The organism is Goodfellowiella coeruleoviolacea (assembly GCF_024171785.1).
Lineage (GTDB): Bacteria > Actinomycetota > Actinomycetes > Mycobacteriales > Pseudonocardiaceae > Goodfellowiella > Goodfellowiella coeruleoviolacea.
Window position 1 is genome coordinate 696,070 of record NZ_JAMTCK010000001.1, and the last position, 115,343, is coordinate 811,412.

Below are 115,343 nucleotides of genomic sequence, written 5' to 3' on the forward strand. Positions count from 1 at the left end.
CGCCTCGCCGCTGCCCACGCCGAGCACGAACCGCCCGTCCAGCTGCACCGAGGCGGTGGCCGCGGCCTGGGCGATCACCGCAGGGTGGATGCGCATGGTCGGGCAGGTGACGGCGGTGGTCAGCGGCAGGCTGGTCGCCTCGGACAACGCGCCGATGACCGACCAGACGAACGGCGACTGGCCCTGTCTGTCGTTCCAGGGGTGGAAGTGGTCGGAGATCCACAGGCGTTCGAAGCCGGCCTGCTCGGCCATCTTGGCCTGGCGCACCAGTTCGCGGGGTCCGAACTCCTCACAGGACAAGAAATAACCGAAGCTCACCATGCGTACCTGACTACCCGCGCGCGCCTCGGGCAAACCGGTTCGCCGCGCGCCCGCCAGGGCGACCCGACACCTGCCGATGATCACCGAGAGTAACGATTGACCAGTGGTTTTCCGGGGTACTTAAGGGCCGAAGCACCCGTAGCGGATACGGAGGACCACCGGTGGCGAACCCACAGCACACGGACGGCGGCAAGAACACCAAGCCGGTTGCTGGCAAGTCCCGTCGACCCAGCATCACCCTGTCCACGGTTGATCACCTGACCATCCGGCAGTGGGCCGAGCGGCGCGACGCGGCCCCGGCCACGCTCTCCGGGGGCGACCACGGTCCCCACGTTCGGGTGTTGCGGTTCGACTTTCCCGGCAACGTCAGCGAACAGCTCGACCCGATCTCCTGGAAACGCTGGCTGGACGCGTTCGACCGGCACAACCTGGAGTTCGTCTACCAGGAGCCCGCCGAGGAGGAGCCGAACAACTTCTTCACGCTGCGCAGGCGGGTCGAGAACCGGTAATTCGTCGGCCGGTGGCCTGGCCAGCGGCACTAGGAGGATTTGTCGTGGACACAACGCCCCTGCGGCACGTGGTCGAGGCTGACGGGCCGTTCGTGTCGGTGTATTTCGACAGCTCGCACAACACCGAGGACGCCGAGGAGCGCATCGCGCTGGAATGGCGCTCACTGCGTGAGGAATTGGCCAACCAAGGCGCTTCAACGGCAATTCTCGACGCCTTGCAGACCGAACTCGAGGAGGCCGGGCCGGATGTCGGCCGCGCCGGCCGAGCCCTGATCGGCGCGGGTGACCGGGTGCTGCTGCACGAGCGGCTGCCCGTGCCGCCCCCGACCCGGGTGGCGCGCTACTCGCCAGCGCCCTACCTGCTGCCACTGGTCCGGCTGAGCAACCAGGGGGTGCCCCACGTGGTCGTGGTGGTCGACCGGGTCGGCGCGGAACTGCTCGCCGTGGACCGCGACGGCGAGACCGTGACCGAGGCCAGCGTGTCCGGCCGCGAGCACCCCGTGCACAAGGTGCGGGGCGGTGGCTGGGCGCACCGCCGGATGCAGCAGCACGCCGAGAACGTCGTCAAGCACAACATCGAGGAGGTGGCCGAGGAGACCGACCGACTGGTGCGGCGCCTGGACGCCCCGCTGCTGGTGCTCGCCGGCGAGGTGCGGGCCCGGTCAGAACTGCACGACGCGCTGCCGACGCACTGCCGCTCGGTCGCGGTCGAGGTGGAGGTCGGCCAGCGGGCCGCCGGCGGCGATCCGGACGCGCTGGACAACACCGTGGACGAGTTGGTCAACCGGCACCGCCACCTCCAGCAGCAGGAGGTGATCGACCGGTTCCGCACCGAACTGGAACGCCCCGGCGGCCAGGCCGTCGAGGGGCTGGACGGGGTGACCACCGCCCTGCGCGAGGCCAACGCCGAGGTGCTGCTGATCGGTGACCTGACGCTGAACGAGCAGACCACCTGGGTCGGCTCGGACCCCGCCCAGGTGTCCATCAACGAGGAGGCGCTGCGGTTCGTGGGCAGCACGACGACCAGCCGACAGCGGGCTGACGAGGCGGTGCCGAAGGCGGCCGTGGTGACCGGCTGCGACCTGCTGGTGGGTGACGAGCAGACCCCGGTCGGCCACCTGCGCGACAACGTGGGTGTCCTGCTCCGCCACCTGTAGCCGCGCCCCGGCCGTCCCGGGGCGCACACCGGTGCACAACCGGGAGGAGTGATCCATGCAACGGGAAAGCGACCAACACAACCCCCGAGAGGACGACCAGCTCAAGCACGAACTCCAGGGCACCCTGCGCGGCAACCGCTCCAGCCGCATCGAGGAGTGGCGCGACCCGGAACCCCCGGCCGACGACGACCCCGACGTTCCGCACGCCAGCCCGCCGCCCCGGCGGGAGCCGCACCACCGCGCGACCGGCCAGCCGGCCGGCGACCAGGAGTAGCCAGGAGCCGCACTGCCCGGCGGCTCGGTCGAAAGGCGGCGCTTCGGCGCCGCCTTTCCCATTCTCCGGTACGCGCGGCCGAGTTCATCGGACACACCATCCCCGGTGTTACCGGGTTGACGAAAAGGTAATCCCCGGTGCGCCGTTCGGCCGACACTCTTTCCGGTTACCGCCGCACAACAGCGGCCGACGCGGACCGACCGCGAAAAAATCCGACCGGAGCGACAACCTCACGGCGCCACGAGACGTCTTCCTGGACAACTGGTCACTGGTTCGGACCCGATCCGATCCACCTGCCCGGTGAGACTTCGAACACCAGGGGGATATCCGATGAAGAAGGCGTTGACACGAATGCTGCTGCCGTTGTTGACAATGCTGCTGGGGCTGGGGCTGACCACGGCGCCGGCGCAGGCGGTGCCAGGGCTGCTGGTGGTGGAGCCCCGCGTGCTCGGGCCGGACGGCTACCGGGCGCTCACCCTGGGCATGCCCGAGGCCGCCGCGGTGGCCACCGGGCTGCTCACCGGCAAGGAGAACTACGGCGGCTCGTGCAACTACTACTACTTCGTGCCCAGCGTCGGCAGCATGCCCAGAGCCAGCGGCGTGCTCATCTCGCCGAGCAAGGGGGTCACCGCCATCGGCGCGACCTCGAAGATGCGCACGCCGGAGGGAATCCGCCGGGACCACTCCAGCCTGAGCGACCTGCGGGCCGCCTACCCCGAACTGACCAGGGACAGCGTGCTGGACTTCGTCTACCGGACCCCGGTGCCCGGCAACCCGGCGGCGAGCTACCGGTTCGTCATCGTCGACGGCCTGGTGTCGGATTTCGGCCTGGACAGCGGCGCAAGCTGTTGACGTCCCCCTTTGCCTGACGTCCGCCTTTTCGCCCGATGTCCCCTTTTTCGCCCGACGTCCCCCTTTTCGTCGGCAACGAATTCCGGTCGGCACCAACGGCAGTGCGCCGCCGACCCGAGACGGGCGCGCCGCGACTTTGTCGGCGCGCCCACCGCGGTAATCCACGACAACAGGGGCGGCGTATTTTGCCGCACACCGCGCCGACAATTCTCCCGGGCCCGCGCACACCGTCCGCGAATCGTCACGAACAGCACATCGAACAATCACGTGGGGCGGATTGTGGGTGCCGGCGCACGCGGACCGGACTGCGCACCGCGACCGGACGAGTGCACCACGACCACTTTCGACACGGGACAAGCGCGGCCGGGGAAAACCGGCGCGATTTCCCGGCCGGGGCTACACCGGCAGCACCCGGGTGACCTCGGTCTCCCGGTTGACCACCGTGGTGGGCGCCTCCAGGTGCACCGCGCCGCTGGGCAGGATGCCCGCTCCCCCGTACTTGGCCATCACCCGCCACTGGGCCAGCACGTCCTCACCCGCGTGTTCCTCGGGCAGTTCCGCCCAGAAGCCGAACCCGCCGGCCCGCACCAGGGCCTGCCGGTCGTAGAGCACGCACCCGCCCACCCACGCGATCTTGTAGGCCCGCCACTCGCCGGGAGCCAGGTTCAGCCGCTCGGCCAGGTGGGTCGGGTTGGCCGCGTTGTGCAGGGTCATCCGCTGCCAGGCCGGTGAGTCCACCGACAGCACCTCCGGCTCGGGCCGGCCGGTCCACTCCTCGTAGGGCACCAGCTCGTGCGGACGGACATCGTCCAGATAGGACAGTCCCTGGACAGCCATGCCGACCAGCCCGCACCCCAGTTCACCGATGGCCCGGTGCATCGTGGCCAGCGCGTCCGGCTCCAGCCACACGTCGTCGTCCAGGAACAGCACGTGCTCGGCCCGGGCCCGGCCGAGCAGGAAGTGCCGCTGCTCGGCCAGCCCGCGCCGGGGCAGGTGCCGCAGGAACTCCACGGGCCGGCCCTGGTGGCGCAGGACCCTGGCCATGGTCTCGGCCGCCGGCGTCGCGTAGCTCGGCTGGCCGTCGGACTGGTCGCTGACCACCACGCGGAACGCCGGCCCCCGCTGGCCGGCCAGCCCGGCCAGGGTGGTCGCCAGCTCCACCGGCCGGCCCCGCGTCGGCACCAGCACGTCGATCTCGGTCGTCCGGTCTCGGTGTGGGTGTCGGTCGGCGGGGTCCGGCCGGCTCATCGGGTCCTCCCCGGGGTCGCGGCCGCGGGGGTGGTGCGGATCCGGTCGATCACCGCCGAGGTCGAGTGGTCGGGCACGTAGTCGAGGATGCGCACCTCGCCGCCGAACTCCCGGACCACCGGTGTCTCCGGCAGCATCTCGGGGGTGTAGTCGCCGCCCTTGGCGTAGACGTCCGGCCGCAGCCGCCGCAGCAGGTCGACCGGGGTGTCCTCGTCGAACACGGTCACGTGGTCCACGCAGCTGAGCGCGGCCAGCACCGCGGCCCGGTCGGCGGCCGTGTTCACCGGGCGGTCCGGCCCCTTGAGCCGGGCCACGCTGGTGTCGTCGTTGACCGCCACCACCAGCACGTCGCCGAGCTGCTTGGCCTGGTTGAGGTAGGCCACGTGGCCCCGGTGCAGCACGTCGAAGCAGCCGTTGGTGAACACGATGCGCCGGCCGGCCGTGCGGTGCTCGGCGACCAGGTCGGCCAGCTGCCCGTGTGCGACGGGGGCGTCCCGGTAGCTGCCCAGCCGGTGGGCGAGCTGCTCGGTGTCGCACACGGCCGTGCCAGGGCGGTGCACCACCACGTCCGCGGCGGCCTGCGCGAGTTCCACCGAGGTGGTCAGGGGCAGGCCGGTGCCGGCGGCCACGGTCAGCGCGGCGACGAACGTGTCGCCGGCCCCGGCGGTGTGGTGGTCCGGGACGGGACGCGCCCAGGTGCGGTGGGTCGGGTGGTCCCGGCTGAGCAGGGCCGCGCCGTCCCGGTCCAGGGTGACCACCACGGTGCTGGCGCCGGTGGCGGCGAACAGGTCGTCGCGGTGACGCTCCAAAGTGGCCAGTCGCTGGGCGCTGTCCCCGCCGATCGCGGTGCCGAGCACGCTGGCGGCCTCCTCGGCGTTGGGCGTGACCACATCCGGTGCCAGCTCGGCCCAGTCACCCGGTTCGTGCGCGTCCACCACCAGCAGCGGCAGCCGCTCCCGCAACCGCCGCAACGCCGCGCGCACCGCACCGCCCAGCACGCCGGTGCCGTAGTCGCAGACCAGCACGGCGTCGCAGTCGGCGACGGCCTCCCGCAGCCGCCGCACCAGCTCGGCGGTGGCCGCCCGGTCCAGGGGCGGCTGGTCGACACCCTCGTCGAAGCGCAGCAGCACCTGGCCGCCCGCGCACACCCGGTACTTGGCCACGGTGGCGCGTGCCGGGTGGACCACGGTGCCCGTGGTGTCCACATCGGCCTGTTCCGCCTCGCGCAGCAGCGATTCGCCGGGCGGGTCCGCGCCCACCGCCGAGACCAGTCGCACCCGCGCGCCCAGGGCGGCCAGGTTGGCGGCGGTGTTGGCGGCGCCACCGAGGGTGAAGCTGCGTTCGGTGATGTCCACCACCGGAGCCGGGGCTTCCCGGCACAGGCGTTGGCACCGGCCGGACAACCAGCCGTCCACAATGGCGTCACCCACCACCGCCACCCGCAGGTGCCGCCCGGCCAGTCGCCTCGGCAATTCGTCGGTCAGTCGCTGACCATCGTGTTCGATCGCCGGAACGGCCACGTTGGTCCTCCCTTGTCCGGGGCCCCCTGATCGGGGCGTTGCCGCGCTCCTGGTTCTGCCTTCCCGCTGGCGCCGGGAACAAACCGAGCAGTGCTGGTAACCGGCCCGCCGCACCCCCCTTCCTGGGGGCTTGTGCCCACTGGGTGTCGTCCGTACGGTGAGGAAGCAGCGGTTGAGCAGACAGCCGCACCGGGGAACGGCTGTTGGCCGGCACCCAGGTGAGCTTGCGCGTGGCGGGAGTCCACCTCTCCAGCCACGTCAGGCGCGAGTGCGGACTCCTTGCCTTCGCCCCGTCCACTGGCCCGCCATTCCTCGGCCCAAACTCAGGACAACCGTAGGGAGTAGGCCGTGCCAGTACGTGATGTGAACGTGCACTCCGCCTGGCGACACAACATGCCTCCGCCGGCCGGGGCACCGCACGCGGCCGGGCAGGCCACCGGCCCGGCGACCGACTACTCCGACTACGGTCCGCAGGCGGTGACCATCGACATCGCCCGCGATCCGCGGAACGTGGTCCTGGTTCGCGTCCGCGGAGACATCGACATGCTCGGCGCCCCGCCGCTGCGGGACTGCCTGGCCGAGCAACTGGAGGCCTGTTCCGGTCTGGTGGTCGACCTGGACGGGGTGACCTTCTTCGGGTCGTCGGGGTTGGCCGTGCTGGTGCACACCATGCACCACGCGGCCTGCCGAGGGGTGCCGTGGCGGGTGGTGGCGCGGAGCCGGCTGGTGACGCGGCCGCTCAACACGACCGGCCTGGACGAACAGCTCCCGATGTGCACCGATGTGGACGAGGCGCTGCGCGCGGTGGCCCCGACGTACGACGCGAAGCCGGACAGCAGCAGCAGCACGGTGTCCGTCAACGACGTGGTGCCCGACAGCACCGAGCCGCGGCAGGCCTGACCGCACGTGATCCAACGGCGCGGTTCCCCGTGTGGCCGACGCCGGCACCGATGCTGTCACCGCCTCAGCCCAGCACCGGCTGGCCCAGGTGGACCACCTTGGTGGTGGTCATCTCGTCCAGCAGTTCGGGTCCGTAGCCGAATCCGGTGCCACTGGCCGCCCTCGGCTGGGCCGCCCCACCCGGCGCGCCACCGAACACCGCGTTGACCTTGACCGTGCCCACGGGCAGTTCCCGCCAGGCGCGTTGGGCGTGGCGCAGCGAACCGGTGAGCACGGTCGCGGCCAGCCCGTAGCGGTCGGCGGCGGCTTCGGTCATCGCCTGGTCGAAGCTGTCCACCACCCGGACCGGCGCCACCGGCCCGAACGTCTCCTCGCGCAGCACCCGCATGTCCGGTCGGCAGTCGGCCAGCACCGTCGCCGGGTAGTAGGCGCCAGGACCGTCCGGCACCACCCCGCCCGCGCACCGCGCCGCACCCGAGGTCAACGCCTCGGCCACCTGGCTGTGCACGTGGTCCCGGTGCGCCCGGTCCACCAGCGGCGCGAGCCGCCGCCCCGGGTGTCCGTCCGGGCCCGCGGTGCGCCGGTCGGCCTCGGCGGTCAGCGCCCGCAGGAACGGCTGGGCGAGCCCGCGGTGCACGTAGACCCGTTCCACCGCGGTGCAGATCTGCCCCACGTTGGCGAACGCGCCGAGCGCGGCCTGCTGGGCGGCCCACTCCGGGTCGACGTCCGCGTCCACCACCAGCGGGTCGTTGCCGCCGTTCTCCAGCAGCGCCTTGGCACCGGTGCGCGCGGTGGCCGCCGCGATGGCGCGGCCGGTGGCCGTGCTGCCCACGTGCGCGACCACGTCCACGTCCGGGTGGCCGGCCAGCCGCGCTCCGGTCCGCCCCCGACCGACCAGGTGGTTGAGCACCCCCTCGGGCAGGTGTTCGACCAGCACGTGGTGGAGCAGCAGGCCCAGGTGGGGACAGCGCTCGCTGGGCTTGTGCACCACGGTGTTGCCGGTCACCAGTGCCGCGCCCAGCAGCCCGCAGGCCACCGCGACCGGGTCGTTCCACGGGGTGAGGGCGACCACCACGCCGCGCGGCTCGGGCACCATCAGGTCGGTGGCCGCCCACTCCCCCAGCAGGCTGCGGCCCCGGTGCACCGGCCCCAGCTGGGCGTACTGGTCCAGGGTGTCGGCGCCGGCCAGGACGCCGGCCTCGGCCTCCTCGGTGGGGCGGCCGGTCTCCCGGGTGTTCACCTCGGCCAGTTCGCGGCTGCGGCGGCGCAGCGCGGCGGCCATGTCCGCCAGCGCGGCACCCCGCTGCGCCGCCGGGGTGCGGGCCCAGCCCGCCTCGGCGGCCCTGGCGGTGCGCACGGCCTGGTCGGTCTGCTCGGGTGTGGCCACGGGCAGGCGGCCGACCAGCTCCCCGGTGGCGGGGTCGGTCACCTCGATCAGGTCCGGCTCACCGCTGATCGGCGACGGCTGCGGGGCGAGCGCGCCCAGGGGCCGGGTGGGCGGGGTGGACAGGTCCGTCATGGCACCTCCATCGCGGGCGGAGCGTTGTCGGCGCCGGGTTACCCGGTTCTGCCCGGACCAACCGCGCCGGAACAACCGCGCGGTCGACCGGCCCCGGCGTGCCACCCGCGGACCTGGATCGCGCCGGTGGCGGAACCGTTTCGCGGCCAGGCCCCCGGGAATCCCGTAGCAGGAGGTGCTCACGTGCTCATGGACCAGTCACACCCCGCCCCACCCGCCGTGGACGGCGCACGCCCGGGTGACGCGCTGCGGATCGGGCCGCTCGCCGGACCGCTGCCCAACGTTCGACGGATCGCGGTGCTGCGCGGTGGTGGCCTCGGTGACCTGCTGTTCACCCTGCCGGCGCTGCAGTCCCTGCGGGACGCCTACCCGGACGCCACGCTCACCCTGCTCGGCACCCCGGAACACGCCCGCCTGCTGGCCGACCGGCCCAGTCCGGTGCACGAGGTGCTGGTGCTGCCCCCGGCCAGGGGCGTGTACGAGCCGGCCGGCGGCCCGCCGCACGCGGACAGCGACCAGGAGGCCGCCCGCAGCCAGCAGCGCTTCTTCGACCAGGCGCGCCACCGGGAGTTCGACCTGGCCGTGCAGTTGCACGGCGGCGGACGCTGGTCCAACCCGTTCCTGCGCCGGCTCGGCGCGCGCTGGACCGTCGGCCCCCGCACACCCGACGCGGCCACCCTGGACCGGTGGCTGCCCTACCGGCTGTACCAGCACGAGGTGCTGCGCGGGCTGGAGGTGGTCGGCCTGGCCGGGGCGCCCCCCACCCAGCTGTGCCCCCGGCTGGCCGTGACCGCGCAGGACCTCAGCGAGGCGGACGAGGCACTGCACGAGCTGCCCCGCCCGCTGCTGGTGATCCACCCGGGTGCCAGCGACCCGCGCCGCCGCTGGCCGGCCGAGAACTTCGCCGCCGTCGCGGTGGCCGCGGCCGACCGGGGCGGCGGGGTCGCGGTCGTCGGCGGCGGTGCCGAGGCGGGCCTGGTGGAGCAGGTGGTGCGGCGGGCCAGGGACCAGCTGCCGGCCGACCGGCGCTTCGCGGTGCGCTCGCTGGCCGGTGTGCTCAGCCCGTCCGGGCTGGTGGGCGTGCTCACCAGGGGCAACGTGCTGCTGGCCAACGACAGCGGCCCCCGCCACCTGGCCGACGCCGTGGGCACCCCCACCACGGCGATCTTCTGGATGGGCAACGCCATCAACGCGGCACCGTTCGGCCGGGCCAGGCACCGCGTGCACCTGTCGTGGACGGCGGCCTGCCCGGTGTGCGGGGCCAACTGCACCGACCCGAACGGCCGCCGCTGCGAGCACGACGTGTCGTTCGTGGCCGACGTGCCCCTCGCCGCCGTCCTCGACGACGTCGCCGAACTGCTCACCGCCACCGAACGCCCCACCACCCAGCTGACCGCCCTGGACGGCGTGCCCCGCTGAACCCGCACCGATCTCGGGGCGGTGCCCCTGCCCGGTCCGGGCAGGGGCACCAGCGGCGAGTGGGCGGCGAGTCCCCGATCGCCCCGCTCCACCCCGCCTGATCACCCGAACGGGCCTGCGTGAGATGTCAACTCGGGGGGTTTGCAAAGTCGACTCGCGGGTGGGGTCAGGGCCAGGAGGGTTCCTCCTCGTGGCAGATCACCAGTTCGCGCAGTTCGCAGCCGGCGGGTTGGCGGAGGGCGAAGACCACGGCGTCGGCCACGTGGCCGGGCGGGTTGAGCTTGTCCAGGGTGGCCGGCCGGTACTGCTCGGGGCGGTCGTCGAAGAAGTGGGTGCGCATGCCGCCGGGGATCAGCAGGGTGACCCCGACCTGGCCGGCGGTCTCCGCGGCCAGGGCGCGGGTGAAGCCGACCACGCCGAACTTGGCGGCGCAGTAGGCGGTGGCGTCGCTGACCGCGCGCACGCCGAGGGTGGACGCCACGGTGACCACCCGGCCGTGCGAGCGGGTCAGGTGCGGCAGGGCGGCGCGGACCACGGCGGCGGTGCCCAGCAGGTTGACCGCGACCACGGTCTCCCACTCGGTGGCCGGGACCTCGGCCAGGGTGCCGCAGCGGTCGATGCCGGCGGCGGTGACCACGCCGGTGAGTCCGCCGTGCCGCTCGGCCAGGTCGGTGACGGCCTGTTCGGCCGCGCGGGTGTCGGCCAGGTCGACCGGGGCGAAGTCGGTGACCAGGTCGGCGATCTCGTGCGGTGGGGCGGCCTTGTCGAGGACGAGGGCCCGGCCGCCGTTGTCGTGCACGGCGCGGACCACGGCCGCGCCCAGCCCGGACGCGCCGCCGGACACCAGCACCGTGCCCAGTCCGCCCGGCCCCGGCCGGCTGGTCGAGTCGTGGCCGCTGGTCGTGTTGGTCATGGAGGCTCCCTGGAAGATACGTCTGGACAGGACCGTCCGGAAAGGACTGTCTGGAAAGAACCGTCTGCTAAGAACTGTCTGGAAAGGACTGTGCGTGACGGGGAGGACGGGGAACGGGAGGACGACCGGGGGCGGTCAGCCGACCTTGGCGAGCACGGTGGCCAGGCGGCTGGTGGACCGGCCCGGGTGGTAGGGCACGACCACGGCCTGACCGCCCCAGCCGCGGACCAGTCGGGCCTCGGGCAGCGAGTCGACCGAGTAGTCGCCGCCCTTGACCCACAGGTCGGGCCGCAGCTCGCTGAGCACGGTGTGCGGGGTGTCCTGGTCGAAGACCACGACCGCGTCCACGCACCGCAGCGACCGCAGCAGCTCCACCCGGTCCGCCTCGGTGGTGATCGGCCGGTCCGGTCCCTTGAGCCGGCGCACCGACCGGTCGGAGTTGACGCACACCACCAGGCAGTCGCCCAGGGCCCGGGCCGCCGCCAGGGTGCGCGCGTGGCCGGCGTGCAGCAGGTCGAAGCAGCCGCCGGTGGCCACCACCGTGCCGCCGGCCGCCCTCGTCTCGGCCACCACCCGCCTGGCCTGGGCGAGACCGTCGCCGGCCGGCTGGTCCAGCTGGTCGGGGTGGCCGGCGCGGCGGCGGCCCGGCCGGAACCCGGCGGCGCCGCCCTGGCCCAGGAACCGGGAGGCGGCGGTGACCGCGGCGCGGACCGCCTCGTCCGCGGCGGCTCCGCCGGCCAGGTGCTGGGTGGCGGTGGCGGCGAACTGGTCACCGGCGCCGCAGGGGTCGGTGACCGCGGTGGCCGGCGCGGGCACGACCACCGGCACGCCGCCCTGTTCCAGCAGGGCGCCCCGGCCGCCCAGGGTGACGCTCACCGCGCGCACCCGCCACCGCTCGCGCAGCCGCTTGGCGGCCTGCTCGGCGCCGGCCAGGCCGGCCGCGCGCACCCCGCTGGCCTGCTGGGCCTCGGCGAGGTTGGGCGTGACCAGCCGGGCGTTGGGCACCGGGGTGGCGCCCCTGGGGTGCGGGTCCCACACCACCGGCACCCGGGTGGCCATGCCGGCCAGCAGCTCCCACAGGCGCCGGTCCGCGGTCACGCCTCGGCCGTAGTCGGAGACCAGCACGGCGTCGGCGCCGCGCACCGCGTCGAGCATCTCGTCGCTGACCCGCACGCCCGACCCGTCCACCGGCCGGGCCGAGCCCCGGTCGATGCGGGCCAGCGACTGCCCGGCGCAGCGCAGCCTGATCTTGGCCGGGGTCGGCCCGGTCAGCGTTCCGGCCACTGTGGACAGACCGGTGAGGCTGGACCGCAGCTGCCGGCCGTCCTCGTCGTCGGCCAGCGCGGTGACCAGGCACACCGACGCGCCGTCCGCGGCGGCCAGGCTGGCGGCCAGCCCGGCGCCGCCGGGCCGGGAGTGCTGTTCGGCCACGTCGAGCACGGGCGCGGGGGCGTCCGGGCACAGCCGGTTCGCCTCCCCGACCAGGTCCACGTCCAGCAGGGTGTCACCCACCACGACCAGGTTCACGAGGCCCTCCTTCCCAGCACCCGGCCCTCCCGAGCAGGCGCCTGACCGTCCCGGTTGGACAGACTGGCCTCGAAGGCGACGCACAGCGCGTGCACCGCGACCAGGTGTGCCTCCTGCACCGAGGAACCACTGCCCGGCAGGCACACCGCGTCGTCGGCGACCGAGGCGAGCGGGTTGGGGCCGGGACCGGTCAGCGCCCACACGGTGGCGCCGGCGGTGCGCCCGGCCCTGGCCGCGGTGAGCAGGTTGCGGCTGCGGCCACTGGTCGACAGCAGCAGCAGCACGTCCTGCGGCCGGGCGTGCGCGGCCACCTGCCTGGCGAACACCTCGTCGTAGCCGTAGTCGTTGCCGATGGCGGTGAGGCTGGAGGTCTCCGCGTGCAGGGCGATCGCCGAGTAGGCCGGGCGGTCGTCCTCGAAGCGGCCCACCAGTTCCGCGGTCAGGTGTTGTGCCTCGGCGGCCGAGCCCCCGTTGCCCGCCGCCAGCAGCCGCGCGCCCGCGGGCAGCCGCTGCGCCAGCACGTCGGCCCACCGGGTCAGCCGGGCCGACTCGGCGCGCAGCGCGGTCAGGGTGGCCGACAGCGCGTCCACGTGCGAGCGCACCGGTTCGCCGGGGCGCGGGTCGCGGTCGAGGTCCCGGTAGGTCTGGGTCACCACGACCCACCCCCGGCCTGTCCGGCGCGGCCGGCCTGCCGGCGCAGCGCCCCGGCCCGCTGGTACACCCCGAGGGTGTCCAGGCCGATCCGCTCCCAGGAGTAGCGCGACCGGCACCGGTCGCTGCCGGCGACGCCGAACGCCTGGCGGCGGGCCGGGTCGGCGAGCAGCGTGCACAGCGCCCTGGTGAGGGCCTCGGGCTGGCGCGGCGGCACGTGCAGGCCGGTGACGCCGTCCACCACGGTGTCGGTCAGGCCGCCGACCGCGGCGGCGACCACGGGCACCCCGCAGGCCATGGCCTCCAGCGGCACGATCCCGAACGGCTCGTACCAGGGGGCGCACACCACCACGTCGGCCGAGCGCAGCAGCGCGGGCATCTGGTCCCGGGACACCGGTCCGAGCAGGTGCACCCGGTCGCCGACGCCCGCGTTCTCGGCGTGCGCCACCAGCCGGCGCGCCTCCGGGTCCTCGCCGAGCCGCCCGCGTTCCGGGCCGCCCGCGATCAGCAGTTCGGCGTCGGGCACCCCGCGCAGGGCGGTGATCACCGTGTCGAAGCCCTTGCGCGGCACCAGCCGGCCGACCGTGACGATCCGGTGCTGGTGGCGGCCGACGCCGGGCGGGGCCTGCCAGACCGGGCCGTCCGGGGTGAACCGCTCCAGGTCGACGCCGCTGGGCACCACCGAGATCCTGGCCCGGGGCACGCCCATCCTGGCCAGCTCGAAGACCTCGTCGGAGCAGGTGGCGGCGACCCGGGTGGCCTGCTTGCCGATCAGCCGCTCGGTCTGGATGCGCTCCGGCGGGCTGGTGTCCTCGTCGCCCTGGTGCCGGCGCTTGACCGCGCCCAGCGCGTGGAAGGTCTGCACCACGGGCACGTCCACCTCGCGGGTGGCCAGGATCGAGGCCAGGCCGGACATCCAGAAGTGGGCGTGCACCACGCCGGGCCGCTGCCGCTGCCAGTCGCCGACCAGCCACTGGGCGAACTCGCCCATGTGCGGGGCCAGCTCGTCCTTGGGCAGCGCCTCGGGCGGGCCGGCCGGCACGTGCACCACCTCGAAGCCGCGCTCGGTCCACACCCGCTCGGGCAGGTCCGGATCGTCGCGCCGGGTGTAGACGGTCACCTCGTGGTTGCGTGCTGCCAAGGCGGCGGACAGCTCCGCGACATGGACGTTCTGCCCACCGGCGTCCACCCCACCGAGCGGGGCCAGCGGGCTGGCGTGCTCGGACACCATCGCGATCCTCATCCCCATCACCTCCTGGTTCGTGTCCAGATCCGTTCGCCGCCTCGTCACGGCAGTACCTGGGTGAGCAGTCGGTCCCAGTTGGCCAGGAACGCCGGCAGCCCGTAGCGGGCCAGCGCGGCCTGCCTGGCGTGCTTGCCCATGCGGTGGGCCAGTTCGGGTTCGGCGATCAGCTCCCGCACGGCGGTGACCAGCCGCCGGGGGTCGGTGGCCAGCACGCCGGCCTCCGGCGGGACGGCCACGCCCGCCTCGGTGGTGGCCAGGGCGACCACGGGCATGCCCAGGTGCATGGCCTCGATCAGGGACAGCCCCAGCGAGGTCCACCGCACCGGGTGCAGGTACACGCGGCGGCGGGCCAGTTCGGCGTGCAGCCGCTCGGTGGGCAGGTCCCCGACCGGGGTCAGCGCGGCCCGGTCCAGGCCGAGCCGCTCGTTGAGGCCGGCCAGGCCCATGCCGAACACGTCCACCGGGGCGATGGAGGCGAAGCGGGGCAGCAGGTCGGTTCCGGTGACCCGCCAGCGGCGCACCGGTTCGTTGACCACCACGCCGGTCCTGGCCAGTTCCCCGGTGTAGCGGTGGCCGGGGTCGACGACGCCGTGCTCGACCACGGTGGTCGGGGCCCGGCCGCAGTCCCAGATCAGCTCGTTGAAGTGGGTGACGTGGGCGATGGGCACCTCGGTCTGGTCGGCCAGCGGGTGGCGGGTGTTGGGCACGTCCCCCTTGGGGGTGTTGTGCTCCACGTACACGGCCGGCACGTCGCGGCCGGGTCGCCGGCCCAGCCAGCGGGTGGCCAGGTCCAGTTCCTCGGGGCGCTGCAGCACCACCACGTCCACGTCGGTGTCGGCCAGCTCGGCCACGGGCACCTCGCGGACCCGGTCCGGCCAGGCCCGGCCGAGCCGCCCGGCGCCCCACGGCCCGCCCTCGGGCAGGGTGGGCAGCAGGTAGTGGTGGCGGCCCTGCACGAACGAGGTGGTCCAGGAGCCGTGCACGTGCCAGAGCAGCACCCGCAGCCGTGGGCCGGTCCCGGTTCGGGAGTCCCCGGTTCGGGAGCCCCCGGTTCGGGAGTCCTCCGTTCGGGGGTCGTCCCGGGGGTCGTCGCTCACCTGCTCGCGCACACGCTCACCTCCGCCAGCCGCTCGACCGCGGGCACCACGTCCCGCGCGGTCACCGAATCCAGGCACGGGTGGCCGGGCACCGGGCAGACGCGGGCGCGGCTGTCCCGGCAGGGCGCGTCCTGCTCGCCCAGCAGCTCGTGCGGCACCCGGTAGGGCGCCCACCTGCTGGCCGGCACCACCGGCGCGAACAGGGAGACCACCGGCGTGCCGACCGCGGCGGCCAGGTGGGCGGGCCCGGTGTTGCCGACCACCACGGCGCTGGCCGTGGCCAGCACCCCGGCGAGCTGGGCGAAGCTGGTGCGCCCGCCGAGGTCGATCCCGTCGCCGCCGGCCACCCGGGCGGTGAGGTCCCGCTCGGCGGGGCCGCCGGTCACCACCACCCGGTGGCCGCGCCGCGCCAGCTCACTCACCAGCTGCGCGCAGCGGTGCGGGGACCACGCCCTGGCCGGCACGGACGCGCCCGGGTGCACGACCACGTGGCCGCCGGGGCCGACCAGGTCGCGCACGTCGGGCACGTCCCGGACGGCCAACCGGCCGTCGTCGCCGGCCGGCAGGGCCAGTCCGGCCGCCGCGGCCACCAGCAGGGCCCGCTCCGGCTCGGGCAGGTCGTCGTCGAAGTCCACGCCGGGCCGCAGCCGGACGTCCAGCAGCGAGCCGGCGTAGTCGGTGGAGATGGCCACGATCCTGGGCACCCCGGCCCGGCGCAGCAGCAGCGCGGTGGGCAGCGCCGACTGGTGGAACGAGGTCAGCACGAGGGCCAGCGAGGCGTGCTCGGCCGCGACCCGCTCGACCAGCCAGTCGGTGTGCTCGCGGGTGGTCGGGGGCGGTTCCGGGTCGATCCAGGGGCAGCGCCACTCGATCACCCGGTCCACGCCGGGCAGCAGCTCGGCGGCCTGCCGGCCGGCCGGACCGACCAGCAGCGTCACCCGGGTGGGCCGGTCGGGCCAGCCCGCGGCGGCGGCCCGGACGGCGGGGCCGGCCAACAGCACGTCGCCGTCGCTGTCCGGGCGGACCACCAGCACGCGTGTGGTGGTCATCAGCACACCACCCGGCCCAGCACCAGTCCGAGTGCGGCGCGCAGGTCGGGGGCGGTCAGCGGGGCCCTGGCCACCTCGGCGGGGTCGGTGACCGGGGTGGGCACCAGCACGGCGCGGGCACCCGCCGCCCGGGCGGCGCGCACGTCGCTCTCGATGTCGCCGATCAGCCAGGTGTCGGCCGGGTCGACGCGCAACGCGGCGCAGGCGGCGCGGACCAGGCCGGGTGCGGGCTTGCGACAGCCGCACCCCTCGTCGCGGCCGTGCGGGCAGACCTGCCAGGTGTCGAACGGCCCCAGCAGCTCCTCGACCCTGGCGTTGACCTGGTGGACCTGGTTCAGGGTGAGCAGGCCGGCGGCCACGCCGGACTGGTTGCTGACCACGCCGGTGCGCACGCCCAGTGCGCGCAGCTCGGTCAGGACCTCGGCGGCGCCGGCGACGGGGCGGACCAGATCGGGGTCACCGTTGTACGGCACGTCCTCGACCAGCGTGCCGTCCCGGTCGAACAGGACGGCCGCGGGCTGGCCATCAGCGGTACTTCTCGCCATGGCCGTGGTGTACGCAAAGTAGGAGCAGGTAAACGCAATCGAGAAAACTACTACTCTGTGTAGTCGATTGCCTTCGCCCGTTCGCCCTCCGGTCACCCGATGGTCGGCCGCCAGCCGGCTGCGTCATTGTGCGGCGTGCGCACGGCCAGGCGGGCCAGTCCGGGTGCTGGGGCCGACGCCGGCCGGGCCGCCGGTCAGGTCGGCGCGGGCGCCAGGGCGTCGGGCCCGACACGGAGCGTGACGGTGGTGCCGCTGCTGGTGCCGCTGACCCCCAGGTCGTCCACGCAGCCGCGCATGATCAGCATGCCCCGGCCCCGGTCGGGCAGGCCGCCGCTCGGCTGGCGCCAGTGACCGTGGTCGATGACGTCGACCTGGATCCAGCGGTCCGCGCACAGGGCCGCGCGCAGCCGGACCACGCCGGTGCCGGCGCCGGCGTAGGCGTGCTCGACCGCGTTGGTGGCGGCCTCGTTCATGGCGAGCACCAGGTCCCGGCCGGCCTGGTCGGCCACGCCCACGGTGCGCAACCAGCCGCCCAGTCGGGCGCGCAGCTCGCGCAGCGCCACGGGTTCGGCCGGTAACTCCAGTTCCAGTGGCTCGGGTGGGGTCACGACAGCTCCGGGGTTCGGGTCGGGGCCGGTTCCGGTGATCTGACCGTCTGGTCGCGCTGGCCGCGCGGCTGGTGCGGTGGCGGCACCGTCGGCGCGCGCGTACCCGGTGCCGCTCACCGGTGCCCCGGCGCGCTCTGCGGACCGGCGAAGCCAGGGCGCGCGTTCGCCGTGCGGGTTGGGCCGGACCGCAGCGCGAGCACCCCGATGGCCAGCCCGGCCACCGCGGTGACCAGGTGCAGCCAGTTGTCCGGCCAGTTCAGGTTGAGCGGGTCCCCGGTGACCCCGGTGCTGGCCAGCAGGGTCACCGTGCCGTAGCAGAACAGCACGAAGAAGACCACCAGGACGGCCCACCCGTAGAACTGGGTGCCGTTCCCGGTCCGCTGCCAGGCGGCCAGCAGCCCGAGCACGCCCACCACCGCGTGCACGATGTTCTGCAGCGTGCTGACATCGAAGATGAGCACCTGGTGCGCGGTGCTCTGGGTGAACTCGCCGGTGCCGGTCAGCGCGAACCCGGCCACCGCGAGCACGAGGTAGACCACGCCCACCACGGCCGCCAGCAGCCGGGCCGCGGTGCGCCGACGCGTCACCTGGGTGTGCTGCGTCATCGAAAACTCCAATCCCACTTCGGCGGGGGCTTTCGGACGCGCTCAGCGGTCACAGCCCCCTGTCAACCGGGAAGAACCAACCCGCGAACTACGCACCGGTGAAATGTGCCCATCGGGGTTTCCATCCCTATCCGGGACAAACCGCAAACCAGCAACACGTGTGAAAACTCGACGCGAGGGGTAGTGCAGGGGGTGAGTCGACATCCACCGACGACGGGTCGCTCAACGCGGCGACGAGTGAGGAGGGCACGTCGTGACAACCATCCAGAAGTCGATCGATGTGCACGAGCCGGTCCGGACCGTCTACAACCAGTGGACCCAGTTCGAGACCTTCCCGCAGTTCATGGAGGGCGTGGACCGGATCACCCAGATCAGCGACACGCGGACCCACTGGAAGACCAGCATCGGCGGGGTGACCAGGGAGTTCGACGCCGAGATCACCGAGCAGCACCCGGACGAGCGGGTGGCCTGGCACACCGTGGAGGGCCCGTCGCAGCGCGGCGTGGTGACCTTCCACCGGCTGGACAACGAGAACTCGCGGGTCACCCTGCAGATGGAGTACGAGCCGGAGACGCTGACCGAGAAGGCCGGCGCCGCCCTGGGCGTGGTCGAGCACCGGGTGGCCGGCGACCTGCGCCGGTTCAAGGAGTTCATCGAGCACCGCGGCCAGGCCACCGGCGCGTGGCGCGGCGAGGTGCCCCGGCCGGGGCAGGCCGGCGAGCAGCCGAGCACCGGCGAGCCCAGGGCCGACCGGGGTGGCGTGACCGGCCAGAGCGTCCCGCCCACCGGCGAGGGCGGCCCGGGACAGCACCGGGGCCCGGCAGCCGGCCAGGCCGGTTCAGCGGTCTGATCCGTCGGCCCCGCCGGTGCCGGCCCGGGCCGGTGCCGCCCGGGCCGGCACCCCTCCGGTCGGCTGCCGGCCGGGGCTGCCGCAGCGCGGGTCCACCGCGGTGCGGGCGCCGCCACCACCGGGCGAACGACCAACACCAGCACTAGCGTGGACGTGGCAAGCCGCCAGTGGTCCGCGGCCAACACCTTCCCTGGAGTATCTGAGTGACCGAAACGCAGTCCGAGGTTAGCGTGGAGGATGAGCCGAGGGCTCCCAACAACGTGGAGGTTCGCGTGGCCGCGAACCTGGAGCAGCTTTCCGTCCTGCGGGCTGTGGCAGCACACATCGCCATGCGTGAGGACTTCGACCTCGACGCCATCGCCGACCTGAAGATGGCCGTGGACGAGGTGTGCTCAACCCTCATCATGCGGGCGACGCCCGGGTCCACCCTGACCTGTCGCTTCCAGGCGAACGGGAACGACATCACCGTTCAGGCCACCGTGCTGTCCGACAGCGACAGCACGCCGAGCAGGGAGTCGTTCGGCTGGCGGGTGCTGACCACCCTGACCGACACGGTCAACACGTGGATCGCGCCGGCCTCCGCCGATCCCGGCGGCTACCTGACCCACATCGAACTGGTGAAACGAAGGGGGTCGGCCTCGGGGTGACTCGTTCCCACAGTCCACAGACGAACGCCCCGGGCGCGGCGCGCGACGGCTACGACCACCTCATGCCGCTGTTCGAGGAACTGGCCGCGCTCGACGAGCACGACGCCCGGCGCTCCGAACTGCGCGACCAGCTGGTCACCGCGCACCTGCCGGTGGCACAGCACATCGCCCGCAGGTTCAGCCACCACGGCGACCTCCGGGAGGACCTCACCCAGGTCGCCACGCTGGGCCTGATCAACGCGGTCGACCGGTTCGACCCGCACCGGGGCACGGACTTCCTGTCCTTCGCGGTGCCCACCATCATGGGTGAGGTCCGCCGCCACTTCCGCGACGCGAGCTGGTCGGTACGGGTGCCCCGGCGGCTCAAGGAACTCCACCTGTCGATCACCGCGGCCAGCACCGAGCTGTCCCAGCGGCTGGGCCGCTCCCCCACCCCCAGCGAGATCGCCAAGCACCTCAAGCTGAGCAAGGACGAGGTGTACGAGGGGCTGGAGGCCAGCAACGCCTACCACTCGGTGTCCCTGGACCACGTGCTGCTGCAGGACTCCGACGCGGTCTCGCTGGGCGACACCCTCGGCGAGGACGACGCGGCGCTGGAGGGCGTCGACTACCGGGAGTCGCTGCAGCCGATGCTGCGCCAGTTGCCCGAACGCGAGCGGACCATCCTCATCCTGCGGTTCTTCGGCAACATGACGCAGACCCAGATCGCCAAGCGGATCGGCATCTCCCAGATGCACGTGTCCCGGCTGCTGTCCCGGACCCTGGAGGAACTCCGCAAGGGCCTGCTGGAAGAGCGGTGACCGGTGGCGCCCGACAGTGACGACCGCGCGGCCGGCGCGGTGCTCCCCGGGCCCGCGCACACCGGGAAACTCGTGGCGCTGCGCGCACTCAAACTGGGTGACCTGCTGGTCAGCGTGCCCGCGCTGCGCGCGCTGCGCCGGCACTGGCCGCAGCACCACCTGGTGCTGGCCACCTCGGGCTGGCTGGCCCCGATCGTCGAGCTGGTCGGCGCCGTGGACGAACTGCTGCCCACCCGGGGCCTGGCGCCGCTGGACGCCCGGGCCCGCCACCCGGACATCGTGGTCAACCTGCACGGCCGGGGCCCGCGCAGCAGCGAGCTGCTGGACGCGCTCAAGCCCCGCGTGCGCATCGGGCACCGCAACGCGACCTGGTCCGGGCCGGAGTGGGTGGACGGGCTGCCCGAGCGAGAGCGCTGGTGCCGGCTGCTCACCGCGCACGGCGTGCCCGCCGACCCCGACGACCTGCTGCTGCGCCGACCCGACCAGCCCAGCCCGGCGCCCGGCGCGGTGGTGCTGCACCCGGGCGCCGCGTTCGGTGCCAAGCGGTGGCCGGTCGAGCGGTTCGCCGCGCTGGCCCGGGCGCTGGCCGACCGGGGCGAGCGGGTGGTGATCACCGGAACGGCCGGGGAGCACGACCTGGCCACGACCCTGGCCGTCCAGGCGGGCCTGGGGCCGGCGGCGGTGCTGGCCGGCCGGACCAGCCTGGCCGCACTGGCCGCACTGGTCGCCGACGCCCGGCTGGTGGTGTCCAACGACACCGGCACCGCCCACCTGTCCTACGCCTACCGCACCCCGTCGGTGGTGCTGTTCGGACCGGTCCCCGCCGACTGGTGGGGTCCGCCGGCCAGCGGACCGCACCGCACCCGCTCGGCCGACCGGCTCCGCCGCGGCGACCCGTTCGCCGCCGATGCGGACCCGGCGCTGCTCGGGGTGAGCACCGAGGAGGTGCTGGCCGAGGCCATCGACCTGCTGGACCGGTCCGACCCCGCCGGCGCCGCCACGCCAGGGGGCCCGGGCGCCGCGGGCGTGTAACCGGGTGCCGGCCGGGTACCTCAGGGAGGTGAGTGACATCGAGACCAACGCGCCGCTGCCCACCGAGTCCGCCGGTCGGCCGCTCACCGCCGTCATCACCGGCTCCGACTCCGGTATCGGCCGGGCGACCGCGGTCGCGCTCGCCGGGGGCGGGGTGGACGTGGGCATCACCTACCACGCGGACCGGACCGGTGCCGAGGCCACCGCCGAGGAGGCCGCGGCGCAGGGCGTGCGCACCGCCGTCCGCCAGCTCGACCTGACCGACCTGCCCACCTCGACGGCGGCCATCGACGAACTCGCCGAGGAGCTGGGCGGGGTGGACGTCCTGGTCAACTGCGCGGGCACGGGAAGCGCGCAGCGGGTCATGGACATGGACTTCGACACCTGGCGGCAGGTGCTCTCGGTGGACCTGGACGGGGCGTTCCTGTGCTCTCAGCGGGCCGCCCAGCACATGATCAAGGCCGGTCACGGCGGCCGGATCATCACCATCACCAGCGTGCACGAGCACGCGCCGAGGGTGGGCGCCGCCCCCTACTGCGCGGCCAAGGCCGGCGCGGGCATGCTGACCAAGGTGCTGGCGATGGAGCTGGCCGAGTACGGCATCACGGTCAACTCGGTGGCTCCCGGTGAGATCTCCACGCCGATGACCGGCCAGGAGGACGTCGACCCGCACGCGCAGCGCCGTCCGGGCGTGCCACTGGGCCGCACCGGCCACGCCAAGGAGGTCGCCTCGGTGGTGGCCTTCCTGGCCACGCCGGCCGCCAGCTACGTGACCGGCGCGTCCTTCGTGGTCGACGGCGGCATGCTGCTGATGGGACCGCAGGCCAGCGAGCGGCTGACCACCGAGGAGTGGCGCCGGCCCTGACGCCCGCACCCGGCGGCCGGCTGTCCACAGAGAACTGTACACATCGGACTGTCCACGGAGGACTTGTCCGGTCAGGACGACCGCGCCAGCGGGGTGGGACTGGCGCACAGCACAGCGGCCGGCACCCGGCGGGGGCGGCGAACCGGGGCTGGCGACCCACCGTCCACGACGCGAGCCGGGCGGCGGGGGCACCGGGGAGGGTGGACATGGCTTGGACGGGCGCGACCACCTACGGGTACGCGGACCGGCGCGAGGCCGGGCGCCAACTGGGCCGGCTGCTGGCCGAGGCGCGGTGGCACCGGCCGGTGGTGCTCGGTCTGGCCAGGGGCGGCGTGCCGGTGGCCGCCGAGGTGGCCGAGGCGCTGCACGCGCCGCTGGACGTGATGGTCGCGCGCAAGATCGGCGCGCCCGGCCAGCCCGAGTACGGCATCGGCGCGGTCACCGCCGCCGGCCGGCCGGTCTACGACGAGGCGGCCCTGTCCGCGCTGGGACTGCGCGAAGCGGACATGGCGGCCACCTGCACCCGGGAACGCCAGGAGGCCAGGCGCCGGCTGGCGTCCTACCGCCGGGACACGCCCCTGGACCGCGCCGGCCGGGACGTGATCCTGGTGGACGACGGGCTGGCCACCGGGGTGACCGCGCGGGCCGCGCTGCGCGCGCTGCGCCAGGAGCACCCGGCGCGCCTGGTGCTGGCCGTGCCGGTGGGCGCGCCCCAGGCGGTGCACCACCTGTCCCGCGAGGCCGACGAGGTGATCTGTCCACTGCAGCCGGCGCAGTTCCGCGCCGTCGGCCAGTGGTACGAGGACTTCACCCAGGTCACCGACGCCGAGGTGACGGCGGCGCTGGCCCTGCACCGCGCCTGAGCGCGGCCCACCCGACGCCGCCAGCCCGCTCCCGGCCGTCCCGCACCCCCGCAGGTGGCGTCCAATCGCGCAGAGCGTTCCGGCCGGCGTCGCGTCGACCCAGTCGACGAACCGGGTCAGTCGAAGAAGCGGGCCAGCTGGACCTGGTCGGCCCGCTCCCGGCCGTCCCGCACCGGCCGCAGGTCGGCGAAGATGGTGGCACCGTCACAGCCGGCGTGCAGCGGGTACCAGTGCCGGTCCGACCCGGGGCGGGCGCAGATGCCCTTGATGGTCTGCACGTCCAGCAGCCGGACGTGGGTGGGATCGGCCACCGCGTTGACATAGCGCCACCACGGCGAGATCACGTGCAGCACCCCGTTCGGCCGCAGCACCCGGTGGCACTCGTCGACCAGGGGCAGGAAGTCGATCAGGTGCTCCAGCACGTGCACCACGAACACCCGGTCGACGCAGGCGTCGGCGAACGGCAGCGGTCGGGACACGTCGGCGAGCACGTCGACCGCGCCCGCGTTCCACCGGTCCACCCCGATGTTGCTGGGATACTGCTTGGTGCCGCCCGAGCCCAGGTCGAGCACGACCGGTGCGCGACCGGCCACCCGCACCCGGTCCCACACCCCGAACACGCCGTGCAGCTGGCCGACCAGCTCCCGCACCGCGTCCAGCTGCTCGGGCTGGTCCACCTCGCCGGTCAGGTGCGCCACTCCCCCGGCGAAGCGCGCCTCGACGTCGAGCCCTCGGACCCGGGCGTCGTGCTTGAGCAGGTCGCGCACGGCCCGTTCCAGGAAGCGGTCCCGCAGCCGCAGCCGCTCCGGAGCCGGCGGCCCCTGTGCGATGGTCATTCCCGCGCCTCCTCGTCAGCTTGTCCGCTCGGGTTCGCCTGGCCGGACTCCAGTCGCCCCGGCCGCGCACCGCCGACCGGCGCGTGGCCGCTCTCCGCGCGCAGCCGGTCGATCAGTTCGGGGTGGTGCAGTTCGAAGGCGGGGCGCTCGGACCGGATGCGGGGCAGTCGCACGAAGTTGTGCCGCGGTGGCGGACAGGACGTGGCCCACTCCAGCGAGTTGCCCGCACCCCAGGGGTCGTCGACGACGACCGGCTCACCGAACCGGTAGCTGCGCACCACGTTCCAGATGAACGGCAGCGTCGAGGCGCCGAGCAGGTAGGCGCCGACGGTGGAGACCGTGTTGAGCGTGGTGAACCCGTCGGTGGGCAGGTAGTCGGCGTAACGGCGCGGCATGCCCTGGCTGCCCAGCCAGTGGTGCGCGAGGAAGGTGGTGTGGAAGCCGAGGAAGGTGGTCCAGAAGTGCAGCCGGCCCAGCGGCTCGTCGAGCAACCGGCCGGTGATCTTGGGGAACCAGAAGTAGATGCCGGCGAAGGTGGCGAACACGACCGTGCCGAACAGCACGTAGTGCAGGTGCGCGACCACGAAGTAGGTGTCGGTGACGTGGAAGTCGATCGCGGGCGAGGCGAGCAGCACCCCGGACAGGCCGCCGAACAGGAACGTCACCAGGAACCCGATGCTGAACAGCATGGGCGTCTCAAAGGTCAGCTGCCCCTTCCACATGGTGCCGATCCAGTTGAAGAACTTGATGCCGGTGGGCACCGCGATCAGGAAGGACAGGATCGAGAAGAACGGCAGCAGCACCGCCCCGGTGGCGAACATGTGGTGCGCCCACACCGTGGCGGACAGGAAGGTGATGGCGACCGTGGCGACGATCAGCATCTTGTAGCCGAACAGCGGTTTGCGGCTGAACACCGGCACGATCTCGGAGATGATGCCGAAGTAGGGCAGCGCCACGATGTAGACCTCGGGGTGGCCGAAGAACCAGAACAGGTGCTGCCACAGCACCACACCGCCGTTGGCGGGGTCGAACACGTGCGCGCCGAAGTGCCGGTCGGCCAGCATCCCGAACAGCGCGGCCGTCAGCACCGGGAAGGCCAGCAGCACCAGGACGCTGGTGTAGAGGATGTTCCAGGTGAAGATCGGCATCCGGAACATGGTCATCCCCGGGGCGCGCAGGCAGACGATGGTGGTGACCATGTTGACCGTGCCGAGGATGGTGCCCACGCCGCTGAGGATCAGCCCGGCCGCCCACAGGTCGCCGCCCGGCCCTGGCGAGTGGTGCACCCCGGACAGCGGCTGGTAGGCGAACCAGCCGAAGTCGGCGGCCCCGCCGGGGGTGAGGAACCCGGCGACCACGATCAGCCCGCCGAGCAGGTACAGCCAGTAGGACAGGGCGTTCAGCCGGGGGAACGCCACGTCGGGCGCGCCGATCTGGAGCGGCAGCACGAAGTTGGCGAAGCCGAACACGTTGGGCGTGGCGTAGAGCAGCATCATCACGGTGCCGTGCACGGTGAACAGCTGGTTGTACTGCTCGCTGGACAGGAACTGCAGCCCCGGCCTGGCCAGCTCGGTGCGCATCAGCAGTGCCAGCGCCCCGCCGAACAGGAAGAACGCGAACGAGGTGGTCAGGTAGAGCACGCCGATCCGCTTGTGGTCGGTGGTGCGCAGGACGCGCAGCAGGAACGACCCCTTCACCGGCGAGCGGTAGGGGCGCACCGGGGTGGGCACCGCTGTCGTGGTCATCGCCGGTGCTCCCTCGCCGAGGTCACTGCTCGGTCCTGCCCAGCGCGCTCCGCGCGAGAACCCCGCCGCCCAGTGCCGCCACCCCCATGCCGGCCAGCAGCGCGCGGTGCCGCGCCGCCCACGCCTGGACGCTGGTGGACCGCGCTTCCGAGTCGAACCGGCCGTGCGCGCCCTGGTCGGTGCCTGGCCGCTGGTCCCCCGGCTGCCACAGATTGCCCTCCTGGCCGGTGGCGCTGAGTTCGTCGGTCTGCTGCGACTCGAACCCGGTGCGCGCCAGGTACCGGTCGAGCAGGCCGGGTGCGATCCGGTTGCCCAGCAGCGTGGCCGCGGTGACCGCGCCCGTCCAGTACTCGCGGCGCCCGGGGTGCTCGGCGGCGTACACCACGGCCCGCGCGGCCACCTCGGGCTGGTAGACCGGCGGCACCGGACGGGCCCGCCTGGGCATCCGGCTGGCGCCCCAGGTGAACTGCGGGGTGTTGATCGCGGGTAACTGCACCATGGTGGCGCGCACGCAGGTGCCCTGCCGCAGCAGTTCGCACCGCAGTGACTCGTGGAAGCCCTTGATGGCGTGTTTGGCCGCGCAGTAGGCGGACTGGAGCGGGATGCCCCGGCCGCTCATGGCCGAGCCCACCTGCACGATGGCGCCTCGGTCGCGGGGCAGCATCCGGTCCAGCGCCGCCTTGGTGCCGTGCACATAGCCCAGGTAGGTGACTTCGACGACCCGCCGGAACTCCTCGGGCGTGGTCGCGGTGACCGGGGCGAACACGGTGGTGAAGGCGTTGTTCACCCACACGTCGATGGGACCGAGTTCCTGCTCCACCCGGGTCGCGGCGGCCTCGACCGCCCGGCTGTCCGCGACGTCCACGGCCACCGGCAGCGCGGTGCCGCCCGCTGACTCGATCTCACCGGCCGCCGCCGCCAGCCCCGCGTCGCCCCTGGCGAGCAGGGCGACCCGGTTGCCACGCGCGGCGAACGCCCGCGCCGTGGCCCGCCCGACACCAGCGCTGGCCCCGGTTACCACCACACAGCCCGACCGCGTCCGCGCCGCCATCAGGCACCTCCCTGTCCACTCGTCACCGGCAGCCCCGCACTCCGCGCGTCCAACACCCGCGCGGGGGTCCGCTGCGCTCACTGTCCCCCGTGTCCACCCGGCTCGCAGCACGTCGCGACCAGGTCACCGCCCTCGCCGTGCCCGTTGCCCCCGGTCGGCCGCCCCGCCAACACCGGCGCACCGGCGCGCTGCCCACTGCCCGCACGCCCGCCGAGGCCCGCCGGCACCGCTGTCCACTGTGGCCCCGCCGTCGTCTGTCCACTGTGTTCTGTGTGTTCTGTCCACTGCGTTGTCTCCGCCGTGGGTTGTCTCCGCCGTGGGTTGTCTGCACAGTGGGTTGTCTCCACCGTGGCCTGTTCGCTGCCCGCGCCGTCGGTGGCGAGCCGTGGGGTTCGCGCGTGTGGTTGGGTCACCTGCGGACAGTTCGCCGGAGTGGGGCGGGCCCGGCGTCGGCCCACCGGGACCACGTCCACCGCGGGAGCGGCCGTCGGGGCGGGGGCTGGCGGTGCTGAAGTGTGCAGAGCGGCCGGCTACCACAGTTTCGGTTCCCTCCACCCGAATTCACCCGTTCGAGGACGCGGTTGTCCACAGCCCGGGGAGCTGTCCACAGCCGTGCCCGCGGCCCGTGGTTTTCGTGGGGGTGGCGGTAGGCTGGCCTTGGGGTCGCCCCCCGGGAAGGGTGGGGGTGTGTACCCCGGGCGTTCGACGAAACCAGCTCCCGAGTTGTCCGGGCGTTGTCAGGCCGCTCGGCCCGGGCCGCTGCCGAATCGTCGTCAGGTCGCCGCCTGGCCCGCGGACGGGTCGTCAGGCCGCCGCCCGGCCCGCGGGCGGGTTGTCAGCCGCGGCGGCGGCGCGCCGCCGGCTTGCCAGGATCGCGCGCCGTTCCTGCTCGTCCAGGCCGCCCCAGATGCCGAACGGCTCCTCCACGGCCAGGGCGTGCTCGCGGCACTCCGCCATCACCGGGCACTGCCGGCAGATCTGCTTGGCCCGCTCCTGCCGCCGCGCCCGCGCTCGGCCGCGTTCCTGCTCGGGGTGGAAGAACACCTCACTGCTCATGCTGCGACAGGCACCGCGTAACTGCCAGTCCCACACCTCCGAGACCGGTTGGGGAAGACGCGTGATGCAGGCCATGGTCGTCACCTCCGTGGGGCCAGCGCGGGTGGTGCGCACCCGTCGGCTCCAGCTGCTCGGTCCGTCGTTGTCGTTCTGAAGTTCTGAAGTGCAGAAGTTTCGAAGTTCACGAATCCTGAAGCTCAGAAGTCCTGTGAAGCCTGAAGTCCTGAAAAGCCCTGAAGTTCTGTGAAGCCCTGGAGTTCTGTGAAGCCCTGGGGTTCTTCCTCGGCTCGGAAGTTCCGCACGCCGGACGGGCGTGCCGCTGGCGGACGCCCATCCCGGCCGGGGAGACGCCGTGTGTGCCCCGGGCCGCACTCGGGCGAGGAACGGGTGCGGCCCGGATCAGCCGGAACTGACCCACCTCCGGTCACCGCTGCCGATGCCGCTCGACGCCGGATCGCGGCCTCGGTCACCGGCTGACCGGGGTGGCCAGGGCCCGCTCGATCTGGCTCACCACGTCGGGATGGCCCAGGGGCAGCGGCGGCTCGACCCGGTCCCGGTCGCCGCCCCAGCTCCACGCCACCACCTCGACCGACGTGCCCGCCACGGCCAACTCGCGGCGCAGCGCCAGGGTGCGCTCCTTCCACAGCGCGTCCTCGAACGCGGTCGCCTCCGGCGGGGCTGTCGCGCCAGTGCCCTCCGGGTCGACCAGCAGCGCCTTGCGCACCAGTCCGGGGTGCCGGGCGACCAGGTCCAGCGCCTGCTGGGCGATGGGACCGCTGGCGACCACGTCGATCGTGCGGCCTGGCTCGGCGAGTTCCTGGAAGACGTCCTCGACCTCGCTGACCTGCCCGTGGTCCACGGGCAGCCGGCACCACACCACCTGGAACCGCTGACTCAGCTCCCGCCAGCTCGCGGGCAGCTCCCCGTGCTTGGCCTCGCCCGCCGGATCGAGCACCACCACCGTGGGTGCGTCAACCGGCCCCGCCCACACCTCCGCCGGCCCCTGCGCTCGCGCCGGATTCGCATCGAAGTCGCGCACTGCTCCTCCGTCTCGGGTTGACGATTCCACCAGCTTCGGTGCCTCGGTAGTACCCAGTGCGCGCGCTGGGTACACCACCGATTTCGATCAGCCCCGAGCCAGCGGCCGACCGGGGAAACCAGCCGCCGCTCGCCCGCGTGGTGCCCGACCGACCCGGCCGCGGGCGGGCCGGGGATCAGCTCAGCCGGCCCCTGCTGCCCGCGGCGACCAGTGGCCGCAGGTCTTCGGACAGCGAGTCCTGCACGTGTTTGAGGATGTTGCCGGTGGTCGCCTCGGCCAGCACCTCGAAGACCACCCGGGCGGCGTAGCTGGCCTCGGGAATCTCGCGATGGCTGCGCTGGGCGACGCGGGCGATGAACTCCTCGCGGTCGAACCGCTCGCCGCTGCCCGCGCCACCCATGGTCACGGTGCGGCGCAGGTGCTCGCCGATCTCCTGGGGCAGTTGCGCCGCCAGGTTCTCGGCCAACTGCTCCGGCACCCGTTCGCCCAGGGTCTCCAGGGTCGCCCTGGTCACCCCCTCGGCCTGGCCGCGGCTGGCCAGCCTGGCGCGTGCCTGCACCTGTCCGATGAAGTGGTCGTGCTGCATGTCGTCTCCTCGACCGTGGCTCTGCCGGGACCGCTGTCACCGCACGTCCCGCGGGACGGCCGCGAACAGCGCCGTGCACCGTCCGCCCGGGCCGCCATGTTCCGCGCGTACCCACCGGGACGGGCGCACACACGTGGGACGAGCCGGGATGGTTGACCCCGCCGCGGCGAGGTACCCGGGAGGCATGACTGCGACCCCACCCGACCCGGACCCCGACCGCACCCCGGGGCTGGAGCCGGGCGGCGGAGTCCAGCCGGGCGACACCCCGCCGGACTCCGCGTCGGCCACCTCGGGGGTGTCCCACCACGAGCAGCCACCCTCCCGGGTGGCCCACGTGGTCACGCTGGTGTTGGCGGTCCTGGTGGTGCTGGCCCTGATCGGGCTGGTCATCGCGCAGGTCAGCGGACTCCTGCGGGTGCTGTGACCGGCTGCCGCCCCGCACCGCCCCACCCCGCTGGTCACGGTGGGCACCGAATCGGCTGCCCCGGACCGGGCTCGATCCCCCTGTCCGGGTGAACCCGTCCGGTGGGTTGGTCACGGCACGCCCACACCACCCGTTGTGGCGGTCCGGTCCTCGACCTACCGTGGCTGTCACGTCGACCGGGGCGAGAAGGCACAGCGCGACCGCGTGGGAAACCCGCCCGGCAGCGCCGGCGGTGGCCCGGCCACGCCCCAGCCTGGTTTCCCCGCCCGTAGCGTGAGGAGCAGGCGTGACCAGTTCGGATCGTGGCGGTGCCGGCGGTGAGCCGGTGCGCCGTCAGAACAACTCGCGCACCGAACCGCTGACGCTGACCAGTGAGCGGGCCGGTGGCGGGGTGCTGGTGCTGCACGTCGGGGGCCCGCTGGACCTGTTGACCTCGGACGCGTTGCGCCAGCAGGTCAGGGCTCGGCTCGACGACGGGGTGCGCGCCCTGGTCCTGGACCTGGAGCAGGTCAGCTTCCTGGGCTGCGCCGGCCTGGCCGTGCTGGACGAACTGGCCCGGTGGGCGGAGGCGCGCCAGCTGCGGGTCCGGGTGGTGGCCACCTCCCACCCGGTGCTGCGGTCCCTGGAGGTGGTCGGTCTGGACCTGCGGCTGGAGGCGGCGGCGACGGTCGAGGCGGCCGTGTCCGACTGCTCGTGACCGCTCCGGCCGGCTGCGCCCGCGACGGAGGTCCCGCGACGGAAGGAGCGGCGGTGAAACCCACCCACATGCAGATCCAGAAGCTGCTCGCGGACGTGCGCTTCCCGGCGAGCAGGGACGGGCTGGTCAGCTATGCCCGCTCGCACCGGGCGCCCACCGAGGTGGTGGAGGCGATCGCGGTGCTGCCCGACCGCAGCTACCGCGACCCCAACGAGGTGGGCCAGGCGTTCGCCGACCACCAGCACCGGGCGGCCGAGTCCCGGGGTTGAGTCCGAGTCCCGGGGTTGAGTCCGGGGGCTGAGCGCGGGCGGTCCGGCCAGCGGGTGCGGCTCAGCGCTCCTGGCCCACCAGCGGACCCGCGACCGTCCACGGGCCGCGGCGGGGCCGCAGCGGCGGGCTGACCTGCTGGCCGGCGCCGTGCGCCAGGCCGTCGAGCAGGTCGCGCAGGGTCTGCTCGGTGTCGTGGCGCGGCTGCCAGCCCAGCTCCCGCCTGGCCCGCTCGGTGCTCATCACCGGACAGGACAGGGCCAGGTCGATCCAGCCGGGCGAGGTCGGCAGCAGCCGCAGCCGCCACGCGAGTCCGGCCGCCGCGCGCAGCAGCGGGCCGGGCACGGGCAGGTGCCGCGCGCCCAGGATGCGGGCCAGGGTCCGCGGGCTGGCCACCGGGTCGGTGGCCACGTTGAGCGCGCCGGCCAGTCGGGTGCGCAACACCCGGACCAGTGCCTCGGCGAGGTCGTCGGCGTGGACGAACTGCAGGGTCAGCCGGGACGGCACCGGCAGCACCGGCAGGCGGGCCCGGCGGGCCAGGCCGAACAGCCCGCGCGGCACGAACGGGCCGAGGAAGTAGCGCTGGATCTCGGTGGCGGCGTCCCGCTGCAACACCAGGCCCGGCCGGATCCGGCTGATCACCCGGGCGGGTTCGCCCAGTTCGACACCGTCCAGCAACCGCTCGACCGCGGCCTTGTGCCGGCTGTAGGAGGAGGCGGCGATCCCGCCGGTGGGCCAGTCCTCGCGCACCGGGTGTTGTTTGTCCGCCGGCGAGTACGCGCCGATCGAGGACAGGCAGACCAGGTGCGGGACGTCGGCGCGGACGGCCGCGGCGAAAACCCGCCGGCTGCCCGCGACGTTCGTCTGGTACAGGGCTGACTCGTCGTGGCTTGGCTGGATCAGCCAGGCCAGGTGCACCACGGCGTCCGCGCCGGCGAGGATGCCGGCCAGGGCGGTGTCGGCGTGGGGTGTCCCGATGTCCACCTGGTGCCAGTCGGCGGTGTCGTAGGGGAACCCGGGGTGGGGCCGGCGGCGGGCGACGCCCACGGCGGTGACGTCCGCCTCGTGGGCGAGCCGCCGCAGCAGTGCCGTGCCGATGTTGCCGGAAGCCCCGATGATCACGACCCGCATCGCCTCTCCTCCCGGTCGGTCCGCACCCGGCCTGCTGTCCCCACGCCGGTTTCCGTCTGCTGTGGACAGTGCGGGCAGGTTCCGGCTACCCGGCCGCGGGGTGGGCAAACCGAGCGGCTGGCAGCACCCAGCACCACCGCCCGCCAGGAGCGCGCCACGCGGACGCGGACGGGCCGGGGCTGATCCGGGTCGCTCTGGGAATCAGCCCCGGGCCTTTCCGGACCACCCGGGCCGGGCTCGGCCGCTGCTCCCGGTTCAGCCGTTGATCACCGGCCGGGTGGGCGGGTGGATGCGCGGGCTCAGCGGGTGCTCCGGGTCCACTGTGGTCACGTCGACCACGCTGTCAGCCGGCGGGACGCGCCGACGCCGGCCGCGGCCGCGCGTCGCCGCCGCGGTCTCCTCGTCGAGCGCGTGCTCCAAGCGGTGCCGGCGGCGGATCTTGCCCAGCCAGTACATCGTGATCCCGTGGGTGATGGCCACCAGCAGCAGCATCACGCCGAGCTTGAGCACGAAGCCCTCGGCACCCGACACCCCGAAGTCCATTGTGGACACGATGGCCAGCAGGCCGAGCACCACGAGGTGGAACAGGACGCTGACCATCCGGCTCACCGGTTCCGCGCCGCCGTCACCTCCGTACACCTCCTCGAGGTAGGCCCGGCCGCTGCGTTTGATCAGCAGGCCGTCGGCCACGGCCAGGACCACGCCGATCACCAGGAACGTCACAAAGCCGTCAGCCATGGGTGGCACCTCCTGGACGGGATTCCCCTGCACCGCCGGGTTTCCCGTTCCACCTGCCGGCTAAACAGCGCCCGACCCGGAACGCCCTACCGGGTGGCGCCGGCGGGTTCGGGCTCGGCCGCCGGGGTGCTCGGCGCCTCGCTCACGCCGATGCGGCGGTGCAGCGCCCGCAGCGGGCGTGGCGCCCACCAGTTGCCCCGGCCGGCCAGGCGCATGAACGCGGGCACCAGCACACCGCGGATCAGGGTGGCGTCGACCAGCACCGCCACGGCCATGCCGACGCCGAGTTGCTTGAGGAACACCACGCGCCCGGTGGCGTAGGCCGCGAACGAGACGGCGAGGATCAGCGCGGCGGCGCTGACCAGCGGGGCGCTGCGGGCGATGCCGACCGGCACCGAACCCAGCGCGTCGCCGGTGCGGTCGTACTCCTCCTTGATCCGGGACAGCAGGAAGACCTCGTAGTCCATGGACAGGCCGTAGGCGATGCAGAACATCAGGATCGGCACGCTCGGCTCGATGGAACCGGTGGGGGTGAAGCCGAGCAGCCCGGACAGGTTGCCGTCCTGGAAGACGAACACCAGCGTCCCGAACATCACCGCCAGGCTGAGCAGGTTGAGCACGGACGCCTTGAGCGGGGCGAGGACGCTGCCGGTCATCAGGAACAGCACGACCAGGGTCACCAGGACGATCAGCGCGCCGATGAGCGGCAGCCGGCTGGTCACGCCGTCCCGGTAGTCGGCCAGCTCGGCCGGGTAGCCGCCGACCACGACGTCGAACGGCGCCGGGGTGGCGCGCACCTCGGCGACCAGGCCGGCGGCGTCCGCCTCCAGCCGCGCCGACGAGGGCACCACCGACAGCCACGTTCCCGCGTCGCCGGTGAACCGGTCGTCGCTGGCCGGGCCGGTCCGCAGTCCGTCCACATAGGAGCCGGCGGCGGAGTCGACCCGGACCACACCGGCCAGCTGGGACAGCCGCGCGGCGTAGGGCCCGGCCGCCGCACCGGTTCCGCCGGCCGAGACGACCTGCACCGCGTCGGCCTCCTCGGCGGCGAACCCGGCGCGGATGTCGTCGTACACCTGGCGCACCGGGGCCGAGGCGGGCAGCACCCGGTCGTCGGGCAGCCCGAACCGCACGCCGAGGAACGGGGCGCCGAGCACCAGCACGGCGAGCAGGGCCGCGCCGCCCAGCAGCAGCGGCCGGCGCATCACCCGGTTCGCGGTGGCCAGCCAGAAGCCCCCGGCCCGCGCCGGCCGCGCGGTGCGGCGGAGCACCCGGCGGCCGAGCAGGGCCAGGGCCGCGGGCAGCACCGTGGTCGCCCCGACCACCGCGGCGAGCACCACGGCCAGGCCGGCGTAGGCGAAGGAGTTGAGGAACGGGAACGGGAACACCAGCAGCACCGACAGGGACGCGGCCACGGTGATCCCGCTGAACAGCACGGTCCGGCCGGCACTGGCGACGGTGCGCCGCACCGCGTCGGCCACGGACACGCCGGGGCGCAGCTCCTCCCGGAACCGGAAGGTGACGAACAGCCCGTAGTCGACGCCCAGGCCGATGCCCATCACCAGGACGATGTTGGCGCCGAACGTGGAGATCTCGGTGAACTCGACCACGCCGCGCAGCAGCGCCAGGGCGCCGGCCACGGCGAACACGCCGACGCCGAGGGTGACCAGGGCCGCGGACACCCTGCGGTAGACCAGCCACAGCAGCACCAGCACCAGGGGGAGGACGACCAGTTCGGCGCGCAGGAAGTCCTGCCGCGCCTGGCCCATCACCTGGCGGAACACCTCGTCCCCGCCGCCGACCCGGACGGTGACGGTGGCGTCCGCCCTGGTGAACCGGTCGGTCAGGGCCGGAAGGACCTCGCGGCGCACCTGGTTGGCGTCCCCGGGCACCCAGGCCAGCACCAGCGCCTGCCGGCCGTCGCCGCTGCGCAGCGTGTCGGGCGTGCCCCTGGTCCAGTACGACCAGGCGTCGCCAACGCCGGGGTAGCCGGCCAGCTCCTCGGTGAGCGCCCGCCCGGCGGCGGCCACCGGCTCGCTGTCCACGGTGTCCTGACCCTGCTGGGCGGTGACCAGCAGGGCGACGTTGGGGCTGCCGGTGCCAAACCGGGTGTCCAGTTCCTGTCTGGCGTGCATGGACTCCGATCCGGGCGCCTCGAAGCGGTTGAGCGACAACGCGTTGAGCGCGCTGGCGCCCACCACGCCCGCGGCGATGGTGACGAGCAGCGCTACCACCACCACCGCCCGCGGTCTGGTCACGACAAGACGGCCGATCCGTCGGAGCACGGGGTTCTCCCAGGGGCTAAGTTTGCGAGCAAACATTCGTAAAACGTCTGCCGCGAAGATACGAGCACTTGCTCGTATTTGCAACGCGCCAGGCACAATCAGGCGACGCGGCCGGGCGCGGACGCGAGCGGGGTGCACGCGAGCGGGGTGCCCACGGCCGGGGTGCACGCGACCGGCCGCCAACGAGTGAGGTGCGGAGGAACGGCATGACCAACGACCCCACCGCCGGGGGCGGCGACCAGCGACCACGCCGGCGGCAGGCGCGCGGCGAGCGCCGGATGGCCGAGATCCTGGACGCGGCGGCGGGTGTCTTCGCCAGCGCCGGCTACGAGGCGGCGACCACCAACGCGATCGCGGCGGCGGCGGGCATCTCCCCCGGCTCGCTCTACCAGTTCTACCCGAACAAGCAGGCCATCGCGCAGGCACTGGCCGACCGGTTCGTGGCGCAGCTGCGCGCGACCCGCCAGGCGGCCTTCGACGGGGTCGACTTCACCCGGCTGCGCCTGGCCGAGGTGCTCGACCGGGTCGTCGACCCGATCGTCGCGTTCAACATCGCCAATCCCGGCTTCAAGGCGCTGTTCGCCCGGCCGGACATGCCCGCCGACCTGACCGAGGCGACCCAGCCGATCCAGCACGCGCTGCACGCCGCCGTCGAGGAGCTGATCGCGGCGCGCGCGCCCGACCTGCCGGCCGCCCAGCGCCGCCGGACCACCCAGGTGAGCATGCGGATCGTCCAGGCCATCACCCCGCTGGCGGTGGCGGCGACCGGCGCCGAGCGCGCCGCCACCGTCGTCGAACTCAAGAAGGTGCTGTTCGGCTACCTCGAACCGGTCATCGGGGACGCGCCGACCGCCCCGGCATCACGCGCACCCGCGCGCGCCCGGACCCGCCCTACCTCGGACGAGTGATGATCCAGATCAGCCGGGCCTGGTCGGTGCACTACCGTCCCTAGCATGCACGAGGGCCGGCGGGTCACCGCGAAGGACGTTGCGCAGGCCGCCAGGGTTTCCCGGACGGCGGTGTCGTTCGCCTTCAACGACCCGGCGCGCATCTCGCAGCAGACCCGGCAGCGCATCCTGCGGGTCGCCGAGGAACTGGGCTACGTGCCCAACCCGATCGCCCGCGCGCTGGTGCGCGGCTCCACCCGGTCGCTGGGGGTGCTGCTGCCGCAGGACATCCCGCTGGTGATGGAGAACCCCTACTACGCCCAGTTCCTGGTCGGCCTCGGCCAGGTGTGCGACCGGGAGGGGCTGAGCCTGCTGCTGGTGCCGCCGCTGCGCTCGTCCATGCGGGATGCCATCCCGTACGCGGCGGTGGACGGCTTCGTGGTGTGCGGGCTGGCCACCGACCGGGGCGAGATCACCGAGCTGCGGCGCCGCGGCGTGCCGTTCGTGCTGGTGGACAGCGACGAGCTGCCCGGGGTGCCCAGCATCGAGGTGACCGAGCAGGCCGGCATCGCCGAACTCGTCGGCCACCTGCTGGAGCTGGGGCACCGCCGGCTCGCCGTGCTGTCGCTGCCGGCCGGCGGCAGCGGGTCGAGCGTTCCGGTCGGGCCGCTGGCCCGGCGCATGGCCGGCATCGCCGACGCGCTCGGCGTGGTCGGCATGTCCCTGGACCACCCGGACGTGCGGGTGGTGGAGGTGGCCAGCACGAGGGCCGAGGGCTACCGCGCCACGAGCGAGCTGATGGCCGGCCCGCGCCCGCCGTCGGCCGTGGTGGCGCTCAGCGACATCCTGGCCGTCGGCGCCCTGGACGCCCTGCGCGACCTGGGCGTGGACGTGCCCGGCCAGGTGTCGGTGGCCGGTTTCGACGACCTGCCCGAGGCCAACTGGGTGCGCCCGGCGCTGACCACGGTGCGCCAGCCGATCCAGGCCAAGGGCAGGGTGGCCGGCGACTTCCTGGTCGCCTCGATCCAGGGCGAGCGCCCGCACTCCGGCCAGGTGCTGCACACCGCGCTGATCGTGCGCGAGTCCACCGGGCCGGTCCACCCCTCCGCCAGCGGCTGACCGCTGGCCGATCCGGGGTTCCCCGGTTTCCCCCACCCGGTGGTTGCGGTTTAGTAACTCGGTTTAGTTGAATGGCTCCCGACCGGCTGGCCTCCAGCGAACCACCACACAGGAGTGGGGATGACCGATCCGAACAACACCGTGCCGTGGTTCCGGGACGCGGTGATCTACCAGATCTACGTCCGCAGCTTCGCCGACGGCGACGGCGACGGCGTCGGCGACCTGGCCGGCATCCGCCAGCGCCTGCCCTACCTGGCCGAACTGGGCGTGGACGCGGTGTGGCTGACCCCGTTCTACCCCTCGCCCATGGCCGACGGCGGCTACGACGTGGCCGACTACCGCGACGTCGACCCCACCCTGGGCAGCCTGGCCGAGTTCGACGCGCTGCTGGGCGAGGCGCACGACCTCGACCTGCGGGTGATCGTGGACCTGGTGCCCAACCACACCTCCTCGGCGCACCCGTGGTTCGCCGAGGCACTGGCCGCCGGACCGGGCAGCTCCCCCGCCCGGGACCGGTACCTGTTCCGCCCGGGCCGGGGCGAGCACGGTGAACTGCCGCCCAACGACTGGGAGTCGGTGTTCGGCGGCCCCGCCTGGACCAGGGTCGAGGACGGCGAGTGGTACCTGCACCTGTTCGCCCCCGAACAGCCCGACCTCAACTGGCGCAACCCCGAGGTGCGCGCCGAGTTCGTCGAGGTGCTGCGGTTCTGGCTGGACCGGGGCGTGGACGGGTTCCGCGTCGACGTGGCCCACGGCATGATCAAGCACCCCGACCTGCCCGACATCGGCCGCACCCAGCAGATCCAGCTGCTCGGCCGGGACGAGCTGCCCTACTTCGACCAGGACGAGGTGCACGAGATCTACCGGGAGTGGCGGGCCGTGCTGGACGCCTACCCCGGCCAACGCATGGCCGTGGCCGAGGCGTGGGCGCACACCCCGGAGCGGCTGGCCCGCTACGTCCGCTCGGACGAGCTGCACCAGGCGTTCAACTTCGAGTTCCTCGACGCCGACTGGTCGGCGATCGGCTTCCGCAAGGTGATCGACTCCTCGCTGGCCGCCACCGCGCTGGTGCGCGCCACCACCACCTGGGTGCTGGCCAACCACGACGTGCGGCGGCCGGTGACCCGCTACGGCGGCGGCGAGGTGGGGCTGCGCCGGGCCAGGGCGGCCGGGCTGCTGATGCTGGCGCTGCCCGGGTCGGCCTACGTCTACCAGGGTGAGGAACTGGGCCTGCCCGAGGTCACCGACCTGCCCGAGGAGGCGTTGCAGGACCCGATGTGGGAGCGGTCCGGGCACACCGAGCGCGGCCGGGACGGCTGCCGCGTGCCGCTGCCCTGGTCCGACGGCACACCGCCGTTCGGCTTCGGCCCGCCCGACTCCACCGCCAGCTGGCTGCCGGTGCCCACCGACTGGGGTGCGCTGTCCGTGGCCAGCCAGCAACAGCAGCAGGAGTCCACGCTGCGGCTCTACCGGGCGGCGCTGGCCATCCGCCGCCAGCACCCCGCACTCGGTGACGGCACCCTGACCTGGCAGGACAGCGCCGGGGACGTGCTGGTGTTCGCCCGCGAGCCCGGTTTCACCTGCGCGGTGAACCTGGGTGCCGAGCCGGTCCGGCTGCCCTTCTCCGGCCGGCTGCTGTGCTCCAGCGACCGGGTCACCGTGCTGGAGGAGGAGGGCGCCGGCACCGACGGCACGGCGAGCTGGTGCCTGGTGCTGCCCCCGGACACCACGGTCTGGTGGACCACGGACTGACCGCGCCCGCGCCGACCCCACCCCCACCGTCCGGGCCGGGTGGGGTCGTCGTCCCCGGTCAGCCGTGGCTGATGACCACCTTGCCGAAGCCGCCGCCCGACGCGCAGTGGGCGAACGCCTCGGGAACCTCGTCGAACGGGAACACCCGGTCGATCACCGGTCGCAACCGGTGCGCCGCCACGGCGCGGTTCAGCTCGACGAAGTGGGCGCGGCTGCCGGTGGCGATCCGGTGCAGGGTCGCGGCCGAGGAGAACAGCAGCGCGGGGTCAACGGGTGCCGCGCCCGCCGCGCCGGACAGCCAGCGGCCGACCAGGGCCACGTCACCGCCGGCCGCGACCGACCGCAGCGACTGCTCCAGCGGCCCGGCCGGGTCCACCACCCGGTCGACGCCCCGACCGCCGGTCACCGCGCGCACCCGCTCCCACCAGGTCGGGTTGGCCCGGTAGTTGATCACCTCGGCCGCGCCCAGCGCGCGCAGCCGTTCGGTCTTGGCCGCACTGGAGGTGGTGACGATCACCCGCGCACCGGCCAGCGCGGCGAACTGGAGGGTGAACAGCGACACCGCGCCCGAGCCGAGGGTGAGCACGGTCGCACCGGGGCGCAGCGGCTCCCCGGTGGTCAACGCGTTCCACGCGGTCACCGCGGCCAGCGGCAGGGCGGCGGCCTCCTCGAAGGACAGGTGCTCGGGCAGGTGCACCACCCCGTCCTCGGACAGCAGCGCGTACTCGGTGAGCACCCCGTCGACGCCGGTGCCGAGCTGGGCGGCGTTCTCGCGGCGGAACGGACCGTCGAGCCAGCGCGGGAACACGGTGGCCGCCACCCGGTCACCCACCGCCACCCGGGTGACGCCGTCGCCGACGGCCACCACCTCACCCGCGCCCTCGCAGCCGGGCACCACGCCCGGTGTGATCGGCAGCGGGTAGTTGTCGGCCAACACCATCAGGTCGCGGAACCCGATCGAGTTCGCGCGCATCCGCACCACCACCTGCCCGCGCCCCGGCTCGGGCTCGTCGTGCTCGTGGCGGGTCAGCCCGGCCAGGCCGTGCCCGGGGTTCAGCCGGTAGAGCTTCATCAACTGTCCTTTCCGGATTGTCGTGGCGGGCGCGCCGGGCTGGCGGGCCCAGCCGGTGCCGCCGCCACCGGGCGTGGATCGTGCGAGATCGGCGGCACGGCCGGCAATTCCCTCGGGGGAATCGCCAGGCGTGGTGGGCCTCGGGTAGAACGGCCCGGTGACCGGCAGCAGGAACGACCGCACCGGCGTTGGCGAGGAGATCCGGCGCTGGCGCCGCGCGCGCCGGCTCAGCCAGCTCGAACTGGCCGAGTTGGCCGGCACCACCCAGCGCCACCTGAGTTTCGTCGAGAACGGCCGCTCCCTGCCGGGACGCGCGCTGGTGATCCGGCTGGCCGAGTCGCTCGGCCTGGCGCTGCGGGAACGCAACGACCTGCTCGCCGCGGCCGGGTTTCTGCCGGTGTTCGCCGAGTCCGGTTTGGACGAGGTCGGCCTGCGCCCGGTCCGCACCGCGCTCGATGAGATCCTGCACGGCCACCTGCCGTATCCGGCCCTGATCACCGCCCCGTACGGGCGGGTGCTGGCGGCCAACGACGCGGTGGAGGTGTTCGCCGAGGGCGCCGCGCCCGAGTTGCTGACCCCACCGGTCAACGTGCTGCGGCTGATGCTGCACCCGGACGGGATGGGCCGCCGGGTCGGCAACCTGGCCGAGTGGGGCCGGCACGTCATCGAGAACCTGAGCACCAGGGCGCGACGCAGCCCGGACCCCCGGCTCGACGAGTTCATCGCCGAGCTGGCCGGCTACGTTCCCCAGGTGCCGGTCGGCCCTGACCACCTCGGCTTCTCCGTGCCCATGCGGCTGGCCTCCGCCGACGGCGAGCTGCGGCTGATCACCACGCTGACCTCGTTCGCCACCGCCACCGACATCACCCTCGCCGAACTCCGGCTGGAGGCGTTCCTGCCCGCCGACCAGTCCACCGCCGACCTGCTCCGCCACCGCGCCGAGCGCCGCCGCAGCGGGCCGGCCCGGGGCGAGCGCACGACGGCCGGCGGCGCCGCACCGGGCCGCTGAGCGCCCACCCGGCGGCTCCCCTGGCGCTACCGCTTCCGCTGGTCGTGGGCCCTCGCCGCGGACATGTCGAGAAACGCGCGCGCGGCGGGCGCGCAGTCGGCCGGTGAGCGGACGGCCAGCGCGAGTTCCCGGGTGGTCCGCGGAACCAGGGGCCGGGCGACCACCGGTCCGAGGTCGTCCGGCAGGCCGAGGGACGGCACGACGCTGACCCCGAGGCCGGCGGTCACCATTTCGCGGATCGCGGAGAGTTCCCCGGCCTCGAAGGTCACGTCGAGCTGGATACCGGCCTCGCGGGCCGCCGCCAGGATCACCGGGCGGCAGCCGCCGGTGGACAGGATGAACGGCTCCCCAGCCAGCTCTGCGAAGGGCACGGTGGCGCGGCGGGCGAGCCGGTGACCCGCGGGCACCAGGGCCAGCATCTCGTCACTGGCCAGGGGAAACGTGTGCAGGCCCGGCGCGGGCAGGGTGACCACGCCGACCTCCGCGGCGCCCTGACCCAGCCAGTCGCGGACGTCGCGGTCAAACCCCTCGAACAGCCGCACCTGGACCTGCGGGAAGCGGTCGGTGAAGGCGCGCAGCCGGGGCGCGACCAGCGGGCCGGTGGCGGTCGGCAGGCTGACCAGCCGCAGTGTCCCGGTGACCCGGCCGGTGGCCGCGGCCACATCCGCCGCGATCAGATCGAACTGCCGCAGTGCCTCGCGGGCTCGGGCGGCGGCGAGGCGGCCTGCTTCGGTGAGCGCGACGCCGTCGCGGTGCCGGACGAACAGCGCCGCGCCGAGTTCCCGTTCCAGGGCGCTGACCGCCCGGCTCACCGCGGGCTGGGACATGCCGATCCGTTCGGCGGCGACCGTGAAACCCCCGTGCTCCACCACCGCCAGCAACGCCCTGAGCTGCGACAACGTCATGGCGCCATACCCTAACTGGTATTTGACTCCGCCGAGCGGGGACCCGATCGTGATGGCATGTCCGAAGATCACCCTGAAGCTCACCCCGCCCCGGTCAGGCGGTTGCGCGTCGACGTCGACCAGCGCCCGGCCAGCTATCTGACCGCGGGCGAGCGCGGCCCGATCGTGCTGCTGCTGCACGGCACGTACTGGAGCCGCGTCTGGCAGCCGGTGCTGCCGGACCTCGCCGCTGCCGGTCTGCGCCCGGTCGCGGTCGACCTGCCGGGTCTGGGCCGGTCCGGGGGCGAGCTGACGCCGGACACGGCCACCGTCCCGGCGCTCGCCGCCTGGGTGGCGCGGTTCGCCGCCGCGCTCGGGGTGGCCGGGCCCGTCGCGGTCGCCGGGCACGACATCGGCGGCGCCATCGCCCAGCACCTCCTCATCGACGACCGGATCGAGGTCAACCGCCTGGCACTGGTCAACTCGGTCACCTACGACTCCTGGCCGGTGCCCGCGGTCGCCCGGTTCCGCGACCCCGCCGTGGTCGCCTCGATCACCCCGGACGAGTTGCTGGCCGCGCGCGGCCAGGCCGTGACCACCGCGCTCGCGCGCCCCGCCAGCGAAGCGGAGATCGCGGAGTACCTCGACCCCTGGACGGACCCCCGCGTCGCCCGGTCGTGGCTGGCGCTCGCGGGTGCCGCCGACGCCCGCTACACCCTCGACCTGGTGCCCGCGCTGCGCGGCTCCAACACGCCCAAGCTGCTGGTGTGGGGTGAGGACGACGGTTTCCAGCAGATCCGGTTCGCCGAGCGGTTCGCCGCCGAGATCCCGCGCACCACCCTGGTCCGGATCCCCGGTGCCGGGCACATCCCGATGGAGAACGATCCGTCGGCGGTGGCCCGCGCCCTGATCGAGTTCTTCGTGAGCTGAAGGGGCAGCGACGTGGAGAGCACCACCGCCGACGTGGTGGCGGCCTGCGTGGCCGCCGAGCGGGCAGCCGCCGATTTGGCGGAACTCCCGTTGGCCCGGCGTTCGGCCTTGCTGACCGCGGTGGCCGACGCCCTGGCGGCCGACGGCGCGGCGCTGATCGCGCTGGCGGACGCGGAAACCGCGCTGGGTGTCGAGCCGCTGCGGGCCGAACTCGCCCGCACCACCGCCCAACTGCGGCTGCTGGCCGACGAGGTGCTGCGCGGGGATTTCCTCCAGGCCCGGGACGAGGGCGCCGTCCAGCGCGTGCTGGTCCCGATCGGCCCGGTCGCGGTGTACGCGGCGAGCAACTTCCCGTTCGCCCTCTCGGTCGCGGGCTCGGACACCGCCTCCGCGCTGGCCGCGGGATGTCCGGTGGTGGTCAAGGCCCACCCCGGGCATCCGCGGACCTCCCGGCGCACCGAGGAGGTCGTCGCCGAGGCACTGGCCGGCGCGCCCCGGGGCTGCTTCTCGGTGGTGCACGGGTTCACCGCGGGCAGCGCGCTGATCACCGACCCGAGGATCAAGGCCGCCGCCTTCACCGGTTCCCAGGCCGGCGGGCGCGCCCTGTTCGACGCCGCCGCCGCGCGCCCGGACCCGATTCCCTTCTACGGGGAGCTGGGCAGCGTGAACCCGGTGTTCGTCACCCGTGCCGCGATCGAGGCTCGCGGCGCTGAGATCGTGGCGGGCTTCGCCGGCTCGCTCAGCCGGTACAACGGCCAGTTGTGCACCAGCCCCGGGCTGCTGCTCCTGCCGGAAGGCCACGGGCTGACCGGCGAACTCGCCGCGGCCGTCGCCGCCCTGCCCGTCGCGCCGATGCTCAACGAGCGGATCGCCCACGGCTACCGCGAGGGCGTCACGCGGCTGTCCACCGTGGCCACTCGGCTGGCCGGGGCGGGCGCGGGACCACAGCTCTTCCAGGCCAGCGCGGCGGATTTTCACGGCCACCCGGAACTGCGGGAGGAGTGCTTCGGCCCCGCCTCGGTCATCGTCGAGTACCGAGGAGAGGACGAGCTGCTGGCACTGGCCGCCGCGGTCCCGGGATCGCTCACCGCGACGATCCACGCCGAGCCCGGGGACACGGTGCTCGCGCGGCGCCTGGTGCGGGTGCTGTCCCGGCGCGCCGGGCGGTTGGTGTGGAACGACTGGCCGACGGGTGTCGCGGTGAACCGGGCGACGAACCACGGCGGGCCGTGGCCGGCGACCACCAACCCGCTGCACACCTCGATCGGCACGGAGGCCGTCCGGCGGTTCCAGGTGCCCGTCGCCGTCCAGGGGGTGCCCGCCGAGGTGCTGCCGGTGCCCGGCGCGGCGCGGCACGTCCGGGACGGCGGCCCCTACACCTGGATCGCGCCGACCGAGCGGCCACTGGACGGATTCACCCTGGCCGTCAAGGAGTTGTTCGCCGTGGCCGGCCGCCCGCTCGGCGCCGGATCGGCGGCCCGCGCCACCGCCGACCCCGAGCCGACGACCGCCGAGGTCGTCACGCGGCTGGTCGACGCGGGCGCCCGACTGGTCGGCACCACCGCGCTGCACGAGTTCGCGTTCGGCGTCACCGGGATCAACCACCACACCGGCACACCCGTCAACCCGAGTGCCCCTGGCAGGATCCCCGGCGGCTCCAGTTCCGGCTCGGCCGCCGCGGTCGCCGACGGTTCGGCGCGGATCGCCCTCGCCACCGACACGGGCGGATCGGTGCGCATTCCCGCCGCCCTGTGCGGCGTGGTCGGCTTCAAGCCCTCGCACGGCCGCTACCCGGCCACCGGTGTCTTCCCGTTGAGCCCCACCCTGGACCACGTGGGCGTGCACGCGCGCACGGTGGCCGACGTCTGCCGCGTGCACCGCGCACTCGGGCACAGCGTTTCCGACGCCCCGGACGTCCTCCGGCTCGGCGTGCTGACCCGTGAGGTCGAGCACGCCGACACCCCCGTGCGCGAGGCGACCCGCGCCGCGCTGGAACGGCTGGCCGCAGCCGGGCACAAGCTCGTGGACATCACGGAGCTTCCCGCACCAGAAGCCGTTCTCGGCACCAGCAACACGATCATGTTCTTCGAGGCCGCCGCGGTGCACCGGGAGTCACTGCGCGCGAACGCGGTCGGCTACGGGCGGGACGTGCACGATCGGCTGGTGGCGGGTGCGGCCATCGCGCCCGAGGACTACCAGCGCGCGCTGCGCCACCGCGAGCGCGTGGCCACCCAGGTGCGGGCGCTGTTCGCGGACGTGGACGCGCTGATCGGCCCCACCGTGGGACTGCTCGCCCCGCCGATGTCGGTGGCCGCCGAGGACACCGCCCTGCCCGCCCGGCTGGTGGCGAACACCCGGCTGGCCAACCTCACCGGTTCGCCGGCGATCTCGCTGCCGCTGCCCGGTGCCGACGCGCCCGTCGGCCTGCAGCTGACCGGCACCTCCGACGCCGATCTGCTCGGCCACGCTGCCCTCGTCGCCGCCGTCCTCGGACAGCGGTGACCGGCCAGCGCCGACACCGGGCACGACCGCGAACCGGGGTGGGGCGGCGGAACTACTCCGCGGACTCGTGCCAGCGGCCCACCGCCCACCTGGCCAGCGCGCCGAACACCACGAACACGGCGATGCCCAGCGCGCTGGCCAGCAGGACCGCGGCGAACATCTGCTCGGCGGCCAGCCGGGAGCGGTACATGTCGATGAGGATGCCCAGCCCCGGCTGCCCCTGCCGGAAGAAGAAGTCGCCGACCACCGCGCCGATCACGCTCCCGCCCGCGGCGATGCGCAGGCCGGTGAAGATCGACGGCAGGGCGGCGGGCAGCTGGAGCTTGACCAGCCGCCGCCACCGGCTGGCCCGGTGCAGGTCGAACAGCTGGTGCTGGGCGGCCGGCACCGACCGGATGCCGAACAGGGTGTTGGCGACCAGGGGGAACAGCGACAGCAGCACGCACACCAGCACCCGGCTGGCGAAGCCGAACCCGAACCAGAAGCCGAACAGCGGAACCAGCGCCAGCACCGGGATGGTCTGCACCACGACCACGTACGGGTAGATGGCCCGCTCCAGCCACCGGGTCTGGGCCATCAGCACGCCGAGGCCCACCCCGAGCAGCACGGCGACGGCCAGCCCGGTGCCGGCCACCCGGCTGGTCAGCGCCAGCGCGTCGAGCAGTTCGGCCCGGTTGTCGGGGTCCAGGAAGCCCACCCGGATCACCTGGTCGACCGGGGGCAGCAGGAACCGGCGCCGCGGCGGCAGCAGGCCGTAGCTCACCACCGTCCAGCCGCCCAGCACCAGCAGGAACACGGCCAGCGGTGGCAGCACCCGGCGCGCGACGCGCCGGCGCCGCCCGGCCCGGTCGGTCACCGCGCGCTCCCCACGGCCAGCGCCTCGGACACCTCGCCGACCAGGGTGGCGAACGTGTCCGTGCGGCGGAACTCCGGGCGCCTCGGGTGGGCCACCGCGACCTCGATCTCGCGCAGCACCCGGCCGGGCCGCGCGGACATCACCAGCACCCGGGAGGCGAGGTAGACCGCCTCGGCCACCGAGTGCGTGACGAAGATCGCGCCGAACCCGCGCTGGTCGAACAGGCGCAGCAGCTCCTCGCCCATGTCCTGCCTGGTGATCTCGTCCAGCGCGGCGAACGGCTCGTCGAACAGGAACAGCTCCGGCTCCACCAGCAGCGCCCTGGCCAGTGCCGCGCGCATGCGCATGCCGCCGGAGAGCTGGCCGGGCCGGTGGTCGGCGAACTCGGTCAGCCCGACCGCGGCCAGCACCCGCTCGGCGCGGCGCCGGCGCTCGGCCCTGGGCAGGTCGGCCAGCTCCCCGAACAGCTCCACGTTGCGCCGCACCGTGCGCCACGGCAGCAGGGTGGGGTCCTGGAAGACGTAGCCGACCCGGTCGGTGGCCCTGGTGAGGGTGCCACCGCTGGGCCGGGCCAGGCCGGCGACCAGGTGCAGCAGCGTGGACTTGCCGCAGCCGGACGGGCCGACCACGGCCACCAGCTCCCCCGGCCGCACCACCAGGTCCACGCCGGCCACCGCGTCGGTTCCGTCCGGAAAGGACTTGGTGACGCCGGCCAGCCGCAGCAGCGGGGCCGGCGCCGTGACCACTTCGGACGCCCCGGTCATCAGCACACCTCCGCTGCGCAGCATGTCACAGCGGAAAACCGGCATTCGCGCTTGAGACTCGATCGACCGGCTGCCTATCGTCACGCGGGACCGTTGGCCGGTCCCGGCCGGCCGACCGCGCCGCCGCCCGTGTTGTCGAGGGGACCCACCATGCGTTTCGCCGTCCGCCGGCTGCTGCCCGTCCTGGCGGTGGCCATCCTGGCCGGTGCGTGCGCGGCGAACAGCGCCGAGCCCGGCCCGGCCGCCTCGGCCCCGCCGGCACCGGCCGAGCAGAACCTCGCCGGGGTGTGCCCGGCCACCGTCGTGGTGCAGATGAACTGGTTCCCGCAGGCCGAGCACGGCGGGCTGTACCGGCTGCTGGGCTCGGGTTTCACCGTGGACGCCGAGCGCAAGGTGGTCAGCGGCCCGCTGCTGGCCGAGGGCGGGGACACCGGGGTGCGGCTGGAGGTGCGGGCCGGCGGGCCGGTGACCGGGTTCCAGCGGGTGTCCGCGCTGATGGCCACCGACCAGAGCATCACCCTGGGCGCGGTCGCCACCGACGAGGCCGTCCAGGAGGCGGCCAGCCTGCCCACGCTGGCGGTGTTCGCGCCGATGGACAAGAGCCCGCAGATGGTCATGTGGTCGCCCGAGCAGCACCCGGACTGGCAGCACATCAGCGACATCGGCCGGACCGACACCACCGTGGTCTACTCCAGCGGCGCGTCCTACATGGACTACCTGGTCCACAGTGGCCAGCTCAAGCAGTCCCAGGTGGACGGTTCCTACGACGGCGGCCCGGCCCGGTTCGTGGCCGAGGGCGGGCGGATCGCCCAGCAGGGCTACGCCACCAACGAGCCCTACCAGTACCAGAACGAGATCACCGCGTGGCACCGGCCGGTCCGCTTCGAGCTGGTGCACGACAGCGGCTACCCGATCTACCCGGAGGCGCTGGCGATCCGCGCCGACCAGGCCGACACCCTGGCGCCGTGCCTGCGCCGGCTGGTGCCCATCCTGCAGCGCTCCACCGCCGCCTACCTGCGCGAGCCCGACACCACCAACGCGGCCATCGTGCGCATGGTGCGGGAACTCAACGCCGGCTACGAGTACAGCGCCGACCGCGCCGCCTTCGCCGTCACGCAGCTGCGCGAGCTGGGCCTGGCCAACGACGGCCGGACCGCCGTGGTCGGCGACTTCGACCCGGCGCGGGTCACCACCGTGCTGGACGCGCTGCGCCCCGTGCTGACCGAGCAGGGCCACCCGCCGGCGGCCGACCTGACCGCCGACGCCGTGGTCAGCAACGCCTTCATCGACCAGTCCATCCAGTGGTGAGCCACTGCCCGGCGCGCGGACGTGTCGCGTACCGGCCACGGGGGTATCCTCCCTGGTAGTGGCCTTGGCCGTGGTAGCCGGGAGCGATTGCCCCGGCAGATGGAGGCCACCCGGCCGGGGTCTCGCCCACGCAGGCAGGGAGCCAGCCATGGCCGTCACAATCGTCCTCATCCTGGCGCTTGTCGTGGTGCTGGTGAGCATGAGCACCCGGATCATCCGGCAGTACCAGCGGGGGATCGTCTTCCGCTTCGGCCGGGTCCGCCCGGCCACCCGGGGCCCGGGCCTGACCCTGCTCATCCCCGGGGTGGACCGGCTGCAGAAGGTCAACCTGCAGATCGTCACCATGCCTGTGCCCGCCCAGGACGGCATCACCAGGGACAACGTCACCGTGCGGGTGGACGCGGTCGTCTACTTCAAGGTGTTCGACCCGGTGCGGGCGGCGGTCAACGTCCAGGACTACCTGTTCGCGGTGTCCCAGGTCGCGCAGACCTCGCTGCGCTCCATCATCGGCAAGAGCGACCTGGACGACCTGCTGTCCAACCGGGAACGCCTCAACCAGGGCCTGGAGATGATGCTGGACAGCCCGGCGCTGGACTGGGGCATCCACATCGACCGGGTGGAGATCAAGGACGTGGCCCTGCCCGAGGGCATGAAGCGGTCCATCGCCAGGCAGGCCGAGGCCGAGCGGGAGCGGCGGGCCAGGATCATCTCCGCGGACGGCGAGTTCCAGGCGTCGCAGAAGCTGGCCGAGGCGGCCAGGGTCATGAGCGACACGCCGACCGCGCTGCAACTGCGCCTGCTGGAGACCGTGGTGGAGGTCGCCGCGGAGAAGAACTCCACCCTGGTGCTGCCGTTCCCGGTGGAGCTGCTGCGGTTCCTGGAGAAGGCACCGGACCAGCAGCCCACCGCTCGGCCCCGGCGCGCCGAGCCGACCACCGGGCGGGCCCGGTCCGACCCCGGGCCCGCGCCGGCCGCGCCGGCGGTGCGGCCGGCACCCGGGCCGGTGGCGCCGGCGCCGCGCACCCCGGACACCGGCACCCCGGACACCGGCACCTCAGCCGCCGCCACCCCGGACACCGGCACCCCGGACGCCGGGGCGCGGCGCCGCGAGGCGGCCTCGGGTTAGCCGCCGCTGCTCAGTGGCGGCGGCGCCGGCTGCGCAGGTAGTCGCCGACCACGGCGGCGCCCAGGCCGTCGGGGGTGGGCGCCAGCACCCGACCGCCGCTGCGCCGGGCCACCAGGTCGACGAACGCCGCCAGCCTGGGGTCCTCACCCAGCATGAACACGGTGATGGCCGCGCCCAGCCTGGCCACGGCGTCCACCTCGGCCAGGGTCTTGGCCAGGGTGCGCGGCAGCGGCGGGTAGTTGAACTCGGCCTCCCCGTCCGGCTCCAGGTGCGCGGTGGGCTCCCCGTCGGTGACCACCAGCACCACCGGCTGGGCGTCCGGGTGGCGGCGCAGGTGCCGGCCGGCCAGCAGCAGCGCGTGGTGCAGGTTGGTGCCCTGCTCCCACACCCCCTCCAGCTCGGTCAGCGCGCCGATGTCCACGGTGCTGGCGTGCCGGCCGAAGGTGATCAGCTCCAGCGCGTCCGTGCGGAACCGGGTGCGGATCAGGTGGTGCATGGCCAGGGCGGTGCGCTTCATCGGCACCCACCGGCCGTCCTGCACCATCGACCACGAGGTGTCCACGCACAGCGCCACCGCCGCGCGGGAGCGCTGCTCGGTCTCGGCGACCTCCACGTCGACCACGTCGATGGTCACCGCCCCGTCGCCGGTGCCGCCGGCCGAGCGCAGCACGGCGTTGCGGATGGTGCGCGGCACGTCCCAGGGTTCGCTGTCGCCGAACTGCCACGGCCGGCTGGACCCGGTGGGTTCACCGGCCGCGCCCGCGAACGCGCTGTCCCGGTCGCCGCGCCGGGCCCGCGCCTGGTCCACCACCTGGCGCAGCGCGGTCTGGCCGAGCTGGCGCAGCGCCTTGGGGGTCAGCCGCAGGCTGCCGTCCGGCGCCCGCTCCAGCAGGTTCTGGCCACGCAGCTGGCGTTCCAGCTCGGCGAGCCGGCGCACGTCCGCCCCGGCGTCCGCGCCGAGCTGCCGCTCCAGCGCCTCCAGGTCGATGTCGTCCAGCCGGGCCCCCGGATAGGCCTGGCCCAACTGTTCGGCCAGCGCGTCCAGTTCGGCCAGGTCGGCCATGGCCTGGGCGCCCTCACCGAGGCCGAGCGGCTGCTTGCCGCGGAACCGCGCCGAGGAGGTCCAGTCCTCGCCCGGCCGCAGCGCCCGCAGCCACGAGTCCAGCTGGTCCAGTTGCTCGCCCACGCCGGAGTCGCCGAACGCCTGCTGGCTCAGCTCGGCCAGTTCGGCCCGCTGCTCCGGGGTCATCGAGTTGAGCATGCGCTGCCCGGCCGCGGAGCGCGCGGCCAGCGCGTCGATGAGTTCGTCGACGTCGCGCGGGTTCTCCGGGAAGAACCGGCCGTGTTCCCGCATGAACTCGGCGAACCGCGCGTCGATGTCGGCGGCCCCGCTGGCGTGCGCGGCCAGCAGCTCGTTGAGGTCGGCGAGCATCCGCCGGACCTCGGCGACCTGCTGCTTTCCGGTGTCGCGCAGGGCCTGCCTGATGCCCTCGAACCGCTGGTCGAGCAGTTCCCGGCCGAGCAGGTCCTGGATCTGCTGGTAGGCCTCGGCCGCCTGGCGCGACCGCCAGTCGTAGTCGGCCAGCTCCCGCACGGCCCCGGCCGTGCCTGGCGGCAGCGCGTCCAGCTGGGCCTCCCGGAAACGGGCCTCGTCGGACGGGTCGGGGAACAGCTCCTGCCGCTCGGCCCGCACCGCCCGGTCCAGCAGCTCGCGGACCTGCTGCAGGGTGCCGTCCAGCCGGTGCCGGCGCTGGATCCGCGACCGCCGCTGCCACAGCCTGGTGGTCAGCTCGTCCAGCCCGGTGGTGCCGTCCAGGCCGCGGCGCAGCAGCTCGCGCAGGGCCCCGGCGGGTGAGGCGCCCTCCATGACCTCCCGGCCGAGTTCGTCGAGCGCGGCCCGCAGGTCGGGGGGTGGCGCCAGCGGGTCGTCCCCGCCGTGCCAGCGTCCGTACCGGTACCGCCGTCCAGCGTCTGGCATGGCGGCTCGCCTCCTCGTGGGTGCGGATGGGGGTGGGTGCGGTGGCGCGGCCGCTCACCCGTACACGGCGCGGTCCTCACCCACGTCCTTGGCCAGGTGTTTGGTCAGGTACAGCGACTCCAGGGCCAGTTCGACGGCGGCGGCGATCCGGCCGGGCGAGTCGGTGGCCGCCACCCCGAGCCGTCGCGCCACCTCGTGCAGCACCGGCAGTTCGGGCAGGGCGGCCAGCACCTCCTCGGCCGGCACGTGCTCACCGGTGGCCACCGGGTGCCCGTCACTCACGGCCTGGGCCAGCGACCGCAGGTCCAGGCCGGCCAGCCGGGCGCGGGCGGTGTCGGCGACGGAGCGCCGCAGCAGGTGGGCGAGCAGCTCGTACTCGCGGCCCTCCTCCCCCGCCTCGAACTCGACCTTGCCGCGCAGCACCTCGATCACCGACTCCAGGTCGACCGGCCGGGCCACGGCCGGGTGCTCGCCGGTGATCGCGGAGCGGCGCAGCGCGGCGGCGGCCACGGTCTCGGCGGCGGCCACGGCGAACCGGGCGGACACCCCGGAGCGCTGGTCCACCGCGGGCGACTCGCGCAGGTGCCGGACGAACCGGGCCAGCACCTCAAGCAGGTGCTCGTCGACCTCGGCCACCAGCTCGGCCTCCTGGGCGACCAGGGCCACCTCGTGGTCGATGTCCAGCGGGTAGTGGGTGCGCACCTCCGCGCCGAAGCGGTCCTTGAGCGGGGTGATGATCCGGCCGCGGTTGGTGTAGTCCTCGGGGTTGGCCGTGGCCACCAGCAGCACGTCCAGCGGCAGCCGCAGGGTGTGGCCGCGCACCTGGATGTCGCGCTCCTCCATCACGTTGAGCAGCGCGACCTGGATCCGCTCGGCCAGGTCGGGCAGTTCGTTCACGGCGATGATGCCCCGGTGGGCGCGCGGCACCAGTCCGAAGTGGATGGTCTCGGGGTCACCGAGGCTGCGGCCCTGCGCCACGCGGACCGGGTCGACGTCACCGATCAGGTCACCGACGGAGGTGTCCGGGGTGGCCAGCTTCTCGGTGTAGCGCTCGGAGCGGTGCCGCCAGGCCACCGGCAGGTCGTCGCCGAGTTCGGCGGCCAGCCGCTGGGCGGCCGGGGTGATCGGGGCCAGCGGGTGCTCGCCCAGCTCCGCACCGGCGATGACCGGGGTCCACTCGTCGAGCAGGCTGGCCAGGGTGCGCAGCAGTCTGGTCTTGCCCTGGCCGCGTTCGCCGAGCAGGACCACGTCGTGTCCGGCCAGCAGCGCGCGTTCGAGTTGCGGCAGCACGGTCCGGTCGAAGCCGACGATGCCCTGCCACGGGTTGGTTCCGGAGCGCAGCGCGGTGAGCAGGTTCTCCCTGATCTCGTCCTTGACGCTGCGCGGCTGAACGCCGGCCGCCCGCAGTTGGCCGACGGTGCGCGGTAGTTCGGGTGGCGAAGTGCTCACCTGTTCGACGCTACGCACTCGACGCGCTCTGGTCGACGTGTAGCAACTCCAGCCCGGCAGCGCCCGCGAGCGCGCCAGCCGATCCGCCGCCCCGGGTGGACGCCGACGCCAGGGTGGTCGCGCTGACCTTCGACGACGGGCCCACCGACCTGACCCCGGAGGTGGTGGCCACGAGCTGGCCGACCACACCTACTCGCGCCAGCGGATGGCCCTTGTCCCGCCCGGGTTCGTGGCCGACGAGGTGGAGCGCACCGACCAGGAGATCCGCGCGCTGAGATCGGTGGAACCGGTGGCCGGCCCGGTGCCGGTCCAGCAGAATGCCCACTTGGCCCCGACCGACCGGGTGGGCGGGCGGGGCCGGGTGGTCGGACGAGTTGATCGTGGAGGATGACGGGCCGTGGCCGAGGATCAGACGGGCAGCGCCGAACCAGGCGCTCAGCCGGAACCCGAGCCGACCCGCGCCGAACCAGGCGCTCAGCCGGAATCCCAGCCGACCCGCGCCGAACCTGGCGCTCAGCCGGAACCCGAGCCGACCCGCGCCGATCAAGGCGCTCAGCCGGAATCCCGGCCGACCCGCGTCGACTTCACGTGGTCGCCCCAGCCGGCCGACTGGCGGGCCGCGGTGCGGGCGGTCGTGCCGATGTACCGGTGGGCCCAGTGGTTCGCGGCCGTGCTCGCGGTGTTCGGCGTGGTGCTGGTGGTGCTGGGTGATGTCCTGCCCGGGCTGTACGGCCTGCTGGCCGCCGCGGTGATCGCGGTGCTGCCGGCGCTGCGGATCCGCGCCTCGTTCCAGCGGCACCCGCTGGCCAGCAGGACGGTCACCGGCACCGCCGACGACCACTCGGTGCGGATGGCCGTGGACGAGCTGGCCCGCAGCGAGCTGGCCTGGACGCGGCTGCCGGCCTGGCAGGAGACGCCCCAGGGGATCGTGCTGCGCACCGGGCCGGGCCGCGCCGACCCCATCTACCCGGTGCCGCACCGCGCGTTCGCCGACCCCGACGACGAGCAGCGCTTCCGCGAGCTGCTGCACCGGCACATCGGCCCGGCCAGCGGGTGACGGCCGCGGGGTGACGGCCGCGGGGTGACGGCCGCGCGGTGACGGCCGCGGTCGCGGGTGGCGTTGATCACCTGTCCGGCCGCGACGACCGGATTGGCCGGTGCCCCGGGCGGTCCGGCGTGCGCCGACCCCCGCCCAACCCGTAGTCTCGGGCGCCGTGTCCTGTCCGAGTGCGACCTTGGTGGTGTGGACGTCGGCCTGGCTGCACGGCGCGGCCGCCGCCGACGACGTTCTTGACGCCCTGCAGACCTGGGCCGAGCTGCACGAGGTGATCGCCGCCGACCACGGCACGGCCACCGCCATGGACCTGCCCGGTCCCGGTGACGCCGCCACCGGCCCCGCGTTGTTGCTCGCCGCGCTGCGGCGCGCCGGCGCCTCCACCGGTGAGCTGGTCCTGCCGGTGCCCGGCGACGTCCGCGGCCTGGGCGGCCGGGGACCGCTCAGCGAGGCCGCGCTCGGCGTGGGTGAGGCGGCCACCCTGCCCGGCATCGGGGTGGGCCTGGTGCCCGAACCGGTCGCCGAGGGCGTGCTGCGCTGGACCGTGTACGACCTGGTGCCGCCGACCGGGTCCGAGTACGTGCCGATCGGCGAGGCCGAGCACGGGCTGGCCGACGCGATGCGGGACGCCACCGCCGCGCTGGTGTCCCTGGACGTGGCGCGGCACCGGCCCAACGTGCGCTCGGAGATCGAGGCGCTGGTGACCGGGCAGCCCGCCACCCCGTGGCCGGCCGGGATGCCGCCGAGGGCACTGCGGGTGCTGCAGCGGGCCGCCGAGGTGGCCGCGATCGTGGCGGTGGCGGCCTCGGACGCGCCGGGCGCCGCCGTGTCCGCGTCGGCGACCCGAGCCAGGGCGGACGCGCTGCGCCCGCTGTCCACCGCGGTGCGCCGCGCCAGGTGCGCCGCGATCGCCGAGGCGGTGCGGGTGCTGTCCGACCACGCCGACCAGCACTAGGGTCCACCGACCACCCCGCCCGGGACGGGTCGCGCCGGCGGCGCGCCGCGCATTCGTCCCGGGCCGTCCGCTATTGGTGGCGTGACATTTCGGTCATTCGGTTACCGCGCTCTCACTCGCCTTCCGACTGATCACAAGTGGGTTGTGGCATGAGCCACGTCACGCGGCGGCGAACATCAATTGCTTACCACCATCAACGAATTTGTTGGTGGGGAAGGGATTCAACAAAGATCACGATCACGATACGCTGAGCCAATGACTGCTTCAGAGGGCGCCGCACGCCGGAATGTCGCGCCGCCGCCTGGATGTCCTCTGCACAACCAGGCCGTTCCCCTGTACGGCGACGACGTCCTGAACAAGGACGCCCGGTTGTTGTGGAACGAACTGCGGGATCACTGGGGACCGGTGGCACCGGTCGAGGTGGAACCCGGCGTCGCGGTCTGGCTGTTGTTGGGATACAGCGAAAACCTGCACGTGCTCAACAATCCCGCGCTGTTCAGCCATGACGGTCGAATCTGGCGGGAACTGCGCGAGGGCAGGGTCACCCCGGAATCCGGGGTGTACCCGATGTTCGCGTGGCGCCCCAACGCGCTGCAAACCGACGGAACCGAGCACACCAGGCTGCGCGCGGCCATTGTGGACGGTTTACGGGAGATGCCGCAGGGCCAGTTGCGCCACGACATCAACACCCTGGCCAACCACCTGGTCGACGCGTTCATCGGCGACGGCGAGGCCGACCTGGTCGCCCAGTACGCCACCAAGCTGCCGCTGCTGGTGGTCAACTACCTGTTCGGTCTGGACGAGGCGCACGGCGAGCACCTGGCCGTGCTGATGGCCCAGTTGTGGGACAGCCAGGGCGACGCGGTCGAGGCCAACCGGCAGCTCGAACAGTACCTGGCCGACCTGGTCGCGCTGAAGCACGAGCAGCCGGGCCTGGACATCACCTCGGTGATGCTGCGCCACCCCAGCAACCTCACCGACGAGGAGGTCGTCCAGCAGCTCATGCTGATCCTGGCCGCGGCCCACGACCCCACCGCCAACCTCATCGCCAACGCGCTGCTGGTGCTGTTGACCGACCGGACCCTGCGCTACTCGCTGGCCAGCGGCCAGGTGCTGGTGCAGGAGACCATCGACCAGGTGCTGTGGATCGACCCGCCGATCCAGACCCTGCCGGCCCGCTACGCCACCAGGGACGTGCAGCTGGGCAACGTCCGGATCAACGCGGGCGACGCCCTGGTCCTCGGCTTCGCCCCCGCCCACCTCGACCCGGCGCTGACCGGGAAGGACGGCGGCGAGGTCTACACCCCGTTCTCCGCCAACCGCGCCCACCTCGCCTGGGGCGCCGGCCCGCACCGCTGCCCGGGCCAGGGCATGGCGCGGTTGATGACCAACGCCGGCATCGAAGTACTGGCGCGGCGACTGACCGGTATGCGACTGTCAGTCCCGGAGTCCGAACTGCGTTGGCGTCCTTCCCCGTTCAGCCGCGGACTGGTCAGCCTGCCGGTTCGGTTCACTCCGGAGCAGGTGTCCGAGTCCACTTCGTCCAGCGGAGAAGCAACATGGCCCCGGCAGAACCCCTCGTCCTCGACCCCTACGCAACAGACATCCAGCGACAAGCAGACCAGCTCCGAGAGCTCGGCCCCGTCGTCCAGGTGGAACTTCCTGGTCAGGTGGTTGCGTGGGCGGTGACCCGGCACAAGGAGCTGCAGGAGGTGCTGGGCAGCCCCACCCGGTTCGCCCGCAACTGGCGCCACTGGAGCGCGCTCAGCAGCGGCGCGGTGCCGCAGGACCACCCGCTGGTCAGCCTGGTGCGCTACGACAACATGCTGCAGTCCGACGGCGCGGACCACACCCGGTTACGCGGCCTGATCTCCAAGGCGTTCACCGCGCGTCGCGTGCAGGAGCTGCGCCCCCGGGTCGAGGAGTTGGTCACCGACCTGCTCGACCGGATCGAGGCCAAGGGCGGGCAGGCCGACATCGTGGCGGACCTGGCCATGCCGCTGCCGCTGAGCGTGATCTCCGAGTTGTTCGGCGTGGCCGAGGCGGACCGGCCACGGGTCCTGGCCATGGCGCGCAGCGTGTTCTCCTCGGTCACCTCCGCTGAGGAGGCCTCGGCCAACCTGGAGGCCGTGGCCGCCTACTTCACCGGGCTCATCGCGGAGAAGCGGCAGCACCCGGCCGACGACCTGACCTCCGCGCTGATCCAGGCCAGGGACAAGGAAGACCGACTGTCCGAACAGGAACTGTTCGACACCCTGTGGCTGATGCTGGTGGCCGGCTTCGAGACCACCGAGGGGGTCATCGCCAACGGGGTGCGCGCCCTGCTCACCCACCCCGACCAGCTCGAACTGCTCCGAAGTGGACAGTGCTCGTGGGAGGCGGCCGTCGAGGAGGTGCTGCGGTGGGACACCAGCATCGCCAACCTGCCGTTCCGCTACGCGATCGAGGACGTCGAACTGGGCGGACGCACGCTGCGCAAGGGTGAGGCGGTGCTGCTCAGCTTCGCCTCGGCCAACCGGGACCCCGAACAGCACGGTCCGGACGCGCACCTGTTCGACATCACCCGGGAGCAGCGCAAGCACCTGGCCTTCGGGCACGGCGTGCACTTCTGCCTGGGTTCGCCGCTGGCCCGGCTGGAGTTGCAGACCGCGCTGCCGGCCCTGTTCGACCGGTTCCCCGACCTGGCCCTGGCCACGCCGACCACGGAGTTGACGCCGGTCGCCTCGGTGGTCAGCAACTACCCGACCACGCTGCCGGTCACCCACTCGGCGACCAAGGCCCCCGCGGTCGCCTGAACCGTCCACTCGCGACACCGCGGCCAGTCCTCGGTCCGGCGGTGAACCGGGCACCCGACCGCGCCCAGTCGGTCACTCTCCGTGTCCCACTGGGCGCGGTCCGCGCTCCGCGTCGGCGGCCCGAGCGCTCGGGTGCTCAGGCCTCAGCGGCCGGTGCCGGCCGACGCGGCTGCTCGCAGCAGCCGGTCGCGCAGAGCGCGCCGTTGGCCGTGCAGCCGATCAGCGGGAAGGTGGACAGCGCGCGCGCCTGGGCGCCGTCGGTCTGCTCCCGCACCAGCTCGACAACCAGTTCGGCGAACCGGGGGTCGTTGTTGGGGGTGGCGCTGCGGGCGAAGGCCATGCCCAGTTCCGCCGCCCGGTCCCTGGCCTCGGTGTCCAGGTCCCACACCACCTCCAGGTGGTCGCTGACGAACCCGACCGGGCACACCACCACCGCGGTGACCCCGGCCTCGTGCAGCGCGTCCAGGTGGTCGACGATGTCCGGCTCCAGCCACGGCACCTGGGGCGGGCCGGACCGGGACTGCCACACCACGTCGTAGGCGTCCACGCCGAGTTCCGCCGCCACCAGCCTGGCCGCCTCGGTCACCTGCCGGGAGTAGAGGTTGCCGCCCTGCTCCGGCGGTCCGGCGGCGGCGTCCGCGGCCAGCGGGATCGAGTGCGCGGTGAACACCAGCCGCCAGTCCTGCCGCGCCTGCTCCGGCAGGGTGGCCACGGCCGCGCGCACGCCGTCGGCGAAGGCCGCGACGAACAGCGGGTGGTCGAAGAAGTGCCGCAGCTTGACCAGGTCCGGGGCGTCCGGCCCGACCGAGGCGCGGGCCCTGGCGATGTCCTCGTCGTACTGCCGGCACGCCGAGTAGCCGCCGTAGGCGCTGGTGGGGAACACCAGCGCGCGTCGAACCCCGTCCGCGGCCATCCTGGCCACGGTGTCCTCCACCATGGGGTGCCAGTTGCGGTTGCCGAAGTACACCGGAAGCCGGACGCCCTGCCGGTCCAGTTCGGCCGTGACCGCCTTGATGGCGTCCCGGTTGAGCTGGTTGATCGGCGAGACCCCGCCGAAGTGCTGGTAGTGCTGCTCGACCTCGTCGAGGCGCTCCGGTGGGACTCCCCTGCCCCGGGTCACGTTCTCCAGGAATGGCCGCACATCCTCGGGCCCCTCGGGCCCACCGAAGGACAACCACAGCAACGCGTCGTAACTCACCGCTCAATACTCGCCCCACCGGTCGCGCGGCGCTCAGTCGGGTGGGGCGCCCGATCACGGGGTTCGGTCAGCCGCGACCGATCCCCGCGACCGGACTGTGACGGATCACTCCGGGACAGCTCAGGCAGCGGTCACATGCCGACCGCGTGCACCCCGCCGTCGACCCACACCATCGATCCGGTGGTGGCCGGCAGCCAGTCCGACAGCAGCGCGCACACCGACTTGGCCACCGGGGTGGCGTCGCTGCCGTCCCAGCCCAGCGGCGCCCGCTCCGGCCAGGCGTCCTGCAGCTCGTCAAAGCCCGGGATGGACTTGGCGGCCATGGTGCGCACCGGGCCGGCCGCCACCAGGTTCACCCGGATGCCCTGCGGGCCCAGGTCCCTGGCCAGGTAACGGGTGGTGGACTCCAGCGCCGCCTTGGCCACGCCCATCCAGTTGTAGGCCGGCCAGGCCACCCGGGCGTCGAAGTCCATGCCCACGATCGAGCCGCCCCGGCCCATCAGCGGCAGGCAGGCGACGGCCAGCGACTTGAACGAGAACGCCGAGACGTTCACGGCGGTGGCCACGTCCTCGGCCGGCGCGTCCAGGAAGGGGGCGCCCAGGGTGGACGGCGGGCCGTAGGCGATCGAGTGCAGCACGCCGTCCAGCCCGTCGAGGTGCTCGCGCACCCGCGCGGCCAGCCCGTCCAGGTGCTCCTGGTTGGTCACGTCCAACTCGATCACGGGCGCCGGCGACGGCAGCCGCTTGGCGATCCGCTCCACCAGGCTCAACCGGCCGTAGCCGGTCAGCACCACCTGGGCGCCCTGTTCCTGGGCCACCCGGGCGGCGTGGAAAGCGATCGACGCGTCGGTGATCACCCCCGTGATCAGCAGACGTTTGCCGTCGAGCAGTCCGGTCACTGACATCCTCCGTTTGCGGTTGTTCAGCCGCTCACCCCGAGCGGCGAGCACTGTGTGGAGCCGGGGTGTCCGCCCCCGGCCGCGGCGAGGTGATCGCCGCTGTCGGCGTGGCGCCTCAGTGGCCCATGCCCAGGCCGCCGTCCACCGGCAGCACCGCGCCGGTGACGTAGGCGGCCTGCTCCGAGGCCAGGAAGGTGACCGCCGAGGCGACCTCCTCCGGCTGCGCGTAGCGGGCCAGCGGCACCTGGCCGAGGATCTCCTGCTTGCGCTCGTCGCTGAGCTGGTCGGTCATGTCGGTGGCGACGAAGCCGGGCGCGACCACGTTGGCGGTGATGCCCCGGGAGCCCAGCTCACGCGCGAGCGAGCGGGCGAAGCCGATCAGACCGGCCTTGCTGGCGGCGTAGTTGGCCTGGCCGGGCGAGCCGAGCATGCCCACCACCGAGGAGACGAACACCAGCCGGCCGCGGCGCATCCGCAGCATGCCCCTGGCCGCCACCTTGGCGACGCGGAACGCGCCGGTCAGGTTGGTGTCGAGCACCCGGCTGAACTGCTCCTCGCTCATCCGCAGCAGCAGGGTGTCGTCGGTGATGCCGGCGTTGGCGACCAGCACCTCGACCGGCCCGTGCGCCGCCTCGATCTCCTTGAAGGCGGCGGCGACCGAGTCGCCGTCGGTGACGTCGCACGTGACCCCGAGCAGGCCGGCCTCCGGACTGCCGGAACCGCGGTGGGTCACCGCCACCTTGTCCCCCTGGGCGAGGAACGCCCTGGCGATCGCCAGACCAATGCCCCGGTTGCCGCCGGTGACCAGAACCGACCGTGCCACGTGCTGCTCCTCCGCGTCTACGTCCTGATGGTGCTGATGGGGATGGCAGCGAGGCTATCTTGTCGCCCCACGCGGCCCGATCGGCGCGTCCACGCCCCGGGTGCGGTCGCGGTCGGTCGTCACGCACCGACACGGCCGCGGTGACCGCCCCGCCGACCCCTTCCCTGCCCGCGCTCCGGCCCTGATCACCCGAACGGCCCTGCTCGAACTGTCGACTCGCGGGGTTTGCACAGTCGACTCGCGGGGAGTGGGGGCGTTAGCAACGGGATGTGACCGGGGTGTTACCGGATACTGCCCGTGACGTGAACGTGTCCTAAGCGAATGTAAGGAACCCGCACTCGCCCTTGCCCGGGGTGCCGCGGTTGCCCACCGTGAGGGCCGTCACGTAAGGAGGTCGGATGACAGTCCAATCAGGCACCCCGTCGCGCGCCGGTCGGCACAGCGAACGCCGGGTCGTCGGCAACGTCGTGCGGGGTTCGATCGGCAACCTGATCGAGTGGTACGACTGGTACGCCTACACGGCGTTCAGCATCTACTTCTCGGAGACGTTCTTCCCCAAGGGCGACCAGACCGCGCAGCTGCTCAACACCGCGGCCGTGTTCGCCGTCGGGTTCCTGATGCGGCCGATCGGCGGCTGGATCCTCGGGCGCTTCGCCGACCGGTTCGGCCGGCGCTCGGCGCTGACCCTGTCGGTGACGCTGATGGCGCTCGGCTCCCTGCTGATCACCTTCACCCCGGGCTACGCCACGATCGGGGTGGCCGCGCCCGCGCTGCTGGTGCTGGCCCGCCTGGTCCAGGGCATCTCCGTGGGCGGCGAGTACTCCACCTCGGCCACCTACCTGTCCGAGGTCGCCTCCACCGGCAAACGCGGCTTCTACTCCAGCTTCCAGTACGTCACCCTGACCTCGGGGCAGCTGCTGGCCCTGGGCCTGCAGATCGTGCTCCAGCAGGTGCTCACCCCGGAGGCGCTGACCAGCTGGGGCTGGCGGATCGCGTTCGGCGTCGGCGCGCTCGGCGCGATCGTGGTGATGTACCTGCGGCGCAGCATGGACGAGTCCGCGAGCTTCGAGCAGGAGCGCAGCCACGGCGAGACCGGCAACCGCTCGCGCGGCACGCTGCGGGCGCTGCTGGCCCACCCCAAGGAGGTCCTGCTGGTGGCCGGGCTGACCCTCGGCGGCACCGTGGCCTTCTACACCTACACCACCTACCTGCAGAAGTTCATGGTGAACACCAGCCACATCGACAAGGGCACGGTGAGCTGGATCAACTTCCTCGCCCTGCTGGTGTTCGTCTGCCTGCAGCCGCTGGCCGGCCGGCTGTCCGACCGGATCGGCCGACGCCCGCTGCTGCTGTTCTTCGGCGTGGCCGGCACGTTGCTGACCGTGCCGCTGCTGACCGTGCTGTCCGGCACGCAGAACCCGGTCATGGCGTTCCTGCTGATGACCTCGGCCCTGGTGATCGTGACCGGCTACACCTCGATCAACGCGATCGTGAAGGCGGAGCTGTTCCCGACCAGGATCCGGGCGCTGGGGGTGGGCCTGCCCTACGCGCTCACCGTGGCCATCTTCGGCGGGACCGCCGAGTACATCGCACTCTGGTTGAAGCAGGCCGGCCGGGAGCCGGTGTTCTTCTGGTACGTGTCGGGCTGCATCCTGGTGTCGCTGGTCGTCTACCTGGTCATGCGGGAAACCTCCAAGGACTCGCCGCTGGAGCAGGCCGAACCGGCACAGGGGGTGACCGCCCAGCGCACCGACCGGGTGCGGTGAGTCGTGAGTGAGGAGGCCGTGACCGTGCGCGTGCTGCTCGTCGAGGACGACGACGGCGTTGCCGACGCCCTGGTGGAGTCACTGGGCGCGCACGGTCACCTGCCGCTGCGGGTCCGCCGCGGCGGGGATGCCCTGACCAGGCACCGCGAGGCCGACCTGGTGCTGCTGGACCTGGGCCTGCCCGACCAGGACGGCCTGGAGGTGCTGCGCAAGCTGCGCCGGGTCAGCGCGGTGCCGGTGGTGGTGCTGACCGCGCGGGGCGACGAGCGCAGCGTGGTGCGCGGGCTGCGCCTGGGCGCGGACGACTACCTGGTCAAGCCGGTCCGGCTGGCGGAGCTGCTGGCCAGGATGGACGCGGTGACCCGCAGGGCGCACGCCAGGGACAGCGCCAGCGGCAACGTGGTGCGCCTGGCCGGGGTGGAGATCGACCTGGACGCCCGGCGGGTGCTCGTCGACGGCCGCGAGGTCGCGCTGACCACCAAGGAGTTCGACGTGCTCGCGGTGCTGGCCGCCCGGCACGGCACCGCGGTGAGCCGGCAGCAGCTGATGGACGAGGTGTGGGGGGACGCCTACCTGGCGGTGTCCCGGTCGCTGGACGTGCACCTGGCGCAGCTGCGGGCCAAGCTGAACCGGCCGGGGCTGCTGACCACCATCCGGGGCTTCGGCTACCGGCTGGGCGAGTGAGGGCCGGTCGGTGCGCGCACGGCTGCTGGTGGTGCTGTTGGTCTTCTCGGTGAGCGCGGTGGCCGCGTTCGCCCTGCCGCTGCTGTCCAGCACGGCGGCCGAGCGCACCCAGCGGCTGGTGATCGACCGCACCGCCGACCTGGACCGGTTCGCGGTGCTGGCCCAGCAGGCCACGGCGACCGGGGACACCAGCCAGCTCGCCGCCGAGGTCACCGCCTACACCCAGCTGTACGGGGAGCCGGTCGTGGTGGTCGACGCGCAGCGCCGGCCGGTGGTGCAGACCGGGGGCCTGCGGGCCGACGACCCGGCGCTGGGCCCCCGGGTGGACGCGGCCCTGCGCAACCAGGCCGCCCAGCCGGTGCCCACGCTGCGGCCCTGGTCGACCGAGGACGTGCTGCTGGCCCGGCCGGTGGGCACCGGCACCCGGGTGGCCGGCGCGGTGGTGCTGCGCGCCTCGGTGCGCGCCGCCGCGGCCGACGTGGCCACCCGCTGGACGCTGGTGCTGGTCGGCGCGCTGCTGGCGGCGGCGGGCTGCGCGCTGCTGGCCGTGGTGGTGGCCAGGTGGGTGCTGCGGCCGTTGGCCGAGCTGGAGCGCGGCGTGCTCGCGGTGGCCGCCGGCCACCGGCACGCGCGGGTGCCCGGCCGGCGCGGCCCGCGTGAGGTGCGGGCCCTGGCCACGTCGTTCAACCGGATGTCGCAGGCGGTGGCCGAGTCCGCCGACCAGCAGCGCCGGCTGGTCGCCGACGCCTCGCACCAGTTGCGCAACCCGCTGGCCGCGCTGCGGCTGCGGATGGACACGCTGGCCGGTCAGGTCGGCGAGGCCGGCCAGCGCACCTACCGGTCCACCGCCGCCGAGCTGGACCGGCTGGAGTCGGTGCTGGACGGCCTGCTCGCGCTGGCCTCGGCGGAGAGCACGGCGACCAGCCTGGCCGCGGGCGGCCGGCCGGCCGAGACCTGCGACCCGCTCGGGGTGCTGCTGGACCGGCTGGACGCGTGGCGGCCGGCGGCCGAGCGGGCCGGGGTGCGCCTGTGCGGCCCGGCGGAGGCGGGCGGCGCGCCCGTGCTCGTCGCCTGCGCCGAGTCCGACCTGGCCCAGGTGGTGGACGTGCTGCTGGACAACGCCGTCAAGTACGCCGGCCGTGGTGCCGAGGTGCGGCTGGACCGGGGTGTCGACCGCACCGCCGGGCTGGCCTCGGTGGTGGTCGCCGACACCGGCCCGGGGCTGACCGAACCGGAGCTGCGGGCGGCGACCACCCGGTTCTGGCGGGCCGACCGGCACCGGGGTGCCCGGGGCAGCGGACTGGGTCTGGCCATCGCCGACCAGCTGGTCCGGGCCCGCGGCGGCCGGCTGGTGCTGGCCCGGGCCCATCCGCACGGTCTGCTGGCCCGGGTCGAGCTGCCCCTGGCCGACGAGCCGCCTGCCGGCGGGACCCCGGCCGACGAGCCGCTGGGGGCGCCGGCATGAGCGGGCTGAGCCGGCGCCGCGCCCTGGGGCTCGGGCTGGCGCTGGCGTTCGGGGCCGCCGGGCTCACCGGGTGCGCCGGGCAGCGCTACCGGGGGCCGGCGCGACAGCTGCGCGTCGCCTCGGGTGAGCCGGGCGGCTTCTACCTGGACTTCGCCACCCTGCTGGCCACCGAGGTGAGCGGGGCCGAGCCCGGGCTGCGCACCTCGGCCGTGACCACCGGGGGCAGCCTGGACAACATCGACCGGCTGCGCGTCGGCCAGGCCGACCTGGCGCTGGTGCTGGCCGACACCGCCCAGGCGGCCATCGCGGGCGGTGCGCCGTTCACCGAGCCGGTGCCGCTGCGCGCGCTGGGCCGGGTGTACGAGAACTACATGCAGCTGGTGGTGCGGGCGGACAGCCCGGTCCACTCGGTCCGCGACCTGGCCGGCCGGCCCGTGTCGCTGGGCGCCACCGGATCGGGGGCGGCGCTGTTCGGTGGCCGGCTGTTCGCGGCCGCCGGCCTGGTCGACGCGGACGCGTTGCGCGCGGAGCACCTGTCCCTGGTCGACGCGGTGACCGCGCTGGAGTCCGGGCGGATCGACGCGCTGCTGTGGTCGGGCGGGGTGCCCACGCCGAAGCTGGCCGAGCTGGCCGAGCGCACGAGCATCCGGCTGCTGCCGCTCAGCGACGCGCTGCCCGCGCTGGGCGTCGGGCATGGCCCGGTCTACGAGCAGGTGGCCGTGCCCGCCGGCGTGTACCGGCTGCCCCAGCAGGTGACCACGATCGGGGTGGCCAGCCTGCTGGTGGCCGCGCCGTCGCTGCCCGACGACGTGGCCGCCGCCGTGGTGCGGGTGCTGGTGCGGCAGGCCGCGAACCTGGTGCCGCAGCAGGCGCTGGGCACCCAGTTCCTGGAGGTGCGCACGCTGATCGGCACGGCCGGGGTGCCGCTGCACCCCGGCGCCGCCCAGGAGTACCGCGTCCTGCACGGCTGAGCGCCAGCGGCGGACTTCCCGGGGCGGCGGGCGGTCGTGGCAGGATCTCCCGGTGGTCAAACGACTTCTGTTGCTCGCCGGCGTCCTGGTCGTGCTCGCGGCCGGCGGTGTCGCCGCGGTGTGGTGGACCAGGTCCGGCCCGGAGCGGCAGACCGCGCAGCGCGAGGGGCCGACCCCGCTCGCCGGCCACCGGGTGTGCGCCGACCACGTGGCGCTGTACTTCCCCGGGGACGAGCAGATGTCCAGGGCCGCCGCCAGTCTGGCCGGCGACCAGCAGGTGCTGAAGGTGTACACCGAGACCAGGCAGCAGACCTACGAGCGCTTCCAGGAGATGTTCGAGAACCAGCCCGAGCTGCGGGACGCGGCCGGTCCGGACTCGCTGCCCGCGACCATCACCGCGGTGCCGGTCGACCCGGCCAGCGCCGAGGACCTGGCCAACCGGCTGCGCGGCCAGTTCACCGAGGCCACCGAGGTCGAGGCGATCACCAGGGAGAGCGCGGGCAGGCAGCTGGCCGAACGCGGCGTCACCGACCAGCCCGACCCGTGTCCGGCGAGCGGCGAGTGGCCCGCGACGCGCTGATCCCACCGGCCGGGGCCGGGGCTGTCGGCCGTGTGCCGGTGGACGGTGGGGTGGATGGTTCGGCAACGCGGGTCACGTCGGGCTGACCGGTTCGGGGGCCGGCGACCACCAGCCCACCGCCAGACTAACCGTCAAACTCCAACGTGAAACATCTCCTTATTGCCAACAATTAACATGCTGGTGGGTACCGTATGCCCCGCCGGCCTCCCGCGCAATGCCCGCGCCGCTGTCCGGGCGGGCGCGCTGCCGTCAGCAGAAGACCCGGCGGCGGCGGACGGCCGGGTGGTCCCGGATGACCACCCACCCGGCGGCCGGAACCGGCCCGGGGACGCGCCGGTCGGCGTCAACCGCTCCGGGCCGAACCGCTCCGGGCCGAACGGCTCTGGGCAACCGGACTGGGTCAACCGGACTGGGTCGACCGATCTGGGCGAGGCCGGTCAGGGCAGGCGCTGCCCCAGCACCAGGGCGGCGCCGGCGGCGAGCATCGCCACGAGCGTGCCCAGCACCAGCCAGGGCCGGCTGGCGTCGGCCTGCTTGGTCTCGTAGCCGATCTGCTCGCCCAGGGTGTCGTAGACCCGGCGCAACTCCTCGGCGCTGGCCGCCTTGAAGAACTCGCCGCCGGACAACTCGGCGATCTCCTTCATGGACTCGTCGTCCACGGGCACCGGCTGGGTCTCGCCGCCGATCTGCACGCTGCCGTGCTCGGTGCCGAAGGAGATGGTGGAGATCGGGATGTTGGCCTGCTTGGCCTCCTTGGCCATCTCGAAGGCGTCCCGGGTGCCCACGGTCTCCTTGCCGTCGGTCATCAGCACGATCCGCGCGGGCGGCGGCCCCTCCGCGCCGCCGACCAGCTTGCCGAACGAGTCGATGGCCGCCAGTGCCGCGGCGATGGCGTCGCCGGTGGCCGTGGACTCGGCCAGCTTCAGCCCGTCGATGGCCTTGCCGACGCTGCTCCGGTCGGTGGTGGGCGCGACCAGCACGGTGGCCGACCCGGCGAAGGAGATCAGGCCGAGGTTGATGCCCGGGGTGAGGCCCTCGGTGAAGGACTTGGCCGCGGCCTGGGCCGCCTTGAGCCGGTTCGGCTGCACGTCGGTGGCCTCCATGGACAGCGAGGTGTCCACCACCAGCATCACGGTCGCCCGGTTGCGCGGCACCTTCTGCTCGGCGGTCGGCCCGGCCAGGGCCACGGTCAGCAGCGCGAACCCCACCAGCAGCAGGGCCGTGGGCACGTGCCGGGGCCAGCCCTGCCGGCGCGGCGCGACCTTGTCGAGCAGTTCGAGGTTGGTGAAGCGCAGGGTCCGCCTGCGGCGCACCCGCTGCACCACCACGTAGCCGGCCAGCAGCGCGGCCACCACCACGAGCAGCAGGAACCACCACGGAGCGGTGAAGCCCTGCAGACTCAGCCCGAACATCAGGCCACTCCTCCAGACCAACGTCGTTTGCGGGCCACCACGAACCGGACCACGTCGGCGATCCAGTCCGAGTCGGTGCGCAGCACCAGGTGGCCGGCGCCGGAGCGACGCAGGCCGGCGGCCACGCCCGCCCGGTGCTCGGCGGCGGCCGCGGCGAACTCCCTGCGCAGCAGCGGGGACGCGTGCACCTCGCGCTGCTGGCCGCTCTCCGGGTCGGCCAGCACCACGGTGCCGACCTCGGGCAGGTCCACGTCCCTGGGGTCGACGACCTCGACCGCGACCAGGTCGTGCCGGCCGGACAGCGACCGCAGCGGCCGCAGCCAGTCCATCGGTCCGAGGAAGTCGGAGATCACCACGGCCAGGCCGCGCCGCCGAGGCGGCCGGCGCAGCTGCTCCAGCGCCGTGGCCAGGTCGCCCCGGGTGCCCTCGGGCGCCCTCGGCGTCTCGGCGATCCGCCGGACCAGGGAGCGGGCGTGGGCCAGCCCGCCCCGGGCGGGGATGCGCACCTGCTGCTCGCCGGTGGCGATCAGCGCGCCGATCCGGTTGCCGCCACCCCGGGTCAGGTGGGCCACGGCCGCGGCGGCGGCCACGGCGAGGTCACGCTTCTCACAGGCGGCGGTGCCGAAGTCCAGGCTCGGCGACAGGTCCACCACCAGCCAGGTCTCCAGCTCCCGGTCGGCCACGGTCTCCCGGATGTGCGGCACGGTGGTGCGCGCGGTCACCGCCCAGTCCATCCGCCGCACGTCGTCGCCGGGCTGGTAGGGCCGGGCCTCCCCGGGCTCCGAGCCGGGACCGGGCACCAGGCCGAGGTGGTTGCCCTGCAACAGCCCGTCCAACCGGCGCCGGACCTCCAGCTCCAGGGTGCGCAGCGCCGCCTGCATGCGGGTGCCGTGCAGCGCCGGTGGTGCCCACGCCGGGCGTTCCCCGGACTTCTCGCGGCTCATGGCCGGCCGGCCGTCCCGGCTGGCGCCGCCGGTCCCCCGGCCACCGGTGCTCCGCCGGTCTGCGGGCGCGCCGAGACCTGCGGCAGCGGCACGGTCTGCAGCACCCGGGTGACGATGTGGTCGATGGGCACGCCGTCGGCCAGCGCGTCGTAGGACAGCACCAGGCGGTGGCGCAGCACGTCGGGCACCACGTCGACCACGTCCTGGGGCAGCACGTAGTCGCGGCCCCGGACCAGGGCGAGCGCCCGGGCGGACGCGACGATGCCCAGGCTGGCGCGGGGCGAGGCGCCGTAGGCGACCCAACCGGCCACATCGGACAGTCCGTGCTCGCCGGGCGCGCGGGTGGCCAGCACCAGCCGCACCACGTAGTCGACCAGGGCGTGGTGCACGAACACCCGGGAGGCCACGCCCTGCAGCCGGGTGAGTTCCTCCGGGCTGAGCACCTGGTTCGGTTCGGGCGCGGCCACCCCCATCCGGTAGATGATCTCGCGCTCCTCCTCGGCGGAGGGGTACTCCACGACGATCTTGAACAGGAACCGGTCGCGCTGTGCCTCGGGCAGCGGGTACACGCCCTCGTTCTCGATCGGGTTCTGGGTGGCCAGCACCAGGAACGGCGAGGGCATCGGGAAGGTCTGGCCGCCGATGGAGACGTGCCGCTCGGCCATCACCTCCAGCATGGCCGACTGCACCTTGGCCGGTGCCCGGTTGATCTCGTCGGCCAGCACGAAGTTGGCGACCACCGGCCCGAGTTCCACGTCGAAGGACTCGCTCGCCTGCCGGTAGATCCGGGTGCCGAGGATGTCGGCCGGCACCAGGTCGGGGGTGAACTGCACCCGGGAGAACGAGCCGCCGACCACCTTGGCGAAGGTCTCCACCGCGAGCGTCTTGGCCACGCCGGGCACGCCTTCCAGCAGCAGGTGCCCCTTGGCCAGCAGGCCGACCAGCATCCGCTCGACCAACCGGTCCTGGCCGACGATGACCCGCTTGACCTCGAACACGGTGCGTTCGAGCAGCTGGGCGTCGCGGGCGGGAGTGCTCGGGGGCTGCGGGCTGTGCGCGGTGCTGGTCCCCGTGGCCTCGGCCGGGCCGGGCTCGGTCACTGATGAACCTCCTCGGGCGGACGCCGGTCGCGGGACGCGGCCAGCGCGGGATGGTGCTGGGTGCGTGGGCGCACGCCTTCCCAGGGGAAGGGAACCCGATGGCCAGTGTGACGGCTGTGAAGATCGCCGCGCGCGGCGGGGCTGACCAGCCCACTCCGCCGGGGCCGGGCGGCTCAGCCCCGCAGGCGCCGCAGCCGCTCCAGGTCCGCCGGGGTGTCCACGTCCTGGGCCTCGCCGGGCAGCGCCGGCACCGGCACCGGCTCCAGCGGGCCGAGCACGGCCCGCAGCGCCGTGCCGGCCGGGTCGGCGGGCACGGCCGCGCGCAGCGCGCCGGCCAGCCACACCCCGGCCAGCCACTGCCGCCGGTCGGTGTCGTCCACCAGCACCGCGCCCGCCGCACCCGGGGTCGCGGCCAGCGCGGCGGCCAGCCGGCGCAGCGTCGCCGCGCCCACCCCGGGCTGGTCCACGGCCAGCAGCGCGACCAGGCGCGCCCGCTCCGGCACCTGGCGCAGCCCCTCGGCCAGCCCGGCCACCGGCCCGCCGCCCGGCGGGTCCTCCCTGGTCCACACCAGCCGGGCGGGGCCACCGGCGGGCACCGGGCGGCGCGGCCCGACCACGACCACGGGATCGGCGCCGCGCAGCGCGGTCAGGGCGTGCGCCAGCAGGGTGCGTCCGGCCACGGTCAGACCGGCCTTGTCCACCCCGCCCAGCCGGCTCGCCCGGCCACCGGCCAGCAGCACGGCGGCGAGGTGGTCCGGGTGGGTGGTGTCGCTGCCTGCCACCGCCCCATCATCGCCGTCGGTGGACAGCCGGTCACACCGGCACGGCGCACTGCGTCAGATCACGCGGACGGCGTAGGGCATCAGTCCGGCGTAGCGGATCGGCGCGACGCGCACGGCCGAGCCGGAGTAGGGGGCCTCGACCATCATGCCGCCGCCGAGGAACAGGGCCACGTGCTGGCCACCGCCGGCGCCCCAGAACAGCATGTCGCCGGGGACCATCCGGGACAGCGGCACCCGGCGCCCGGCGTTGTACTGGTATCCGCTGTAGCGGGGCAGGGTCACGCCCGCGCCGGCGAACGCGTAGACCATCAGCCCCGAGCAGTCAAAACCCACCTTGGCGTAGTCGCCGTACCGGTCGGCCACACCGCCGTCCCGGATGCCCCTGGTCGGGCCGAACCGGTTGCCGCCGCCCCACGCGTAGGGCACGCCCACCTGGGACAGCGCCCGGTTGATCACGGTGCGCACGGTCGCCGGCACATCGCCGGGCGCGACCTGCCTGGCGCGGCGGGACGCCTCGGACTCCTCGCGCCGCTGCTGGGCGACCCAGTCCTCGTAGCGCTTGCGCTGCGCCTCCAGTCCGTTCACCCGGCCCCTGGCCACGGCGAGCTGCCGCTCGATGTCGGCGCGGACGGCCTCCAGTTCGGCGGTGCGGGCGGCCTGGCCGCGCTGGGCCCGCACCGCCTCGGCCACGGCCGTGTCGGCCTGTTGTTTTGCCTGGTCCGCCCGGGCCTTCTCGGCCGAGGCGGTAGCGGCGGCCTGACGCGCCATGGTGTCCTTGGCGGCCTTGTCCACCTGGGCCCGCCGCACCTGGTCCAGGTGGCTGAGTTCGGACTCGCTGACCGCGTCCAGCAGCTGGGCCCTGGCCAGCAGCTCGACCGGGCCCCGCGCGTCCAGGTAGGCCGACAGCGATCCGACCAGGCTGCCCTGCCGGAAGCTGGCGGCGGCGAACCGGTCGAGCCGGCGGCGGCTGTCCTCCACGGCCCTGGCGGCCAGCTCCGCCTCGACTCGGGCCGCGTCGGCGGCCCGCTGGGCCGCGACGGCCCGGTCCTGGGCGGTCTGCAGGTCGACCACGGCCTTGTTGGCGTTCTCCATGGCGAGTGCGACCTGGTTGTCGAGTTCCCGCAGTTTGGTCTCGGCCTCGGCGAGCTGGCTGGTCAGCTCGCCGACCCTGGCCGTCTTGGCTGCCACGTCGGCCCGGCCGGCGGCCAGTTCGGCCTCGTCCGGCGCGCTGGGCGCCGGCGGGACGGCGTCGACGTGACCGGCCGAGCTGGCCAACAGGGTGGCCGACAACACACCAGCGCCCCACAAGCGGGCGATCTTCCGCGGTGCGGACACGCTCACCTCCTACCCGGGCTGCCGCTGCCCGGTGTGACGGGTCGGTGTCGCGCGGTTTCCCACGCGCCACAAGAGCATCTTTGGCAACTGCGGGCACATTTGAGCACGGTGAGTGGCCACCTGCCGGGTAAAACACACGCTGGGTAGCGCTTTGGCGGCGGTGGACCACCCGGGCGAGGTGCCTCGGGCAGTCCACCGGCGGTGCGGCCGCCTCAGTTGACCTCGCGCTCGCGCCCCAGCCAGTACGGCTCGCGGAGCTTGAACTTCTGGATCTTGCCGGTGGCCGTGCGCGGGATCGCGTCGCGGAACTCCACCGAGGTGGGTGCCTTGTAGCCGGCCATCCGCCGCTTGCAGTGCGCGATGATGTCGGCCTCGCTGGCCTGCTGCCCCTCGGCGAGCACCACCAGCGCCTTGATCGTCTCGCCCCACTTCTGGTCGGGCACCCCGATCACCGCGACCTCGGCGACCGCCGGGTGGCTGAACACGCAGTCCTCCACCTCGATCGAGGACACGTTCTCCCCACCGGTGATGATCACGTCCTTCTTGCGGTCGGTGATGTGCAGGTGGCCGTCGTCGTCGAGGTAGCCGCCGTCACCGGTGTGGAACCAGCCGTCCTCGATGGCCTCGTCGGTGGCCCGCTCGTTGTCCCAGTACCCCCGGGTCACCACGTTGGACCTGGCCAGCACCTCGCCGGAGGCGGACACGCGCAGCCGGACGCCCAGCGCCGGGGCACCGGCCCGGCCCAGCCGGCGGGCCCGCTCCTCGGCCGGCAGGCCGGCGTCGGCCGGGCGGGTGCGGTTGTGGGTGAGCAGCGGCGCGGTCTCGGTCAGCCCGTAGATCTGCTGGAACTCCCAGCCCAGCTCCTCCTCGACGCGGGCGATCATCCTGGTGGGCGGCGGCGCGCCGGCGCAGACCACGCGCACCCGGTCCCGGCCGGGGATCTCGCCCGACCAGTCCTGGGCCGCGTCGAGCACCGCGTTCCACACCGCCGGCGCCCCGCACATCAGGGTCACCCCGTGCCGGTCCACCCGGCGCAGGATCTCGGCGCCGTCCACCTTGCGCAGCACCACCTGCGGCACGCCCAGGCCGGCCAGGCCGAACGGCATGCCCCAGCCGTTGCAGTGGAACATCGGCAGCGTGTGCAGGTACACGTCGCCCTCCCAGGCGCGCACGTGCATGGCGAAGGTGACCGCGTTGATCCAGATGTTGCGGTGGGTCAGCTCCACGCCCTTGGGCCGGGCGGTCGTGCCCGAGGTGTAGTTGATGGTGGCCACGGCGTCCTCGTCCGGCGCCGACCAGGGTGCCGGCTCGGTGTCGAAGCGCATCAGCTCGGTCTCGGTCTGCTCGCCGAGCACGAACCGGTGCGCGGCGGACACCCCGGCCAGCGGCGCGTCCAGCTCCGGGTCGACCAGCAGCACCGACGCCCCGCTGTGCCCGACGATGTAGTCGACCTCGTCGGGTTTGAGCCGGAAGTTCACCGGCACGCAGATCCGCCCGCTGGCCGGCACCGCGTGCAGCAGCTCCAGCAGCCGGGCCGAGTTGTGGCTGACCACGGCCACCCGCTCGCCCGCGCCGACCCCCAGCGCGTCCAGCCCGGCCTGCCAGGCGCGCACCCGGTCGGCCAGCGCGCCGTAGGTGGTGGTGGGCACCACGGCCGCGGGTTGGTCGGGTTCGTCGATCACCGCCGGGGTGGCGGCGAACGCCGCGGTCGCGCGGTCGAGGAAGTCGGCGACGGTCAGCGGCACCCTCATCGATGCACCTCCGTGGGCGGGACGAGCACGGCAACGCCCCGACCCTAAGTGAGGTGGGCCACATCCGTCACGGCCAGGTGCTGGGATCTCCCCACGTCGACACCGCCCGCCGCCGCCCGGCCGATCCGCTGGGCGCCGCCGCGACCAGGCGGGGCAGCAGCTCGCCCACGGGCCCGCGCAGCACCGCGTCCGCGGCCTGGTCGTAGGGGGTGGGCTCGGCGTTGCAGACCAGCACGGCCGCGCCGGCGCGGGCGGCCAGGTCGAGCAGGCCGGCGGCGGGCTGCACGGTCAGCGAGGTGCCCGCGGCCACCAGCAGCTCGCAGTCCAGGGCCGCGGTGCGGGCCCGGCGCAGCACCTCGGGGGCCAGTGCCTCGCCGAAGAACACGGTGGTCGACTTGAGGATGCCGCCGCAGTGCCGGCAGGGCGGGTCGGCCTCGCCCTGGGCCACCCGGTCCAGGGCCTCGCGCATCCGGCCCCGCGCCCCGCAGTCCAGGCACACCGTGCCGAACAGCGACCCGTGCAGCTCCACCACGGAGTCCGGGTCGGACCCGGCGCGCTGGTGCAGCCCGTCGATGTTCTGGGTGAGCAGGCCGCGCAGTCGGCCGGTCCGCTCCAGGTCCACCAGGGCGTGGTGGGCGGGGTTGGGCCGGGCGTGCCAGGCCGGGTTGGCCGCCCTGGACAGCCACGCCGCCCGGCGCACCTCGGGGTCGGCCACGTAGTCGGCCAGGGTGACCAGGCGCTGCGCCCCCGGGTCGGTGGTCCACACCCCGTCCGGCCCGCGGAAGTCGGGGATGCCCGAGCCGGTGGACACGCCGGCGCCGGTCAGCACGGTGATCCGCCGCGCGGACGCGAACAGCTCGACGGCGGCGGCGAAGGCATCGCCGGCCGGGGTCCGGGCACTGCTGGTGAGGGAGTGGTCTGCCCCACCCGTGTCGCCTGGTTCCACCTCATCACGGTGACACGAGCACCCAGAGTGGCGCCACTATGCACGCATTCGGGGCATCAAGAACGATCCGGGCTAATACCCCGTTGAGCGGACCTGACAGCATGTAGCCCGTGCGTTCGGTCGTGGCATGGATTGGCACGGGGTCTGGCGCGGCCGGGTTGCTCCTCGTCGTGGTGGGCACCTTTCTGCCGTGGCTCCGGTCGGGGTCAGTGCTCAGGGACAGTTATCAGGCGATCGGCAGTGTCCGGGGCCTGACCAACCTCAACGCGGGGGTGGGGGCGCTGCTGACGGCGTGGATCGGCATCGCGCCCTTCGCGGTGCTGTGTGTCGTGCTGTTCACACTCGGTCTCCGCCGGACCGCCGCCGGGCTGGTGGTGTTGTTTGGCACGATAACGGGAACCACCGCGGGGGTTGCCGCCGTCCAAGGCGGCGATGAGGGTGCGCTGATCGGCATCACCGTGGCCGGCCCGGTCGTCACCCTCTGCGGTGCCGTGTTGGCCGTCGTGGGCGCGGTCGCCGTGCTCACCGCCACGACCCGCAGTGCAGGCAGGAATCCAGGAGGGGCGCAGCAGTGACGTATCCAGGCTCCGGGGGTGGCGAGTGGTCGCCGCAGAACCCGCAGCAGTTTCCCCAGGGGCACCCGGGGCCCCACACCGGTCAGCAGCCGGCCCAGCCGGGCTGGCAGCAGGGCCAGGGTGGCGCGCCCGGCCAGCCGGGGTGGGGCGGGAACCCCCAGGCCGGCGGCCAGTTCGGCGGTGCCCAGCAGGGCCCTGGCGGCCAGTTCCCCGGCGGCCAGCAGCCGCCCACCGGCCAGTTCCCCACCGGCCAGTTCGGCGGTGGCCAGTTCGGCGGTGAGCAGCCCTACGGCTACCCGGCCGGCGACGGCCAGCCGCCGAAGAAGAAGCGCACCGGGCTGGTCATCACCTCGATCGTCGCGGTGCTGGCCCTGGCCGGCGGCACCGTGGCCACGGTGTGGGCGTTGCGCGGCTCGTCGGTGGCGGCCGGCGCGGAGACCCCCGAGGCCGCGGCCACCAACCTGGTCAACGCGCTGGGCAGCGGCGACATGATCGGCGTGGCGAACAGCCTCGCCCCGGCCGAGGCCAAGCTGAGCCAGGACTACCTGGAGACCGCGGTCAACGAGATGAAGCGGCTGGAGGTGCTCAAGCCGGACGCCGACCCGAACAAGATCACCGGTGCCCAGTTCAAGGTGGAGAACCTCAAGTTCGACCAGGGCGCCGAGGAGAAGGTCAACGACCACCTCGCCATCAGCAAGCTGACCGAGGGCAAGATCACCATCACCACGGACGCCAAGAACAGCCCGCTCAGCGAGAAGGTGCTGGACGCCGTGGGTGAGGAGGCGACCGGCTCGGACACCGAGACCATCGACATCGCCGAGCGGGTCAAGGAGGCCGGCGAGCCGCTGCGCATCGCCAGCATCAAGGTCGACGACGAGTGGTACCCGAGCCTGTTCTACACGCTCGCCGACTACGGCCTGCGCTCGGAGAAGATGGACTGGCCCAAGGAGTCGATCCCGGCCCAGGGCGCCGGCTCCGCCCAGGACGCCGCCAAGCAGTTCGCCGAGGCGCTGTTGGACTCCGACTTCAGCAAGGCGATCGGGCTGCTGCCGCCCGACGAGATGGCCGTGCTGCACGACCTCGGCCCTGCGCTGCTCCAGGAGGCCGGCAGCCAGCGGCCGAGCGGCGTCAAGGTGACCTCGCTGGAGACCGACGCCAAGAGCGTGGCCGGCGGCACCCAGGTCACCATCAAGAAGCTGACCGTCGAGGCCGACGGCGAGCAGGTGGAGATCAACCGGGACGGCGACTGCTACGACCTGTCCGCCCAGGGCCAGTCCCAGCGGCTGTGCGCCGACCAGCTCACCGGCCTGCTCTCCGAGGAGGTCGGTGACGAGATCCCGGCCGCGGCCACCGACGCGATCGGCCGGCTGCTGGGCGGCCTGCTCAAGGACGGCATCGGCGTGGTCGCCACCGAGGTGGACGGCAAGTGGTACGTCAGCCCGTTCCGCAGCGTGGCCGAGCTGTACCTGAGCCTGCTGCGCAGCCTGCAGCCGCAGGACATCGAGGAGCTGCTCAAGGCCGGCAGCTGAGCCGACCGGCCCGAACCCGCTCCACGGCCCGCCGCACCCACCCCGGTGCGGCGGGCCGTCGCGTTTCCCGTGGCGCTTCTCCCGTGTTCCTAGACTGTGCGGTCGTGGGCGGGGGCAACGAACGGTCGAGCTGGCCCGCGCGGGTGTGGCACTGGTTGGTTCTCGTCCCGAAAAGCCTGTTGTTCGTCCTGGTGACGGGGTCATCGCCAGCGCGAGCACCGCGGGGCCAGCCCTCCTGGCTGCCACCGAGCGCACTCGTGCTGGCGACCGCCGTGGCCACCTTCGGCGCCCTGCTGCCCGCGTTCAGCGCCTACCCGCCCTTCGCGCCGGACGCCACGGCCACGGTCGGTCTGGCCGGGCTCCTGGTGCTGGTCGGCTTGCTGCGCCCGTCATGGGCGGTGCGCACGGTGGTGCTGGCGGCGGCCGTGGTGGTCGTCGTGTGGTCGCTGGTACCCACCCTCTCCCGCATCGACCACTTCCCCGAATCCGCCGGGCTCACCGCCGCCTCGGTGTGGTCGCTGTTCCCGGCCATGTCCCGCACCGGCCACACGGCCGCCTGGGTGTTCGCGGTGCTGGGCGGGGTGCCGGTGCTGCTCGCCTGGCGCAGTCCCCTGCTCGCCTGGCGGGTGGTCGCCGTGCTGGGGTTGACCACCCCGCTGATCGTGCCCCGCTTCCCGTGGGACGGGGTGCCACCGTGGTCCCCCGGTCTGATCGCGACCGCGGTCGCGGTCGTCTTCCTGGTGTCGCTCCGGCACGGCTTGTCGGTTCAGGTGTGGGTGTGGCTGCTCAGCGTCGCCATCGTGCACGCGTGGGCCTACTGGCCGGTGCGCACCCCGGGCGAGCTGCTGGTCAGCGTGGTGATGTTGGCCGGCAACACCGTGCGACTGCGGCGCGTGGCCCTGGCCAGTCGTCGGGAGCAGGCCAGGATCAGCGCTGCGGAGGGCACCCGCCGGGCCGTGTTGGAGGAGCGCGCCCGCATCGCCAGGGAGCTGCACGACGTGGTCGCCCACCACATGACCGTGCTGGCGCTGCGCGCGGACTCCGCGCCCTACCGGCTGCCCGGGCTGTCCGCGCCGGTGCGCGCCGAGTTCGTCGAACTCAACGAGCTGGCCAGGGAAGGGCTCGGCGAGATGCGGCGGCTGCTCGGGGTGCTGCGCGCCGAGGGCGAGGCGGTGGACACCGCGCCCCAGCCCGGAGTGGCCCAGGTCGAGGAACTCGTCCACCGGCTGCGCGCCGCCGGCACGCCGATCACCACGGCCATCCACTTGGGACGGACGCCGCTGCCCACCGCCGTCGGCCTGACCACCTACCGGATCGTGCAGGAGGCGTTGAGCAACGCGGTCAAGCACGCGCCGGGCGCCACCGTCCACGTGGAACTGCGCGTGCACCGGGGCGAGCTGCTGATCAGGGTGCGCAACGGGCCCCCAACCCAGCCACCGGCCCCGGCCGCACCCGGCCAGGACCGGCCGGGGCACGGCCTGATCGGCATGCGGGAACGGGTCAGCATGCTCGGCGGCACGCTCGGCACCGGCGGCCCCACGCCCGAGGGCGGGTTCACCGTGCAGGCGAGCCTGCCCCTGGCCGTCCCGGCACAATTCGACGCTGAGCCAGTCGACAGCGGCAGTGAAGGCGGGTAGGGACATCAGCACCACCGTGTTGATCGTGGACGACCAGACCATGGTTCGGGAGAGCTTCCGCGCGGTGCTGGCCGCGCAACCCGACATCGAGGTGGTCGGTGAGGCCAGCACCGGGGCGGAGGCGGTCGAGGCGGCCGGTCGGCTGCGGCCCGACGTCGTGTTGATGGACGTGCGCATGCCGGTGCTGGACGGGTTGACGGCCACCCAGCGGATCCTGACCGCGGCCACGGGGAACCACGCGCCCCGGGTGCTCGTGCTGACCACCTTCGACCTGGACGACTACGTGTACCGGGCGCTGCGCGCGGGCGCCAGCGGGTTCCTGCTCAAGGACTCGCCCCTGGCCGACCTGGTCAACGCGGTGCGCCTGGTGGCCGCGGGCAACGCGCTGTTCGCGCCGTCGGTGACCCGCCGGCTGATCGCCGAGTTCGCCGACCGGCTGCCCCACCGCCCCGACCACCACGGGCTGGCCCAGCTCACGCCGCGGGAGCGCGAGGTGCTGCGGCTGGTGGCCAGGGGCCTGTCCAACGCGGAGATCGCCGCGGTGCTGGTGATCGCCGAGCAGACCGCCAAGACCCACGTCAGCCGGGTGCTCACCAAGCTGGGGCTGCGCGACCGCGCCCAGGCCGTGGTGCTCGCCTACGAGGCCGGGCTGGTCGTGCCCGGCGAGTAGCCCGGCCGCGTAGTACCCGGGTAGCACGGCGGCGTGGGTGCTACCCGGGGAGCAGGTGAAGACACCACCTCGGCACGACGTGGTCGGACCCGGGAATTCCTAGCGTCATCGCGTGTCCACACCGGACACCTCCGGAGTTGGTTTCCGCTGATGAGCGCGAGGAACGCAGACCCATGCCGTGGTTGTCACCGACCTTGTCCCGCCCGGCCACCCGCCAGGGGCCGCCGGCCGCGCTCCGGCCGCCCGGTGCTGTGCTGGCGCTGGCCGCGGGGGTCGCGGTGCTGGCGCTGGTGTACTGGGTCGGCGGCGTGGCCGTGGGCACGGACAGTTCCGTCTACCGGGCCGGCGCGCTGGCGATGTGGCGGGGCGAGCCGCTGTACGGGCCGCTGCCCGAGGCGACCGGCGGGCTGCTGTTCACCTACCCGCCGGTGGCGGCCCTGCTGTTCGGTCCGTTCGCGGTGCTGCCCGGTCCGCTGGTGTGGGGGCTGCTCGGCGTGTTCTCGCTGCTGGCGCTGGGCACCGTCGTCCGGGTGGCGCTGGGTCCGGCCGGCCACCGGCTGCGCTGGTGGGGGTGGGCAGTGGTGGTCGGCGCCGGGCTGGCCGCCGAGCCGGTGTGGCGCACGCTGGGTTTCGGGCAGGTCAACCTGGTGCTGCTGGCCCTGGTCGTGGTGGATGTGCTGGTCCTGCGGGGCAGTCGGGGCGCCGGGCTGCTGACCGGGCTGGCCGCCGCGGTCAAGCTCACCCCGCTGGTCTTCGTCGGGCACCTGTGGTTGACCGGGCGACGCGCGGACGCCGGCCGGGCCCTGGCCGCCTTCGGCCTGTGCCACGCGGTGGGCGGGGTGCTGCTGCCGGGGGATTCGCTGCGGTACTGGACGGTGGTGGTGCTCGACCCGAGCCGGCCGGGCGACAACGCGTACTGGGGCAACCAGTCGCTCAACGGGCTGGTGCACCGGTTGGCCGGCGGGGCGGACTGGGCGCTGGTGCTGTCCGGGGCGCTGGGTGTGGGGGTGCTGGCCGTGGGCGCGCTGGTGGTGTCCGGGCGGTGGCGGGCGGCGGCGCCGCTGGATCCGCTGGCCGCGCTGCTGGTCACCGCGGGCTGCGGCCTGCTGGTCAGCCCGGTCTCCTGGACCCACCACTGGGTGTGGGTGGTGCCGCTCGGGTGTTGGCTGGCCCGCCCACTGCTGGCCCGCCCACTGCTGGCCGCGGCTCCGGTGGCGCGGCGCTGGCCGCCGGTGCTGGCGCTGGCCGCGCTGGGCGTGGTGTTCACCGGCTGGTGCTGGTGGCTGGTGCCGGGTGGCGGCCACGCCGAGCTGGCCTGGACCCCGCTTGAGTCGGTGGTCGGCAACTCCTACGCGCTGGCCGGGCTGGTCGGGCTGGCCGCCGTGCTGTCGCTGGTCCGGCGCGGCCGGGCGGCGGACCGGCGGTGCGAGGTGGCCGCGGCGCGCTGAGTCACGGCCCGTTCCGGAGCCGGTGTGCTCGCCGGGCACGGGTGTCCGGTGACCGGCCACAGCCAGCTCCTCCCAGATGCTGGTCGATCCTTCTCATGATGTGATCCAAGGTCGCTTGAACCCATATATAGGACACGCGTACTGTTTAGGGCAGAGGGCCCTGTCTGCGCACCGGGCGCGAGTGCGCGAGACTCGGCCAGTGGGGTTGCCACGCGGCCCTTCCCGAACCGAACTGACTGACTTGCGCGGATCGGCTGGTGAGAGCCAGCCGAGAGCCAGGGACGACGCCGTCGCTACATGGAGTTGGACGTGACTGCACCAGCGAGCAAGGACAGCTTCGGCGCCCGGTCCACGTTGACAGTGGGTGACGCCTCCTACGAGGTGTTCCGCCTCAACGCGGTCAAGGGTGCCGAGCGCCTGCCGTACAGCCTGAAGATCCTGCTGGAAAACCTGCTGCGCACCGAGGACGGCGCGAACATCACCGCCGACCACATCACCGCGCTCGCCAACTGGGACCCCAGCGCCCAGCCAGCCACCGAGATCCAGTTCACCCCCGCCCGGGTGGTGATGCAGGACTTCACCGGCGTGCCGTGCGTGGTGGACCTGGCGACCATGCGCGAGGCCGTCACCCAGCTGGGCGGCGACCCGGCCAAGGTGAACCCGCTGGCCCCGGCCGAGCTGGTGATCGACCACTCGGTGATCGCCGACATCTTCGGCCGGCCGGACGCGTTCGAACTCAACGTGGACCTGGAGTACGAGCGCAACAAGGAGCGCTACCAGTTCCTGCGCTGGGGCCAGAGCGCCTTCGACGAGTTCAAGGTGGTCCCGCCGGGCACCGGCATCGTGCACCAGGTGAACATCGAGCACCTGGCCCGCGTGGTGATGACCAGGGGCGGCCAGGCCTACCCGGACACGCTGGTGGGCACGGACAGCCACACCACCATGGTCAACGGCATCGGCGTGCTCGGCTGGGGCGTCGGCGGCATCGAGGCCGAGGCGGCCATGCTCGGCCAGCCGGTGTCCATGCTGATCCCCCGGGTCGTCGGCTTCAAGCTGCACGGCGAGCTGCCCGCCGGCGCCACCGCCACCGACCTGGTGCTGACCATCACCGAGATGCTGCGCAAGCACGGCGTGGTCGGCAAGTTCGTCGAGTTCTACGGCTCGGGCGTGGGTGCCGTGCCGCTGGCCAACCGGGCCACCATCGGCAACATGAGCCCGGAGTTCGGCTCGACCTGCGCGATCTTCCCGATCGACCAGGAGACCATCGACTACCTGAAGCTGACCGGCCGCTCCGCCGAGCAGCTGGCCCTGGTCGAGGCCTACGCCAAGGAGCAGGGCCTGTGGCACGACCCCGAGGCTGAGCCGGCCTACTCCGAGCACCTGGAGCTGGACCTGGCCACCGTGGTCCCGTCGATCGCCGGCCCCAAGCGCCCGCAGGACCGCATCGAGCTGGCCTCGGCCAAGCAGGCGTTCCGCGCCGCCCTTGGCGACTACGTCACCGACCACGTCGAGCAGTCCACCACCGGCTCCCCGGTGGACGAGGCCTCCGCCGAGTCCTTCCCGGCCAGTGACGCGCCCGCCTACGGCCACGACGACAACGGCGCCGGCAAGCCCGCGGTGGTCAACTCGGCCGCGCAGGGCGGCGAGGGCCGGCCGAGCCGGCCGACCCGGGTCACCGTGGACGGCAACACCTTCGAGCTGGACCACGGCGCGGTGGCGATCGCGGCGATCACCTCCTGCACCAACACGTCCAACCCGTCGGTGATGATCGGCGCCGCGCTGCTGGCCAAGAAGGCCGTGGAGCGCGGTCTGGAGCGCAAGCCCTGGGTGAAGACCACGCTGGCGCCCGGCTCCAAGGTGGTCATGGACTACTACGAGCGCGCCGGCCTGCTGCCCTACCTGGAGAAGCTCGGCTTCCACCTGGTCGGCTACGGCTGCACCACCTGCATCGGCAACTCCGGTCCGCTGCAGGAGGAGATCTCGGCCGCGGTGCAGGAGAACGACCTGGCCGTGGTCTCGGTGCTGTCCGGCAACCGCAACTTCGAGGGCCGGATCAACCCGGACGTCAAGATGAACTACCTGGCCAGCCCGCCGCTGGTGGTGGCGTACGCGCTGGCCGGCTCGATGGACCGGGACCTGGTCAGCGAGCCGCTGGGCACCGACCCCAACGGCCAGCCGGTCTACCTGTCCGACATCTGGCCGTCGCCGCAGGAGATCCAGGACGTGATCGCCTCGTCGATCTCCTCGGAGATGTTCAGCAAGGACTACGCCGACGTGTTCGCCGGCGACCAGCGCTGGCAGTCGCTGCCCACGCCCACCGGCAAGACCTTCGAGTGGGCCGAGGACTCCACCTACGTGCGCAAGCCCCCGTACTTCGAGGGCATGCAGCAGGAGCCGGCCCCGGTGACCGACATCGCCGGTGCCCGGGTGCTCGCGCTGCTCGGCGACTCGGTGACCACCGACCACATCTCCCCGGCCGGTGCCATCAAGGTCGACTCGCCCGCCGGCAAGTACCTGACCGAGCACGGGGTTGAGCGCAAGGACTTCAACTCCTACGGCTCGCGGCGCGGCAACCACGAGGTGATGATCCGCGGCACCTTCGCCAACATCCGGCTGCGCAACCTGCTGCTGGACGGCGTGCAGGGTGGCTACACCCGCAACTTCCTGGCCGGCGGCGAGCAGACCACCATCTACGACGCGTCCGTGGCCTACGCCGAGGCGGGCGTGCCGCTGGTGGTGCTGGCCGGCAAGGAGTACGGCTCGGGTTCGTCCCGCGACTGGGCGGCCAAGGGCACGGCCCTGCTGGGCGTGCGCGCGGTGATCGCCGAGTCCTTCGAGCGCATCCACCGGTCCAACCTGATCGGCATGGGCGTGCTGCCGCTGCAGTTCCCCGAGGGCCAGACCGCGGCGTCGCTGGGCCTGACCGGCACGGAGACCTTCGCCATCGCCGGGATCACCGCGCTGAACAGCGGCGAGACCCCGAGCACCGTCAAGGTCACCGCGACCAAGGAGGACGGCGGCACCGTCGAGTTCGACGCGGTGGTGCGCATCGACACCCCGGGTGAGGCCGACTACTACCGCAACGGCGGCATCATGCAGTACGTGCTGCGCAAGATGGTGCGCAGCTGAGCCCGCGCGGGTGAGCACAACGGGCCCCGCCCCGGCGGGGCCCGAAAACACAACGGGCCGTCCGGTCACGGACGGCCCGTTGTGCTGTCACCCGGTGACCGACTCGAACGGCTGTCGGTCGGGTTGGCAGACCAGTCCCTCGGCCGGCACGACCAGGTCGGTGAGGTAGCGGGCGGCAGCCTGGTCGACGCACTGGCTGTCGCCGAGGATGGTGTGGCCGAAGGCGTCCACGCTGACCAGCCGGGCCGAGCCCAGTTCGGCAACCATGCGGCGGGCGAAGTCGTAGCGGGTGGCCGGGTCGTAGTAGTTGCCGATGACCAGCACGGGGGTGGCGGTCGGCCGGTTCCACGGTCCCCGGTAGCGGTCGGGGTGGGCGACCGGCCAGCTCCCGCAGGGCAGCGGGTCGAACGCCTGGCCGCGGCCGAAGGTCGGTGACTCGCGCTCCCACCGGTCGGCCAGCGCGGGGAACAGCTCCGGCACCCGGGGGAACGGCTTGTCCAGGCAGTTCACCCCGAAGTAGGAGTCGTCACCGGTGTAGGGCGCGTCGCCGCCGGCCAGCGGCAGCTGGTCGCGCAGGCCACCGGGCACGGCCGTGGTGAACAGGCTGGCCGCGTGCGGGGCCACCGCCATGCTGGTGGCGGTGCCGGGGAAGATCACCAGGTAGAGGTCGAGCAGGGCGCCGGCCAGCTGGAGGAAGGACTCCGGCGAGTACAGGTTGCCGCCCACCTGCTCGGTGAAGGTGGCGAAGCTGATCTGGCTGCCGTCGGGCAGGGTGACCGGCCCGCGCCGCAGCCGGTCCCGGATCTGGTCGAACCGCTGTCGCGGGCTGCCCTCGCTGAACGCACAGGCCGGGCCGGCCTGGGCGCACCGGGTGAGGAAGCCGTCCAGGGCGATCTCGAAGCCCTGCGCCCGCTGCCGGTCGTAGGTCACGCCGTCGCTGGTGCGCAGTGCCGGGTCGACGCTGCCGTCCAGCACGAGCGCCCTGGTGCGCTCCGGGTAGAGGTTGGCGTAGGTGGCGCCGATCAGCGTGCCGTAGGAGAAGCCGAGGAAGGACAGCCGCTCGTCGCCCACGGCCTGGCGGATCAGGTCGAGGTCGCGGGCCACGTCGTGGGTGGTCATGTGCGCGATCAGCGCTCCGGCGTTGGCGGCGCACGCCGCGGTGTACTCCCGGCTGGCCGCGACCGTGCCGGTGATCTCCGGCCAGCTCAGCGGGGCGGTCAGCATCCGGTCGAGCACGGCGTCGGCCTGCTCGGCCGTGGTGAAGCAGCGCAGTGGCGCGCTGCGCGCCACCCCGCGCGGGTCGAAGCCGACCAGGTCGAACCGGGCCAGCACCTCCGGCCGCAGCACCCCCTCGGCCGAGATGGGCGTGCGCAGGCCGCTGCCGCCCGGCCCACCCGGGTTCAGCACCAGCGACCCGATGCGGTGCGCCGGGTCGTCGGCGGCGCGGCGCATCAGGGCCAGCCCGATCGTGCCCTGCCCCGGGTCGTCGTGGTCCACCGGCACCGGCAGCGTGGCGCAGCTCAGCCGGGCGCGCTGCTCGTCGGGAACGCCGGTGAGCACGTCCTCGGGACAGCGCGTCCAGGTCAGCGGCTCGGCGGCCGCCGGGGTGGCCGGGCCGTGCTGGGCGGATGCCGCGCTGGCGGGGTGGCCGGTCAGGCCGGTTCCGGCGGTCAGCGCGGTGGCCAGCAGCACCGCCATCATCCTCGTCGCCCTAATTGTCACGTAAAGTAGATTGTCAGCCGCGCAGCGTGTCCGCATCCGCCAGGGCGACGCTTTCCCGCCCAGCGATCAGCCGACCAGGCTCAACCGACCAGCGCTCAACCGACCAGCGCTCAGCCGACCAGGCTCAGCCACCAGAGCCGCCCAGCCAGCCGCCCTCAACCGCCGGCCCGGGCCAGGGACACGCCGAACCGCCGCTGGTCATCGGTCCACCAGTGGCGCAGCCCGAACCCGGCCTCGGCGAGTTCGGCGGCCACCCGCTCCCGGCGGAACTTCGCCGAGATCTCGGTGCGCAGCTCCTCCCCCTGGTCGAAGGACACCACCAGGTCGAGGTCGGGCACCTGGACCGTCATGTCCCGCTCGGCGCGCAACCGCATCTCGATCCACTCCCGCTCGGCGTCCCACAGCGCGACGTGCTGGAACGCGGACACCTCGAAGGTGGCGCCCAGTTCCCGGTTGAGCACCCGGAGCACGTTGCGGTTGAACTCGGCGGTGACGCCCCGGGCGTCGTCGTAGGCGCGCACCAGCACGCCCGGGTCCTTGACCAGGTCGGTGCCCAGCAGCAGCCACTCGCCGGGCGCGAGCACGTCCCGGACCGAGCGCAGGAACTTGATCCGCTCGTCGGGCAGCAGGTTGCCGATGGTGCCGCCCAGGAAGGCCACCATCCGGGTGCCCTCGCCGGGCAGCACCCCGAGGTGCTCGGTGAAGTCGCCCACCACCCCGTGCACGGCCAGGCCCGGGTAGTCGGCGGTGATGGCGGCGGCCGAGGCGGTCAGCGCCGAGGCGGACACGTCCAGGGGGACGAACCAGCGCAGCGTGCCCTCGGCGCGCAGCGCGTCCAGCAGCAGCCTGGTCTTGGCCGAGGAGCCGGAACCCAGCTCCACCAGGGTGTGCGCGCCGGTCCGGGCCGCGATCACCCCCGCCGCGGCGGCCAGCACCGAGCGCTCCGCCCTGGTCGGGTAGTACTCGGGCAGCTCGGTGATCTGGTCGAACAGCTCACTGCCCCGGGTGTCGTAGAACCACTTGGGCGGCAACCACTTCGGCCGACTGGTGAGTCCGGTGTGGACGTCGGCGCGCAGCAGCGCGGCCACCTGGTCGGCGCGCTGCCGGATCTCGATCACGGGTTCTGGTGTGCTCATCCGGTCCTCCGCTGGGTGTGGTCGACGCCGATCGGCACGATGTCCACAGTGGCTGCGCCGGTGGCCGTGCCCGCCCTGGCCACCACCAGGTGCCCCTCGGCGACGGCCCGCCAGCCGGGGTCGTCGTCCCACGGCTCGGAGGCGACCACCACCGCCTCCGGGGTGCGCAGCACGGACAGGGCGTGCGTCCACGCGGTGGCGGCCAGCACGTGCCCGTCGGTGAGCATCAGGTTCAGCCGGGAGTTCGGGGCGTCCTCGGCCACCCGCTCCACCAGCCAGGCCAGCACCTGTCCGGGTGGGTCGCCCCGGCGCAGCCGGTGCCGCGCCAGCGCCCACAGCAGGGCCGAGTCGGTGGGCGCGTCCAGGCTCAGCAGCTCGGTGACGGGCAGGGTGGCGGCCAGCCCGGCCAGCGAGTCGGGCCAGCCGGCCACCACCCCGTTGTGGCTGAACAGCCACGGGCCGTCGGTGAACGGCGCGCACGCGGTCTCCACCACGGGCATGCCGATCGTGCCGGAGCGCACCGCGGCCAGCACCGCGCCGGAGGAGATCACCCGCGCCAGCCGGGGCAGGTCGGCGTCGGCCCAGATCGGCACGGTCCGCCGGTACCGGGCCGGTTCCGGCTGGCCAGGCGCGTACCAGCCGACGCCGAAGCCGTCGGCGTTGATGGTGCCGCCGCCGCGCATGTCCGCGGGCGCCCAGGACTGGCGTTCCAGTGAGTGCGGGTGGTTCAGCAGCAGGTCGGCCAGGGGCACGGGCGGGCCCAGGTAACCGAGGTGGCGGCACACGGCTAGGCCAACTCCTCGGGCCGGGCGTCGCGGGCGGTGCGGAACCCGGCGAAGATCTGCCGGCGGATGGGGAAGTCCCAGTTGCGGAACGTCCCCCGGCAGGCCACCTGGTCGGTGCCGAACGAGCCGCCGCGCAGCACCTTGTACTCGCCGCCGAAGAACACCTGGGAGTACTCCGGGTAGGGGAACACCGAGAAGCCCGGGTAGCCGTGGAAGTCGGTGCTGGTCCACTCCCACACGTCACCGATGAGCTGGTGCACGCCCAGCGGCGACGCGCCGCGCGGGTAGGCGCCGACCGGCGCCGGCCGCAGGTGCCGCTGGCCGAGGTTGGCCCGGTCCGGCCCGGGGTCGGTGTCCCCCCAGGGGTAGCGGCGGGACCGGCCGGTGGCCGGGTCGTGGCGGGCGGCCTTCTCCCACTCGGCCTCGGTGGGCAGCCGCCGGCCCGCCCACCGCGCGTACGCCTCGGCCTCGTGGTAGCAGACGTGCACCACGGGCTCGTCCGGCGGCACCGGCTCCACCACGCCGAACCGGGTGCGCAGCCAGCCCGAACCGTCCCGCCGCCAGAACCGGGGCGCGCTCAGGTCGGCGCGCTGGCGGTGCGCCCAGCCCTCCTGGCTCCACCACCTCGGCTCGGCGTAGCCGCCGGCGTCGATGAACTCCAGGTACCGCCCGTTGGTCACCGGTGTGGTGTCCAGGAAGAACGCGGGCACGTGCACCTGGTGCGCCGGCCGCTCGTTGTCCAGCGCCCACGGCTCGGTGGAGGTGCCCATGGTGAACACCCCGCCCGGGATCAGCACCTCGGCCGGCAGCGGGCCGGCGCTGGCGGCCGGCGGGTCCGGGGCGTGCAGCACGGGCGGCCCGGACCGGAGCTGGTGGGTGGCCAGCATGGTCTCGTCGTGCTGCTGCTCGTGCTGGGCGATCATGCCGAACGCGAAGCCGTGGTCGACCAGCCGGTGGCCGGACAGGGCGCTGGCCGCGAGCACGTCCAGTGCCTTGTCCCGGACCTGGCGCACGTAGCCGCGCGCCTCGGCCGGCCCGAGCAGGGGCAGTGCCGGCCGGTCGGCCCTGGCGTGGCGGAACGCGTCGTAGAGTTCGTCGATGTCCTGGCGCACCGGCTCGCGTCCACCCACGTCGCGGACCAGCCACAGCTCCTCCTGGCTGCCCACGTGGGCGAGGTCCCAGACCAGGGGCGACATCAGCCGGGAGTGCTGGCGCACCAGGTCGTGCTCGTCCACCGCGTCGGTGAGCAGCGCGGTGCGCTCCCGGGCGCGGACCAGCTGGTCGGCCACGTGCTGGCGCAGCCGCTCGGTGTCGAGTTGCTGGATCGGGTGAGTACTGGTCACCTCGGATCACCTCATCGGGTGCTAGTGGCGAGTGTGCGGTTGAGGTCCTCGGCCACGGACTCGGCCAGTGCGGCGCCGATACCGGTCTCGGGCAGCGCCTGACAGCCCAGCTCGACCACGGCGGCGGCGGCCCTGGCCAGGGGCGGGTCGGCCAGCCCGAACCGGGCGGCGTGCAGCCACCGCCGGGCCACCGGCTCGGTGGCGGCCAGCACCTGGTCGACCCGCTGCTCGGTGCCGAGCAGGGCGACCAGCAGCGCCACCGGCGCCACCCACCGGCCCGGCCGCGGCGTGTCCAGGTAGCGGATCTCCAGGTAGCCGTGCGGCCGGACGGGCGGGAACATCGTGGTCAGGTGGTAGTCCAGGTCGGCGGTGGTGGGTGGCTCGGGCAGCGCGCCGGCCAGCCAGTCGGCGAAGCTCACCCCGCGCGGCACCCGCCAGTCACCGCCGGGGCGGCGGCGTAACAGCAGCGGGGTGTCCAGCACCCGGCGCGCCCAGTCGGCCGCCGGGTCGGCGGTGACCGCGCACGGCCGGCTGCGCGCCGGGTCAGTGCCGTAGCAGGCACGCAGCCGGGCCGAGGCCCAGTCGGCGCGCTGCCCGGCGATGCCCGGCGAGTTCGCGAACAGCGCGCCCAGCACGGGGCCCAGCGCGTGCACCGCGGCCCAGCGCCGGGCGAACCCGCCGCGTTCACCCGCGTCCACGCAGACCTGCAGGCCGGCGGTGGCGCACATCATCAGCCGACCGTCCGGGCCGAGCGCGTCGAAGGCGGCTTCCATGGCGTCGTAGCGGGGCACCCGCAGCAGCCGGCGGGGCGGCCGGTGGGCGTCGGCCCCGCGCTCGCCCAGCACCAGGCCGGCCGGGCGGAGCAGGTCGGTGACGTGGCCGATGTCCTCGGCGGTGGCGCGCAGCAGCTCGGCGAGGTGGGCGCGCGGTGGGGGTGAGATCTCGACCTGGCCGCCGGGTTCCACCGTGAGTGGGGAACCGCTCGGCAGCGGTCGGTGCGGGCTGTCCGGGTTGAGCGTGGGTGGTGCGTGTGGTCCGAGCGCGGCGGCGAGGTGGGTGGCCTCCAGCGGCCGGCTCGGGTCGGTGGCGTGGTGCACGGTCCATTCGAGTTCGACGCCGAACAGCCGTGGTGGACCGTGTTTGAAGCAGATCGACGCGACATAGGCCTCGGCCGCGGCGCGGGAGCGCAGACGGACCGGGGCCGGTTCGGTGGCGACAACGTCTCGCAGCGTCACAACGACCACTCCCCGTGATCAGTCGCTGCATGACGGTACCCGGCGAACCGGTCGGTCGCACCCTGACGGGCGAGTGTTCGCGCTCAGTTCAGGTCCGCGCCCGGTTCGGGTCTCAGGTCCGCGCCCGGTTCACGTCGAGGGGGAAGACCCGGTCGTTGTTGGCCGCGCCGTCGCAGTCGGCGCTGGTGGTGGGCTGCGGACCAGGCGCAGCGGCGGGCGGGTGAAGCACCGGTTTCCCCGGTCGGGTGGGCGCGCGGAGTCCAATCCGTACGTACGGATTGGACCTGAGGGTCTTTGGCTGGAACGATCGCGCTGTGCCCAGGGTCAGTCAGGACCACCTCGATGCTCGCCGCCGCCAGATCCTCGACGGCTCGCGGTCCTGTTTTGCCCGCTTCGGCTACGAGGGCGCGACCGTGCGCCGGCTGGAGGAGGCGACCGGGTTGTCCCGGGGCGCGATCTTCCACCACTTCCGGGACAAGGAGTCGCTGTTCCTCGCGCTCGCCGAGGACGACGCCCACCGGATGGCCGAGGTCGTGGCCGAGCAGGGTCTGGTGCAGGTGATGCGGGACCTGCTGTCGTCCCCGCGGCCGCCGCGGGAGGCCGAGCACCCGGCCGACTGGCTGGGCACCCGCCTGGAGGTGTCCCGGCGGCTGCGCACCGACCCGGAGTTCCGGGCCCGGTGGGCGGAGCGGTCCCAGCAGCTCACCCAGGCGACCAGGGAGCGGCTGGCGCGCCAGCGCGAGGCCGGCAAGCTGCGCGACGACGTGGACATCGACGTGCTGACCAGCTTCCTGGAACTGGTGCTCGAGGGCCTGGTGTCCCACCTGGCGATGGGTCTGCCGGCCGACGACCTGGAACCGGTGCTGGACCTGGTCGAGGAAACCGTGCGCCGACACCGCCGCGGCAGCTGAGCCGGCCGAGCGGGATCTCGGCGTCTGCTCGGGCGTTCCCATGCCCCCACCCACCACCGGGGGGCGCGCCCCTGGCCAGCCTACTCAGCCCCGGTGCGTGGGGGTAGGGCGACGACGGGGGCTGTGGACAACCCGAGCTGCTGGCACCTTTCGCGGTGCCCGGTTGTCCACAGCAGGGCGGTTCGCGCACCCGGCCGGTCACCACCAGCACCAGGATCACCACCAGCACCACGGTCACCAGGTCACCGCCGGCACCACGGTCACCGCGGGCACCAGGACTGCACCCGATCACCGCCAGCACCAGGATCACCACCAGCACCCTCGGTCACCGCCAGCACCAGGACCGTCACGGCACAGCGGGGTCACCACGAGCACAGCCCGTCGTCCACGGCGGAGCGGGGTCGGGCTGGCGACGGCGAATTCGCTCGCCACCCGCGCGGGGACGGACGATCATGCGTGGGGCCGGTGTGTGGCGGGAAGGTGGGCGGACCATGGGTGTGATCACGGCGCCGGCGCTGCTGCGCTCCCCCGGGGTTGTCAGGTACCTGGCCGCCGCCGGCCTGGCCCGGTTGGCCGACGAGATGGTCGGGGTGGCCGTGGTGCTGCTGGTCATCGACCGCACCGGCAGCACGGTCGCGGCCGGGCTCACCGTGATGTCCTACACGCTGCCGTCGATGCTGTCCGGCCCGGTGCTGGGCGCCTGGCTGGACCGCGCCCGCCACCCCCGGCTGGCGCTGGCCGGCAACCAGGTGCTGCTGGCCGCCGCCATGCTGGGCCTGGTGCTGGCGGCCGGGCGCGCCGGCGTGCCGGTGCTGTGCGGGCTGGCCCTGCTGACCGGCATCACGCTGCCGTTGACCAGCGGCGGCTTCTCCAGTCTGCTGCCCGCGCTGGTGCCGCGCCCGCTGATGGCCAGGGCGCAGGCCGCTGACGCGGTCACGTTCAACACCGCCGCGCTGCTCGGCCCGGCCGTGGCCGGTGGTGTGGCCGCGGCGGCCGGACCGGGCACCGCCGTGGCCGTGATCAGCGTGGCCGCGGCGCTGGGCGCGCTGGCCACGGTGACGCTCCGGCTGCCCCGTCCGGCACCGCCCGACGGGCCGGTCCCACCCCTGTTCACCGCGGTCCGCGCCGGCCTGGCGCACCTGGTGCGGGTGCCTCCGCTGCGCGGCGCCACCCTGGCCACCATGCTGAGCCTGGGCTCGGTCGGCCTGCTGAGCGTGGCCCTGCCGCTGCGGGTGGAGCAGTTGGGCGCGGACCGGGCCAGCGCCGGTTTCCTGTGGGCCGCCATCGAGGTGGGCTGCCTGGTCAGCACGCTCAGCCTGGCCCGGCACCTGGATCGGTGGCGGCCGGAGCGGGTGGTGTTCGCGGGCGTGGCCCTGCATGGCCTGGCGCTGTTCACCTGGCCGGTCGGCACCGGGCTGCCGGCCCTGGTGCTGCTGGCGGTGCTGGCCGGACTGGCCCAGGGCCCCACCCTGCCCTCGGTCATCGCGGCCAGACAGCGCTACACGCCGGCGGCCCTGCTGGCCCAGGTGTCCACCACCGGGGCCAGCCTGAAGCTGGGCACGTTCGCGCTGGGCGCGGCCCTGGGCGGCGCGCTGGCCCCGGTGATCGGTCCGACCGCGGTGATCGCCCTGGTGGCCGCCACCCAACTGGCCGCGGCGCTGCTGGGCTGGGTCTGGTCGGTCTGGCCGGCGTCGGTCGGCCCGGGCGCCGACCCGCTCAGTGGCTCCAGTGCCAGTAGCTGGAGCCCTCCCGGAACACCGTGACCTTGCCCAGGGTGCTGCGCCCGGTCAGCCGGACCACCACGCCGTTCGGTTCCTCGGGCGGGCCGGGCACCACCCGCTTGCCCAGCACGGCGCTGCCCTCGTCGACCACCACGGCGTCCTCGTCGACCAGGATGACGATCTTGCCGCAGAACGAGTTCGCCACCACCCGGTGCTCGCCGGGCGGCAGGCTGGACAGGTCGAGCACGACCGCGCCGAAGGTCGCGCCGGCTTCGATCGGCCGGGGCCGGTCCGGGGTGCTGTGGATCTTGCTGGCCAGCGCGCGCACCCGCTGCGGCGGCACGGCCGGCTGCACACCGCCGAGGTCGGCGAGGTGGACGGCGAGTTCTGCCCTGGTCAGGGCCTGGTAGGTCGACCGCACGCGCTCGCCGTGCTCGGTCCAGCTGATCCGGCCGTCGGCGACCGCCTGGTTGAGCAGTGCCACGGCCTGCTCCCGGTCCTGGTCGGACAGTCGGATGTCGACATCGCCTGAGCGGACGGGATCCGCCATGACACACTCTCCTCAGATACTGATTTTCTTAGTTTGCGTAATTCTTATCAGAACCTACTGGCGCGTCAAGTGCCGCCGATCGGCCGCTTGTTCCGGTGCCCGGGCCGGGCCACCGTGACGGGGGACGGGAGCACCGTGTCGAACCCGCGAGGTGGCACATGTCCCTGGCCCACGACCTGCGCACGGACCTGGCCCTGCTGCTCACCAGGGCCACCGTGTGGACCCACGCCAGACTGGGCGACGCCGGCGCCAGGGTGCTGTCGCTGCACCCGGACGAGGACCCCTACCCGGACTACGAACGGATCCGGGCGCTGGGCCCGGTGGTCACCAGCCGGTTGGGCCTGCGCCTGACCGCCGCGCACCGGCTGTGCGTCGAGGTCCTGCGCGACCACACCCGGTTCGGCACCATGCCGGTCAGCGACCTGTACCCGACGGACCTGGGGCTGCGCCACGACGGGGCGCACGCGTTCGTCCACCCGATCGAGGACTCGTTCCTGGCGCTGAACCCGCCCGAGCACGGCCGGCTGCGCCGGCTGGTCGCGCCGCTGTTCGGCCCGCGCGCCCTGCGCGGCCACCTCCCGATGATCGAGTCGGTGGTCGCCGGGCACCTGGACCGGGTGGCGGAGTCACCCCGGTTCGACCTGATCGGCGAGTTCGCCGCGCGGGTGCCGATCGGGGTGATCGCCGCGCTGCTGGGCGTGCCCGAGTCCGAGCGCGAGGACTTCCTGCGCTGGGGCGGTGTGGTCGCCGCCGCGCTGGACGGGGTGCGCTCCCCCGCGCAGCTGCGCCGGATGCGCGCGGTGCTGACGCAGCTGGCGGAGTTCTGCGCCGAGTTGGTGGCCCACCGCGGCCGCCACCCCGGCGATGACGTGGTGAGCCTGCTGGTGGCGGCCACACCGGATCGTCCGGCCCTGGCCAGGAAGGACCTGTTCGCCACCGTGCAACTGCTGCTGCTGGCCGGCTTCGAGACCACGGTGAACCTGATCGGCAACGCGGTCCGGCTGCTGCTCGCCGACGAGCGGGCGCGGCGGGACTTCGTGTCCGATCCGGACAGTGCCGAGGACCTGGCCGAGGAGGTGCTGCGCTACCAGCCGCCGATCCACTACACCATCCGGGTCACCCGGGAACCGGTCGAACTGGGCGGTGTGCCGCTGCCGGCGGCCACGCCGCTGGTGGTTCTGCTCGCCGCGGCCAACCGGGACCCCGAGGTGTTCGCCGAGCCGAACCGGTTCCAGCCCGACCGGGCCAACGCCCGCGAGCACCTGGCGTTCTCCTCGGGCGCGCACTACTGCCTCGGCGCGGGGCTGGCCCGGCTGGAGGGCGCGCTCGCGCTGCGCGCCCTGTTCCAGCGGCTGCCCGGGCTGCGGGCGGCCGGCCCGGTGCGCAACCGGCCGTCCCGCAACGTCCGAGGGCCGCTGGTCATGCCTGTGGCACCGCGCTAGCGCCGCACGGCCCGCGCACCCTGCGCACCCTGCTCACCCACCGTGTCACCGGTGTCATCGGCGCCATCCGCGTCCGCCACGCCGGGCACGTCGGCCACGTCGTCGACCCACTCCCCGACGTCGGTGGTGTCGCCGATGTCGCTGATGTCGCCGATGTCGTCGGCGTGGTCGCCGTCGTCGATGTCGATGTCGCCGATGTCCTCGATGTCACCGCTGACGTCGCCGTAGTCGCCGTCGTCGGCGGGCCCGCCGTCCTCGGGGGGCTCGGTCTCGTCGGGGTCCTCGGGGTAGTCGGGATCCGCCGGGTAGTCGGGGTCCTCGGGGTGGTCCGGGTCCTCCGGGTACTCCGGCTCCTCGTCCTGGCCGACCACCTGGTAGGGCCGCATCATCTCGTTGTCCTCGTGTTCGAGCAGGTGGCAGTGCCAGGTGAACAGGCCGGGCCGGTCGAAGGTGGCCTTGATCCTGGTGATCTCCTGGGTGTAGGCGATCACGGTGTCCTTGGGGCCGGTCTCCCAGACCTCCGGCGGACGGGTGTGGTCGCCCTCGTCGAAGAACGGCTTGCGGCCCAGCACCTCGAAACTCACCTGGTGCAGGTGGATCGGGTGGGCGTGGTCGGTGTAGTTGTGCAGCTCCCAGATCTCGGTGTCGCCCACCCGGGGGTTCTCGCTGACCGGGTGGTGCCAGTGCATCGGCACCGGCTCGCCGGCCTGGCCCACACCGCCCAGCACCGGCACCTTGGAGCCGTCCGGCAGCCTGGTCTCGCTCAGCGACAGCCGGCGCACCACGGTCGCCTCGCCGGGGCGCGGCGGGGTGGGCAGGTGGCCCAGCTTGTCCGGGGGCACGCTGGTGTCCTCGCTGACCAGGTCCACCACGTGGAAGCGCAGCACCTGGCCGCTCACGTTGGGGTCGGCGGGCGGGAAGTCCTTGCCCGGCAGGCCACCGCGGAACACCGTGTCCGGGCCCTCGTTGATCAGGTACAGGTTGGTTCCCGGGGCCAGCCCGGTGAAGTCCACGACCACATCGGCCCGTTCGGCCGGTCCCAGCAGCAGTTGGCGCAGCTTCACCGGCGTCGGCAGGAAACCGCCGTCACCGCCGATCTGCCACAGCGGCAGCGCGGGGTTGGCCGGACGCGTGGCCAGCGGGTTGTCCGCCAGCTTCAGGATCAGGGTTCGGCTGTTGCACCCGTTGAGCAGGCGGAACCGGTACCGGCGCGGCTCCACGTCCAGGTTGGGCCAGGTGTTGCCGTTCACCACCATGACCCGGCCGAAGTAGTGCGGAATCCACAGCGAGGTGCTGATCACCTCGCGGGTGCCGGTTCCGGACGTGGCTGGCTCCACAGTGGAGTGTTCGCCCTCGGTGTGCGGGCTCGGTCCGGTCGGGTACCGCAGCGAACCGTCCACGTTGAACGTCCGGTCCTGGATGAGCAGCGGGATCTCGTAGGACCGGCCCTGCCCGCCCTCGCCGGGCGCCGATCCGGGCAGCGCGTCGGCGAGGTCGTGGGCGCCACCGCGCAGCAGGTAGAACCCGGCCAGGCCGGCGTAGATGTTCACCCGCGTCATGCCCAGCGCGTGGTCGTGGTACCACAGGGTGCTCGCCGGCTGGTCGTTGTCGTAGAAGAACGACGCCGTGCCCGGTGTCCAGCGCACCCCGAACTCGTCGGCGTACTGCTCGGCGAACTCCTCGTAGTAGGACCCGACCCGGGCGTAGCCGTCCGGGATGTCGTGCGCGTCCGGCAGGTACCACGCCTCGGCGTGGCCGTCCGACTCCTCGCCGGCGCGCGCGCCGTGCAGGTGCGTGACCAGGGGCACCGGGCCGGTGTAGGGGCCGGGCTTGGTGGTGAACTGCGGCCGGCTGTCCCGGCCCTGCTCACCGCCGGGCGGGTTGGCCCAGTGCAGGGTCTGGTCCACCGGCAGCAGGTGGGGCAGGAAGTTCCCGCGCCGGTCCACCAGTCCGTTGACCCAGGTCACCTGGATCGGCCGGTCCACCCGCGCCTCGATGGTGCGGCCCGGGTAGCTGAACGTGTTCGACTGTCCTTCCGCGCCGTAGCACCACACCGTGGTCCTGGGCAGGCCGCGGGGAAGGACCTGCTGCTGGAACTGTCTGGCGCCGATCGTGTAGTAGTCGATCTCACTGTCCGGATAACCCGGGTCGGTCGGCATGACGGCGGGAACCACCAGCGGGGTCACGTACTTGGTGATGCGGCTCGGGTCCAGTTCCTCCTGTGCCGCGCGCACGACGACGCCGGCCACCGAGTCCGGGGCCGGGGCCACCACCGGGGCACCGGTCCGACCGGTCTTCTTGGGTAGGGTCCACCACATCGGCTCGCCTTTCCTCAGCCGCCATGGGATCCACGGCGGGTGTTTCCCCTCGGGGTGCCGGGCTCGCTGCTGGTCGGGTGGCGGCCCGGCGTGTCTGGGCGGAGAAGACCAAATGGGGAAGCTGACCGGGGTTGCCCCGACGGTAGCCGCTGGCCACCGGGGCCACCACGCCACGTGCCCCTGACGGTTGTGCCCCTGACGGGTGACGGCGGCCGGGGCCGCCGCACTCAGGTCACCCCGTGCATGGAGCGGGTGATCAGCGGCGCGGACACCGCCAGCAGCACGCCAGCGCCGATCGCGAGCACGCCGAGCACGCTGAAGTAGGCCACCGCGGTCTGGTCGGTGTAGAACTTGACCACCTGCGCGCCGATGCCCAGCCCGGCCGCGTTGGACAGGAAGAACAGCCCCATGGTCTGCGCGGCGAAGGCCTTGGGCGCCAGCTTGGTGGTGACCGACAGCCCCACCGGCGAGAGCAGGAGTTCCCCGCAGGTCATCACCGCGAACACCGCGACCAGCCACAGTGGACTGACCGGGTCCTCGGGTCCGCCCGCCCGGCTGGCGGCCATGGCGACCACATAGGACAGACCGATGCCCACCAGACCACCGGCGAACTTGCGCGGCGTGCGGGGCTGGCGCTCGCCCAGCCGCAGCCACAGGGTGGCGAACAGCGGGGCCAGCACCAGGATGGCCACCGGGTTGACCGACTGGAACCACGACGCCGGGAACGCGAAGCCGAACAGCTCCAGCCGGACCCGGGTGTCGGCGTAGGCGGCGAGCACGGTGGCCTGCTGTTCGAACAGCATCCAGAACAGCACCGCCGCGGCGAACAGCGGGATGTAGGCGTGCAGCCGCTGGCGCTCCACCGCCGTGGTCTGGCGGCTGCGCGACATCACCACGAAGTAGATCACCGGCAGCACCACGGACAGCGCGCTGATCAGGTCCACCACCCGGGCCGCGGTCAGCCAGCCGAGCAGCCACAGGCCGAGCAGCAGCACCACCGCGGCGGCGACGACCAGGCCGGCCCGGCCCACCACCCGGCCCCGGTGCTCCGCCGGCAGCGGGTTGGGCGGCACAGTGGCCGCGCCGCCGAGGCGCCGCCGGCCGGCCACGTACTGCACCAGGCCCAGTGCCATGCCCACGGCGGCGGCGCCGAAACCGAGGTGCCAGTTCACCTCCTGGCCGAGGTAGCCGCACACCAGCGGGGCGAACAGCGCGCCGAGGTTGATGCCCATGTAGAAGATGGAGAATCCGGCGTCGCGGCGGGTGTCGTGCTCGTGGTAGAGGGTGCCGAGCACCGCGGAGACGTTCGGCTTGAGCAGTCCGGTGCCCAGCACGAGCAGGACCAGTCCGAGGTAGACACCGGCGAGCCCGATCGGCAGCGCGAGGCTGATGTGGCCGAACATGATCAGCACCCCGCCGCAGAGCACCGCGCGCTGGCCGCCGAGCACCCGGTCGGCCAGCCAACCACCGGCCACGCCGGACATGTAGACGGCCGAGCCGTACACGGCCACCAGGGACAGCGCCTCCCCTTGCGGCACCCCCAGGCCGCCCTCGCCGGGCGGGTAGTAGAGGTAGTACGCGAGGATCGCCCGCATCCCGTAGTAGGAGAAGCGTTCCCACATCTCGGTGAAGAACAATGTGGACAGTCCCCTGGGCTGCGCCGGGACCGCCGACTCCGGCGTGGCCGGCCCGGTACCCGTGGCGTCGCCGTTCACCCCGTTCACCCACACCGCCTTTCCCGCGCCCCGGCGGCCCAGCGCCGGGCGGCGACCGGGTGCTCGGCCGCCGTGGTCAACCATCCGGTGTGGACCGGGCCGAACGCTGGACGACCTGCCAGTGGTGGTGGCGAGTCACCCGGTTCAGTGGTGGACTGGGGTGGTGGATCTTCTTGAGGCACACGGGCGGGCACTGGCCGAGTTCGACGCGCGGGTCCGCCAGGTCCGCCCCGACCAGTGGGAGCAGGCCACCCCGTGCACCGAGTGGAGCGTGCGCGACCTGGTGGGGCACCTGGTCTACGAGCAGCTGTGGGTGCCCGCGCTGCTGGCCGGGCAGACCACCGCCGAGGTGGGCGACCGCTACGAGGGCGACCAGTTGGGCGCGGACCCGGTGGACGCGTGGGACCGGGCCGCCGCGGCGGCGCGCGCGGCCTGGACCGAACCGGGGGTGCTGGAGCGGCGGGTGCACCTGAGCTACGGCCGGGTGCCGGCCGAGCAGTACGGCTGGGAGATGACCACTGACCTGACCGTGCACGCCTGGGACCTGGCCAGGGCGGTCGGTGCGGACGAGCGCCTGGACCCCGACCTGGCCGCGGCCGTGCTGAGCCGGACCGAGCCGCAGGTCGAGGCGTGGCGCTCGGCCGGCATCTTCGGCCCGCGCGTGCCGGTTCCCGCTGAGGCGCCCGCCCAGGACCGGCTGCTGGGGCTGCTGGGACGCCAGCCCTGAGGCGTGTTTTAGAAGCCTTCCGCCCGGGCGGTGGTGGCGGTGCGGGCCCGGGCCGGCGCGGGGCCGACCAGGCCCGCGAGCAGCGCGGCGACGGCGAGGCCCGCGGTGCTCCACAGCAGCGGCACGACACCAGCGCCCTCGACAGCCAGGCCACCCGCGAAGGCACCCAGCGCGATCGAGGCGGTGAACACACCGACGTAGAGACCGGTGATGTGCTCGACCCGGTCCGGGGCGGCCGCGGTCATCCACAGCTGCGCCGCGACGGACACCCCGCCGTAGGCCACCCCCCACAGCGCGATCGCCAGGCCCGCGGCCAACGCCCGCGCGCCGAACAGCGCCAGCACCGCGACCGCGACCGCGATCCCCGCCGCCAGGAGCAGGACCGTGACCCGGGGGCGGCGACCCGCGGCGGCACCGGCGATGAAGTTCCCGGCCAGCCCGAACGCGCCGTAGAGCAGCAACAGCAGCGCGATCGCGTTCGCCGACAGGCCGGCCTGGCTCTCCAGCACCGGGCGGACGTAGGTGTAGGCGGCGAAGTGCGCGGTGACCAGCAGCACCACCACGGTCAGGCCGGTGATGACCGCCGGGCGCGCCAGCGAGCGCCGCTGCCCGACCGCCGCGTCGCCGGTCGCGCCGGCCGGGCGGCGCAGCCTGGGCAGCGCGAGTAGCAACCCGGCGGCGAGGATCAGCGCGAGCGCGGTCAACGCACCGAAGGCGGCCCGCCAGCCGACGGCGTTGCCGACGAGGGTGCCCGCCGGCACGCCGAGCACCGAGGCCGAGGCGACCCCGCTGACGGCGAAGGAGACGGCCAGTGCGGTGTCGCGCGGGGCGACCAGCCGCGTCGCCACCGCCGAGGCCATGCCCCAGACCGCGCCCATCCCGACGCCGAGGACGATCCGGGCTACCACGAGCGTGCCGAACCCACCGGCGATCACCGTCAGGCCGTTGCCGACGGCGAGCACCCCCATCGCCACGGCGAGCACGACCCGGCGGTCCAGGTCGCCCAGCAGCCTGGGCACGATCAGGGCGGTCACCGCCGAGACCAGTCCGGTGACCGTCAGGCTGGCGCCCGCCGCGCCCGAGGAGATGCCCAGCCCGTCGGCCAGCGGCGTGAGCAGCCCGACCGGCAGCATCTCCGAGGTCACCACCAGGAACGTGCTCAGCGTGAGCACGCCGACGGCGACCCACTGCGACGGTGCGCTCCGGTCCGCACCAACGGCTTTCAACAACGGCACAGCAGAACCCATGCCCGTCAGTCCACCCTGTCCACCCGGGCGGAACAACGCCGATCGGCGCATCGATCGATCAGCTAGGCTCATCGATATGCCTGCTGGGTCCGCCACCGTGCACCAGGCCCACGTCCAACAGATCGAGTGCCTGCTCACCCTCGCCGAGGAACTGCACTTCGGTCGCACGGCCGAGCGCCTTGGCTGCTCGCAGTCCCGGGTCAGCCAGCTCGTCGCGACACTGGAGCGCCGGGTGGGGGCGCGGCTGGTCGAGCGCACCAGTCGCAGGGTGTCGCTGACCCGCGTCGGGGCCCAGTTCGTCAAGGACGTCAGGCCCGCCTACCGGGCGCTGGTGCGCACGTTCGCCCGCGCCCGCGAACGCGCCGTGCTCGGTGCCCTGGAAGAACTGCGCGTCGGGTTCACCGGCATGGTCTACGAGGAGATCACCGCCACCTTCCGCGCCCTGCGCGACCAGTGCGGCGTCACCGTGCTCACCCACGAACTCCCGCTCGGCTCGCCCTTCACCGCCGTGCTGGAGGGTGAGGTGGACGCGGCGATCGCGGAACTGCCCGTGCACGAGCCCGAGCTGACCGTCGGGTTCCGGTTCCCGCCCCAGGACCAGCTGGTCGTCCTCGGCGTCGACCACCCACTCGCCGACCGCGAGGCCCTCGACCTGGAGGACCTCGCGGAACTCGACCTGCTGCACCGCTCCGGCGACGCCCCGGGCTACTGGATGAGCGCCCGCACCCCGCCAGCCACCCCCGCGGGCGCGCCGATCCGCTCGACCACCGGGATCACCACCATCCAGCAGGGCATCGCCCTGGCCGCCTCCGGCCGAGGCGCCATGCTCGTCTGCCGCCCCCTCGCGGACCACCACACCCGCGGCGACCTGCGCTTCCTCCCCGTTCGCGGCCTGGAGAACACCAGCCAGCTCGGCCTCGTCTGGCGCACCGACCGCACCAGTCCGGCCCTCACCGCACTGGCCGGGCTGCTCGACCGAGCAAGGCCGGTGCAAAGCCGGCACCGCGCGGCGGACGGCGGTCCAGGCGGTGGCCCACCACCCCCAGCCCGGCCAGCGCGGGAGCGGTCGGCGTGAGCGGCTGGCCGGGGCCGCGGTCCACCTGGCGCGGCCACTGGCCCCGCACTGGCCCGCGCCAGGATCAGCGGCTCACTCGGGCACGGCAACGCACTCCGGCGAGCGGGCCGCCTCTCGGCGGGCCAGCACCTGCCTGGCCAGCGCGGCGCTGGCGGCCAGCACGACCACCACGAGGCCGTAGACCTCGACCGTGACCCGCAGGCCGGCCAGGTTGCTGGCCAGTCCGGCCGCCACCGCGGGCACGCTGAAGGCCAGGTAGGAGATCACGTAGGCGACGGCGAGGAGTTCACCGCGCTCGTGCGGCGCGGCGATCCGCGCGAACGTTCCGAAGCAGGCCAGCGCCGACATGCCGAACCCCACGCCGGCGACCACCGTGCCGGCCGCGGCCAGCACGGCCATCCCGCCCGCGGCGGCCACCAGGGTGATCAGGGTGCCGGCGGCGAGCAGCAGCGCGGCCGGCGCGAGCAGCCGCTCGGCCGGGCGGCGCCGGGCCAGGAACGAGGCCACCGCCCCGGTCGCGCACAGCAGGCTCACCACGATCCCGCCGACCAGGTGGCTGTGCAGGCCGAACAGCTCGGCCGCGACCGACGGGCCCAGGGACAGGTACAGCCCGCCCAGCGCCCAGGACGCCAACAGCACCGGCACCACGACCATGACCTGGGCGCGCAGCCGGGGCGGGATGCCGACCCTGGGGCGCAGCGAGGCGAGCGCGCCGGGGCGGCGGGCCGAGGACTCCCGCAGCGCGAGCACCACGACACCGGACAGCACCATGCCGGCGAGCAGCACCACGTAGACCAGGCGGGTGGGCGCCGGCGCGTACTCGACGAGCGCGCCGCAGCCCAGCGAGCCCAGCGCCAGGCCCACGGTCGGCGTGATCCCGTTGACCAGGCCGGCCAGCCCGGGCTTGTGCGGCGGGTTCAGGTCCACCAGGGTGGCGCCGAGGGCGGTGATGGCCGCGCCCGTGGCCACTCCCTGGAGGAACCGCGCCACGCCGAGCACCGTGACGTCGCCCGCCGTGAGGAAGAGCACGAGCGAGACCGACTCCAGCAGGATGGCCGCGCCGAGCACCGGGCGGCGGCCCACGTGGTCGGACAGCGCACCGACCACCAGCAGCGAGCCGAGCAGCCCGACCACGTAGATGGCGAAGACCACGGTCAGCACGGTCGCGGAGAAACCCCACTGCTGCTGGTAGACGACGTAGAGCGGGGACGGCGCGCTGGACGCGGCCATGAAGAGCACCGAGATCGCCGCGACCGCGGCGAACGCCCGGACCGATCGCGTTCGGCCAGGCACGACTGCTGCCAGGGACACTGGCCCTCCTTTTCGCAGTGATCTGTGCGTTAAGCGCCACGCTAGCACAAGCGCAGCGATCACTGCGTTAGCGCGTCGGGGTGGGCCGGTGCCACAATGGGCGCGTGTCGGTGAGCAACACGACGAGAACCGCGGGCGTCGGCCAGAGCCGCCCCGGCGGGCGGTCGGCACGCATCCGCGCCGCCGTGCACCGGGCGGTCCAGGAGCTGTTGGCCGAGTGCACGGTGGAGTCGTTGACCATCCCGATGGTGGCCGACCGCGCCGGGGTGCACGCGACCACGATCTACCGCCGGTGGCGCTCGATCGGCGAACTGCTCGCCTCCGTCGCCGGCCACCGGTTCAGCGGTGAGGTCGTCGTGCCGGACACCGGCAGCCTGCGCGGCGACCTCGAACAGTGGGCCGCCGACGTCGCCACCGACCTGGCCGACCCGGACGTGCTCGCGCTCATGCGCGCCGCCGTCGGCGCCAGCGGCCCCGAGCACGGCGCCAACGTGTGCGTGGCGGACCGGCGCGCCCAACTGGCCGCGATGATCGAGCGGGAACGCTCCCGAGGCGGTGACCCGCCCGAGGTCAGCCTGGTGGAGGACGCCCTGCTCGGCCCGCTGTACTACCGCGCGACCTTCACCGAGCGGCCCGGTGATCCGGAGTGGGCCCGCGACCTGGTCGCGCGCGTGCTGGGCTGAGCCGTCCGCGCCGGCCGCCGCCGCTCAGCGCCACGGGTCCTGGCCGACCGGGCGGATCAGGATCTCGTTGACGTCCACGGTGGACGGTTGGTCGAGCGCGTAGAGCACGGCCCTGGCCACGTCGGCCGGGTCCAGCTTGGGGTCGGCCGCCCGGTCCGCCGGGATGCCGCCGGTGTCCACCAGCCCCGGCTGGACCACGGTGACCCGCACCCCGGTGCCCACGCACTCGGCGCGCAGCGCCTGCGCCAGCCCGGTCACCGCCCACTTGGTGGCCGAGTACAGACTGCCCGGCCGCACCCCGCGCCCGGCGGCCGACCCGGTCAGCACCAGGTGTCCCCCGCCGCGCACCAGCGCGGGCAGCGCGGCCCTGGCGGTCAGCGCCGGGCCGAGCACGTTGGTGAGCACCATCTCCCGCCACCGCTCGGGCGACTCGCCGTGGCCGCCGACGAACGAGGTGCTCACGCTGTGCCCGGCGTTGCCGAACACCGCGTCCAGCCGTCCCCACGCGCGCTCGGCCCGGTCCACCGCGGCCCGGCACTGGTCCCAGTCGGTGACATCGCACGGCACGGCCAGGGCCCGCGCCGGCCCGCCCAGTTCCTCGACCAGGCCGGCCAGCGCCGCCCGGTCGCGCGCGGCCAGCGCCACCCGGTACCCGGCCCGCGCCGCCAGCCGCGCGGTGGCCGCCCCGATCCCCCGCGACGCCCCCGTGATCAGCAACACCCGTTCGCCCACCGCCCCAGGCTACGGGGGGTGGCCGTCACTCCCCGGGGTAGAGCCGGTCCAGGTCGATCAGCCGCACGTCCGGGTCCCGGGCGCGGTCAGGTGAGCGAGGGCAGCACCAGGGTGAGGTAGCGGCGCACCATCTCGGCCAGCACCTCGTCCGGGTCGGCAGCCCAGATCTCGGCGTTGAACACCTCCACCTCGACGTCGCCGGTGTAGCCGGCCGCGCTGACCAGCCGGCCCAGCCGGTCGAAGTCCACGTGCCCGTCGCCGGGCAGGCCCCGGCCCAGCAGCACGTCGGCGGGCAGCGGGGTGATCCAGTCGCACACCTGGTAGCTGGCGATCCGCTGGCCCGCCCTGGCCACCTGCCGGTCCAGGTCCGGGTCCCACCACACGTGCAGCGCGTCCACCACCACGCCGACCGCGTCCGCCGCCAGCGGCTCGGCCACGTCCAGCGCCTGGGCCAGGGTGGACAGCACGCCCCGGTCGGCGCAGAACACCGGGTGCATCGGCTCCAGCGCCAGGCGGACCCGGCGCTGCGCGGCGTAGTCGGCCAGCTCGGTGATCACCTCGGCCATCCGCCCGCGCGTGGCCACCAGGTCGCGGTCCCCGTCCGGCAGCCCGCCGACCACCAGCACCAGGCAGGCGGCGCCCAGTTCGGCGGCCTCGTCGATGGCCCGCCGGTTGTCGGCCAGCGCGGCGGCGCGGCCGGCGGGGTCCGCGGCGGTGAGGAACCCGCCCCGGCACAGCGAGGACACCCGCAGGCCGGCGTCGGCCACCAGCTTGCGGGTCCGCTCCAGGCCGGCCTCGGCGACCGGCTCCCGCCACAGGCCGATGGCCGGGATGCCGTGCCGCGCGCAGCCGTCCACGGCCTCGGCCACGCTGGCCCGTTTGACGGTGGCCTGGTTGAGGGACAGCCGGGCCAGCCGCGGATCGCCGCTCACTCGGCCACCCCCGCCAGGGCGAGCAGCCGGTTCCACCGCCACGCCGCCAGTTCCGGATCGGGCAGCAGCCCGGCCGCGTCGGCCAGCCGCAGCGTCTCGGCCAGGTGGGGCAGGCCGCGCGCGGACTGCATGCCGCCCACCATCACGAAGCCCCGCTGGTGGCCGGCCAGCCAGGCCAGGAACACCACCCCGGTCTTGTAGTGGAAGGTGGGCGCCCCGAACAGGTGCCTGGACAGCGGCACCGTGGGCGCCAGCAGCTCCTGGAACGTCCGGACCGACCCGCCGTCCAGCGCCCGCAGCGCGGCCGAGGCCACCGGCGCGATCGGGTCGAAGATGCCCAGCAGCGCGTCGCTGTGGCCGCGCTCGTCCCCGGCGATCAGCTCCGGGTAGTTGAAGTCGTCCCCGGTGTAGCAGCGCACCCCGGCCGGCAGGCCGCGACGCAGCCCCACCTCGTGGTCGGCGTCCAGCAGCGAGACCTTGACCCCGTCCACCGCACCGGCGTGTTCGCGGATCAGCGCGAGGAAGTGCGCGGTGGACTCGGCCACGTCGGCCCCGCCCCAGTAGCCGGCCAGCGCCGGGTCGAACGCGGTGCCCAGCCAGTGCAGGATCACCGGCCGGGGGGTCTCGGCCAGCAGCGCGGCGTACACGCGGTGGTAGTCCTCGGGGCCGCGGGCCAGCGCGGCCAGCTGCCGGCTGCACATCAGCACCGGCTGCGCGCCCGCCTCGACCACCTCGGCCAGCTGCTCGCGGTAGCTGTCCAGCACCTGGTCCAGGCTGGTCAGCACGGCCGGCGCGTGGTCGGTGCCCACCCCGGCGGCGATCCGGCCACCACAGGCGGCCGCCTCGGCGGCACTGCGCCTGACCAGCTCGGCCGCGGTGGGCCAGTCCAGCCCCATGCCGCGCTGGGCGGTGTCCATGGCCTCGGCCACGCCGAAGCCGTGGGACCACAGGTGGCGGCGGAACGCCAGGGTGGCCTCCCAGTCCAGCACGGCCGGCGCGCCCGGGGTGTTGTCGGCCAGCGGATCGGCGACCACGTGGGCGGCGGCGAAGGCGACCCGGCTGGCCGGCGGGCCGGGCGAGGGTGTCCACTCCCCCGGTCCGCCGAGCTGGTGCACGGTGATCGACCCGTCGGGCAGCGGCAGCCGCACGCGGGTGCCCAGGGCGGTCACCTGGCCAGCTCCGGCACGTCCAGCCGGCGGCCCTGCGCCGAGGAGAGCAGACCGAGCCGGGCCAGCTGCACGCCGCGCGCCCCGGCCATGAAGTCGTGCCGGAACGGCGCGCGCGCCGGGTCCTCGGCCACGACGTGGCGCAGGAACTCCGCCCACTGCACCTTGAAGCCGTTGTCGAACTCGGCGTTGTCCGGCACCCGCTGCCACTGCGCGCGGAAGTCCTCGGTGGCGGGCAGGTCCGGGTTCCACACCGGTTTGGGCGTCATCGACCGGTGCTGCACCACGCACTCGCGCAGCCCGGCCACGGCGCTGCCCTCGGTTCCGTCCACTTGGAACTCGACCAGCTCGTCGCGGTGCACCCGCACGCACCAGGAGGAGTTGACCTGGGCGATCACCCCGTCGGGCAGCTCGAAGATGGCGTAGGCCGCGTCGTCGGCGGTGGCCTGGTAGGCCTCGCCGTTCTCGTCCCAGCGGGTGGGGATGTGCGTGGTCGCCCTGGCGGTGACCGCGCTGACCCGGCCGAACAGCTCCTCCAGCAGGTAGCTCCAGTGGCAGAACATGTCCACCACGATCCCGCCGCCGTCGGCGGTCCGGTAGTTCCAGCTGGGCCGCTGCGCCGGCTGCCAGTCGCCCTCGAAGACCCAGTAGCCGAACTCCCCGCGCACGCTGAGCACCCGGCCGAAGAACCCGCCGTCGAGCAGCCGCTTCAGCTTCAGGATGCCCGGCAGGTAGAGCTTGTCGGCGACCACGCCGTTGCGCACCCCGGCCGCCGAGGCCAGTCGGGCGAGTTCCACCGCCTCCTCGGGCGTCTCCGAGATCGGCTTCTCCGTGTAGACGTGCTTGCCGGCGGCGATCGCCCGGCGCAGCGCGGCCACCCGGGCCGAGGTGACCTGGGTGTCGAAGTAGACCTCGATGGTGGGATCGGCCAGTGCGGCGTCCAGGTCGGTGGTCCACCGGGCCAGGTCGTGCCGCTGGGCGATCTCCTTGAGCTTGGCGGGGTTGCGCCCGACCAGCAGCGGCTCGGGCATGAGCACGGTCCCGTCGTCGAGTCGCAGCCCGCCCTGGTCCCGGATCGCCAGGATGGATCGGACGAGGTGCTGCCGGTAGCCCATCCGGCCGGTCACCCCGTTCAGCGCGATTCCGACTGTCCGCACCGCCATGACCACCTCCACTGGACAGCGCCGACCACCTCTGGAAAGCGCTTTCCGCTCACGTTACGGCCGGCTTCTCACTGCCGTCAACCCGGACCCTGGATACTCTGCGCACAACATGCGGAGGTGAGACGTGTCGCGCAGGCAGGTGACACTGGCCGAGGTGGCCGAGCACGCCGGTGTCTCCCTGGCCACCGCGTCCAGGGTGATCAACGGCAGTACCCGTCAGGTCAGCGACCCGTTGCGGGACCGGGTGCTGGCCAGCGCCCGGCAGCTGGGCTACCTGCCCAACGCGTCGGCGCAGGCCCTGGCGCGCAACAGCAGCTCACTGGTCGGCCTGGTCGTGCACGACATCTCCGACCCCTACTTCTCCTCCATCGCCGCGGGCGTGACCCGGGTGGCCGAGCAGGCCGGGCTGGTCGTGGTGCTGGGCACCACCGGGCGCTCCGACGAGCGCGAGGTCGAACTGCTGTCCACGCTGCGCGCCCACCGGGCCCGCGCCGTGGTGCTGGTGGGCAGCCGGAGCACCAGCCGGGACACCGTGGCCAGGCTCAGCGCGGAGATCACCGCCTTCGCCGACCAGGGCGGCCGAGTGGCCTGCGTCTCCCAGGCCAAGCTCCCGGCCGACACCGTGGTGCCGGGCAACCGGGCCGGGGCGCGCGCCCTGGCCAGGGAACTCGTCGGGCTCGGCCACCGCAGGTTCGCGGTGCTGGCCGGCCCCACCAACCTGGTCAGCGCCCGCGACCGGCTGGCCGGCTTCCGCGCCGGGCTGGCCGACGCCGGGATCGACCTGCCCGAGACCGCGGTCATCACCGGCCCGTTCACCCGTGACGGCGGCCACCAGGCCGCACTGGACCTGCTGGCCGCGCGCACCAGGGCCACCTGCGTGTTCGCCGTCAACGACGTCATGGCCATGGGTGCGATCGCCGCGCTGCGCGGCAGCGGGCTGCGGGTGCCCGAGGACGTGTCCGTGGCCGGCTTCGACGACATCCCCACCCTGCGCGACCTGGTGCCGGCGCTGAGCACCGTGCGCCTGCCCCTGGAGGAGATGGGCGAGCAGGCCGCGCGGCTGGCCCTGGCCGACCAGCCGGGTGCGGTGCGCACCGTCCGGGTGACCGGCGAGGTGGTGCTCCGGGAGAGCACCGCGGCGCCGTCCGGCCCCGGCCTGCGCTGAGCCGGCCGGCCGAGACCCACTCCCCCGGCCGGCGGACCCGGCCGACCGGACACCGCTGGGCCGATCGGCGTTCCAGCTGGTCGGCACGGGTATCGATCGCGTCACATCAGGTGGTTGGGCGGCCTGTTCTGGGAACCCTCCGCACGGGGAACGCGTTGGCCAGGTCATGACACGTGCGGGTGACCGCGCTGGCCAGCACCCCGGCCGGTGCGAGGAATACCCACGTCAGAGCGGGTCCAACTAAACTGGGCCCGCACGTTGCCCCCCAGATGAGGAGTGACACGGTCCGTGCGCGATGCACAGTCGTCCGCCTGCAGTACCGAGCCCTGTAGTACCGAGCCGGGTTCTAGCCCCGGCTTCCACAACGACGAGGACGCCGACCCGCTTCGAGGTGATCGGTGATGGACCTGCTGATCGGTGTCCTCGGTCTCGTCCTGGTCCTGGTCCTCACCGTCGGCACCGCGATCGCCGTCGCCGCCGAGTTCTCCCTGACCGCGCTTGAGCGCACCACGGTGGACACCCATGTCGCGCGGGTCGGCGACCGCAAGGCCAAAGCCCTGCAACGCGCGCACCGGACGCTGTCCTTCCAGCTCTCCGGCGCCCAGGTGGCGATCACGTTCACCACGCTGACCACCGGTTACGTGGCCGAACCCGCCATCGCCAAGCTGATCGAACCGGCACTGACCGGTGTCGGCCTGCCGGCGAGCGCGGCCGGTCCCACGGCACTGACCCTGGCGCTGGCCGCGGCCACGGTGCTGTCGATGGTCTTCGGCGAGCTGGTGCCCAAGAACCTGGCCATGGCCAACCCGCTGGGCACCGCGCGCGCGGTGGCCGGCATCTACTCGCGGTTCACCCGGCTGTTCCGGTGGCTGATCAACGGCATGAACGAGAGCGCCAACTGGCTGGTGCGCCGGCTGGGCGTGGAGCCGGCCGAGGAACTGCGCTCCGCGCGCTCGCCCGAGGAACTGGGGGCGATCGTGCGGTCCAGTGCCGAACACGGCACCCTCGACGAGGCCACCGCCACCCTGCTGGGCAAGTCCCTGCGCTTCGGCGACCGCACCGCCGAGGAGCTGATGACGCCCCGGGTGCGGGTGGAGTCGCTGCGGGTCGACGCGTCCGTGGTGGACCTGATCAACCTGGCCCAGCGCACCGGCTTCTCCCGCTTCCCGGTGCACGGCGGCGACCTGGACGACGTGCGCGGCGTGGTGCACATCAAGCAGGCGTTCGGCGTGCCCGTGGCGCAGCGGGAGAACACCAGGGTGCTGTCGCTGTCCCGACCGGTGCCCACCGTGCCGGCCTCCATCGAGGGCGACGCCCTGCTGGACCGGCTGCGCGGCTCCGGCCTGCAGCTGGCGCTGGTGGTGGACGAGTACGGCGGCACCGCCGGCCTGGTCACCCTGGAGGACGTGGTCGAGGAGATCGTCGGCGACGTGCGCGACGAGCACGACCGGCGGGAGCCTCCCCCGGTCCGCCCGCTGGGCCGGGACAGCTGGATGGTGTCCGGGCTGCTCCGCGACGACGAGGTGTTCGAGGCGACCGGGTTCCGGATGCCCGAGGGCGACTACGAGACGCTGGCCGGTCTGGTGCTGGCCAGGCTCGGCCGCATCCCGGACGTGGGCGACGAGGTGCGGGTGGACGGCTGGCGGCTGACCGTCATGCTGATGGACCGGCACCGCATCGCCGAACTGCGGCTGGCCAGGGCACCCGAGCCGGTCACCCCGACCGGGGACGGCGGGGCCGACGGGACCGGTGCGGCCGACGGGAGCGGCACCGACGACGCCGACGGCGCGGCCGGTGCCCCGCTGCCCCGGTCCGGTGAGTTCCCCGGGATCAGCGACGCCAGCCGGGTCAGCCCGGGTGAGGGGGCGCTGCGATGAGTGACGGTGTCGCGATCGCGCTGGTGTTCCTGCTGCTCGCCACGAACGCGTTCTTCGTCGGCGCGGAGTTCGCGCTGATCAGTTCCCGCCGGGACCGGCTGGAGACCCTGGTCGAGAAGGGCGTCAGCCGGGCCAGGATCGTGGTGAACGCCAGCCGGCAGACCTCGCTGATGCTGGCCGGCGCGCAGCTGGGCGTGACCATCTGCTCGCTGCTGCTGGGTCGCCTCGGCGAGCCCGCCGTGGTCCACCTGCTGGAACTGGTGCTGCACCCGTTCGGCATCCCGGCCGTGGTGCTGCACTCGGTGGCGTTCGTCATCGCCGTGGCCCTGGTCACCGTGGCGCACGTGCTGATCGGCGAGATGGTGCCGAAGAACCTGGCCATCGCCAGCCCCGAGCGGCTGGCCCTGTGGCTGGTGCCGCCGCTGGCCGGCTTCGTCAAGATCACCCGTCCGTTCATCGCCCTGCTCAACCTGATCGCCAACGGCGTGCTGCGCCTGGTGCGGGTGGAACCGCGCGACGAGCTGGCCACCTCCTACACCTCCGAGGAGATGGCCGAGCTGATCAGCGAGTCCCGCCGGGAGGGGCTGCTGCACGACGCCGAACACCGCCGGCTGGCGCAGACCCTGTCCTCCACCGAGCGCACCGTGGCCGACGTGGTGGTCCCGGTGGAGCAGCTGACCACGCTGCCGGAGCGGCCCACCCTGGGTGACGTGGAGGACGCGGTGGCGCACACCGGGTTCTCCCGCTACCCGCTGCGCGGCCGCAACGGGCGGCTGGTCGGCTACCTGCACGTCAAGGACGTGCTGGACCAGGCGGGCGCCGACCCGGCCACCCCGGTGCCGCCGGGCCGCGTGCGGGGCCTGCCCGAGCTGCCCACCGACGCCCGGCTGGACGACGCGCTGGCCGCGCTGCGCCGGGCCCGCAGCCACCTGGCCAAGGCCGTCGCACCGGACGGCCGGGTGCTCGGCGTGGTGGCGTTGGAGGACCTGCTGGAGGAGTACGTGGGCCGGGTGCGGGACAGCACCCACATCCACTAGTCCGCCTCCGGGGCGGGTGGGGTGGCCGTCGTGGTCGCCCCACCCGACTGGCCGGCGCCGGCCGCGTGCCTGGCCTGTTCGGCGGCGACGAACCGCGCCGGCGAGATCGCGCGCCACACCAGCACCAGCCCGACGGCCTCGACCAGAGCGGCCACCACCCACACCGCCCGCAGCCCCCAGTGCGCCGCGACGAGGCCGCTCACCAACGCCCCGACCGGCAGCAACCCCCAGGACAGGGCCCGGTGGCTGGTGAGCACCCGGCCGAGCAGCTCGGGCGGGGTGAACCGCTGGCGACTGGTCTGCGAGCTGACGTTCCACAGCAGGGTGGATCCGGCCTGGACGACGAGGATCAGCGCGATCAGCTGCCACCACGGCGGCACCACCGCCAGCAGCGCCATCGTGCTGATGCCCACGAGCAGGCTGGCCCGCATCACCGCGGCGTAGCCGAACCGACCGATGAGCCGGCCGGCCACCACCGAGGACAGCAGCCAGCCCACGGACATGCCGCCGAGCAGCAGGCCGTAGCCGGTGCTGTCCAGCCCGAGCAGGCGCGTGCCGTAGAGCACGAACGTGGCCATGCCGACCTGCCAGGCGAACGACGAGATGGCCACGCTCAGCGTGATGGCCCGCAGCAGCTGGCTGTTGACCAGGTAGACCAGGCCCTCCCGGATGTCCCGCAGCGGGTGGAACCGCCCGGGCCGGGCGGTCGGCGCGGGCACGGTGAGGACGCGGGTGAACGCCAGCGCGACCAGGTTGGCCAGCACCGCCACCCACGCGGGCAGGCCGACCCACCACGCCAGCAGCACCCCGGTGAGCGGCGGCACCACGAACCGCACCAGCCCCTGGTCGATCACCATCAGCCGGGCGTTGGCGGAGTTCAGCCGGTCAGCCCCGACCACGTCGGGCAGCAGCGCGCCGGTGGCCCCCTCGCTGACCACCTGGCCGCTGCCCACCACGAACGCCACGACCACCAGCGCCGCCAGCGACAGCTGCTGGCCGCCGGCCAGCACGGCCAGCACGGTCGCGGCCAGCAGCTGCGCGACCAGCGCGCCCACCAGCACCGCCAGCCGGCGCACCCGGTCCAGCAGCACGCCGACGAACAGCGACAACAGCACCCACGGCAGGTCACGGGCCACGGTCACCAGGGACACGCCCACCGGGTCGGCGGTCACCGACAGCGCGACCAGCGGCAGCACCGTCACCATCAGCCCGTCGGCAGCGGCCGAGGCCACGGCAACGCCCTGCAGCCCGAGCCAGCCGGTGTTCCGGGCACGCCGGCCACGCCGTCCCGGGGCACCGCCGTTGATCACCTCACCAGCCATACCCCTCAGCTTGGCCGCATGCGCCGGGCCGCGGCGAGTGCTTTATCCGCCCACCGGCCCGGCGCCGGGTTGCTCAGCGATCCGACGGCACCACCCGCACGTCCCACGTGCAGTTGCCGTACAGACAGCCGTTGGCCTTCACCACAGCACTCTGGTCGTCATCGGCTTTCCGCCAGGAGCCGAACACGTGGAACCCGTACTGGCCGGCGGGAACATCGGTGAACCTGACCAGGCCGGTGCCGTCCGCGGTGGCCATCGCCACCACCCGCCGGGTGTCCCGATCCAGCAGGCCGATGGTCACCCCGGCGATGGCCGCCTCGTCCGCGTCGCGGTCACCACTGCCGTTGGTGTCCTGGAACGCGTGCGACTCGATGCTGCCGGTGCGCCCAGGGACCTTGGCCCGGCTGGCCGCCACAACGTTGGCCTCCGGATCATCGAAGCCGAAGTCGCATGCGATCCGGACGAGCCCGTAGTCGATCGCGTGCTCCGGCACCTTCTCCGAGACGGTGAACACGGCACCGCTGTTGGCCGGAACCCGCACTCCGGCAGCGATGGGGCTCAGGTCACCCCAGCCGCTCATGTCCAGCCCCAGGTCGTGAAGGTTGCCGATGTGGTTGCAGTTGGCGATGACCCCGTGGAGCGGCACCGACCCCTTGTTGGTCAGGGTGATCTTCAGCTCCGCCGTCTCACCCGGCTGGTAGCTGTCCTTGGTGAACGCGATGGCGGCGGTCATCGTCTCGGTGAACGGCCGCACCGCGGGAATGCGCAGGTCGCGGTTGGCATCGCCCTGGTCGACCTCGATGATCCGGCTCCGAGTGGTCCAGCCAGGCACGTGGAACGTGGTGCGGTAGGGCACCGTCGCCACCCCGGTGAGGCTGAACCGGCCCGTGGCGTCCGTGGTCGTGGTGTGCGTGTCGTCGCCGTACAGCGTGCTGCCCAGGTTCACCTCGGCGCCGGCCGCCTCCTCACCGGGATCGACCGCCTCGTTGCCGTTGACATCTCTGAACACCACCCCGCCGACGTCGCCGACGGTCGGCACCACGGCCGCGCTCGCAGTGGTGATGACCAGCGCCCCTGAACCGGTGCTGATGTATCCCTTGACCGTGACCTCGGTCGCGTTCGGGTTGCCCACGCGCCCGGTGAGCACCTGGATGTGCCTGCCGCCGGCCGGGATGGTGACGCCGGTGTCGAGTTCACCCCAGAACGGAGCGAGCAGCGTCAGCCGGGTGGGTTCGAGGAGAGAGCTGATGCCACGCACACCGTCCACCGCCGCGTCGCCGACGTTGGTGATGGTGACGGTGACCCGTGCGAACTCGCCGGTGTGATAACTGGTTTTGTCGAACGCCGAGGTGACCTGGAGTTGTGCCTGGGCGGCGCTGGACGGACCGACCGGCGACACCATGCCCGGCTCGGCCACCGCCACCCCGGCCATGACCGGCCCGACGAGGGCGAGGCCGAGGGCTAGCGACGCCACCCGTCGACCAATGTGAAAACGGGACACAACGACCCCCATGGTTTGGTCGCCCCCCGACAGCGACAGGCTCAGCAGCCGATGTCGTCGCGGTTGCCACGCCTCGGCTGCGGTGTGGGGTACACCCTAAAGTCGTGGTGTCGGGCCGCATGGGGCCTTTCGCGATCTCGTCGGCGAAGTGGTCGTCCCGGCGGCCGGCACTGTCGGCCAGACGGCGCAGCACCGCTGCTTCACTCGATCAGGCGACCTCACGCGATCACCATGGGTAACTTCACCCACCACTCAGCTTTGGGCTGTTAGCGTGAATTGCACCGTGCGAAGGCAGTCGGGGGACGTGACGCACGCGGTGCCGACTACGGACTGAAGTTTTGCGCCGTGACAGGCATTTGAAGGGGACGAGTGATGGGTCGACACCGCACCCTGCGGACCAGGGTTCGGCGAGGCATCGCCCGATGGCCGATCGTGGTCACCGGTCTGGTGGCCGTGCTGCTGCTCGGGTGGTTCGGGTGGACGTGGTTGGGCGGGCAGTTGGACCGCAGGGCCTCGGCTGAGGCGGGCACCTGCGCGGAGGGGCAGGCCACGCTGCGCATCGCGGTCACGCCGAGCGCGGCCGACGCCATCCGGGACGTGGCCCAGGAGTGGAGCGGTCAGCGGCCGATCGTCTACGACCACTGCATCCGGGTCGAGGTGCAGCCGATCGACGCCAGGACCGCGCTGGACGCGCTGACCCAGGGCTGGGACGAGGGCCGGCTGGGCAGCCGGCCGCAGGCGTGGCTGCCCGATTCCACGTTGTGGACCAACCAGTTGGCCCAGCGCAGTCCGGCCGCGGTCGGCTCGTCAGCCAGGTCGGTGGCGACCAGTCCGGTGCTGCTGGCCGTGTCCGAGCAGGCCGCCGGCGCGCTGCGCACGGCGACACCGCCGCGCTGGGCCGAGCTGCCGGCGCTGTCCTCGGCCCCGGACGGCTGGGCCCGCTACGGCCAGCCCGGCTGGGGTGCCCTGCGGGTGGCGCTGCCCGCGCCACCGGCCAACCCGGCCAGTGCCCTGGCCGTCCAGGCCGTGCTGGCCGACGCCAACGGCGGCCAACTGGGACCGGACACCGTGGCCGGACAGCAGGCCGGCACCGCGATCAGCCAGCTCGCCTCGGGCGCGGCCGGTTCACCGGGCACCGTGACCGAGGCGCTGGGCGCGGTGGCGGGAAACCAGCTCCCTGGCACCGGGTTCAGCGCGGTTCCCGCGCTGGAGGTGGACCTGTACCGGCACAACACCGGCAAGGACGGCGCCGGCGCCGGCGCACCGCTGACCGGGCTGGCTCTCGGCGGTGCCACGCCCGTGGCCGACTTCCCGTACCTGCCGCTGTCCGCGCAGTGGGCCAACGAGGCGCAGGCGCGGGCCGCTCAGAAGTTCCGGGAGTTCCTGGACGAACCGGCGGCCAGGCGGATCCTCGCCGCGGCCGGGCTGCGGGTGAGCGGCGACGCGGCACACCCCACCGCGCCCGGCCTGGACTGGCCGGCGCAGGACCAGCCGCTGCCGCCGGTGGACGCGGCCACGGCCGAGCAGATCACCGGCGCGTGGGCCGGCGCCACCCAGGGCGGCTGAGCCAG

General features: G+C 73.7%; 102 protein-coding genes and 1 pseudogene (1 of these 103 running past the window's edge). 48 read left to right on the top strand and 55 right to left on the bottom strand.

Translation table 11 applies throughout. From position 1 onward, the window contains the following. Positions 1-321, bottom strand: partial view of an LLM class F420-dependent oxidoreductase gene (locus LX83_RS02865; RefSeq protein ID WP_253766623.1) — the 5' portion only. It extends 669 nt beyond the left edge of the window; 321 of the gene's 990 nt are visible here — the first part of the coding sequence; the start codon lies at positions 319-321; its stop codon lies beyond the left edge, outside the window. Positions 322-482: 161 nt separating this feature from the next. Here LX83_RS02865 and LX83_RS02870 point away from each other — a divergent pair, with 161 nt between their 5' ends. The 4 genes from LX83_RS02870 (at position 483) to LX83_RS02885 (ending at position 3,113) form a co-directional block, all read left to right on the top strand. Beyond that, complete coding sequence (locus LX83_RS02870) at positions 483-830, top strand: hypothetical protein (protein ID WP_253766625.1); 348 nt, start codon at positions 483-485, stop codon at positions 828-830. Between the two features lie 44 nt (positions 831-874). After that, positions 875-1,987 carry an Rv2629 family ribosome hibernation factor gene (locus LX83_RS02875; RefSeq protein ID WP_253766627.1) on the top strand — a complete coding sequence of 371 codons (1,113 nt, stop codon included), beginning with the start codon at positions 875-877 and terminating at the stop codon, positions 1,985-1,987. A gap of 55 nt (positions 1,988-2,042) precedes the next feature. Then, positions 2,043-2,261 (top strand): hypothetical protein, encoded by a 219-nt coding sequence (locus LX83_RS02880; protein ID WP_253766629.1) that lies wholly within the window; start codon positions 2,043-2,045, stop codon positions 2,259-2,261. Positions 2,262-2,591: 330 nt separating this feature from the next. Beyond that, a complete protein-coding gene (locus LX83_RS02885; protein WP_253766631.1) occupies positions 2,592-3,113 on the top strand; it encodes a hypothetical protein in 522 nt (173 codons plus the stop codon). 396 nt (positions 3,114-3,509) lie between these two features. Here the strand turns inward: LX83_RS02885 and LX83_RS02890 are convergent, their stop codons facing one another. Together LX83_RS02890 and rfaE2 (LX83_RS02895) are read right to left on the bottom strand one after the other, a co-directional pair. Continuing rightward, positions 3,510-4,361 (bottom strand): glycosyltransferase family 2 protein, encoded by an 852-nt coding sequence (locus LX83_RS02890; protein WP_253766633.1) that lies wholly within the window; start codon positions 4,359-4,361, stop codon positions 3,510-3,512. After that, positions 4,358-5,881, bottom strand: coding sequence for a D-glycero-beta-D-manno-heptose 1-phosphate adenylyltransferase (gene rfaE2, locus LX83_RS02895; protein WP_253766635.1), 1,524 nt, complete (start codon positions 5,879-5,881; stop codon positions 4,358-4,360). Before rfaE2 (LX83_RS02895) ends, LX83_RS02890 begins: the two co-directional genes overlap by 4 nt. Before the next feature lie 348 nt (positions 5,882-6,229). Between rfaE2 (LX83_RS02895) and LX83_RS02900 the strand changes: the two genes are divergently transcribed. Beyond that, a complete protein-coding gene (locus LX83_RS02900) occupies positions 6,230-6,781 on the top strand; it encodes an STAS domain-containing protein (RefSeq protein ID WP_253766637.1) in 552 nt (183 codons plus the stop codon). A 64-nt stretch (positions 6,782-6,845) separates the two neighbouring features. Here the strand turns inward: LX83_RS02900 and LX83_RS02905 are convergent, their stop codons facing one another. Next, on the bottom strand, positions 6,846-8,300 hold the full coding sequence (locus LX83_RS02905; protein ID WP_253766640.1) for an aldehyde dehydrogenase family protein: 1,455 nt from the start codon (positions 8,298-8,300) through the stop codon (positions 6,846-6,848). Positions 8,301-8,489: 189 nt separating this feature from the next. Here LX83_RS02905 and LX83_RS02910 point away from each other — a divergent pair, with 189 nt between their 5' ends. Beyond that, positions 8,490-9,719: a glycosyltransferase family 9 protein gene (locus LX83_RS02910; RefSeq protein ID WP_253766642.1), complete on the top strand. Its 1,230-nt coding sequence runs from the start codon at positions 8,490-8,492 to the stop codon at positions 9,717-9,719. A gap of 166 nt (positions 9,720-9,885) precedes the next feature. Here LX83_RS02910 and LX83_RS02915 read toward each other — a convergent pair whose 3' ends face one another. The 9 genes from LX83_RS02915 to LX83_RS02955 form a co-directional block, all read right to left on the bottom strand. Further along, positions 9,886-10,632, bottom strand: coding sequence for an SDR family oxidoreductase (locus LX83_RS02915; protein WP_253766643.1), 747 nt, complete (start codon positions 10,630-10,632; stop codon positions 9,886-9,888). A 135-nt stretch (positions 10,633-10,767) separates the two neighbouring features. After that, a complete protein-coding gene (gene rfaE2, locus LX83_RS02920; RefSeq protein WP_253766645.1) occupies positions 10,768-12,159 on the bottom strand; it encodes a D-glycero-beta-D-manno-heptose 1-phosphate adenylyltransferase in 1,392 nt (463 codons plus the stop codon). Continuing rightward, positions 12,156-12,761 carry a D-sedoheptulose-7-phosphate isomerase gene (locus LX83_RS02925; RefSeq protein WP_308203904.1) on the bottom strand — a complete coding sequence of 202 codons (606 nt, stop codon included), beginning with the start codon at positions 12,759-12,761 and terminating at the stop codon, positions 12,156-12,158. The genes rfaE2 (LX83_RS02920) and LX83_RS02925 overlap by 4 nt, the downstream gene beginning before the upstream one ends. 47 nt (positions 12,762-12,808) lie before the next feature. Beyond that, positions 12,809-14,053 carry a glycosyltransferase gene (locus LX83_RS02930; RefSeq protein ID WP_253766647.1) on the bottom strand — a complete coding sequence of 415 codons (1,245 nt, stop codon included), beginning with the start codon at positions 14,051-14,053 and terminating at the stop codon, positions 12,809-12,811. A 44-nt stretch (positions 14,054-14,097) separates the two neighbouring features. Continuing rightward, positions 14,098-15,060, bottom strand: a complete 963-nt coding sequence (locus tag LX83_RS02935; protein ID WP_253766990.1) for a glycosyltransferase — start codon at positions 15,058-15,060, stop codon at positions 14,098-14,100. An 89-nt stretch (positions 15,061-15,149) separates the two neighbouring features. Further along, entirely contained in the window at positions 15,150-16,202 is a 1,053-nt protein-coding gene (locus LX83_RS02940) for a glycosyltransferase family 9 protein (RefSeq protein ID WP_253766649.1), read from the bottom strand. Then, complete coding sequence (locus tag LX83_RS02945) at positions 16,202-16,747, bottom strand: D-glycero-alpha-D-manno-heptose-1,7-bisphosphate 7-phosphatase (RefSeq protein ID WP_253766651.1); 546 nt, start codon at positions 16,745-16,747, stop codon at positions 16,202-16,204. Before LX83_RS02945 ends, LX83_RS02940 begins: the two co-directional genes overlap by 1 nt. Positions 16,748-16,941: 194 nt before the next feature. Next, positions 16,942-17,355 carry an ATP-binding protein gene (locus tag LX83_RS02950; protein ID WP_253766653.1) on the bottom strand — a complete coding sequence of 138 codons (414 nt, stop codon included), beginning with the start codon at positions 17,353-17,355 and terminating at the stop codon, positions 16,942-16,944. 113 nt (positions 17,356-17,468) lie between these two features. Continuing rightward, entirely contained in the window at positions 17,469-17,960 is a 492-nt protein-coding gene (locus LX83_RS02955; RefSeq protein ID WP_253766655.1) for a DUF4383 domain-containing protein, read from the bottom strand. Positions 17,961-18,213: 253 nt separating this feature from the next. On the opposite strand from LX83_RS02955, the pseudogene LX83_RS02960 reads away from it, so the two are divergent. From LX83_RS02960 to LX83_RS02985, 6 genes and pseudogenes are all read left to right on the top strand, one after another. Then, a pseudogene (locus LX83_RS02960) lies at positions 18,214-18,672 on the top strand (SRPBCC family protein); the annotation flags it as partial. Between the two features lie 410 nt (positions 18,673-19,082). Next, positions 19,083-19,457: an ATP-binding protein gene (locus LX83_RS02965; protein WP_253766657.1), complete on the top strand. Its 375-nt coding sequence runs from the start codon at positions 19,083-19,085 to the stop codon at positions 19,455-19,457. Positions 19,458-19,519: 62 nt separating this feature from the next. Continuing rightward, positions 19,520-20,257, top strand: coding sequence for an RNA polymerase sigma factor SigF (locus LX83_RS02970; protein WP_253766992.1), 738 nt, complete (start codon positions 19,520-19,522; stop codon positions 20,255-20,257). 3 nt (positions 20,258-20,260) lie between these two features. Next, complete coding sequence (locus LX83_RS02975; protein WP_253766659.1) at positions 20,261-21,289, top strand: glycosyltransferase family 9 protein; 1,029 nt, start codon at positions 20,261-20,263, stop codon at positions 21,287-21,289. A gap of 28 nt (positions 21,290-21,317) precedes the next feature. Further along, positions 21,318-22,154 (top strand): SDR family oxidoreductase, encoded by an 837-nt coding sequence (locus LX83_RS02980; protein WP_253766662.1) that lies wholly within the window; start codon positions 21,318-21,320, stop codon positions 22,152-22,154. A gap of 206 nt (positions 22,155-22,360) precedes the next feature. Continuing rightward, entirely contained in the window at positions 22,361-23,017 is a 657-nt protein-coding gene (locus LX83_RS02985) for a phosphoribosyltransferase (RefSeq protein WP_253766664.1), read from the top strand. Positions 23,018-23,133: 116 nt separating this feature from the next. Here LX83_RS02985 and LX83_RS02990 read toward each other — a convergent pair whose 3' ends face one another. The 6 genes from LX83_RS02990 to LX83_RS03015 all read right to left on the bottom strand — a co-directional run bounded on the left by LX83_RS02990 (position 23,134) and on the right by LX83_RS03015 (position 29,330). Continuing rightward, positions 23,134-23,853, bottom strand: a complete 720-nt coding sequence (locus LX83_RS02990) for a methyltransferase domain-containing protein (protein WP_253766666.1) — start codon at positions 23,851-23,853, stop codon at positions 23,134-23,136. After that, complete coding sequence (gene ctaD / locus LX83_RS02995) at positions 23,850-25,598, bottom strand: aa3-type cytochrome oxidase subunit I (protein WP_253766668.1); 1,749 nt, start codon at positions 25,596-25,598, stop codon at positions 23,850-23,852. Before ctaD ends, LX83_RS02990 begins: the two co-directional genes overlap by 4 nt. Positions 25,599-25,620: 22 nt before the next feature. Further along, a complete protein-coding gene (locus tag LX83_RS03000) occupies positions 25,621-26,649 on the bottom strand; it encodes an SDR family oxidoreductase (protein WP_253766670.1) in 1,029 nt (342 codons plus the stop codon). 804 nt (positions 26,650-27,453) lie between these two features. Beyond that, positions 27,454-27,780, bottom strand: coding sequence for a WhiB family transcriptional regulator (locus LX83_RS03005; protein WP_253766672.1), 327 nt, complete (start codon positions 27,778-27,780; stop codon positions 27,454-27,456). A gap of 391 nt (positions 27,781-28,171) precedes the next feature. Beyond that, the gene (locus tag LX83_RS03010; protein WP_253766674.1) at positions 28,172-28,744 is read right to left on the bottom strand and encodes a hypothetical protein; all 573 of its coding nucleotides are present in this window, start codon (positions 28,742-28,744) and stop codon (positions 28,172-28,174) included. Between the two features lie 175 nt (positions 28,745-28,919). Beyond that, positions 28,920-29,330, bottom strand: a complete 411-nt coding sequence (locus LX83_RS03015) for a DUF2267 domain-containing protein (RefSeq protein WP_253766676.1) — start codon at positions 29,328-29,330, stop codon at positions 28,920-28,922. A gap of 184 nt (positions 29,331-29,514) precedes the next feature. On the opposite strand from LX83_RS03015, the gene LX83_RS03020 reads away from it, so the two are divergent. The 3 genes from LX83_RS03020 to LX83_RS03030 all read left to right on the top strand — a co-directional run bounded on the left by LX83_RS03020 (position 29,515) and on the right by LX83_RS03030 (position 30,720). Beyond that, entirely contained in the window at positions 29,515-29,754 is a 240-nt protein-coding gene (locus LX83_RS03020; RefSeq protein WP_253766678.1) for a DUF6480 family protein, read from the top strand. Between the two features lie 286 nt (positions 29,755-30,040). Then, complete coding sequence (locus LX83_RS03025) at positions 30,041-30,451, top strand: STAS domain-containing protein (protein WP_253766680.1); 411 nt, start codon at positions 30,041-30,043, stop codon at positions 30,449-30,451. Positions 30,452-30,504: 53 nt separating this feature from the next. Continuing rightward, complete coding sequence (locus LX83_RS03030) at positions 30,505-30,720, top strand: DUF2795 domain-containing protein (RefSeq protein ID WP_253766682.1); 216 nt, start codon at positions 30,505-30,507, stop codon at positions 30,718-30,720. Between the two features lie 61 nt (positions 30,721-30,781). Here the strand turns inward: LX83_RS03030 and LX83_RS03035 are convergent, their stop codons facing one another. From LX83_RS03035 to LX83_RS03045, 3 genes are all read right to left on the bottom strand, one after another. Further along, a complete protein-coding gene (locus tag LX83_RS03035) occupies positions 30,782-31,849 on the bottom strand; it encodes an NAD-dependent epimerase/dehydratase family protein (RefSeq protein ID WP_253766684.1) in 1,068 nt (355 codons plus the stop codon). 255 nt (positions 31,850-32,104) lie between these two features. After that, entirely contained in the window at positions 32,105-32,587 is a 483-nt protein-coding gene (locus LX83_RS03040; RefSeq protein ID WP_253766686.1) for a hypothetical protein, read from the bottom strand. Positions 32,588-32,673: 86 nt separating this feature from the next. Then, a complete protein-coding gene (locus LX83_RS03045; protein WP_253766687.1) occupies positions 32,674-34,845 on the bottom strand; it encodes an MMPL family transporter in 2,172 nt (723 codons plus the stop codon). 233 nt (positions 34,846-35,078) lie between these two features. Between LX83_RS03045 and LX83_RS03050 the strand changes: the two genes are divergently transcribed. The 3 genes from LX83_RS03050 to LX83_RS03060 all read left to right on the top strand — a co-directional run bounded on the left by LX83_RS03050 (position 35,079) and on the right by LX83_RS03060 (position 38,630). Further along, complete coding sequence (locus tag LX83_RS03050; RefSeq protein ID WP_253766689.1) at positions 35,079-35,780, top strand: TetR/AcrR family transcriptional regulator; 702 nt, start codon at positions 35,079-35,081, stop codon at positions 35,778-35,780. A gap of 45 nt (positions 35,781-35,825) precedes the next feature. Next, entirely contained in the window at positions 35,826-36,878 is a 1,053-nt protein-coding gene (locus LX83_RS03055) for a LacI family DNA-binding transcriptional regulator (RefSeq protein WP_253766691.1), read from the top strand. Positions 36,879-36,998: 120 nt separating this feature from the next. Next, the gene (locus LX83_RS03060) at positions 36,999-38,630 is read left to right on the top strand and encodes a glycoside hydrolase family 13 protein (protein WP_253766692.1); all 1,632 of its coding nucleotides are present in this window, start codon (positions 36,999-37,001) and stop codon (positions 38,628-38,630) included. A gap of 58 nt (positions 38,631-38,688) precedes the next feature. Here LX83_RS03060 and LX83_RS03065 read toward each other — a convergent pair whose 3' ends face one another. Beyond that, complete coding sequence (locus LX83_RS03065; protein WP_253766694.1) at positions 38,689-39,702, bottom strand: zinc-dependent alcohol dehydrogenase family protein; 1,014 nt, start codon at positions 39,700-39,702, stop codon at positions 38,689-38,691. A 157-nt stretch (positions 39,703-39,859) separates the two neighbouring features. On the opposite strand from LX83_RS03065, the gene LX83_RS03070 reads away from it, so the two are divergent. Next, positions 39,860-40,711 carry an MmyB family transcriptional regulator gene (locus tag LX83_RS03070; protein ID WP_253766696.1) on the top strand — a complete coding sequence of 284 codons (852 nt, stop codon included), beginning with the start codon at positions 39,860-39,862 and terminating at the stop codon, positions 40,709-40,711. A gap of 26 nt (positions 40,712-40,737) precedes the next feature. Here the strand turns inward: LX83_RS03070 and LX83_RS03075 are convergent, their stop codons facing one another. Then, positions 40,738-41,616 (bottom strand): LysR family transcriptional regulator, encoded by an 879-nt coding sequence (locus LX83_RS03075; RefSeq protein WP_253766698.1) that lies wholly within the window; start codon positions 41,614-41,616, stop codon positions 40,738-40,740. A 57-nt stretch (positions 41,617-41,673) separates the two neighbouring features. Here LX83_RS03075 and LX83_RS03080 point away from each other — a divergent pair, with 57 nt between their 5' ends. Both LX83_RS03080 and LX83_RS38295 read left to right on the top strand, forming a co-directional pair. After that, entirely contained in the window at positions 41,674-42,525 is an 852-nt protein-coding gene (locus tag LX83_RS03080) for an alpha/beta fold hydrolase (protein ID WP_253766700.1), read from the top strand. 12 nt (positions 42,526-42,537) lie between these two features. Beyond that, the gene (locus tag LX83_RS38295) at positions 42,538-45,027 is read left to right on the top strand and encodes an aldehyde dehydrogenase family protein (protein ID WP_253766702.1); all 2,490 of its coding nucleotides are present in this window, start codon (positions 42,538-42,540) and stop codon (positions 45,025-45,027) included. 52 nt (positions 45,028-45,079) lie between these two features. Here the strand turns inward: LX83_RS38295 and LX83_RS03090 are convergent, their stop codons facing one another. Then, entirely contained in the window at positions 45,080-45,883 is an 804-nt protein-coding gene (locus LX83_RS03090; protein WP_253766704.1) for an ABC transporter permease, read from the bottom strand. Next, positions 45,880-46,647, bottom strand: coding sequence for an ABC transporter ATP-binding protein (locus tag LX83_RS03095; RefSeq protein ID WP_253766706.1), 768 nt, complete (start codon positions 46,645-46,647; stop codon positions 45,880-45,882). Before LX83_RS03095 ends, LX83_RS03090 begins: the two co-directional genes overlap by 4 nt. Positions 46,648-46,797: 150 nt before the next feature. On the opposite strand from LX83_RS03095, the gene LX83_RS03100 reads away from it, so the two are divergent. Further along, positions 46,798-47,955 (top strand): ABC transporter substrate-binding protein, encoded by a 1,158-nt coding sequence (locus LX83_RS03100; RefSeq protein WP_253766708.1) that lies wholly within the window; start codon positions 46,798-46,800, stop codon positions 47,953-47,955. Positions 47,956-48,103: 148 nt separating this feature from the next. After that, on the top strand, positions 48,104-49,081 hold the full coding sequence (locus LX83_RS03105; protein ID WP_253766710.1) for a slipin family protein: 978 nt from the start codon (positions 48,104-48,106) through the stop codon (positions 49,079-49,081). A 10-nt stretch (positions 49,082-49,091) separates the two neighbouring features. Here LX83_RS03105 and LX83_RS03110 read toward each other — a convergent pair whose 3' ends face one another. The 3 genes from LX83_RS03110 to LX83_RS03120 are packed head-to-tail and all read right to left on the bottom strand — an operon-like array spanning position 49,092 to position 53,055. Next, the gene (locus LX83_RS03110) at positions 49,092-51,059 is read right to left on the bottom strand and encodes a vWA domain-containing protein (protein WP_253766712.1); all 1,968 of its coding nucleotides are present in this window, start codon (positions 51,057-51,059) and stop codon (positions 49,092-49,094) included. Positions 51,060-51,113: 54 nt separating this feature from the next. After that, positions 51,114-52,508: an ATP-binding protein gene (locus LX83_RS03115; RefSeq protein ID WP_253766714.1), complete on the bottom strand. Its 1,395-nt coding sequence runs from the start codon at positions 52,506-52,508 to the stop codon at positions 51,114-51,116. A 10-nt stretch (positions 52,509-52,518) separates the two neighbouring features. Next, positions 52,519-53,055 carry a hypothetical protein gene (locus LX83_RS03120; RefSeq protein WP_253766716.1) on the bottom strand — a complete coding sequence of 179 codons (537 nt, stop codon included), beginning with the start codon at positions 53,053-53,055 and terminating at the stop codon, positions 52,519-52,521. Between the two features lie 93 nt (positions 53,056-53,148). On the opposite strand from LX83_RS03120, the gene LX83_RS03125 reads away from it, so the two are divergent. The 4 genes from LX83_RS03125 to LX83_RS03140 all read left to right on the top strand — a co-directional run bounded on the left by LX83_RS03125 (position 53,149) and on the right by LX83_RS03140 (position 57,312). Continuing rightward, the gene (locus tag LX83_RS03125) at positions 53,149-53,565 is read left to right on the top strand and encodes a YcxB family protein (protein ID WP_253766995.1); all 417 of its coding nucleotides are present in this window, start codon (positions 53,149-53,151) and stop codon (positions 53,563-53,565) included. A 157-nt stretch (positions 53,566-53,722) separates the two neighbouring features. Further along, a complete protein-coding gene (locus LX83_RS03130) occupies positions 53,723-54,517 on the top strand; it encodes a hypothetical protein (RefSeq protein WP_253766718.1) in 795 nt (264 codons plus the stop codon). A 255-nt stretch (positions 54,518-54,772) separates the two neighbouring features. Further along, positions 54,773-56,206 (top strand): cytochrome P450, encoded by a 1,434-nt coding sequence (locus LX83_RS03135; protein ID WP_253766720.1) that lies wholly within the window; start codon positions 54,773-54,775, stop codon positions 56,204-56,206. Then, complete coding sequence (locus tag LX83_RS03140) at positions 56,203-57,312, top strand: cytochrome P450 family protein (RefSeq protein ID WP_253766722.1); 1,110 nt, start codon at positions 56,203-56,205, stop codon at positions 57,310-57,312. The genes LX83_RS03135 and LX83_RS03140 overlap by 4 nt, the downstream gene beginning before the upstream one ends. A 136-nt stretch (positions 57,313-57,448) precedes the next feature. Here LX83_RS03140 and LX83_RS03145 read toward each other — a convergent pair whose 3' ends face one another. The 3 genes from LX83_RS03145 to fabG all read right to left on the bottom strand — a co-directional run bounded on the left by LX83_RS03145 (position 57,449) and on the right by fabG (position 60,232). Beyond that, positions 57,449-58,510, bottom strand: coding sequence for a ferrochelatase (locus LX83_RS03145; protein ID WP_253766724.1), 1,062 nt, complete (start codon positions 58,508-58,510; stop codon positions 57,449-57,451). Between the two features lie 131 nt (positions 58,511-58,641). Beyond that, positions 58,642-59,409 (bottom strand): enoyl-ACP reductase FabI, encoded by a 768-nt coding sequence (gene fabI / locus LX83_RS03150; RefSeq protein WP_253766726.1) that lies wholly within the window; start codon positions 59,407-59,409, stop codon positions 58,642-58,644. A gap of 115 nt (positions 59,410-59,524) precedes the next feature. Continuing rightward, positions 59,525-60,232, bottom strand: coding sequence for a 3-oxoacyl-[acyl-carrier-protein] reductase (gene fabG / locus LX83_RS03155; RefSeq protein ID WP_253766728.1), 708 nt, complete (start codon positions 60,230-60,232; stop codon positions 59,525-59,527). A gap of 398 nt (positions 60,233-60,630) precedes the next feature. Between fabG and LX83_RS03160 the strand changes: the two genes are divergently transcribed. The 5 genes from LX83_RS03160 to LX83_RS38300 are packed head-to-tail and all read left to right on the top strand — an operon-like array spanning position 60,631 to position 65,698. Then, positions 60,631-61,998, top strand: coding sequence for an MFS transporter (locus LX83_RS03160; RefSeq protein WP_253766730.1), 1,368 nt, complete (start codon positions 60,631-60,633; stop codon positions 61,996-61,998). Positions 61,999-62,016: 18 nt separating this feature from the next. Continuing rightward, positions 62,017-62,682, top strand: a complete 666-nt coding sequence (locus LX83_RS03165) for a response regulator transcription factor (RefSeq protein ID WP_253766997.1) — start codon at positions 62,017-62,019, stop codon at positions 62,680-62,682. 10 nt (positions 62,683-62,692) lie between these two features. Beyond that, entirely contained in the window at positions 62,693-64,147 is a 1,455-nt protein-coding gene (locus LX83_RS03170) for a sensor histidine kinase (RefSeq protein ID WP_253766732.1), read from the top strand. After that, positions 64,144-65,118 carry a TAXI family TRAP transporter solute-binding subunit gene (locus LX83_RS03175; RefSeq protein ID WP_253766735.1) on the top strand — a complete coding sequence of 325 codons (975 nt, stop codon included), beginning with the start codon at positions 64,144-64,146 and terminating at the stop codon, positions 65,116-65,118. The genes LX83_RS03170 and LX83_RS03175 overlap by 4 nt, the downstream gene beginning before the upstream one ends. A gap of 52 nt (positions 65,119-65,170) precedes the next feature. Then, complete coding sequence (locus LX83_RS38300) at positions 65,171-65,698, top strand: permease-like cell division protein FtsX (RefSeq protein WP_253766737.1); 528 nt, start codon at positions 65,171-65,173, stop codon at positions 65,696-65,698. Between the two features lie 437 nt (positions 65,699-66,135). Here LX83_RS38300 and LX83_RS03185 read toward each other — a convergent pair whose 3' ends face one another. The 7 genes from LX83_RS03185 to LX83_RS03215 form a co-directional block, all read right to left on the bottom strand. Continuing rightward, on the bottom strand, positions 66,136-67,101 hold the full coding sequence (locus LX83_RS03185) for a VWA domain-containing protein (RefSeq protein WP_253766999.1): 966 nt from the start codon (positions 67,099-67,101) through the stop codon (positions 66,136-66,138). Between the two features lie 8 nt (positions 67,102-67,109). After that, the gene (locus tag LX83_RS03190; protein WP_253766739.1) at positions 67,110-68,054 is read right to left on the bottom strand and encodes a DUF58 domain-containing protein; all 945 of its coding nucleotides are present in this window, start codon (positions 68,052-68,054) and stop codon (positions 67,110-67,112) included. After that, complete coding sequence (locus tag LX83_RS03195) at positions 68,051-69,154, bottom strand: AAA family ATPase (RefSeq protein WP_407649460.1); 1,104 nt, start codon at positions 69,152-69,154, stop codon at positions 68,051-68,053. The genes LX83_RS03190 and LX83_RS03195 overlap by 4 nt, the downstream gene beginning before the upstream one ends. A 173-nt stretch (positions 69,155-69,327) precedes the next feature. Beyond that, positions 69,328-69,936: a molybdenum cofactor guanylyltransferase gene (gene mobA / locus LX83_RS03200; protein WP_253766741.1), complete on the bottom strand. Its 609-nt coding sequence runs from the start codon at positions 69,934-69,936 to the stop codon at positions 69,328-69,330. Between the two features lie 54 nt (positions 69,937-69,990). Continuing rightward, the gene (locus LX83_RS03205; RefSeq protein ID WP_253766743.1) at positions 69,991-71,271 is read right to left on the bottom strand and encodes an NlpC/P60 family protein; all 1,281 of its coding nucleotides are present in this window, start codon (positions 71,269-71,271) and stop codon (positions 69,991-69,993) included. A 212-nt stretch (positions 71,272-71,483) separates the two neighbouring features. After that, positions 71,484-73,022, bottom strand: a complete 1,539-nt coding sequence (locus LX83_RS03210) for an AMP-binding protein (protein ID WP_253766745.1) — start codon at positions 73,020-73,022, stop codon at positions 71,484-71,486. Between the two features lie 67 nt (positions 73,023-73,089). Further along, positions 73,090-73,878, bottom strand: a complete 789-nt coding sequence (locus LX83_RS03215) for an SIR2 family NAD-dependent protein deacylase (RefSeq protein WP_253767003.1) — start codon at positions 73,876-73,878, stop codon at positions 73,090-73,092. Between the two features lie 200 nt (positions 73,879-74,078). Between LX83_RS03215 and LX83_RS03220 the strand changes: the two genes are divergently transcribed. The 6 genes from LX83_RS03220 (at position 74,079) to LX83_RS03245 (ending at position 82,956) form a co-directional block, all read left to right on the top strand. Further along, positions 74,079-74,543, top strand: a complete 465-nt coding sequence (locus LX83_RS03220) for a hypothetical protein (RefSeq protein WP_253766747.1) — start codon at positions 74,079-74,081, stop codon at positions 74,541-74,543. Next, positions 74,540-76,072 (top strand): flagellar basal body protein FliL, encoded by a 1,533-nt coding sequence (locus tag LX83_RS03225; protein ID WP_253767020.1) that lies wholly within the window; start codon positions 74,540-74,542, stop codon positions 76,070-76,072. The genes LX83_RS03220 and LX83_RS03225 overlap by 4 nt, the downstream gene beginning before the upstream one ends. A 257-nt stretch (positions 76,073-76,329) precedes the next feature. Next, positions 76,330-77,709 (top strand): sensor histidine kinase, encoded by a 1,380-nt coding sequence (locus LX83_RS03230; RefSeq protein WP_253766749.1) that lies wholly within the window; start codon positions 76,330-76,332, stop codon positions 77,707-77,709. A gap of 16 nt (positions 77,710-77,725) precedes the next feature. Further along, positions 77,726-78,379 (top strand): response regulator, encoded by a 654-nt coding sequence (locus LX83_RS03235; protein ID WP_407649461.1) that lies wholly within the window; start codon positions 77,726-77,728, stop codon positions 78,377-78,379. A 173-nt stretch (positions 78,380-78,552) separates the two neighbouring features. Further along, positions 78,553-79,827 carry a glycosyltransferase 87 family protein gene (locus tag LX83_RS03240; protein ID WP_253766751.1) on the top strand — a complete coding sequence of 425 codons (1,275 nt, stop codon included), beginning with the start codon at positions 78,553-78,555 and terminating at the stop codon, positions 79,825-79,827. Positions 79,828-80,124: 297 nt separating this feature from the next. Continuing rightward, positions 80,125-82,956 carry an aconitate hydratase gene (locus LX83_RS03245; protein ID WP_253766753.1) on the top strand — a complete coding sequence of 944 codons (2,832 nt, stop codon included), beginning with the start codon at positions 80,125-80,127 and terminating at the stop codon, positions 82,954-82,956. Between the two features lie 87 nt (positions 82,957-83,043). Here LX83_RS03245 and LX83_RS03250 read toward each other — a convergent pair whose 3' ends face one another. The 5 genes from LX83_RS03250 to LX83_RS03270 form a co-directional block, all read right to left on the bottom strand. Then, positions 83,044-84,657 (bottom strand): alpha/beta hydrolase, encoded by a 1,614-nt coding sequence (locus LX83_RS03250; protein ID WP_253767008.1) that lies wholly within the window; start codon positions 84,655-84,657, stop codon positions 83,044-83,046. 176 nt (positions 84,658-84,833) lie between these two features. Continuing rightward, positions 84,834-85,814, bottom strand: a complete 981-nt coding sequence (egtD, locus tag LX83_RS03255; RefSeq protein ID WP_253766755.1) for an L-histidine N(alpha)-methyltransferase — start codon at positions 85,812-85,814, stop codon at positions 84,834-84,836. Further along, positions 85,811-86,599: an ergothioneine biosynthesis protein EgtC gene (gene egtC / locus LX83_RS03260; RefSeq protein ID WP_253766758.1), complete on the bottom strand. Its 789-nt coding sequence runs from the start codon at positions 86,597-86,599 to the stop codon at positions 85,811-85,813. Before egtC ends, egtD begins: the two co-directional genes overlap by 4 nt. 2 nt (positions 86,600-86,601) lie before the next feature. Continuing rightward, a complete protein-coding gene (gene egtB, locus LX83_RS03265; protein ID WP_407649469.1) occupies positions 86,602-87,924 on the bottom strand; it encodes an ergothioneine biosynthesis protein EgtB in 1,323 nt (440 codons plus the stop codon). 29 nt (positions 87,925-87,953) lie between these two features. Continuing rightward, a complete protein-coding gene (locus LX83_RS03270; protein ID WP_407649462.1) occupies positions 87,954-89,177 on the bottom strand; it encodes a glutamate-cysteine ligase family protein in 1,224 nt (407 codons plus the stop codon). 314 nt (positions 89,178-89,491) lie between these two features. Between LX83_RS03270 and LX83_RS03275 the strand changes: the two genes are divergently transcribed. Both LX83_RS03275 and LX83_RS03280 read left to right on the top strand, forming a co-directional pair. Next, a complete protein-coding gene (locus LX83_RS03275; RefSeq protein WP_253766762.1) occupies positions 89,492-90,088 on the top strand; it encodes a TetR/AcrR family transcriptional regulator in 597 nt (198 codons plus the stop codon). Positions 90,089-90,579: 491 nt separating this feature from the next. Continuing rightward, a complete protein-coding gene (locus tag LX83_RS03280; protein ID WP_253766764.1) occupies positions 90,580-91,851 on the top strand; it encodes an MFS transporter in 1,272 nt (423 codons plus the stop codon). Here LX83_RS03280 and LX83_RS03285 read toward each other — a convergent pair. After that, a complete protein-coding gene (locus LX83_RS03285) occupies positions 91,805-92,359 on the bottom strand; it encodes a DUF1707 SHOCT-like domain-containing protein (RefSeq protein ID WP_253766766.1) in 555 nt (184 codons plus the stop codon). The genes LX83_RS03280 and LX83_RS03285 overlap by 47 nt on opposite strands. A 158-nt stretch (positions 92,360-92,517) precedes the next feature. On the opposite strand from LX83_RS03285, the gene LX83_RS03290 reads away from it, so the two are divergent. Next, on the top strand, positions 92,518-93,801 hold the full coding sequence (locus tag LX83_RS03290; protein WP_253766768.1) for a cytochrome P450: 1,284 nt from the start codon (positions 92,518-92,520) through the stop codon (positions 93,799-93,801). Here the strand turns inward: LX83_RS03290 and LX83_RS03295 are convergent. Together LX83_RS03295 and LX83_RS03300 are read right to left on the bottom strand one after the other, a co-directional pair. Next, positions 93,798-96,119, bottom strand: coding sequence for a multicopper oxidase family protein (locus tag LX83_RS03295; protein WP_253766770.1), 2,322 nt, complete (start codon positions 96,117-96,119; stop codon positions 93,798-93,800). The two genes, LX83_RS03290 and LX83_RS03295, sit on opposite strands and share 4 nt — an antisense overlap. A 227-nt stretch (positions 96,120-96,346) precedes the next feature. Further along, complete coding sequence (locus tag LX83_RS03300; protein ID WP_253766772.1) at positions 96,347-97,843, bottom strand: peptide MFS transporter; 1,497 nt, start codon at positions 97,841-97,843, stop codon at positions 96,347-96,349. A 151-nt stretch (positions 97,844-97,994) separates the two neighbouring features. Here LX83_RS03300 and LX83_RS03305 point away from each other — a divergent pair, with 151 nt between their 5' ends. Further along, positions 97,995-98,561: a TIGR03086 family metal-binding protein gene (locus LX83_RS03305; RefSeq protein ID WP_308203900.1), complete on the top strand. Its 567-nt coding sequence runs from the start codon at positions 97,995-97,997 to the stop codon at positions 98,559-98,561. 8 nt (positions 98,562-98,569) lie between these two features. Here the strand turns inward: LX83_RS03305 and LX83_RS03310 are convergent, their stop codons facing one another. Continuing rightward, positions 98,570-99,808, bottom strand: coding sequence for an MFS transporter (locus LX83_RS03310; protein WP_253766774.1), 1,239 nt, complete (start codon positions 99,806-99,808; stop codon positions 98,570-98,572). A gap of 76 nt (positions 99,809-99,884) precedes the next feature. On the opposite strand from LX83_RS03310, the gene LX83_RS03315 reads away from it, so the two are divergent. Continuing rightward, positions 99,885-100,883: a LysR family transcriptional regulator gene (locus tag LX83_RS03315; RefSeq protein WP_253766776.1), complete on the top strand. Its 999-nt coding sequence runs from the start codon at positions 99,885-99,887 to the stop codon at positions 100,881-100,883. Positions 100,884-100,955: 72 nt separating this feature from the next. Here LX83_RS03315 and LX83_RS03320 read toward each other — a convergent pair whose 3' ends face one another. Then, entirely contained in the window at positions 100,956-102,194 is a 1,239-nt protein-coding gene (locus LX83_RS03320; protein ID WP_253766778.1) for an MFS transporter, read from the bottom strand. A 104-nt stretch (positions 102,195-102,298) separates the two neighbouring features. Between LX83_RS03320 and LX83_RS03325 the strand changes: the two genes are divergently transcribed. Beyond that, positions 102,299-102,877 carry a TetR/AcrR family transcriptional regulator gene (locus LX83_RS03325; protein ID WP_253766780.1) on the top strand — a complete coding sequence of 193 codons (579 nt, stop codon included), beginning with the start codon at positions 102,299-102,301 and terminating at the stop codon, positions 102,875-102,877. Between the two features lie 24 nt (positions 102,878-102,901). On the opposite strand, the gene LX83_RS03330 is transcribed toward LX83_RS03325, so the two are convergent. The 4 genes from LX83_RS03330 to LX83_RS03345 all read right to left on the bottom strand — a co-directional run bounded on the left by LX83_RS03330 (position 102,902) and on the right by LX83_RS03345 (position 106,870). Next, a complete protein-coding gene (locus LX83_RS03330; RefSeq protein WP_253766782.1) occupies positions 102,902-103,609 on the bottom strand; it encodes an SDR family oxidoreductase in 708 nt (235 codons plus the stop codon). Between the two features lie 86 nt (positions 103,610-103,695). After that, positions 103,696-104,541 (bottom strand): sugar phosphate isomerase/epimerase family protein, encoded by an 846-nt coding sequence (locus LX83_RS03335; protein WP_253766784.1) that lies wholly within the window; start codon positions 104,539-104,541, stop codon positions 103,696-103,698. After that, on the bottom strand, positions 104,538-105,710 hold the full coding sequence (locus LX83_RS03340; RefSeq protein ID WP_407649463.1) for a dihydrodipicolinate synthase family protein: 1,173 nt from the start codon (positions 105,708-105,710) through the stop codon (positions 104,538-104,540). Before LX83_RS03340 ends, LX83_RS03335 begins: the two co-directional genes overlap by 4 nt. Then, on the bottom strand, positions 105,707-106,870 hold the full coding sequence (locus LX83_RS03345) for a Gfo/Idh/MocA family protein (RefSeq protein WP_253766786.1): 1,164 nt from the start codon (positions 106,868-106,870) through the stop codon (positions 105,707-105,709). Before LX83_RS03345 ends, LX83_RS03340 begins: the two co-directional genes overlap by 4 nt. A 124-nt stretch (positions 106,871-106,994) precedes the next feature. Between LX83_RS03345 and LX83_RS03350 the strand changes: the two genes are divergently transcribed. From LX83_RS03350 to LX83_RS03360, 3 genes are all read left to right on the top strand, one after another. Next, positions 106,995-108,035: a LacI family DNA-binding transcriptional regulator gene (locus tag LX83_RS03350; RefSeq protein ID WP_253766788.1), complete on the top strand. Its 1,041-nt coding sequence runs from the start codon at positions 106,995-106,997 to the stop codon at positions 108,033-108,035. Between the two features lie 401 nt (positions 108,036-108,436). Then, positions 108,437-109,912: a hemolysin family protein gene (locus LX83_RS03355; protein WP_253766790.1), complete on the top strand. Its 1,476-nt coding sequence runs from the start codon at positions 108,437-108,439 to the stop codon at positions 109,910-109,912. Next, on the top strand, positions 109,909-110,949 hold the full coding sequence (locus LX83_RS03360; protein ID WP_253766792.1) for a hemolysin family protein: 1,041 nt from the start codon (positions 109,909-109,911) through the stop codon (positions 110,947-110,949). Before LX83_RS03355 ends, LX83_RS03360 begins: the two co-directional genes overlap by 4 nt. Here LX83_RS03360 and LX83_RS03365 read toward each other — a convergent pair. Continuing rightward, positions 110,946-112,271 carry an MFS transporter gene (locus LX83_RS03365; protein WP_253766794.1) on the bottom strand — a complete coding sequence of 442 codons (1,326 nt, stop codon included), beginning with the start codon at positions 112,269-112,271 and terminating at the stop codon, positions 110,946-110,948. The genes LX83_RS03360 and LX83_RS03365 overlap by 4 nt on opposite strands. A 73-nt stretch (positions 112,272-112,344) precedes the next feature. Continuing rightward, positions 112,345-113,745 carry an SdrD B-like domain-containing protein gene (locus tag LX83_RS03370; RefSeq protein WP_253766796.1) on the bottom strand — a complete coding sequence of 467 codons (1,401 nt, stop codon included), beginning with the start codon at positions 113,743-113,745 and terminating at the stop codon, positions 112,345-112,347. A 399-nt stretch (positions 113,746-114,144) separates the two neighbouring features. Between LX83_RS03370 and LX83_RS03375 the strand changes: the two genes are divergently transcribed. Further along, positions 114,145-115,338 (top strand): substrate-binding domain-containing protein, encoded by a 1,194-nt coding sequence (locus LX83_RS03375; protein ID WP_253766798.1) that lies wholly within the window; start codon positions 114,145-114,147, stop codon positions 115,336-115,338. Positions 115,339-115,343: the final 5 nt, after the last annotated feature.

Bases quoted from the DNA above. Each gene is read 5' to 3' on its own strand.
- LX83_RS02880 (WP_253766629.1), top strand. From the start codon at position 2,043: ATGCAACGGGAAAGCGACCAACACAACCCCCGAGAGGACGACCAGCTC.
- LX83_RS02885 (WP_253766631.1), top strand. From the start codon at position 2,592: ATGAAGAAGGCGTTGACACGAATGCTGCTGCCGTTGTTGACAATGCTG.
- LX83_RS02890 (WP_253766633.1), bottom strand. From the start codon at position 4,361: ATGAGCCGGCCGGACCCCGCCGACCGACACCCACACCGAGACCGGACG.
- LX83_RS02905 (WP_253766640.1), bottom strand. From the start codon at position 8,300: ATGACGGACCTGTCCACCCCGCCCACCCGGCCCCTGGGCGCGCTCGCC.
- LX83_RS02910 (WP_253766642.1), top strand. From the start codon at position 8,490: ATGGACCAGTCACACCCCGCCCCACCCGCCGTGGACGGCGCACGCCCG.
- LX83_RS02915 (WP_253766643.1), bottom strand. From the start codon at position 10,632: ATGACCAACACGACCAGCGGCCACGACTCGACCAGCCGGCCGGGGCCG.
- LX83_RS02930 (WP_253766647.1), bottom strand. From the start codon at position 14,053: ATGAGGATCGCGATGGTGTCCGAGCACGCCAGCCCGCTGGCCCCGCTC.
- LX83_RS02940 (WP_253766649.1), bottom strand. From the start codon at position 16,202: ATGACCACCACACGCGTGCTGGTGGTCCGCCCGGACAGCGACGGCGAC.
- LX83_RS02945 (WP_253766651.1), bottom strand. From the start codon at position 16,747: ATGGCGAGAAGTACCGCTGATGGCCAGCCCGCGGCCGTCCTGTTCGAC.
- LX83_RS02955 (WP_253766655.1), bottom strand. From the start codon at position 17,960: ATGACGCAGCACACCCAGGTGACGCGTCGGCGCACCGCGGCCCGGCTG.
- LX83_RS02970 (WP_253766992.1), top strand. From the start codon at position 19,520: ATGCCGCTGTTCGAGGAACTGGCCGCGCTCGACGAGCACGACGCCCGG.
- LX83_RS02985 (WP_253766664.1), top strand. From the start codon at position 22,361: ATGGCTTGGACGGGCGCGACCACCTACGGGTACGCGGACCGGCGCGAG.
- LX83_RS02990 (WP_253766666.1), bottom strand. From the start codon at position 23,853: ATGACCATCGCACAGGGGCCGCCGGCTCCGGAGCGGCTGCGGCTGCGG.
- ctaD (WP_253766668.1), bottom strand. From the start codon at position 25,598: ATGACCACGACAGCGGTGCCCACCCCGGTGCGCCCCTACCGCTCGCCG.
- LX83_RS03000 (WP_253766670.1), bottom strand. From the start codon at position 26,649: ATGGCGGCGCGGACGCGGTCGGGCTGTGTGGTGGTAACCGGGGCCAGC.
- LX83_RS03005 (WP_253766672.1), bottom strand. From the start codon at position 27,780: ATGGCCTGCATCACGCGTCTTCCCCAACCGGTCTCGGAGGTGTGGGAC.
- LX83_RS03015 (WP_253766676.1), bottom strand. From the start codon at position 29,330: ATGCAGCACGACCACTTCATCGGACAGGTGCAGGCACGCGCCAGGCTG.
- LX83_RS03020 (WP_253766678.1), top strand. From the start codon at position 29,515: ATGACTGCGACCCCACCCGACCCGGACCCCGACCGCACCCCGGGGCTG.
- LX83_RS03035 (WP_253766684.1), bottom strand. From the start codon at position 31,849: ATGCGGGTCGTGATCATCGGGGCTTCCGGCAACATCGGCACGGCACTG.
- LX83_RS03040 (WP_253766686.1), bottom strand. From the start codon at position 32,587: ATGGCTGACGGCTTTGTGACGTTCCTGGTGATCGGCGTGGTCCTGGCC.
- LX83_RS03050 (WP_253766689.1), top strand. From the start codon at position 35,079: ATGACCAACGACCCCACCGCCGGGGGCGGCGACCAGCGACCACGCCGG.
- LX83_RS03055 (WP_253766691.1), top strand. From the start codon at position 35,826: ATGCACGAGGGCCGGCGGGTCACCGCGAAGGACGTTGCGCAGGCCGCC.
- LX83_RS03060 (WP_253766692.1), top strand. From the start codon at position 36,999: ATGACCGATCCGAACAACACCGTGCCGTGGTTCCGGGACGCGGTGATC.
- LX83_RS03065 (WP_253766694.1), bottom strand. From the start codon at position 39,702: ATGAAGCTCTACCGGCTGAACCCCGGGCACGGCCTGGCCGGGCTGACC.
- LX83_RS03075 (WP_253766698.1), bottom strand. From the start codon at position 41,616: ATGACGTTGTCGCAGCTCAGGGCGTTGCTGGCGGTGGTGGAGCACGGG.
- LX83_RS03080 (WP_253766700.1), top strand. From the start codon at position 41,674: ATGTCCGAAGATCACCCTGAAGCTCACCCCGCCCCGGTCAGGCGGTTG.
- LX83_RS03095 (WP_253766706.1), bottom strand. From the start codon at position 46,647: ATGACCGGGGCGTCCGAAGTGGTCACGGCGCCGGCCCCGCTGCTGCGG.
- LX83_RS03100 (WP_253766708.1), top strand. From the start codon at position 46,798: ATGCGTTTCGCCGTCCGCCGGCTGCTGCCCGTCCTGGCGGTGGCCATC.
- LX83_RS03105 (WP_253766710.1), top strand. From the start codon at position 48,104: ATGGCCGTCACAATCGTCCTCATCCTGGCGCTTGTCGTGGTGCTGGTG.
- LX83_RS03110 (WP_253766712.1), bottom strand. From the start codon at position 51,059: ATGCCAGACGCTGGACGGCGGTACCGGTACGGACGCTGGCACGGCGGG.
- LX83_RS03125 (WP_253766995.1), top strand. From the start codon at position 53,149: ATGTACCGGTGGGCCCAGTGGTTCGCGGCCGTGCTCGCGGTGTTCGGC.
- LX83_RS03135 (WP_253766720.1), top strand. From the start codon at position 54,773: ATGACTGCTTCAGAGGGCGCCGCACGCCGGAATGTCGCGCCGCCGCCT.
- LX83_RS03160 (WP_253766730.1), top strand. From the start codon at position 60,631: ATGACAGTCCAATCAGGCACCCCGTCGCGCGCCGGTCGGCACAGCGAA.
- LX83_RS03175 (WP_253766735.1), top strand. From the start codon at position 64,144: ATGAGCGGGCTGAGCCGGCGCCGCGCCCTGGGGCTCGGGCTGGCGCTG.
- LX83_RS03190 (WP_253766739.1), bottom strand. From the start codon at position 68,054: ATGAGCCGCGAGAAGTCCGGGGAACGCCCGGCGTGGGCACCACCGGCG.
- LX83_RS03210 (WP_253766745.1), bottom strand. From the start codon at position 73,022: ATGAGGGTGCCGCTGACCGTCGCCGACTTCCTCGACCGCGCGACCGCG.
- LX83_RS03240 (WP_253766751.1), top strand. From the start codon at position 78,553: ATGCCGTGGTTGTCACCGACCTTGTCCCGCCCGGCCACCCGCCAGGGG.
- LX83_RS03245 (WP_253766753.1), top strand. From the start codon at position 80,125: ATGGAGTTGGACGTGACTGCACCAGCGAGCAAGGACAGCTTCGGCGCC.
- LX83_RS03250 (WP_253767008.1), bottom strand. From the start codon at position 84,657: ATGATGGCGGTGCTGCTGGCCACCGCGCTGACCGCCGGAACCGGCCTG.
- egtD (WP_253766755.1), bottom strand. From the start codon at position 85,814: ATGAGCACACCAGAACCCGTGATCGAGATCCGGCAGCGCGCCGACCAG.
- LX83_RS03280 (WP_253766764.1), top strand. From the start codon at position 90,580: ATGGGTGTGATCACGGCGCCGGCGCTGCTGCGCTCCCCCGGGGTTGTC.
- LX83_RS03285 (WP_253766766.1), bottom strand. From the start codon at position 92,359: ATGGCGGATCCCGTCCGCTCAGGCGATGTCGACATCCGACTGTCCGAC.
- LX83_RS03290 (WP_253766768.1), top strand. From the start codon at position 92,518: ATGTCCCTGGCCCACGACCTGCGCACGGACCTGGCCCTGCTGCTCACC.
- LX83_RS03295 (WP_253766770.1), bottom strand. From the start codon at position 96,119: ATGTGGTGGACCCTACCCAAGAAGACCGGTCGGACCGGTGCCCCGGTG.
- LX83_RS03310 (WP_253766774.1), bottom strand. From the start codon at position 99,808: ATGGGTTCTGCTGTGCCGTTGTTGAAAGCCGTTGGTGCGGACCGGAGC.
- LX83_RS03315 (WP_253766776.1), top strand. From the start codon at position 99,885: ATGCCTGCTGGGTCCGCCACCGTGCACCAGGCCCACGTCCAACAGATC.
- LX83_RS03345 (WP_253766786.1), bottom strand. From the start codon at position 106,870: ATGGCGGTGCGGACAGTCGGAATCGCGCTGAACGGGGTGACCGGCCGG.
- LX83_RS03355 (WP_253766790.1), top strand. From the start codon at position 108,437: ATGGACCTGCTGATCGGTGTCCTCGGTCTCGTCCTGGTCCTGGTCCTC.
- LX83_RS03360 (WP_253766792.1), top strand. From the start codon at position 109,909: ATGAGTGACGGTGTCGCGATCGCGCTGGTGTTCCTGCTGCTCGCCACG.
- LX83_RS03365 (WP_253766794.1), bottom strand. From the start codon at position 112,271: ATGGCTGGTGAGGTGATCAACGGCGGTGCCCCGGGACGGCGTGGCCGG.
- LX83_RS03375 (WP_253766798.1), top strand. From the start codon at position 114,145: ATGGGTCGACACCGCACCCTGCGGACCAGGGTTCGGCGAGGCATCGCC.